Raw genomic sequence first — 115,343 nt, 5'->3', positions numbered from 1 at the left:
TCGGTTCGGGGGGCAGCGTAAGTCATGTCTCTCCTCCTTCGGTTCGGTGCGCTCACGCGGTGAGCGCGGTGACGATGTGCGAGACCTGCAGTCCCGCAAGCAGGACGAACAGCACGGTCATGATGGCCGCGTTGTGCTGGATCAACTCCTCCTTGACCACACCCAGCGCCGCGGTGACCCGCTTCGAGGGAACGGCGGCGAGGACGGCCAGGACGATCAGAGCGGTGCCGCCGAGGACGGCGAAGAGTGCCGTCAGTGCGGCGGCGTGACTCGGCGGCAGATGCCCTTCCGCGATGAGGGCTCCGGCCTTGAGTTCGAGTGGCAGGTTCTTGGCGTTCGGCACGGTCAGCAGCAGGCTGAGCACCGCGGCGCGGCCGGGTCCCATCGTGTCGATCTGCGCCATCCACGTCGGCATCACGGCGGGCGCGCCGTTCCGGGGGCGCCCCCGCCAGGTGAGGACGGCCAGCACCACGAAGGTAAGCCCGAACAACGTGGCGAAGATCAGCTGGGTGGGGTGGGCGGCACGGCCCGCGTGCGCGGCACTCGTCCTGGTCGTCGCGGCGGTGATACCGACGACGACGGCCGAGGCCGCCACGGCGGCGGCAGTGAAGGCGAACGCGTTCGTCCTGGCCCGCGCGGACAGCAGGATCGCGATCAGGGCGGCCACCGGGATAGGGCTGACGACCATGCCCAGTGCGAGTGGAATGATCTGTCCCGCTGTGTGTCCCATCTCGGCTCACGTCCCTTCGACGCTCGGGATGCGGGAGCTGTCCGTCAGCTCGTCGGTCGGTCCCGGCCGGCATCCGAGGGGAACACTAGGAGCGCCGATTCGGCGGTCGCGGCGGACGTTCGGGTATTGCGACATCACGCCGTGACGGCGGGCACACCACCCGAGAGGTGGTCAGTCCAAGCGCACGGAGAGAAGCACCGAGTCGTGCTCCTGCACCAGTTCGGCCGTGCCGACCTTCGCTGCCAGAGCGGTGAGGCCCACCCCGTCCGAGCCGTCGCGGGAGATCCGTCCCGGCGAGCGAATTCCGATGCAGATCAACGATGTCCGCGGATCGACGACCATCGTCAGAGACAGGGTCCCGCCGGTTCCGTGCCGTATCGCATTGGTGAAGCCCTCGGACAGGACGTCGATCGCATGCTCGAGGCGTACCGGGCTCGCCGACAGCAACGGCCAGACGTCGGGATCGATGTCGCTGCGGACCGGTACCGCGGCCGACCACATCCCCACCAGCTCGGTGATCTGCTGTCGGGCGTCGGAGGTGGGGATCCGCGGACGTGACTTCTCGTCGGCCACCTCTCGGAGTACCCGGCCGAGGATCTCCGAGACGGTTCCCTCCACCGAACGACCATCGGCCGGACGCATCGGTGCCGGCGTGGCCGCGCCGTGCATCGTGAGGGCCGCGGCCACCAATTCGCCCTGCACCGAGGAGTGCAGGACGTGAGCGAGCCGGCGACGGGCCGCCACCACCCGTCCGTGCACCTCCGCCGACAGGTGACTCTGTTCCGCGAGCGCCGTGGCGAGTTGCTGCTCCTCCAGCGCGCGTTGCTCGTTGGCGGCCCGGATCAGGCACATCGCGAGCGCGGCGAACGGATAGAACGCGATACCCGGCACGACGAACGCCGGGGGGAACCCGACGCCGCCGAGGATCAGCCAGAACGCCACCGCGGTGACGGCGCCGACGGCGCTGTACGCGGCCGCGAGAAACCCGGTCCGCGCGGCCGCGTTCCCGATCCGCACCGCCACCTTCGCCACGACCCAGCTACCCGACACGCACACGACCAGCCCGGCCGCGACCTGCAGGACGGTTTCACGCACGCCGTAACTCGTGACCAGATACGTCAGGACGACCGCGGTGTACAGGAGCACCGGCAGCACGAGTGGGGCCGGGCGCACCGCCTGCAGTACTCCGTGCAGACGTTCGCGCAGGGTCAACACCGGCAGCGCGACGCTGGGCCGCGGCGGCGGCGTGACGTCGTCGAACAGCGCGTGGCTCATGGGCCGGACGATCTCCTCCGAGATGCCGCGCAGTAGACGCGCGCCGCTCGCGGAGTCGATGCCGGCCCTGTCGGTCGCGGCGAGCGCCGAATCGATCTGCGCCGCCAGATCGTCGGCGTAGCGGCGCCCCAATCCGGCCAGGTACTCCTCGTCGACGCGCCGCTGCTCGTCGAGCGCCGTGCGAGCAGCCCGCAACCGCCGCATCGTGGCGTCGTGCTCCCGCACGGAGTCGACGAGGATCGCGATCAGCGAGAGCGCCACCACCGCGGTGGTCATGTTGATGAAGAGCCTGGCCCAGAGCGACCGGTCGTCGGTGGCGAAACCGTTGAACACCAACAGCGCGTCGAGCAGGAACGGCCGGCACGCCCCCAGCGCCGCGAACACGATCAGGGAGACGACCGGGCGGTGCCGGGGACGGTCCGGACGTAACACCGTGAGCCACGCGACCAGCAGAGCGAGACCCATGATCAGGTGCACCATGACCGCGACACCGAAGTAGGTCGGCCAGTCCCGGGGGCTGCGGGCGGTGATGTAGCTGCCCATCACCGTGACGGCGAACGGGGCGGTCAGAATCCACGACCAGCGGGTGACGGCGGAGCTGCCGCCGATGCGCGCCAGCCACGGAAACCGACGAATCAATCGGACTCCGCCGGCAATCCGAAGCGGCGGACGTACAACTGCGCTGCCGCGACCCGCGGGTTGATGTCGGGGTTGTGGTTGACCCCCAGCGCGTCGAAGGTGCGGGTCACCATCTTCTCGACGCTGCGCAGACTCGACGCCCGGCGCCGGGCGATCTCGGCGTTGGACCATCCGAGCGCGATACAGCGCAGCACATCGAGTTGGGTCCGGGTGAGGTGGCCGAGGGCGGCATCCGGGCCGTCGGGAAGGTGCCGAGGCGGCAGCGGCTTCTCCGCCAATGCGGATTCCACCGCCGCCACGAGTTGCTCGACGGACTCGAGCGCCACCTTGTCGAGGAACACCGAGCCCGCCGGAACGCCCTCGCCCGGTGCGATGCTCGCCCGCGGATAGTTCGTGAGGAACACCGTCGCGCAGTGCGGCGCCCGCGCATGCACGATGGTCGCCATCTCCATGCCGTTGGGGCGCGACCCGAGGTCGATGTCGGTGACCAGGACGTCCGGGTCGATCTCGTCGAGATCGGCGAGCGCGGTCGCCGCGGACGGGCGGTCGTGAACCTCGAATCCCGCGTGCCGCAGCGCGTCGGCCACGAGCGAGCGCATGAGCGGCTGGTCCTCGACCACCAGCGCCCGACGCACCCACGCAGCTTCTTTCACAGGAAAGAGACTAATGGGTCGAATCTCCGCGCAGAAGGTAGTGCGCGTGGCTAACGAACGATCGGCCGAGTCCACGCGGGGCGGGCTCGGCCGATCGGCGGACGGGTCAGCGTCCCGGCACGTACTTCATGGCCTTGATGAAGGGCGGCAACAGCTTGGCCCAGACCTTGGCCGGCAGCCACCGCGGACCGCCGAGATTGACCACCCTGGTGGTCGCGACGGTCTGCGCCTCCGTGTACTTGAGCAGACCTTCGGCGCCGTGGCGGCGGCCGACGCCCGACACCCCCATGCCGCCCATCGGGGCGGCGGTGCTGCCCCAGGTGGGGCCGTAGCCCTCGTCGACGTTGACGGTGCCCGCCATGACGCGGGCCGCGATGGCCTCGCCCTCGGCGTGGCTGCCCGCCCATACGCTCGCGTTGAGCCCGTAGTCGGTGTCGTTGGCGCGCGCGATGGCCTCCTCGACGTCGGCGACCGGGTAGATCGACACCAGTGGCCCAAACGTCTCGTTCGCGTAGCACTCCATCTCGGGCGTGACCCCGGTGAGCACCGTGGGCTCGTAGAACAGCGGCCCGAGGTCCGGCCGCGCCTTGCCGCCGGCGACGACGGTGGCACCCTTGGCCACTGCGTCGTCGACGTGTCCCGACACGGTCTTGACCTGGTCCTCGGACACCAGGCTGCCCATCTCGATGCCGAACTCGTAGCCGGGGGCCAGGGTCATGTTCCGGACGCGTTCGCCGAACTGGCGGATGAACTCGGGGGCGATCGCCTCCTCGACGTAGATCCGCTCGACGGAGATGCACAGCTGGCCGGAGTTCGAGAAGCACGCGCGGACGGCGGCATCGGTGACCTCGCGCAGATTCGCGCCCTTCGCGACGATCATCGGGTTCTTGCCGCCCAGCTCGGCCGAGAAGCCGATCAGCCGCCGGCCGGCCTGCTCGGCGAGCAGGCGTCCGGTCGCGGTGGAGCCGGTGAACATCAGGTAGTCGGTGTTCTCGACGAGCGCGGTGCCGACGACGGAACCGGGGCCGGGCACCACCGCGAACAGCTCCCGGGGCAGACCTGCCTGGTACAGCAGCTCGGCGCACGCGAGCGCACAGTACGGCGTCTGGCTGTCCGGCTTGATCACCACGGCGTTACCCGCGAGCAGCGCGGCGATCGCGTCGGACACCGCGAGCGTCATCGGGTAGTTCCACGGCGAGATGACCCCGACGACGCCCTTCGCGTGGTGCCGGACGACGGTCTTGGTCAGCCCCGGCAGCATGCCCTGAACCCGCTTGGGGCGCAGCAGCTTCGGCGTGAGGCGCGCGTAGTACCGGGAGGTCATCGCGATGTCGAGGACCTCCTCCTGTGCCGACGCGCGGGACTTGCCGGTCTCGGCCTGCGCCATGTCCATCAGCGCGTCCTTGTGCTCGAGAACCAGGTCGCGGTAGCGGAGGAACACCTCGGCCCGCTCGACCGGGGACCGCTTCTCCCACGCCTTCTGGGCAACTCGGGCCCGCTCGATCGCGGCGAGCGCGTCGGCCGCGGTACCGACCGGGACGGTCGCGAGCTCACGCCCGGTGAACGCTTCGACCACCGGGCGCGTCGGGCGGTCCGCGGCATCCGGGATGGCGATGAGAGCGGCGAGGCGGGCGAACGTCGCCGCAGACGGAGCGGGCATCTTCGTACTCCTACTGGTGAGTAGATTTCGAGTTACACACAACCTACCCCGTCCGTGGCCATCGTCACAGGAATCGGTGCGCGATCCACGTTCTCGCCGAGCGGGCCCGGCACACCGAAGCTCAGCGAACCCCCGGCGGGTTCTGCTGCTGCAGCACGGTCCACCCGATCGCTCCGATGGCCGCCGCGGCAGCGCCCGCGATACCGACCCACATCAGCGGGGAGCTCGACGATCCCGCGTCGGACGATCCGAGGCTGCCGAGCGAGCCGTTGCCGCCGGAATCCGGCGCCGGGAAGGTGATCTCCCCGTCGTGTTCGCGCTCGACCGCACCGCTCTCGAGCGCGACGTGCGCGCGCCACGGCCCGGCGGGTAGTTCGGCGCTGTCCGGGAGGCGGAATCGCACCTTCGCGCCGGCTCCGGCGGCGACGACCACCTCGTCGGCGTACAGCGGCCCGAGGGTCCTGCCGGCGGGCCCGTCGGTCAGCGTGAGTTCGCCGCCGACCTCGGTGGCCCAGCCACCGGTGTTGCGGACGTCGGCGACGACCACCGCCTGGCCGGCGGCGTCGCGTTCGGCGGTCAGACCGTCGATCGTGAAGTCCGCGGTCGTTCCGGCGCCGGGCCCCACCCGGACGTCCATGCGGACGCCGACGCGCGACGTCGACACCACCCCGCCGCCGCCGGGGGCGGCAGGTTGCGCCCACACCGTCGCGTAGCGGTCCCCGGTGGGTGCGTCCGCCGGGATGTTGACGGTCACCTTCACGTCGGCTCCCGCGCCGGGTGCCAGTGTGACTCGCTGCTTGTCCAGACCGGTCCACGACGTGAGCCGGTTGGTACTGCCGGGTTCCCCGATCGTGTAGACGCCGCTTCGCATCCAGGCCGCACCGACGTTGACGTCCACTGTTCGAGTCGTCGAGTCGCCGTTCACGACCCGCACCGTTCGCTGCAGTCCACTGCCCGGGGCGAGAGTGCCGACGATCTCGGTTTCCCAGTTCGGAAAGGCCGGGTCGGACGGCGGGTTCACCAGCCCGATACCGATCCCGCCCGACCCGGTTTCGGCGTGGACGACCGTCGTCGACGCCGCCGTGAACGACGCGATCAGGGCCAGCAGGGCAAGGAGGTTCCGCAACAGAGGACGCATGGACACGCTTTCGTGAGATGCCGATGGTGGCGGGGCGCGGACTACACCGCGGAGTGGGTCAGGGTCGCGCTGTAGTTGCCGAGCGTCACGCCGTCGGAGACGTCGATCCGGAGCGAGGGCGTCCACAGGAACGTGACGTCGGGCCAGTTGTGGCGGGCGATCCCCACCACGGGTTTGATCGAGTCCAGCGACTGTGGGCCGGTGCTCACGAATCCCATGGTTCCGCCGGTCGCCGTGTAGGTCACGGCGGACCTCGGGATGGTCGTGGTCCCGTTGGTGACGTTCGAGATCGAGGCGGACACGGTGACCGATCGGCCCGTGCCGCTGCGCCGGTCCCGGACGCCGGACACGGCCACCGTGCCGGTGACGTCGTCCTGTCCGTTCGCCCAGAGCATGGGAGCGCTTCTCGGAACGAACAGTTCGAGAGGCCCTTCCTGACCCCCGACCGTGAACGTGACGTCGGTGGCACCGTCGGTCGCGGCCATGGCCGTACCGGCGACCGATCCCGGCACGACTACCGCCGACACCACGGCTGCGGCGCCGAACACCGCTGTCGCCTTGCGCATGCTCGCCCTTCGATGAGGATTACGGACCCCGGGCAAACGAGACGGTGGTCACGTTGCACGCGAAGCGCCCCATTTCAACAAACATTCGGACGCTTGTCCAGATTCGTGTGCAACTCCGCGCCGGACGCGGGGCAGTGCTCGTTCAGCCCGCCGACACGATCTCCTCGGCCCAGCGGTGGTCGGCCTTGCCGGTCGGCGACCGTCGGATCGAAGACACGAGAACCACCGACCGCGGAATGCGGGAAGCTCGCGCCGCCCTCCTCCACCTGCCCATGTCACCCGGGACGGCCAGCGCACGAGCGTTCGACAGGGTCGAAACCGTTGCCTCGGTGGGCCGTCAAGATCCTGTCAAGACCGGGTCGGGCACCTTGCCGGGCCCTGAACGGGCGAGCAATGCTTTGAACATGTGTTCAGCGATGGCTGTGCCGGCGGATCGGGACCTCAACACCCGTGCGCGCATCCGCGACGCGGCGATCCGGGTATTCGGAGCGCAGGGGTTCGATGCGGGTGTCCGCGCCGTCGCCACCGCGGCCGGTGTGTCCCCCGGCCTGGTCAACCACCACTTCGGTTCCAAGCAGGGGCTGCGGGCGGTGTGCGACGCGCACGTCCTCGACGTCATCGTCACCGAGAAGCGTGAGGTGCTCACTGCGAGCGGCCCGGCGCGGATGCTGGCGGCGCTCGGCGAAATCGAGCGGTACGCACCCTTGGTCGCCTATCTCGTCCGGTCGTTCCAGGCCGGCGGCCACCTCGCCGCGTCCCTGTTCGAGCACATGGTGGCCGGTGTCGAGGGCTACCTCGAGGCGGCTGTCGACGAAGGTCGGGTCCGGCCGAGTCGCACCCCCACCGCGCGCGCCCGGTACCTCGCGATGAACAGCCTCGGCTCGACACTGCTGTATCTCCAGATGCACACGGCTCCAGACGGTTCGGTGGACGTCGCCGGTGCGATCCGGGAGATGACCGACGAGATCATGCTCCCCGCCCTCGAGCTCTACACCGACGGGCTGTTCACCGATTCCTCGATGCTCGACGCCTACACCCACCACGCAACCTCGGAGGAGCCGGCATGACCACGATCATCGAAGTCGCCCAGTTGCAGAAGACGTTCGGCACCACCCGAGCCCTCGACGGCCTGGACCTGACGGTTGGCCAGGGTGAGGTCCACGGCTTTCTCGGTCCCAACGGCGCCGGCAAGTCCACGACGATCCGGGTGCTGCTCGGCATGCTGCGGGCGAACAGCGGCACCGCGACACTGTTCGGGCGCGATGCGTGGCGCGACGCCGTGTCCCTGCACCGCGAGGTCGCCTACGTGCCCGGCGATGTCACGCTGTGGCCGTCGCTGACGGGTGGCGAGATCATCGACCTGCTGGCGCGGATGCGCGGCGGACTCGACGCCGCACGTCGGGCCGACCTGATCGAGCGGTTCGACCTCGACCCCCGCAAGAAAGCGCGGTCGTACTCGAAGGGCAACCGGCAGAAGGTGGCGGTGATCTCGGCGTTCTCGTCGCACGCGCGGCTGCTCCTGCTCGACGAACCCACGTCCGGCCTGGACCCGTTGATGGAGAAGGTGTTCCGCGACTGTATCGCCGAGGCCCGTGCCCGCGGTGTGACCGTACTGCTGTCGAGCCACATCCTGTCCGAAGTGGATGCGCTGTGCGAGAAGGTCACCATCATCCGGGGCGGGCGAGCGGTGGAGTGCGGGTCCATCGCGTCCATGCGGCATCTGAGCCGAACCTCCATCACGGCCGAACTCCTCGGCAACGCAGGCGATCTGAGCCGGATCCCGGGTGTCGAGGACATCCGCTTCGACGGCCGGACACTGCACTGCCAGGTGGATGCCGAAAGCCTCGGCATGCTCATTCGCACGCTGGGCGACATCGGGGTCCGGAGCCTGGTCAGCACCCCGCCGACGCTCGAGGAGCTGTTCCTGCGGCACTACGAACTCTCGGAGGAGGTGCGGGTATGACCACCACCGCGACGCCTGCGGTCGCCGACGCGGCCGTACCGGTCCGATCCCCGTTCACCGGCACCGCCGCCCTGGTGCGCCTGGCGCTGCGGCGCGACCGAATCGTCCTGCCGCTGTGGGCCATCGTCATCGGACTGCTCCCGACCGTCTACGGCAAGGCGATCATGGGTCTGTACACCACCCAGAGTCAGCTCGACGCCTTCGCGGCCTCGACGGCCACACTGAAATCCGAGATCGCCCTGGTGGGGCCGATCTTCGGGTCCAGTGTGGGCGCGTTGACGACGTGGCGTGCCGGTTACCTGTTCACCTTCCTGGCCGTCGCCGTGATCCTCACGGTCGTGCGGCACACGAGGACCGAGGAGGAGACCGGACGCACCGAGCTGCTCGACTCGACGGCGGTGGGGCGATACGCGGGACTGACGGCGGCGCTTCTGGTGGCCGGGTCCGGAGCCGTCGTCAGCGCGGTCGTCGCTGCCGTCGGGCTGGCGGCGATCGGGCTCGGCGGAACCGGGGCGGTCGCGTTCGGTGCCGCCGTGCTCGGTGTCGGGACCGTCTTCGCCGGCGTCGCGGCCGTTGCGGCGCAGGTGAGTACGTCGGCCCGTCTCGCTCGGGGCATCTCGTTCGGGGTACTCGCGGTCGCCTTCCTGCTGCGCGCCGTCGGTGACGCCGGATCGGGAACACTGTCGTGGCTGTCGCCGATCGGGTGGTCGCAGCAGGTGCGCCCCTACGCGGACGAACGCTGGTGGGTGCTGCTGCTGCCGGGCGTCACCGCTGTCGTGCTCGCCGCCGTCGCGTACCGAACGCTCGCCCGCCGCGACCTCGGCGCGGGCCTCATCGCGGAACGGCCCGGTCCGGCGACGTCACCACCGTCGCTGTCCGGGCCGGTCGGACTGGCGTGGCACACACAGCGCGGGCCGCTCGCCGCGTGGACGGTGGGGCTGGCGATGTTCGCACTCGTGATCGGTGGTGCCGCCCACGGCGTCAGCGACCAGCTCGGCAGCAGCGAGACGGTCCTCCAGGCGCTCGCCCGGCTCGGTGGCACACAGGCGATCGAGGACTCGTTCATCGCGCTGGGGTTCACCATCTTCGGGCTCGTCGCCGGCGCCTACTCCGTTTCCGCGACCCTGCAGCTGCACGACGAGGAGGAGACGGGCCGCGCCGAGTCGGTGCTGGCCGCGGCGATCTCCCGCGTGCGCTGGGCGACGAGCCACGTCGTGTTCGCGCTCGCCGGGCCGGCCGTCGCGCTCACAGTCGCCGGGCTCGCGGCCGGACTCGCGTACGGCGCGTCGATCGGCGACGTCGGCGGTCAGGTGCCCCGCATCCTCGCCGCCGCACTGGTGCAACTGCCGGGGGTGTGGGCGCTGACCGGCATCACCGTCGCGATGTTCGGCCTCGTGCCGCGCTTCGCCCCCGCCGCGTGGGGTGTGTTCGCGGCGATGATGACGCTCTACGTGTTCGGGATGGTCGCGGACCTGCCACAGTCGCTGCTCGATCTCGTCCCGTTCCTGCACCTGCCGCGGCTGCCGGGCGGCGAGTTCCAGGCGGCGCCGATCCTGTGGCTGCTGGGGATCGCGGCGGCACTGCTGGCCGTCGGGCTCGCGGCACTGCGCCGGCGGGACCTGCGTTGAAGTCAGGTGTCGGCGCCGCCCAGCAGTCCTTGCAGCCGGGCGAGTTCACCGTCGGTGAGTTCCACCCCGTGCACGGCGAGGGCCCAGTCGAAACTCCTCGTCGACCAACGGTGCACCGGTTCGGCGATGCGCAGCATCCACGGCTCGTCCGAACGTGGGCGCCGGGTGAGGAACCCGGAGACCGCGCGGTCGCTGCCCAGCGTCGCCTCGAAGGCGCCCGTGCGCTCGTCGAGTGTGTGCAGGTACTGCACACTCAGATCGGCCCGGACGTCGACGACCATGGGCTCACCGGAGACGTTGGCGCGGAACCAGTTCCGTCTCCTGTTCGCATCCGCCTCATGCTCGGCGCGCATCTGCCGCTGCCGCTCCTCCGCGGAACGGACCGGTCCCGCGTACGTGAACAGGCGGTCGTCGAACGTTCCGCCGACCTCGAACTCGACCCACTCGTCGACGACACCGGCACCGTCGTTGCGGCTCTGCAGCAACAGGCCTGTCTCCCGGTCGACCACGATCCGGATCGGGAACGGTTTGTGCGGCGGCGGCGCCAGGTCGAGCGTCCACGCTTCGCGCCCCAGGAACACCGTCGTGTCGATCGGTCCGGTCGGTCTCGTGAAATCGTCACCGATCCAGTCGGTCGCCGGCCGCCGCTCGAGCAGTTCGGTGCCGTCGCCGAGATACCGCACATCGGACGTCGACGTACTCGAGCGGCGGCTGACCGTCGGAGAACCGCCAGCTGGTGTGCCCGTCGGAGATCATCAGTGGCGTACCGTCCATGCGTTCCACCCGCAGCCGCGGGCCGTGTCGCCACACCCGGGCGCCGTCGTCCCCGGCCCCGCCGCCGGTGAGTACCACCGGCCGCATCCCGGACATCCAGCCGAAACCGTCGCGGCGCGCATCGTCGTCGGAGTATCTGCACCGGACCACCCCGTGCACCGGCAGGTCCGGCCCGTCGACCATGCGGACGAGCACCTCCACCCACGACACGTCCCCCGTCATGTGATCCCTCCCGACCAGCCCCGCGAACGGGAATCCACGGTACGCATTCGAGACCGAACCGTGCCGTGAATTCCCGTTCGGGGGTTGCCCCGGGGTTCCTAAACTCGGGACCATGACAGCTTCGCGCGCGTCAGACGAGGTCGTGGACTGGACCAGGATCGAGGAGCGGGCGCCGACGGTCGCCCGGATGTTCGTCGATCGGGTGGCGGCGTCACCGGGGTCCGAGGCGTTCCGTCACCCCGGGCCGGGTGGCGAGGGCTGGGTGAGCGTGACGTGGTCGGAGGTGGGCCAACGCGTCAGACGACTCGCGGCCGGTCTCATCGCGCTGGGTGTGCAGTCCGAACAGCGGGTGGCACTCGCCTCTGCGACCCGCTACGAGTGGGTGCTCGCGGACCTCGCGGTGATGTGCGCGGGCGCCGCCACCACCACCGTCTATCCGACGACCACTGCCTCCGACGTCGCGTTCATCGTCGCGAACTCGGGCAGCCGGATCGTCGTCGCCGAGGACGATGCGCAGCTGGCCAAGTTGCGCGAACACCGCGAGGAGATCCCCGACGTCGCTCGCGTCGTCCTGCTCGACGGCACCGTTCCGGACGACGACTGGGTGATCGGGTTCGACGAACTCGCCGCCCTCGGTGAGCGTCTGCTGGCAGAGCGGTCCGACGTCGTCGACGAGCGGATCGCCGGCATCTCCCCCGACAGCCTCGCCACACTGATCTACACGTCGGGCACCACCGGCCGCCCCAAGGGTGTGCGGCTGCCCCACTCCGCGTGGACGTACGAGGCCGCGGCGATCGACGCGACCGGCATCCTCGACGCCGACGACCTCCAGTACCTGTGGCTGCCGCTGTCCCACGTGTTCGGCAAGGTGTTGCTGACGTTGCCGCTGCAGATCGGGTTCGCGACGGCGGTCGACGGCCGGGTCGACAGGATCGTCGACAACCTCGCCGTCGTGCGGCCGACCTTCATGGGCGCGGCGCCGCGAATCTTCGAGAAGGCGCACGCCCGGATCGAGGGGACGGTGCGGGCGGAAGGCGGCATCAAGGAGAAGATCTTCGACTGGGCGATGGGTGTGGGCCTCGCCGCATCCAAGGCGCGGCAGTCCGGAAACTCGTTGTCCCGCATGCAGAAGGCCCAGTACGCGATCGCCGACCGTTTGGTGTTCCAGAAGATCCGAGACCGCTTCGGCGGTCGGCTGAAGTTCTTCATCTCGGGCTCGGCGGCGTTGGATCGTGATGTGGCGCAATGGTTCGACGCGGTGGGAATCGTGGTCCTCGAGGGTTACGGGTTGTCCGAGACCAGCGCGGCGTCGCTCGTGAACCGGCCGTCCGCCTACCGGTTCGGTACCGTCGGCTGGCCGATCCCCGGCACCGACGTGAAGATCGCCGAGGACGGCGAGATCCTGATCAAAGGTCCCGGTGTGATGAGCGGGTATCACGAGAATCCGCAGGCCACGGCGGAGGCGTTGGAGCCGGACGGCTGGTTCCACACCGGCGACATCGGGACGGTCGACGCGAACGGGTTCCTGCGGATCACCGACCGCAAGAAGGACATGTTCAAAACCTCCAACGGGAAGTACGTGGCACCGTCGGCCATCGCCGCCACGTTCAAGGGGATCTGCCCGTACGTCGGCGAGATCATCGTGCACGGCGAGGGGAAGTCGTACTGTGTCGCGCTCATCAGTCTCGACGGCGAGTCCATCGCCGAGTGGGCGGTGGAGAACGGGATGGGTGACAAGCCGCTGCGCGAGATCGCCTCGGCCGGTCCCACGGTCGCGATGATGAGCGCGTACGTCGACCAACTCAACGCCGGGCTCAACCGGTGGGAGCAGATCAAGCGCTTCACGATCCTCGAGCGCGAGCTCACCGTCGAGAACGGCGAGATCACTCCCAGCATGAAACTCAAGCGCAAGAAGGTGGTCGACAACTTCTCGGATCGGATCAGCGAGCTGTACGGCTGAGCGACTCCAGCGCGGTCGCCTTCGCGGCCCGGCGGTCGGTCTTGCCGCCCGGCCCCACGTCGAGCCTCGCGACGGTGACGACATACTCCGGCAGGTATTCGGCGGTGACACCGCGCGATCGCAGCCACCGTGCGAGCGTCTCGGTATCGAGTTCACCGCCGGCGACGGGAACGACGACGGCGCAGGCGCGTTCGCCGAAGATCTCGTCGGGCACACCGACCACTGCCACCTCCGACACCGACGGATGCTCGCCGACGAGTTCCTCGATCTCGACGATCGAGATGTTCTTGCCGCCGCGGATCACGAAATCGGCTGTGCGGCCCACCACCCGAACCCGGTCGTGCTCGTCGATCTCCACGATGTCGCCGAGCATCATCCAGCCGTCCTCGGTGTACAACTCGGCGTTCGCGGCCGGATCCGACCAGTACCCGGCGGACACCAGCGGACCGCGGACGGCGGGCCGACCGCGCCGCGGACGCCCCGAACACTCGGCGCCGGAGTCGTCGAGGACCCGCACGTTCGCCGACCCGAGCACGTGGCCGCACGTGCGCAACCTCGTCTCGACGTCGTCGTCGAGTGTCGTGCGGCTCACGACACCGGCCTCGTTGGATCCGTAGAACTGCAGCACCTTGGCGCCGGTGCGCTCCTCGAACGCGCGGGCATCCCGGTAGGGCACCGGCTCACCCCCGGTGTAGAGGACACGCAGACTCGACAGATCCCGGTGCCGGGCCGCCTCGGAACGCAGCAGCATCCGGAACTGGGTACTGACGCAGCACAGTACGGTCACCCGTTCGCGTTCGATCATCGTCGCCATCTCGTCGACGTCGAACCGGCCGGTCACCACCACCGGGACACCGAGCAGCGCCGGGAGGAAGTGCGCCGACCACAACCCGAAGCCGAAGGGTGCCGGAACGACGGAGCAGACGACGTCGCCCGGCCCGATCCGGCCGCCCAGCATCGCCTCCCGCGCAAACTCGACCCACTTGCGTTCGTCGTGGGCAACCACCTTCGGCAACCCCGTCGTTCCGGACGTCGAATTGAGGATCGTCACCTCGGACGTGGTGAACGCGGCACCCGCGGGCGCCGCGGCACCGGGTACGCCCGGGCCGAGACGATGACGGTCGACGACACCGCTCTCTTCCTCTACCACGACAACATCCCTCGGCAATACCCCGTACTCGCGCAACTCCTCGACGAGTCCCCGCCACGACCGGCCACGGATATCCGGTGCCGTCACGAGAACCGTTGCGCCGGTGCGCCGCATGATGTGCGCGACCTCCCGGACGCCGGACCGCGCCCCGATCGCCGCCGCCACGCGGCCGGCTCGGTAGCACCCGCACAGAGCCGCGTGGACGCCGGCCGTGTCGGGCAACAGCAGGGCCGCTCGGGAGCGGAACCCTCCGGCGGTCACGCGAAGTCCGCGGGCCACCGCATCGGCCAGGCGGTCGTACTCGGCCCACGTCGTCGTCCGACCCGGTGTCACGAACGCGGGGTGGTCGGGGATCTGCCGGGCCCACTCCCGGACCACGTCGCTGATCGGCACGTCGGCGTAGTGTTCTGGTACTTCGGCGAACCCACCTGGGCGAAGCTGCTGTCCGGTCACTGGTCGCTACCTCGTGATGCCCGTCATCGACATCCTCCTGAGAAGTCTCGATCGACCCGTACGGTCGGTCACGATCGGTTGCACTCACACCCTTCGTCGGCGCTGCCACCGGACCGTGAATGCCTACCTGTACTTCCGCAGCTCCTGCCGAGCGACGCTCCGGATGTGTACCTCGTCCGGCCCGTCTGCGATGCCGAGGATGCGTGCGCTCGCCCACATCCGTGCGATCGGGAAGTCGTCGGTGACTCCGCCGCCGCCGTGGCACTGGATCGCCCGGTTGAGCACCGACCTGGCGACGCGGGGACCGATCACCTTCACGGCGGCGATCTCGATCTGCGCGCCCTTGGCGCCCACCCGGTCGATCATCCACGCGGTCTTGAGTACCAGCAGTCGAGCCTGCTCGATCTCCATGCGGGACTCGGCGATCCAGGTGCGGACCACGCCCTGGTCAGAGATCGGACCGCCGAAGGCGTTGCGTGCCATCGTGCGTCGCACCATGAGTTCCAGTCCGCGCTCGGCCATACCGATGCAGCGCATCGCATGGTGGATGCGGCCCGGGCCGAGCCGGGCCTGGGCGATCGCGAAGCCCTCGCCTTCACCGGCGAGCATGTTGGTCAGCGGAACCCGGACGTCGGTGAACTGGATCTCCGCGTGTCCCTGCTGGTCGTGGTAGCCGAAGATCGGCAGCGAACGGATGATCTCGACACCGGGCGTCGCAACGGGGACGAGAATCATCGACTGCTGCCGGTGCGGTGCGGCATCCGGATCGGTCTTCCCCATCACCACGAGAATCTCGCACCGCGGATCGGCGGCGCCGGTGGTCCACCACTTGCGTCCGTTGATCACGTACTCGTCACCGTCGCGCACGATCGACGTCGAGATGTTGCGGGCGTCCGACGACGCGACGTCCGGTTCGGTCATCGCGAAGCCGGACCGGATGCGGCCGTCGAGCAGCGGTTCGAGCCACCGCTGCTTCTGTTCGGGCGTGCCGAACATGTGCAGGATCTCCATGTTGCCGGTCGACGGCGCGGAGCAGTTGAGGGCTTCCGGTGCGATGTACGGCGACCGGCCGGTCACCTCGGCGATGTGGGCGTAGTCGAGGTGCGTCAGCCCGGAGAGTGCGGGCAGGAAGAGGTTCCACATGCCCTGCCGGCGGGCCTCGGCCTTGAGTTCCTCCACGATGGGCGGCAGCACGTGGCTGCGCGGCCCGGACGCCTCCAGCTGCTCCGCGTACACCGGCTCGGCCGGGTACACGTACTCGTCCATGAACGCCTCGAGGCGCTTGACGATGTCCCGGGCTTCCGGGCTCGGCGACAGGTCCATCCGTCAGCTCCTCCCACTCGTGAGAACGACCTTGCCGCGCGCGCGGCGGCCCATCACCACGTCCAGCGCCGCGGCTGCGTCCGCCAGCGGATAGGTCTCGCTGACGTGTGGACGGAGCGCGCCGCGGTCGTACCAATCGAACAGCCGACGCATGTTCGCGGCGTTGCGCTCGGGGTAGCGCTTGGCCCACGCCCCCCACAGCACGCCGTGGAGGGCACCGCCACTGACGAGTAGTCGGTTCATACCCACCTTCGGGATGTCACCGGACGCGTATCCGACCGTGAGATACCTTCCACCCCAGCACAACGCGCGCACCGCCGTCTGCGCATGCTCGCCACCGACCGGGTCGTACACGACGTCGACGCCGCCGGGCGCCTCGTCGGCCAGTCGCGTCTTCAGGTCATCGGCGGAATAGTCGATCAGCTCGTCGGCACCGTGATCGCGACACAGCGCCAGCTTGTCGTGGCTGGACGCCGCCGCGATCACGCGAGCGCCCAACGCCTTTCCGATTTCGACAGCGGTCAGACCGACACCACCGGACGCGCCCAGCACCAGCAGCGTCTCCCCGGCCGCGAGGTCGGCCCGGTCGACCAGCCCGTGGTACGACGTCCCGTAGGTCACCACGAAGCCCGCGGCATCGACGTACGACATCGAGTCCGGGATCGGGAACACCATCGTCGCTGGCACCGTCACCAGTTCCGCGTAGCCGCCCATCCCGCAGAATGCCAGCACCCGGTCGCCGACAGCGACACCGTCGACGTCGGCGCCGAGGGCCCGGACGACGCCGGCGACCTCGGATCCCGGCACGAACGGCAGAGCCGGTTTGGTCTGGTAGTTCCCGGACACGACGAGTCCGTCGGGGAAGTTGACGCCTGCCGCGTGCACCTCGACGAGCACCTCGCCCGGACCGGGCTCCGGGTCGGCGATGTCCCTGTACTGCAGTACCTCCGGAGCACCGAGTACTTCACACAGTTGGACCTTCACGCCGCTGCTCCAGCCACGAACGTCGCCCACGCCTTGACCGCGAGCCCGCCGGTCTGACGGGCACAGTCGAGTTCGAGGTCGACCTTGGTCTCACCGCCCTCCTCGTATCGACGCAGGATCTGCGCGGTGCAGGTGAGCACGTCGTCGGGCCACACCTGCTCGAGGAAGCGCACGCGGAACGACCGAACGTTCTCGGCGCCGAGCCAGTCGGTGGCGTAGGTGGCCAGCAGCCCGGCTTGGAACATGCCCACCGAGAACGGGCTCTTGTAGCCGGCAGCCTCCGCGTAGGTCTGGTCGTGATGGATGGGGTTCATGTCCCCGGACGCCCCCTGGTAGCGGACGAAGTCGGTGCGGCTCACCGGTCCGACGGTCCAGGGCTCGGGAACGGTCAGGGTCGCGGTCATCATGCCTCCGTCGCGGGTCGGGCGGTCTCGACACCGGTCATGGTCGCGCGGGCCACGAGTGTGCCTGTGGAGTCGACGAAGTCGGTGACCATCACCGCGAACGTCATCTCACCGCCGCGCCGGCCCTGCTTGGTGTAGACGTCGGTGATCCGGGAGGTGCACCGCAGGCGCGTGCCGGCCTTCGGCGGGGGGCCGAAGAACTCGTACTGCTGCTCGGCGTGCAAACCACGCTTGCCGTCGAGTTCCACAGCCTTCCAGGGGTTTCCCTCCGGCGGCTGCCAGTGCAGTGTGGTGGTGAGGAACGTCGGCGGGGAGACCGCGTCCTCACGTTCGAGGTAGTCGGGGTTGGTCGAGTGCGTCGCTCGTGCGAACTCGCGGACCTTGCCCCGCTCGACGTCGAGGTCGAACGGTACGCCCTCGACTCCGACGGCATCTGCGTTTGCCATGTTCTCTCCAGATGGGTTGTGTCGGTATGGTTCGGACTCAGACGAGTCCGCTCATCTCCTGCACCAGTTCGTCGACGGTCCAGCGGGCGCCCTTGTCGAGGACCTTCCCGTACTGCCAGCCCAGGAATTGCCGGATCTCGCCGCCCTTGGCGTAGAACACCGATCCGTTCGCCGGGCACTGTTCGGTGAGGAGGTAGGCGACGACGGGCGAGACGTTCCCGGGGTGGTAGACGTCGAACTCGTTGGGGTCGGCGGGTTTCGCGACCATGTCCTTGATGCCGGGCACGTTCTCGGTCATCCGGGTGCGGGCCACGGGGGTGATGGCGTTGGCACGAATCCCGTAGCGCTCCAACTCCTGCGCGAGGATCACCGTGAGCGACGCGATGCCGGCCTTGGCGGCGCCGTAGTTGCTCTGCCCGACTGCGCCGAGCAGCCCGGACGTGCTCGATACGTTCACGATCGACGCCTTGACGTCGTCTCCGGCCTTCGACCGGTCGCGCCAGTGCGCGCCGAACACGCGACACGGCGCGAACGTGGCCCGCAGCTGCCCGGTGATGACGTCGTCCCACTCGTCTTCACTCATGTTGACGAACATGCGATCTCGCAGCACACCGGCGTTGTTCACCAGGCCGTGCACTTCACCGAAGCTGCCGAGCGCGGTGTCGAGCAGGCTCTGCGCGCCCTCGATGGTCGTGACGTCCGCGGTGTTCGCGACCGCGGCACCGCCTGCCGTGGTGATCTCGTCCGTGACCTGATGCGCGAGCGACGGGTCCGCGCCTTTGCCGTCCGGCCCGGCGCCGGTGTCGTTGACGACCACCCGGGCGCCCTCGGCGGCGGCCAACAGCGCGTGCTCGCGACCGATACCGCGACCGGCACCGGTCACCACGATCACTCGATCCTTCAACTGGTTCATCAGATGTCTCCTCGTGGAAGTGTGAGTTCGGTTGTGCGCTCGGCGCGCTCGTCCACAGCGGTGAGCCGGCGAAGTACGGACTCCGCCTCCCGCACGATCCGGTCGATCAGTTCGGCACAGCTCGGGACGTCGTCGATGAGGCCCACCACCTGCCCGGTTGCCATCACGCCGATGTCTGCGTTGCCGTCGACCAGCGCCGACCGGTAGAGCATCGGCGCGTTCGCGGCCATGACCACCTGCCGCCAGCCGAGTTCGTGGCTCTTCTTCATCTCGAGCCCCTCGCGGATCATGTCCTTCCACGGCGTTCCCGACAGACGCTGGAACGCAACGGCATTGCGCAGCGCTCTCAGCATGCGCTGGGGTCCGCGGGTGGACTCGAGCTGGTCGATCGTGCCGGCGCGCAGCACCCGCTGCGGCACACCGTCGATCTCCAGTGTCACGACGGTGTCGTTCACCGACTTCGACAGGTAGACGTCCTTGACTGCCTGCGCTACCGGGGAATCGCTGGTCAGCATGAAGCGGGTGCCCATCGCGATGCCGTCGGCGCCGTACGCGAGGGCCGAGACCAGGCCGCGGCCGTCGAAGTAACCGCCCGCGGCGATCACCGGGATGTCGACCGCGTCGACCACCTGCGGCAGCAGCAGGCTGGTCGGGACGGCGCCGGTGTGGCCGCCGCCCTCGCCGCCCTGCACGACGACGGCGTCCACGCCCCACTCGGCGACCTTCTCCGCGTGCCGGCGGGCACCGATCGACGGCACCACCACCAGTCCGGCGTCCTTGAGCTTCGCGATCAGGTCCCGCTTGGGGGCCAGCGCGAACGACGCCACCTTGACCCCGGACCGGATCAGCAGATCGAGTCGCTTGTCGATGTCTTCCTGATTGGCGCGCAGGTTGACACCGAAGGACGCGTCGGTCCGGTCCTTGACGTAGTGGATCGCCTGCTCGAGTTCGTCGTAGCTCAGCATGCCGCCGGCGATGATCCCGAGACCGCCCGCCGCGGCGGTGGCCGCGGTGAGCTTGGCGTCGGAGACGTAGCCCATGCCGGTCTGCACGATCGGGTACTTCACGCCGAACAGGTCGCAGACCCGGGTGTGCAGCGCGTTGCGGCTCGATTCGACGGTGGTCACGCGGGAACCTCCTTGTCGCGCAGGTTGCGGGGATCGATCACGGTGCGGATCAGTTCCAGCTCCTCCGCACTCGGGGCGCGTGTCTGCGGCACCGAGTCCGGGATCACCAGATCGAACCCGGTGGCCGCGACGACGTCGTCGACGGTGACGCCCGGGTGCACGGAGAGCAGGCGTAGCCGCCCCGAGTCCGGGGTGAAGTCCAGGACTGCCAGATCCGTGACCACTCGGCGCAATTGGTGATACCGAGTGGCCGCCGGTCCGGCCTTGCGGGCGTTGTCGTTGCCCACACCGGACACCATGTCGACCTTGGGCACGAACACCCGGGTGCTGTGCTTGGGCACCCAGTAGCTGGTCGGGTGGTAGACGGTGTTTCCCGGGGCACCACGGACACCGAGAAGCTGCACGGACGGCCGGTCGTGGTCCCCGATCGCGGAGATGTTGCAGTTGCCGTACGTGTCGAGCTGGGTCGGGATCATCATGATGTGGCGCTTGCCGTTCCACACCAGATCGAAGATCTGGTTGAAGGGCAGCCACGCCTCGACCTCGCCGTCGGCGGGGCCGCCGACCGCCCACGTCCCGCGCACCGCCGCGGCCTCGCCGTCCGACACCACCAGGTCGGGTTCGAACGTGTGCCGCGCGAGGCGGACGCCGATCGCCGGGATGGTGCCGAAGGCACTGGCGATCACCTCGCCGTTGCCGCGATACGCCTCGGCGCACGCCACCGCACACACTTCCGCCCGCGTCGCTGCACTCATGCCGAAGCCTCCTCACGCGCGCCGCGCACCGCGCGCTGGTACTCCGCCTCCGGGACCGCCAGGTAGCGGTCCACGAACGCCTGCCACTTCTCCGGGTCCTTGGCCGCCGTGACGTACTCCCGCTGGAACGCCTCGTCGCGGGCGTAGTCCGGCACACACGACGTGAAGTGCGCGCCGCCGGGCGCGGCCACCACGCCGGACACCAGCAGGCGGGGGATCCGGATCGTCGACGGATGCGCGTCGGCGGTGAGTTCGGCGGTCGGCACGATGCGTTCGCACGAGACGTACACCTGCTCGGCCGCCATGCAGAACAGGTCGTCGAAGTACAGGTCCGGGCCCAGGTATTGCGCGTTGCCGTGCACGTCGGCTCGGTTCATGTGCACCAGCGCCGCGTCGAGCGGGATCGCCGGCATCGCGACGAGGGTCTCGTCGCCGTAGGGGTCTGTGACCGTGCGCAATTCGGGGTTGACACGCATGACGTCCGATCCGAGCCCCGCCCGCGTCGGCAGGTACGGCAGTCTGATGCCGGCCGCGTACAGCCCCCACTGCAACATGCCCTCGTCGTACTCGGCGACCTCGACACGCCCGCCCTGACGTGCGGCGCGGAAGTGAGGATCGAGTGGGATCGAGTCCAGGGACACGAACCCGAACACGACCTTGCGCACCTTGCCCGCCGCGCACAGCAGGCCGACGTCCGGGCCGCCGTAGGACACGACGGTGAGATCGTCGAGGTCCGAGCGCAGGATCTCCCGCACCAGCGACATGGGTTTGCGGCGGGATCCCCAGCCGCCGATTCCGATGGTCATACCGGACCGCAACCGGCCGACCGCCTCTTTCTCCGACATTCTCTTGTCCGACAAATCGATCCATCCTTCGTATGCGTCCCGACTGCGGGCCCGCGTCCCTTCGGGTCCTCGCGTATCAAACATTTGCTACCTGTCGCCGCGGGATCACGGCACGTAGATCCGCATCCATTCCAGTCCCCGAGCCATCGCGTTCTCGGGCCCCTCCTCGTCGATCACCGGGCCGAGCAGTTCCAGATCGACCAACCCGGTGTATCCGAGCGCGCCCACCTCGGACACCATCCGGTCGAGGGGGATGCTCCCCTCCCCCGGAACCCGGCGGTTCGGCACCGACGTCGCGTCGACGTGGCGATCGCCGATCTGCACGATCCGAATGGCGTCCAGGTTGTCGCCGATGGTTTGCATCAAACCCCGCTCCTGCCAGGCCGAACACAGGTCCACCATGAGCCCCACTTCCAACCGTCGGCCCAGCGCAGCGATGTCCGCGACACTGTGGGTGAAGCTCATCGCCGACCGGATCGACATCGTGTTCTCGAGCGCGAGACCGACGCCCCGTTCCTGCGCGTACTCCACGAGCGGACCGAACCGGTCCACCGCCGCGTCCGCGGCCTCCTCCCAGGAGAGACGGCCCGATCCACCGGAGGTGAAACACACCGTGGGGGCGCCGATCTCCGCCGCGGCGTCGACCGCTCGTTCGAGCGTGGACAACACGCGTTCCCATCCGCCACCGTCGTGCATCGCGCGGCAACCACCCGCGATGAACTCCGGCCGCAGGCCGGACGCCCGGATCGTCTCGACCGACTCGTTCCAGCCCTGACCGGCCATGGTCGCCGCCAGTACCCCGAAGCGGTCCGCTCCGATGCGGCGCAGCATCGCCAACGACTCCCCGAGCGGAAGGTCGGCCGTCGCCGCGAGACAGACACTGAGCGCGGACCGGCGGTCCACATCCGTGATCGAGGGAGAGTGCTGCACGAATCCTCCTGTCGCAGAGCAGGTGACAATGCCGAGATCGTGGTGCAAACGGAATGTAGCAAATGTTTGATGCGCCGTATAGTCTCGCTCTCGTACCGGCGGTTCGCACACGCCGAGCGCCGGCTCTGCCCCTACCGGAAAGGCAGCCGATGACCAGCACCACCGACCCCGGGATCCGCGACGACGCGGTGTCCCGGTGGTTCACCGAGCACGTCGACGACGCAACGGGACCACTCCGTTTCGAGCGCATCGCCGGCGGCCGGTCGAATCTGACCTACCTGGTACAGGGCGCCGACGGCGCCCGGTGGGTCCTGCGCCGCCCACCCCTGGGGATGGCGCGCTCACGCGCCCACGACGTCCTCCGCGAGGCGGAGGTGCTCGAGCGCCTGCGCAGCACCCCGGTGCCGGTCCCGGTCGTCGTCGGCACCTGTGACGACGATGCCGTGACCGGCGCGCCGTTCTTCGTCATGAACCACCTCGACGGCGTCGTGCTCCGCGATCCCGACACCGTGACGTCGGTGGTGCCCGCCGACCGGCGGCCGTCCGTCGCGGCCGAACTGGTCCGCGCCCTGGCCGCCCTGCACGCCGTCGATCCCCGCGACGTCGGCTGGGGCGGCCTCGCCGACCGGGACGACTATCTGGCCCGGCAGCTGCGGCGCTGGTCGACGAACTGGGCACAGGACCGCGTCCGCGTCCTCGACGACATCGGACGCGCCCACGACCGCCTGCTCGAACGTATTCCCCGGCAGGGCTCGGCGCGGATCGTCCACGGCGACTTCCGCCTCGACAACTGCCTGTTCACACCCGACGGCACGATCGGCGGGATTCTCGACTGGGAGCTGACCACGGTCGGCGATCCACTCGCCGACCTCGGCCAGCTACTGGCGTACTGGGCGCAGCCCGACGACGAGGTGTGCGCGCTCGAGAATCCGCCCACCCGGGTGCCGGGATTTCCGACGCGCGACGACCTGGTGGAGCAGTATCTCGCTGCCGTCCGACCGGACACGGTGCCCGACATCGACTTCTACGTCGCCTACAACTGGTGGAAGATCGCGTGCATCGTCGAAGGCGTTTACACCCGCACACTGCGCGGCGCGATGGGCGCGAGCGACCGCTCGCCGGAGAGCTTCGGCGCCCAGGCCGAGCGGCTCGCGGCCCAGGCCTGGTGTTACGCGAGCAAGCTCTGATCAGATCGGCGCGCCGGAGGTAGGCCTACGCTGCGTCGAAGCTCCTCCGGCACGCGGACCGTCCCGGCGAGCGCGCGTGGAACCACCCTCCGGAAGCAAATGTTTGCTGCCGATAGAGTCGACTTGGACAACACGACTGCCCGAACACCGGGCCGTTTCGATTTCGGAGGTAGGCATGGAGTGGTCGGAGCGCCACACCTTGATCATGGAGCAGGCCGCCGCCCTGTTCGCCACGAAGGGCATCGCCGGGACCAAGGTCCGCGACATCGCCGACGGCGTGGGCATCCTCTCCGGCAGCCTGTACCACTACTTCCCGTCCAAGGACGCGATAGCCGAACTGATCGTCACGCAGTATCTCGACGCCCTCGTCGACGAGTACAAGGCGATCCTCGCGTCGTCGAACGGACCACGAGAACGCCTCGACGACCTCGTCAAGGCGTCGTTCCGGGTCAGCCAGGCGCATCCGCACGCGTCCGAGATCTACCAGAACAACGGCACCTATCTGCGCAAGCTGAAGTCGCACCGCAAGATCCGCGATGCCGCGCGCACCACCAAGGACGCGTGGATGACGGTGATCGAATCCGGCATCACGTCGGGCGAGTTCCGCGCGGACCTGCCGGCCGAGGTGCTGTACGGCCTCATCCGCGATGCCGTCTGGTTGTCGTTGCGCTGGTTCTCGCCCACCGCCGAGTTCGGCATGGACCACCTGGCCGACTCCGTGGTGTCCGTCTTCCTGGAAGGCATCGAAGCCCGGCACTGATCCGCGTCGCAGTTCGGGAACCGGCCCGCTCTACCCTGGACTCATGTCGGCACCTTCGCGCCCCACCTTCGGGCAGTACGTGGGCTACCAGTTCGGGCGCACGCTCCCGGACTCGCTGCAGGACTGGGTCCGCCGGGACCTGGTGGGCCCCGGGGCGTCGGCACGGTACCTGATCCGGTTCACCCTGCCGGTGCTGCCGATCCTCGCCCTCTTCCTGTTGATCCCCGGCCCGATCTGGGTTCCGCTGGCGATGATGGCGCTGCTGTTCATCCCGCTCGTCTACTTCGCGGTGGCCCTGATGCAGGTGTACCGGCGGCATCGGCTGCACAGCCACGGACTCGATCCGGACCTGGTGGCCGAGAAGGCGCAGCGCCGCGCCGACCGGGTGCGCGACGACTACGAACGTCGCCACGGACGCGCCTGACCACCGCAAGTTACCGGCGGGTCAATTATGGTTGACGGGCGAACCGACGAAGGGAAGAAACCATGAGTGAGCAGGTAGCGACCGCCGATCTGGCCGACGAGATCGGTCCGGACATTCGCAGCTGCGACACCCAGTTCATCCAGTTCGGTGCCCGGGCGGTCTTCTCCGGCCCGATCACCACCATCAAGTGCTTCCAGGACAACCTGCTGGTCAAGCAGACGCTCAGTGAGCCGGGCAACGGCGGCGTCCTCGTCGTGGACGGCGACGCGAGCGTCCACACCGCCCTCGTCGGCGACATCATCGCCGGACGCGGCGTCTCCAACGGCTGGGCGGGCGTGATCGTCAACGGCGCGGTCCGCGACTCGGCGATCCTCCGCACCCTCGACATCGGCATCAAGGCGCTGGGCACCAACCCGCGCAAGAGCACCCAGACCGGCTCCGGCGAGAAGAACGTGCCCGTCTCCTTCGGCGGCGTCACCTTCAACCCGGGTGAGACGGTCTACAGCGACGACGACGGCGTCGTCGTCCGGTAGGCGGCTTCGCCACCCGTGCGCCTTTTCGGTAGCCAGAACTACCAGAAAGGCGCACGGGTGCGTCAGCGCCTGGGCAGGTGGCCGGCCGTCCAGTCGGCCACCAGCGACAGGACCTTCGGGTCCACGGGTTCGCGGACGAGGCGCCGGTAGGCGCGCAACGACGGCGGTCCGGCGTCACGCCGCACCAGGTGCGTCAGGTCGGGTACCCGAACGGTGTCGACCTCCGCGGGCACGAGATCGGCGATAGCCGACAGATCGTCCGGGTCCACCTGCAGGTCCTTCGCCCCGGTGATCGCGAGAACCGGCGAACGTATCTCCCGCAGCAGCGGTTTCGGATCGAAGTCGAGGAACTCCCGGAGCCAGCGGGCGTTGACGCGGCGCAATCCCATCCGCGCGGTGTCGCCGGTCGACCGGGCAATCTTGTCGAGTGCCTTGCGCTGCTGCGCCTTCACGTCGATCCGCAGGAGCCGGAGAAGGCTGCGGACGGGCGCCGACAGACTGTCGGCAGCCTTCGCGGACTGCCACAGCAGTACCTCGCGTCCGGTCACCGCGGGACACGCGATCAGCACGACGGCGGCGGGATCGACCTCGCGGTCGGCGCCCAGCGCCACGGCCAGGCAGGCGCCCTCGCTGTGCCCGATCACCGCCACCGCATCGCGAACGAAACCCCCTGCCGTCCGGAGCCATTCGACGGCCGCCGCGGCGTCGGCCAGGTTGTCGGACAGCCCGGTCGACAGGTAGTCGCCCCCCGACTTCGGAACCCCACGTTTGTCGTAGCGCAGCGACGCGGTTCCGTTGCGCGCCAACGCCTCCGCGAGCGCGCGGCTCACGCCGATCGGAAGTTTCGCGTGATCGCCGTCGCGGTTCATCTCCCCGGACCCGGTGAGGATCACCGCGACCGGACCGGTCTCGGCCCCCGCCGGAACGGTGAGCGTGCCCGCCAGGACCGTCCCGTCGCCCGACCGGAAGGTCACCTCCCGCTCGGACACCCCCGGCCGCCCGGCGGCGACGACCCCGCGGATCCGGTCGGCGACCTGCACGGCGTCCCGCGCGCTCACGAGCAGTTGGTCGAACTCCGCGCCGGCGGTCCGGCCGAGGGTGCGCACCCGAACCGCGGGAACCCCGGCGCTCGCCACGACGAACGTGCGTACGCCCCCGCCGCGCCACGTCCCGATACGCAGACGTCGGGGAATGCCCAGGCTTGGAGCCCGCATGCCGCGGGTGTTCGCGAACGGATCGGCGACGACGTCGACGTCACGGACGAGGTCGACGGGAATCGCCACGTCCCCGTGCAACGCGGCGATCTTCTCGAAACCGGACAATCGCAAGACCAACCGGTTGCTCTGCACGTTCAATTCGCTCACGGCAGCACCTCCCTGGGACCGAGTATCCCTTTGCGATGCGGCCCACACTGCGAGTCGACGCCTGCCGACGAGGTGCCTGCCGCCTCGGAACTCGCGCCAGATCGGGCGATTGCCCTGTTCTGCCGACGAAAGCACGACTACCGGTGTCGCACAGCTATCCGGCACGCCGGCGGCTTTCACCGATGCCGCCACCGGTCCGGAGTGTCCTGGCCGAGTAGCTTCCGCCGGCGAGCCCTCGGACACAACCCGGGCCAGCGCGTTCAGGACAGCAGGCGCTCGATCGCAGCCCCGGCGGCCAGCGCCTTCTCGCCATACTCCTGGTAGAGGTCCGGCGTCAGGCGAGAGGCCGGGCCGGACACGCTGAAGCAGCCCCGAACGACGCCCCCCCTGCCCCGCAGGGCAACCGCGACCGCTGCGATCCCGTCGTGCAGACCCTGGTCGGTCACCGCATAGCCACGCCGTCGGATTTCCTCGATCTCCTGCCGCAACACCTGCGGGTCGGTGACGGTGCGACCGGTCGAAGGGGCCAGGTCGGACGCGAGGATCCGCTCCACCTCGGAATCCGGGAGCGACGCAAGGTAGGCCTTGCCGTTCGACGCGGCATGCAGCGGCAGGCGCGTCCCCAACGGCAGGAACGCCCGTAGCTGGTGTGCGCTGTCGAGACGCTCGATCAGCACCAGTTCTTCGCCGTCGGGCACCGCCAGATGAACGGTCTCACCCGTATCCACCTGCAGCCGGCTCAACTCCGGAAGTGCCACGTCCCGCAGGTCGTCGCCCGCCGCCATCATGCTGCCCAGGCTGAAAGCCTTACCGGTGATCACCCATCGTCCCGCATCGTTCGTCGCGGGACGCAGCCATCCCGCATCCGCCAGCGTCCTGAGGCAGCGCTGAACCGTGCTCTTCGGGACGTCGAGCCGCTTACCGAGCTCCGACAAGCCGATCGGCTGCGCCGACGCCACCTCCTCGAACACCCGGAGCGCGGTGAGAACGCTGTTCATTCAAGACCTTTCACACACGTCTGTTGACGTCGAGCATGGAGGGCTATACGTTAGCCGGACCACATCGTAGCACGGCGGTCCACATTGTGGACCGACTCCGTTCAGTAGGGACTTCGAGAAAGGACCCTTCACCGATGACCACCCTCATGCCCCGGCCACTCCTGACTTCGCTCGTCGATCCGGGAAACGGCTCCGGCGACCAGCCCGCGGTCCGCGTCGGCGACGGCGCACTCACCCGATCCGACCTGATCGCGGCGGGGGCCGCCGTTGCCGACGAGATCAGCGGCGCCACAAGCGTTGCCATCGATGCGACGGCAACACTCGAAACGGTCATCGCGGTCACAGGATGCCTGATGGCCGGTGTGCCGGCAGTGCCTGTACCACCCGACTCGGGGCCCGCCGAACGCGATCACATCCTGAAGGACTCGGGCGCGCAGCTCTGGCTCGGCGGTCGGCGGGAAGACGTCACACTCCCGCATGTCCCGATCCACGCCCGCGCACGATCGGGCTCGACATATGCCGAGCCCGATCCCGGAACGACCGCGATGATCATGTACACCTCGGGCACGACCGGAGCCCCGAAGGGCGTCGTGCTCGCCCGTTCCGCCATCGCGGCGGGACTGGACGGGCTCGCCGAGGCCTGGGACTGGAGTCCGGACGACACCCTGGTCCACGGACTACCGTTGTTCCACGTGCACGGGCTCATCCTCGGAGTCGTGGGCGCCCTGCGGCACGGGTCGCCGTTGGTGCACACCGTGCGCCCCACCCCGGAATCGTATGCAGCGGCGAGTGGTTCGCTCTACTTCGGTGTCCCCACCGTGTGGTCCCGTGTGTGCGCAGACGAATCAGCGGCACGAACGCTCGGATCCGCCCGGCTCCTGGTGTCGGGCAGCGCTCCGCTGCCGGTCCCGGTCTTCGAACGCATGCAGGCGCTCACCGGCTCGGCGCCGATCGAACGCTACGGAATGAGCGAGACCCTCATCACGCTCAGCACCCGATTCGACGGCGAACGTCGACCCGGGTGGGTGGGATCACCGATCCGTGGCGTCCACACCCGCATTCGTGACCAGGCGGGCAATCCGGTGCCGTGCGACGGTGAGACGCTGGGGCAGTTGCAGATCGCGGGCGCAACCCTGTTCGACGGCTATCTGGGCAACTTCGAAAAGACCGCCGAATCGATGACCGAGGACGGATGGTTCAAGACCGGTGACATCGCCGTCGTCGACGAACAGGGCTTCCACCGCATCGTCGGGAGGGAGTCGATCGACATGATCAAGTCGGGTGGCTACCGGATCGGGGCCGGTGAGGTGGAACAGGCGTTGCTCGCCCACCCCGGCGTCGAGGAGGCCGCAGTGATCGGCGTCCCGGACACCGATCTCGGGCAGCGCATCGTCGCCTACGTGGTCGGCGACTGCACCGACGAGGTAGAGCTGTCCAACTTCGTCGCCCGAACCCTGTCGATCCACAAGCGACCGCGAGAAATTCGTGTCGTCAGCTCGTTGCCGCGAAACGCGATGGGCAAGGTGCAGAAGAAGTTACTGGTCGACGACGTCCAAGCCGGCAGATGAGCACGCCCGCCGACTCCGGCGCGATTCAGGTCACCGTCGAGCAGAACAACTAGATGGAGATCCTCTGCCTTCCCCGCGACGGTCAGCCCCGCGCCGATTGTCACTCGAGACGTGTCCTCCCCGCCCCCACCTCTCTCAGAAACCGCGCCCGGGATTCAGGATGCCGGTGGGATCGAAGACGGATTTGATACCCGCCATGAGCTCGCGTTCGGTCGCGCCGACCATCGACTCCATGTACGGCGTCTTGAGCACGCCGACGCCGTGCTCGCCGGTGATGGAACCGCCGAGCGTGAGACATGCCGAGACGAGCTCGTCGAAGGCGGCCCGGGCGCGGGCCGTCATCGGCGCGTCGGACGCGTCGAACACGATGGTGGGGTGGAGGTTTCCGTCGGCGGCATGACCGAACGTTCCGATCAGGACGTCGTGCCGGGCCGCGGACTCCTCGATCGCGGCCAGCATGCGCGGCAGCGCCGGGACCGGTACCGCGAGGTCGTCGAGCAGCGTGCTGCCCCTGCGCTCGAGCGCGGTGAGCGCCACCCGCCGGGCCTGCATGAACTCTTCACCCTCGACCGGATCGGCGGTGTCGTACACCTCGGTGGCGCCGGCCGCGGCGCACGCCGCCGCACAGCGGGCGGCCTCGGCGGCCGCGTCACCGCCGTCGCACTGGATCAGCAGCAGCGCGCCCGCCGTGTCGTCGAGACCCATCCTCGTCAGGTCGTTGACCGCCGCGATGGTGGTGCGGTCCATCAGCTCGAGCAGGCACGGGTCGGCCACCTGGCGAATCGCCAGGACCGCGTCGATCGCCAGCGCGGTGGTGGGGAAACTCGCGACCACGGTCGACGCCGCCGACGGCTGTGCCCGCAGCCGCACGGTGGCCTCCACGATCACCGCTAGTGTGCCCTCGGAGCCGACCAGCACCTGCGTGAGGTTGAGCCCGGCGACGTTCTTCCGGGTCTCGGCACCGGTGTGGATGATCCGACCGTCCGGGAGGACCGCCTTGATGCGCGCGACGTGGTCGGCGGTGACGCCGTACTTGGCGCAGCAGGTGCCGCCCGCATTGGTGGCGAGGTTGCCGCCGATGGAGGAGATCGCCCGGCTGCCCGGATCCGGGACGTACCAGAGCCCTTTCTCGGCGACCGCCGCGGCGAGGTCCCCGTTGATGACACCCGGCTGCACGGTCGCGAGGCGCGCGGATTCGTCGATCCGCAGAATCTCGTTCATCCGCTCGAGGCTCAGCACGATGCACCCGTCGATGGCGTTCGCCCCGCCCGCCAATCCGGTGGCGGCTCCTCGGGTGACCACCGGGACGCCGCGGCGGTGCGCAATCTGCATGGTCGCGACGACGTCCTCGGTGCTGCGCGCCCGCACCACCGCGAGCGGTTCCCCGTCGGGCGTGAGCAAAGACTGGTCCCGGCGGTACGCGAGCATTTGATCCAGGTCGGTGACGACCGCGGCGCCGAGCCGTTCGGTCAGGTCGGCAGCAGCGGGGGAAACGACATCGAGGGTCATGCAGAACCATCCGTCCGAGAGCAGGATCAAACTCGATTGTCAGACAAGTATTCATGCGAGTCAAGAACGGACGGCGGACGGGTGTGCACGGCAGACGGCCCGTGGGAGGATCGACCGGAATCGAGCAAGGAGGACCCGTGGCCAGAGTCGAGGCGGTGTCGATCGTCGACGCATTGGCCGCCGAACTGCGACAGCGGGTGTTCTCCGGGGACCTGACGCACTCCGATGCCCTCACCGAGGCCGAGGTCGCCCGCACGTACGAGGTCGCCCGGCCCACCGCCAAGGCCGCGATCGAGAAACTCGTCGGCGAGGGACTGCTGCAGCGCAGCGCGCACAAGACCGCGCGGGTGCTGCAACTGGGCCCCGACGACGTGCGCGACATCTACCGCACCCGCGCCGGCCTCGAGTCCCAGGTGCTCCGGGAACTCGCCCGCAACAACGTGGTTCCCGCGGACGCGGTGGCCGCGAACAGCGAGATCGCGACGCTCACCGACGGTGCCCCGTTGTCCGTCGTCGAACCCGACATGCGGTTCCACACCTCACTCGTCGACGCCGTCGGTAGCCCCCGAACGAGCCGGATCTTCCGGACGCTGGTGTCCGAGGTGCGCCTGTGCATGGTGCAGGTGCAGGGCAAGCACCTCCTGACCACGTCGAGCATCGTCGCCGAGCATCGGCAGATCCTGGAGGCACTCGCGGACGGAGACGGCGAGCGCGCCGTCGCAGTGCTGACCGGGCACCTGTCCCGGGCCCGCGAGCGGCTGGCCGCGGCACTCGGCAGCGAACCGGAACCCGCAGCGGCGCCACCCGATCCGGCCTAGGTCCCGCGGGGCCGCCTCACGACACCGTCACCGTGCGCGAGTGCCACCCGCTCGCGCCGTCCGGAATCGGCGCCGCCCGCTCCTCGGTCTGAGTGTTGCCGGCCCGATCGGTGGCACGCACCTGCAGGCTGTGCACACCGGGAGGCGCGTCCCACTGCCACGTCCACTGCCGCCACGTGTCGATCGAGTACTGCGGCGCCAGCGTCGCGGTCCGCCACACGCCGTTGTCGACCCGCACCTCGACCTTCTCGATGCCGCGGTGCTGCGCCCATGCGGTCCCCGCGACGATCGTGGGGCCGGACGGAATCTTCCCGAACGCGGCGGGCACGTCGATGCGCGACGCAGTCTTGATCGGTGCCTGCGCCGCCCAGCCGCGCCGGGTCCAATACGCCTCGGCGCGGTCGAAGCGGGTCAGCTCCCAGTCGACCACCCACTTGGTCGCCGACACGAACCCGTACAGCCCGGGCACCACCTGACGCACCGGATAACCGTGCGCGAACGGGAGCGGTTCGCCGTTCATCGCGACCGCGAGGATCGCGTCGCGGCCGTCGCGCAGGACCTCGACCGGGGTGCCGACCGTGAAGCCGTCGGCACTGGTGGACAGCAACATGTCGGCGTCGGACGCGACGCCCACCTCGTCGAGCAGATCCTTGATCCGGTACCCGACCCAGGTGGCGTTGCCCGCGAGTTCGCCGCCGACCTCGTTGGATACGCACGTCAGCGTGATCGCGCGTTCGATCGGCGTGCGGGCGATCAGGTCGTCCCAGCTCAGGGTGATCTCGCGATCGACCATGCCGTGGATCCGCAGCTGCCATTCGTCGGTGGTGAGCATGGGCACCTGCAGCGCGGTGTCGATCCGGTAGAAGTCTCCGTTGCGGGTCACGAAGGGGGTGGCGCCCGGCACCGCGACGTCGGTTCCGGGCGCGAGGGCCGGCGCGCGGTCGGCGGCGGGCACCGTGGGCAGGGCGAGGCCGTCGCGGTTACGGACCGCGCCCGCCACCCGGTCGGCGAGATAGCGTCCCGTTGCCCCCGCCGCGGCGGCGACGGCGGCGGCTGTCGCGGCCAGCACCAGGAACCGGCGGCGCGCCATCCCCGGCGCGCCGTTCCCGGATCCGGTCCGCACCGGCGCACGCGTGGTGAGCACCCGCAGTGTGACGATCCCGGCGGCGACACCGACGATCGTCGGCAGTGCGTACGACGCGGTGGCCCCGGGCCGGTTGACGGCCGCGTACACCCCGACCAGCCCCAGGACCAGCAGGATCGCGCTGCCGTACGGGCGGCGCGGTCGCTCCACCATGCCGGCCACCGCCGCCAGCACCACGATCAGCACCGTCATCCCGACGAACAGAGCGGGCTTGTCGTTGGTGCCGAACGTCGTGATCGCGAACTCCCGCGCCCACGCCGGGCTGCGGTCGACGGTGGTGGACCCGACCGCGAAGAAGGGCGACGACGCGGGCCCGATCGGCACCGACACCAATTGGCCGATCCCGAGCACGACCGCGGCCGCGAGTATCCCCGACAGTGCACGCGTCGTCATGTGTCCCCCGCTTTCCTTTCGGCTACGTCCGAGTATTCGGCGCCGGCCGGGTAGGCGGATGGGTCCCGACGGGGATCTGCCGGCCGCTAGGACACGGGCGCGCTCACCCGCGCCGACATGCCACCGATCTCGACGACGTCGCCGTCCCGCAGCTGCCGACCGCGTCGGATCTCCACCTCGCCGTTCACGCTGACCAGACCCTCGGCGACGACGACCTTCGCCTCCGCACCCGACTCGATGAGATTGGCCAGCTTGAGGAATTGACCCAGGCGGATCGATTCGTCGCGGATCGGGACCTCGTCCACAGCGTCAGACATGCCTCCATCTTCCTCCTTGGCCCCAAACGGCCCATCGACGCCTCACACTGGACTCGGAGAGACGACAGTCACTGGAAGGACCTCGATGGCCACGAGTACCGGTAGCCCTGTGGACACCACGGACAGGCGGGACCACCACCAGACCCGGGTGACGCCGAAACGCGGGCGGCTGTCGGAGGTTCCGCACATCGCGGGCCTCGTCCTCGGCGTCTTCTCGGTGCTGGTGTTCCTGTGGAGCCTGTCGCCCGCGCTGCGCTACCTGGTGCACACGCCGCGCCTGTACATCGACGACTACTACTTCGACGCCCCCGACACGAGCCTGTCGTGGGCCGTCGTGGTCGGTCTGGTGGCGGCCGCACTCGCGAGCCGCAAACGGATCGCGTGGTGGTTGCTGACGATCTACCTGACCCTCTTCGCAGTTCTCAACGCGGTCACCGCGGTGGCGGACGAGAACGTCAACGCCGCCGTCGCGTGCGTCGTGCAGCTCGCGGTCGTCGGGATCCTGATCGCGGCCCGCAAGGAGTTCTACACGCGGGTCCGCCGCGGCGCCGCGTGGAAGGCATTGGGCGTCCTCGTGTCCGGCCTGGCGGTGGGCACTCTGCTGGGCTGGGGGCTGGTGGAGCTGTTCCCGGGCACGCTGCCGTCGGGTCAGCGGTTCCTGTGGGCCCTCAACCGCGTCACCGCCCTCGTCGTGGTCGAGAACGAACAGTTCGACGGCCACCCCCACGTCTTCGTCAACACCCTGCTGGGACTGTTCGGGGCGCTCGCCCTGCTCGCGGCGGTGATCACGCTGTTCCGCTCGCAGCGGGCGTCGAACGCGCTGACCGGCGACGACGAATCGGCGTTGCGCGGCCTGCTCGACAGCTTCGGTGCCGACGACTCCCTGGGCTACTTCGCGACCCGCCGCGACAAGGCCGTCGTCTTCGCTCCGAGCGGCAAGGCCGCCGTCACCTACCGCGTGGAGATCGGCGTGTGCCTGGCCAGCGGCGACCCGATCGGCAACCCGGAGGCGTGGCCGCACGCGATCGACGCGTGGCTCGCCCTGTGCTCCAAGTACGGCTGGGCGCCCGCCGTGATGGGAGCGAGCGAGGCCGGCGCCACCGCGTACAAGCGGGCCGGTCTGTCGGTGCTCCAGCTCGGCGACGAGGCGATCCTCGAAACCCGGGAGTTCAATCTGAACGGCCGCGAGATGCGGCAGGTCCGTCAGGCCGTGCACCGGGTCCGGAAGCAGGGCGTCACAGTCCGCATCCGACGCCACCGCGACATCCCGCCCGCCGAGATGGCCGACGTCGTCGCGCGTGCAGATGCGTGGCGCGACACCGAGACCGAGCGCGGCTTCTCGATGGCCCTGGGCCGGCTCGGCGATCCCCTCGACGGCGACTGCCTCCTGGTCGAGGCGCTCGGCGAGGACGGCACGGTGCTGGGCATGCTGTCGCTGGTGCCGTGGGGTCCGAACGGCGCATCGCTCGACCTGATGCGCCGGAACCCGGACGCCCCCAACGGTGTAGTCGAACTGATGGTCACCGAACTCGCGACCCGTTCCGACGAGTTCGGCGTCGTGCGGGTGTCGCTCAACTTCGCGGTGTTCCGCTCCACGTTCGAGGAGGGCGCGCGCATCGGCGCCGGTCCGATCCTGCGGGTCTGGCGGTCGATGCTGCTGTTCTTCTCCCGGTGGTGGCAGCTCGAGGCCCTGTACCGCTCGAACGTCAAGTACCAGCCCGAATGGGCGCCGCGGTACCTGTGCTTCGACGACAACCGGCAGCTGCCGCGCGTCGGAATCGCGTCGGCGATCGCCGAGGGTTTCCTGACGTTGCCCACGTTCGGGCACCGGGCGAAGGCGCCCACGCACACCGGGACCCGCGCCGCGGTGCCGGCGGCACTCGCCGTCTCCGGTGTCCTGCACGCGGACGGCAGTGCGCCCGACGCCGCCGCTCCGGCGGCCGACGCGTCCACGGGCAGGACGGACGGGACGGCCCCGGAATCGGTGGGACCGCGCCGGCCCGAACAGGTTCGCGTGCGCATGGACAAACTCGCCCGCCTGGCCGACGAGGGCATCGACCCCTACCCCGTCGCGTACCCGCCCACCCACACCGTCGCCGCCGCGACGTCGTCCCCGGAGGGCACCCGGGTGCGAATCGCGGGGCGCCTGTTGCGGATCCGCACGTACGGCGGCGTCGCGTTCGCAGTGCTGCGGGACTGGTCCGGCGACATCCAGGTGCTCATCGAACGCACCACGGTCGGCGACCGGCTCGACGAGTTCTCCACCGACTTCGACCTCGGCGACCTCATGGAGGTGAGCGGCACCATCGGCCGCAGCCGCAAGGGTGAACTGTCGCTGCTGGCGACGGAGTGGCGCATGAACGGCAAGTGCCTGCACCCCCTGCCCGACAAGTGGAAGGGCCTGACGGACGCGGAAACTCGCGTGCGGCAGCGTTACGTCGACCTCGCGATCAACCCCGAGTCGCGGCGGCTGCTGGCGGCGCGTACCGCGATCGTGAAGTCGCTGCGCGACACCCTCGCCGGCCGCGACTACCTCGAGGTGGAGACGCCGATCCTGCAGCGTATCCACGGCGGCGCCAACGCGGCCCCCTTCGTCACCCATATCAATGCGTACGACCTGGACCTGTACCTGCGGATCGCACCGGAGTTGTTCCTCAAACGTCTGTGCGTGGCCGGCATGGAGAAGGTGTTCGAGATCGGGCGGGTGTTCCGCAACGAGGGGGTCGACTTCAAGCACAACCCGGAGTTCACGATCCTCGAGGCGTACGAGGCCCACAGCGACTACGAACGCATGATGGTGCTGTGCCGCGAGCTGATCCAGGCCGCGGCCGTCGCCGCACACGGCAGCCAGACGATCATGCGTCCCGGTCCGGACGGCGAACTCGTCGCCGTCGACATCTCCGGCGAATGGCCCGTGAAGACGATGCACGGCGCGGTCGCCGAGAAACTGGGCGTGGACGTCAGCCCGGAGACACCCCTCGAGGTGCTGCAGAAGTTGTGCGACGAGAACGACATCGAGTACCAGAAGAGCTGGGACGCAGGCGCGGTCGCGCAGGAGCTGTACGAGCATCTGGTGGAGGGTCAGACCGAGTTCCCCACCTTCTACACCAACTTCCCGACGTCGATGTCGCCGCTGACCCGCCCGCACCCCACCATCCCCGGTGTGGCCGCGAAGTGGGATCTGGTGGCGTGGGGCGTCGAACTCGGCACCGCGTACAGCGAACTCACCGATCCCATCGACCAGCGACGACGGCTCACCGAGCAGTCGCTGCTCGCGGCCGGCGGCGACGCGGAAGCGATGGAACTCGACGAGGACTTCCTGCAGGCGCTCGAGCACGCGATGCCGCCCACCGGCGGGCTCGGTATGGGCGTCGACCGGATCGTCATGCTCATCACCGGCGGCAGCATCCGCGAATCGCTGGCGTTCCCGTTCGCCAAGCCGCGCAACTGAGGTCGCCGTGTCACTCACATTGCGCAGGTACACCATTGCGGCCCTACTCATCTCCGGAGCGGTGCTGTACTCGTCGTGGGTGCTGGCGTTCTTCCTCAACTCCGGTGAGGGCCCGTTCGAGGGGTTCGCGAGCCAGCTGGCGGCCACCGACCAGCGCTACGGGATCCTCTACCGCAGCGGCGATCTGCTCACCGGGATCGTGCTCACCGTCGCGGCGGTGTTGGGGCTGACGATCACGCCGCGACGCTTCCTCACCACGGTCGGCTGGCTCGCGCTGGGTGTCTTCGCGGTGGGCACGATCGCCGATTCCCGTCTGCCGCTGCGGTGTTCCACGGCGGCCTGCGAGGCGACGCAGGTTCCGCTCACCCACCAGTGGCACGCCGTCACGAGCACGGTGTCGGTGACGGCCGCCGTGGTCTCGGCGGTCGCGTTCATCATCGCGATCTTCGTCTACCGTGCGCCGCGGGCGATGTGGTGGTCCGGGCTCGCCGTCGTCGTGCTGTTCCTCGTCGGCACCCTGTGGATGCTCGTCGGGGTCGACGACCCGTCCGGCAGTCACAGCTGGCTCGGCTTCGCGCAGCGCGTCGAACTGCTGTCGATGAGCGGGTGGATGGTCCTCGTCGCGGCCACGCTGCTCAGCGACCGTGCCTGGCGGGCCGTGCACGGGGCGTCCTCGGCGCCCGTCCCCGTCTCCCCCTGACCTCGCGTTTTGCGCACTTATCGCGGAATTTCGGGGGTCGTGGGCGCGACAAGTGCGCAAAACGCGGGAGGGGGGCGGACCGTGGGATCAGGGGATCGGGACGTCGAGCGGAACGTTGACGAAACTCGGAGATGCCGGGTCCAGCACCAGATGCTGGGGCGCCAACCGGCTCTCGTTAAGCAGCGGACGCAACAGCATGCCCTTCGGGAAGTTGCTCGCCGCCACCGACACCCGCAGACGGTGACCCGGCTGCAGCAGCGCGTCCGTCGCGGTGAGCCCGACGTCCAGCGTGGTGGGCCGGCCCGGCACGATCGGCTGACGCGCCGCGAGGGTGAGCGTGTAGAACGGGTCGGTCAGGTCACCGTTCGCGGAGCGCTCGCTGCGGGCCTCGTCGATGCCCCGCAGCGACGACGTGAGCTGGCCCGACGTCAGGACCGTCGACGTACCGTCCGGGGCAACATCGTCGAGCGTGGCCGTCCAGTAGCCGTCGGTGGTGTCGAGCACGGTGTTCAGGTGCACGTTCACCGGCCCCGAGATCTGGGTGGGTGCCGCGACCGGGGCGCTGGTGAACGTGAGCGCATCCCGCTCCGCGATCCGGTTGTCCTTGGCGCAGCCGTCGATCACGGCGAGGAGGCCCGCGAGTTCCTGCGCAGCGTCCCGCGAGCACAGGCTCGAAAGCCCCGGCGCCACCGTCAGAGTCGTCGTACCAGACGGTGGCGATGCGAGCAGGGAACCGTCGTGCACGGACGTCGCGGTGGTGCCGGACGGCTGCGCCGCCAGATACATCCGGCGATGTTCGACGCCCGCGCGCGGGAACCGATCCGTGGTGGTCCAGCCGTTGCCCTGCTGATACGACGTGACCGGGCCGTACGTCTCGATGCCGTTGTCGATGTCCTTGAGCCACCGGTCGAACCACGCCCGCTGCAGGACGTCGAGCCGCGGCGGGTAGCCCGGATCACCGAAGCCGCTGCCCGGGTTGAGGTGGTAGGTGTCGCCCATGACGAGCTGCTTCTTCCCGGGCGCCAGCGGGATCGCGTTGTACAACCGGGGCTGTGAGTTCGTGAAGATGTCGTGCCAGCCGCCGTAGAGCAGGGTCGGTGCCGTGATCTGCTCGGCGTGCGGCAGCCAGGCCAGGCGCAGCGAGCTGTCCGGCTCGAGCAGCGTCTGCAGCTCCGGCGGGATGGAGTCGACGTCGGGGATGGTGATCGCCTGGATGAGGTACTGGAAGAACGTCGCCGGATCGGCGATCCGGTCGCGCAACCTCGTCTGGTCGAGGTTGCCCTGCATCAACGCCTGGACGTCGGGAATCAGCTTGAGCCCGTTGACCGCCGCCAACCAGAACGGCAGGAATCCGACGCCCGCACCCCCGCCCGGCGCCACGACGTCCCGGACCAGGTCGCCGCCCGGCTCGATCGGCACGATCGCCTGCAGCGCCGCGGGCCGCTTCGACGCCGCCTGGATCTGGTTGATAGCGGAGTACGAGACCCCGCTCATGCCGATTCGGCCGTTCGACCACGCCTGCTGCGCGGCCCACTCGATGGTCTCGATGGTGTCCTGCTGCTCGCGCTCCTGGAACACCTGCCAGATCCCCTGCGAGAAACCGGTACCGCGCACGTCGACGACGACCTGGGTGTACCCGCTGCGGATGAGCTCTCGGTCGACGGTGAACGTGCGCAGCCCGCCGCCGGACAGGGCCCGCGTCAGATCGGTGATACCGCTCAACGGTGTTCCGGAGAAGTTGATGTCGCGGGCGAAGTCCATGACCGCGTCGCTGATTCCCGGAGCCGACACCGCTGCCTCGGCGAGCGCCGACACGAGCTTGGTGTACGGCGTCATGCTCACGATCGTCGGGAACGGGGTGTCGACGGGCCGCCCGTCCGCGTCCGCGGGCCGGTACACGTTGGCTTTCAGGATCACCCCGTCGCTCATCCGGATCGGGATGTCCCACGCGATGTCCATGCCGGGGTACGCCGCGGGGCCGTCCGCGGTGGCCGTCCACTGCGCGCCGAGTTCTCCCGCGTCCGGGGTGGCACTCGCCGGCGCCACCGTTCCGACGGTGGCGATCGCCGCGACCGCGATCGCCGCCAGCGTCCTCGAGATCCACCGCATCCGAGCCCTCCCCATGCTCCGGGCGACGCCTCACCCCGCGTCGAGAACCTCAATACTCCCCGGTCGGCCTCGCGTTTTGCGCACTTATCGTCGATTCGCGGGGCGAAAACTCGCGACAAGTGCGCAAAACGCGGGAAGGAGGGGAAACGTCAGGAGACGGGGCGCAGCGGGTGGATGCCGGGGGCTGCGGCCAGGTGGGCGCCGAACGCGCCGGCGGCCTCACGCATGTGGTTCGACTTCATGTGGGTGTCGAGCGCGTGCTGGTCCTTCCACACCTCGACGACGACGAACGTGCCCGGTGCCGACGTGGACTCGAACAGGTCGTACGACACGCAACCGTCCTCCTTGCGGCTCTCCTCGGCCAGCGCGGTGAGCGCGGCACGAACCGTGTTCTCGGAGCCGGCCTTGGCCGGAATTGTCGCAACGACATGCAGATTCGACATCGGATCCCTATTCTGTGAGCGCCGCCACAGTATGCGGCACCTCGACGGTACCCTGGTCAGAGCCGTAAACGCCGCAGATACGCCTGCGCCCGTTCGGAATTCCAGCCGAACACTTCGCGAAGTCCGGTCGCCATGGTGTCGAGGTACGGGGCCGACGGCGCGGTCCGCACGACGTCGGCGCGACCCCCCGCCGCCGTGAACGTCCGCATCGGGAACCCCTCGCGTGTCCCGAGGTCGAGGACTCGGTCGTAGCACGACGGCTCCTGACCGTGGATGTCGTCGAACTGCTCGGCCGTCACGAGATACGCGCACGCGGCGGTGTCGCCGGGCAGGTCCGGGTCGTAGAACGCCCGCCCACCGCCCCACACCACCGATTCGCCCGCGAAGTAGACCGTGCCCGGCAGCCGGACGGCGGCGCGGCCCACCGGCGGGTGCGGGTCCCGCGCGCCGGCACAGGTACGCCCGCCGCCGGCGGGACAACCGCCCCGCAGGTAGCAGTCGAGGCGGGCGCGCGACATGTTCGACCCGTAGCTCACGTACCAGATCTGCACGATTTCGACGCTACGCCGGAGTTCGTCGGATACAGTTTTGTATCGAACGGGGTCCGACGCGGAAAGTTGAGGGTGACCAGTGCAGACGGCCGAGACACCGCGACCCAAGCGCGTCACGAAACGGCGCGCCGAGACGCGGCAACGGCTGCTCGACGCGGCCGGTGACGTGTTCGCCGAGGAGGGCTTCGGGCGCTCCACGGTGGAGCAGGTGTGCGAACGCGCCGGGTTCACCCGCGGCGCCTTCTACTCGAACTTCACCTCGCTGGACGAGCTGTTCCTCGCGATGTGGGAGCAGCGCTCGGCAACCATGCTCGACGGCATCCGCACTGCCCTCGCCGACCGCCCGGCCACCCTCACCCTCGACTCGGCCGTCGAGCGTGTCCTGGCCGCGATTCCGGTCGACGACGCGTGGTACCGGATCACCGCCGAGTTCACCGCGCACGCCCTCCGCAACCCCGCCCTCAAACGCGTCATGGCGGCCCGGGAGGACGCGATTCTCGGCACGATCCTGCCGATCGTCGAGGACGCTCTCGCCGCGGCGGGGCGACGCGTCACCGACCGCGCGGCCCTGGGACGGGCACTGGTCGCGATCCACGACGGCACCGCCGTGCAGGTGCTGATGGAACCCGAGAACGAGGCGGTCCGGCAGGCGCGTCAGCGGCTGTTCGTCACCGTCGTGAGCAGTTACAGCAGCGGTACCTAACGGACAGGAGACAGGCAGTGGCAACGGAAGCCGACGTCATCGTTGTCGGAGCGGGACTGGCGGGCCTGGTGGCGACCCACGAACTGGTCAAGGCCGGGCGCAAGGTTCTCGTCGTCGACCAGGAGAACGTGGAAAACCTGGGCGGACAGGCGTTCTGGTCACTCGGCGGCCTGTTCCTGGTGGACAGCCCCGAGCAGCGCCGCATGGGCATCAAGGACTCCCGTGAACTGGCGCTGCAGGACTGGCTGGGCAGCGCCGGATTCGACCGCGACCGCGAAGACCGTTGGCCCCGGCAGTGGGCCGAGGCCTACGTCGACTTCGCGGCCGGCGAGAAGCGGGCCTACCTGCACGATCTCGGCCTGCGCGTGATGCCGAACGTCGGCTGGGCCGAACGCGGCGGTGGGCTGGCCACCGGTCACGGAAATTCGGTACCGCGCTTCCACATCACGTGGGGCACGGGACCGGAGGTGGTCCGGGTGTTCCGCGAACCGGTGCTCGACGCCGCCGCCCGCGGACAGGTCACCTTCCGCTACCGGCACCAGGTGGACGATCTGATCGTCGAGAACGGCGCCGCCGTGGGGGTGCGCGGCACGGTGCTCGAGCCGTCGACCGAACCGCGCGGCGTGAAGTCGTCCCGCATACCCGTCGGCGAGTTCGAACTCCGCGCGCAGGCCGTGGTGGTGACCTCCGGCGGCATCGGCGGCAACCCCGACCTCGTGAAGAAGAACTGGCCCGTCGACCGCCTGGGCCGTGTGCCCGAGCACATGATCACCGGCGTGCCCGCGCACGTGGACGGCCGCATGCTCGAGATCACCGAGAACGCGGGCGGCAACATCGTCAACCGGGATCGCATGTGGCACTACACCGAGGGCATCGTCAACTGGGACCCGATCTGGCCCGATCACGCCATCCGGATCATCCCCGGCCCGTCGTCGCTGTGGCTCGACGCCACCGGAAAGCGCCTGCCGGTGCCGTTGTTCCCGGGCTTCGACACCCTCGCGACGCTCAAGCACATCCTCGGCACCGGGCACGATCACACCTGGTTCGTCCTCACGCAGTCGATCATCGAGAAGGAGTTCGCGCTCTCCGGTTCCGAGCAGAACCCCGACCTCACCGGCAAGGACATGAAACTCCTGCTCGGACGCGTGAAGAAGGGTGCGCCCGGCCCGGTCGAGGCTTTCAAGCAACACGGCGTGGACTTCGTGGTCCGCGACAATCTGCGCGACCTGGTCGACGGCATGAACGCGCTGACCCCCGATGCGAAGCTCGACCACGCCCAGGTGGAACGGGAGGTCGTCGCGCGTGACCGCGAGATGGAGAACACCTTCTCGAAGGACATGCAGGTCATGGCCATCCGCAACGCGCGAACCTATCTGCCCGACAAGGCGATCCGGGTCGCCAAGCCGCACCGGCTCCTCGATCCGGCGCACGGACCACTGATCGCCGTGCGTCTGAACCTGCTCACCCGTAAGACCCTCGGCGGTCTCGAGACCAATCTGGACTCGCAGGTGATCCGGCCCGACGGCAGCGTGTTCGACGGCCTGTACGCCGCGGGTGAGGTCGCCGGGTTCGGCGGCGGCGGCGTGCACGGCTACAGCGCGCTCGAGGGCACGTTCCTCGGTGGCTGCATCTTCTCCGGGCGCGCGGCCGGGCGCGCGCTGGGCCGGAGCCTCGGGTGAGCCGCACCGCGCTCGTGACGGGCGCATCGTCGGGCATCGGCCTGGAAGTAACCCGGGCGCTGGTCTCGCGCGGGTATCGGGTACTCGGCACCACTCGAAATCCGGATGCGCTGCAGCCGAGTTCGCGAGTTCCCGGCGTGGAATACCTGGCACTGGACCTCACCGACCGGGCGAGTATCGAGGCGTGCGCCCGCGCAGCGGGAACCGTGGACGTCCTGGTCAACAACGCCGGTGAGAGCCAGATGGGGCCGCTCGAGGAACTGCCACTGGACGCGATCGACCGCCTGTTCCAGGTGAACGTCCTGGGCGCGATCCAGCTGACACAACTACTGCTCCCCGGCATGCGTGAGCGCGGCAACGGCCGCGTCGTGATGGTGGGCTCGATGCTCGCGAGCTTCCCGCTCGCGTTCCGGTCGTCGTACGTGGCCACGAAGTGCGCACTGAAGGGCTTCGCGACGGCGGCCAGACGGGAACTGAGCCCGTTCGGCGTGTGGCTCACCACCGTCGAACCGGGCACCATCGCCACCGGCATCGGCGACCGTCGCACCCGGTACATCGCCGACGGTTCGCCGTACACGGCGGACTACACGACGGTGTCGAAGGCCATGCAGCGCAACGAGGATCGAGGAATCCGCGCGGAGACGGTCGCGGAACTGGTGGTGAAGGCGATCGAGGCGGACAAACCCAAGCCGCTGTACGCGGTCGGGAACAAGGCCCCGCTCGTGTTCACGGTCCGTCGACTCGCGCCGCGGGCCTTCACCGAGAAGATGATGGCCCGGTTCCACGGGCTGAAGTAGACGAACGGACGTCCTGCCGACCCCCCGACGGGCCGGCAGGACGCCCGGATTATGGGCGAATCAGCTACCGCTGGAAGCGCTGGAGCTGTCCGAGCCGCTCGAACCGCTGGAGCCACTGGATCCGCTCGAACCGCTCGAACCGGTGCCGTCGTCCGCACCGTCCAGCGGATCCGTACCACCGGCGGCGGACTCCGAAATGAAGCCGGTCGCCTTGGTCGTCAGCTCCGTTCCGGTGGAGTTGGGCACCTTGGCCCGCCAGTTGACGATCGGGTTGAGAATCCCGAACGGACCGCAGCCCGTCGCCCCCGGAAGAGTGAAGTCCGACGCCGTGTTCTGGATGTTGGACGCAACCAAGACGCCGGCGGGCCACTCCGTGCCGTCACTGACACCGATGGACGACGGGTCGTCGACCGGATTGGACTTGTGCAGGTTCAGTTCGACCGGGGCCGAATCGGTCCCGATGTAGCAGTTGTCGCCCAGGAACGGATTGTCGATCTTCATCCGCGTTTTCAGGGTCATATCGAAGTTGAAGAGGTCGCCGTTGAACACCGGAACCTCCACCGCCTCGACCGTCGCGGTCACCGCTGCCAAGCCGAACAGGTTGTTGAACGGGAGATCGACCCCGAGCACACCGCCGGGCACCGTCAACGGCTTGCCGTAGACACCGTTGTGGCCGTCGTCGCGGGGGATGAAGTCGTCGTCAGGGGCGTTGCCCGCGATGATCATGTCGCCGAGCCCGATCGGCAAGTTGAAGCCGTTGTTCGCGAACGTACCGCTCTCGACGAGCACCGTGAGGCAGCCTTGCGCGATTGCGGGATCGCACACGCCACCACCCGGGACAGGGGCGGGCGTCGGAGCTGCCGATGCCAAGGGAGCCAGCAGCGCCATCGAGGCGCCCACCGCACCTGCCACGGCCACGGTGCGCATTGCCACGCGACGCCGCGTGACTCTCGAATCGTTCTTCACACGTCCTCCTCAGTTATCGAGCATTCGATGTGCATATCCACGGGTTATGGGCACACAGAGGGGTGAGCAACGGCGAACGCCTCTCGCCGCGAGTTTCGGTCAGTCGAACTGTGCTGCGGATACACCCCGTCGTCCACAGCACCGAGAGCCCGGCGAATGAATGGCTTCTACCTGCACATTCGCCGCAGACTCGGAGCGCCTTCGACTGTTACGCAAGGTAACAGCTGGAGTGGTTTATATCACAGCACGGCGCCGCCGAATACGAATCTCGCGACTTTTCGCCCTTCGAATTTTTTGGGTCTACCGGTCAGTAGTTCAACATGCCACACTGTTTGCTCATGACGAGCACACGTGCAGTTACCGCCGCCGTCGCGGCAGCAGGAGCACTGCTTCTCACCGCGTGTAGCGGGCAGGATTCGACGCCGGAACACACCGGACACGACGCTTCCGCCACCTCGGCGAGCCCCACGACGTCGACAGCGGCACAGGCGTCTTCCCCCGGTCAGGCCGCGCCTGCCCCGGCGACGGAACCGTCCACTCCCCTACCGGCACCGACCACGACGGTCGCGCCCCCACCACCGGTGACCACCGTGCCGCCGCCCGCTCCGCGCCCGGCCGCACCTGCGGCCGGCGGAATCGACGCCCGGTCACCGGAGCAGGTCGTCGCCGAGTCGGGCGAACGTGGGCAGCGCTACCTCGCCGCACTGCGGGGCGCGGGCATACCACCGACCGGGATGGACGGGGTCGAGGTGCTGTACGCGCAGGGCACGTGCGAGGCCCTGGCACGGGGCGACTCACGGTCGAGCGTTCTGGCCGAATTCGATTCGGTCGGAAAGGCATACGCACAGTTCCTGCCGATGCCGGCGGACCGGATCGCGGAGATCTACGTGTCGACGGCCGAGAAGACGTACTGCTGACGCCCGTCAGGCCACGGAGCGCAACCAGTTCGCGAGCCACGACGTCGCGGTGGCGCCGTTGCGATCGACGACATAGGTCGAGTAGTCCTGATGCACCTGCGACTCGTAGAACTGACGGAGCTTGTCGGCCCGATCGTGGTTGGCGCCGTCGGAGGACTGCGATTCGAGGGTGGGCACACCGCCCGCGGCAATCACGTCCTGCGCGATGACGAGTGCCTCCTGCGCGTACCGACCACTGAGCGGCGCCAGCGGTGAAGAGTTCTGGGCCATGAACCCGGCCAGGCGGGTCACGAAGTCGTCCTTCGGGGTGGAGCAGTACAGGTCACCGGCCGCACAGAAGGTGCGCGTCTGCGGGTTCACCAGACCGAAGCCGCCGATCCGCGGTCCGCCGGCCCCGTTTCCGATCACCTGCGGGCCGACGATGTTGTCGCCCTCGGACCGGCGCGGATCGGACAACAACCCCACCGCCGCAATCCGATTCGGTGGGACGACGCCCAGCCCGGTACCGATCTCGGCTGCCAGGTCACCCGCCGCGTCCGCGCCCTGGCTGTACCCGATCAGGGCGAAGTTCGTGTTGCCGCAGCGCCAGGCGACGTCCGCGATGATCCCGCGCGCGTTGTCGACGGCCTGCCGCTTGGACGCGCCGTACACCTCGGTCTCCCACGGGAACGCCGTAGCCACATAGGTCACGTAGTCGACACCGACCGACGACGGCAGCCGGTTGGTCACCGCCGACAGCAGACCCGGACCGCGGCTCGCGCCCGGATCCGTCGTGGTCTCCCAGGTTCCCGGAATCGCCACCACCTGCAGGTTCGGGCAACTCGGGGCCGCCTGCGCAGTGCCGACCCCCACCGACACCACCGAACCGACAACCGTTGCGACGCAGGCTCCGAACACCGCCAGCGACCTCTTCACACGCATCAACCCGGCACCCCACTCACTCGCTCCGAGTGGCCACTTCCCCATGGCCACATGTCGTGACGTCCCCTCCCGTGACAACGCCTGCGGGTGACGCGACAGGTAGATCTTGGCAGCCCCACATGTCGATACGGTGCACGATCGGTAAACGCACGTTACCGGAGCGGAGCGCGGTGGTGGGCTTCTTCGAAACGTCCTCTTCGTACCCGGAACACGATGGGCCCCCTCGCCTTCCGCGAGGGGGCCCACCAGACGGATCGGATCAGCCGCCCAAGCTACCGAACAGTCCCGTCAGCCCACCGAGGCTGCCGGTGCCACCACCCGGATTCGGAACGGTGTCCGGATCGCCGGTCACCGTGACGTTCACCGGGGTCGCCGCCGAGTCGATGAATCCGGCGTCGGCGGTGAACTGGGCCGTGACCACGAACTCTCCCGGGTTCTGGAAGAACGTCGTCAGCGTCGCGACGCCGTTCGCGTCCACCCGCACCGGTCCGCCGAGCAGCACGTCGCCGAGCTTGAACTGCACCGTGCCCCGGGCGTCGGCCGGATCCAGTCGCGCGGTGAGCGTCACCGGCGAGCCCTTGGCGGTGGAGGCGACCGGATCGACCGTGATCGTGGTGGCCACGTCGGCGGCCGGCGCCTCGGTGACACTCACCGGGTACTGCAGCGAGACCGACGGGGAGATGCCGTCCGCGCCCGAGTACCGCGCGATCACCCGGTGCGTGCCGTTGGTGGTGAAGGTGTGCGGGAGCACCGCGACACCGTCATCCATCACGTCGGCGGTTCCGACCGGCGTTCCGTCGACCTCGAACGCCACCGTGCCACCCGAGACACCCGGCTCGACCTTCGCGGTGAGGTTCACCGGCTGGTCACGGTAGGCGTCCTGCTCCGGCCCGGTCACCGACGTCGTGGTCTGGATGTCCTGCGACGTCACCGTGACCGACTTCGACGCGGTCGACGGGTTGAAGAACTCCGCGCCCAGGTACTTCGCCTCGTAGACGTAGTCGCCGTCGGTGTCGATCGACTGCGGCAGCGACGCCTTGCCGTTCACCAGATCGACCGGTGCACCGACATCCTCACCGTCGCGGGTGAACTGCACCTGTCCGCTGTCCGGGGTCGGCACGACCGTGGCGTTGAGCGTGAACTCGCCGCCGTTGGTGACCGCGCTCGGGCCGTCCAGGTAGGTGACGGTCGCGACCGCCTGGCGCAGGATCTGGATCGTGGCCAGCGGACCGGCTCCGGCGTTCAGGGGACCGCTCGCGGTGTCCCGCGGCGAGCACTGGGTGGGCGCCCAGACGGTGCCGACGATCGGCGCACTGGCCCGGGGCAGGAACGTCAGGAAGTTGGCGTCGTTGCCGAACTGACCGGCGTTTCCTGCGGTGCGCAGCTTCATCGAGATCTCACCGGCCGCGCCTGCCTTCAGCGTGGCCTTGACCTGCGGCAACTGGAACGTAGTGGTGCTGCCCGACGCGTTCGCCTTGATGCCGCCCTCGGAACTCTTCGAGGATTTCGGTCCGTTTCCGATCGTCTCGTTGTTGCCGGACAGCCGGATGATCGTGCCGTTCGGGTCGGGATTTCCACTCTCGTTGACCACGAGGACGTTCGGCGCGACACCCGTGATGCCCGACGACGTCCCGGCCACCACCTCGGCGCCGACGAACTGCGCGTTCTCCGGCATCGCGACGTCGATCTTGAGCCGCGAGATGTTCGACAGGCTCGCGCCCGAGCCGAGATCGTTGGGCACCGAGATCGGCGGCGGCGAGATCGTCACCACGAACTCCTCACCGGGCGCCACGGTTTCGGGCGCATCGACCGTCACCGACGCCGCCTGCACCTGAGTCTGCGGCCCACCGGCCAGACTCGAGGACGGCGTCGCCTGACACGCGTTGTTGAACGGCGTGGTCGTCGTCGCCGCGGACGCGGCTCCCACGCCCAGGACACCAGCACCGGCGACCACCGTCGCCCCCACGGCGACCGGCGCGAGGTAGCGGTACAGCTTGGAACTCATCGATCCTCCTGCACTCATCTCGTCAGCCTCCGATCGATCCGGCGAGCAGCCCGGCGAGCGGGCCTTCCAACAGCGAGCCGAGGCTGCCGGCGCCCGGTTCCGGAGCCACCGGCGCGGCCGACACGTTCAGCACGACAGGGTTCGACACCGTGTCACGGAAGCCCTCACCGGCAACGAATTTCGCGGTGATCAGCTGCGTGCCCTCGAAGTCGAGGGTGGTGGTGACGGACGCCTTGCCGTCGACGACGGCGACCGGGGCGCCGACGGCCTCGGTGCCCTTGTAGAACTGGACGGTGCCCTGCGCGTCGGCCGGGTCGACATCGACGGTGAGCGTGACGGTCTGGCCGACGACCGACAGACCCTGAACCGTCAGGTCCGCGTTCACGGCCGTGAGCACGGGCGCGGTCGGGGCGACCGTGGCAGTGAACGGTGCGGACGTGGAGGCCGAGAAGCCGTCGGTACCGGCGAAGTCGGCGACCACCTGGTAGGTGCCCGCGGTGTCGAAGGTGTGCGCGAGAGCCGCGACGCCGTCGGCGGTGCCCAGATCGACGGCGCCAACAGCGGTGCCGTCGACGGAGAAGGTGACGGTGCCACCGGTCGGGATGGGGCGAACGGTCGCCATCAGGTTGGTGGGGCTACCGGCCTCGGCGGTCACCGGCTCGACGACCACCGTCGTGGTCTGCCAGTCACCGTAGGAGACGGCGATCTGCTGCGCGGTGGCGGCCGAACCGGCGACCCCGAAGCCGCCGACGAAGTTCGCCGTCACGGAGAAGTTGCCCGGGTCGTCGAAGCGATGGTTCAGCGTGGCCGTGCCGCCGCTGACCTGGACGGGGCTGCCCACGTCGGTACCGTTGATCGCGAACTGGACGGTGCCCTGTGCGTCGGCCGGAGTGACGGTGGCCTGCAGCGGCACCGTCGCGCCTGCCTCGGCCGTGGCCGGCACGGTCACGGTCGTCGCGGTCTGGACCGGGCCGACCTCGACCTCGACCGGAGCCGACTCCGAATCGTGGAACAGACCCGTAGCCGTGTACTTGGCCGAGATGGAGTACGTCCCCATTGCGGTGAAAGTGTGCGCCAGGGTGGCGGTTCCACCGCTCACCGCGACGGGAGCCCCGATCGGATCGGACCCGTCGAAGAACTGCACGGTGCCCGTGGCACCGGCCGGCGAGACCGTGGCCGTCAGATCCGTCGAGCTACCCATGGCCACCGTGCCGACGGGAGCCACGGAAGTGGTGGTCTCCGACTTGTTGTCCAGGACCCGAACCTTGGCACCGGAGGCGTTGGAGCCCTGCTGGCTGCTGAACGTGTAGACGTCGAAGAGGAAGCCGCTGTCGTAGTCACCGGGCGCGAAGTTGTCCGGGATCTTGTAGTTGACGGTGAAAGTCAGCACGGTGCTGCCGATGACCTTGAACCCGTCCGTGCCGAGCACGGGAACGGACGTACAACCGTTCCCGGCGCAGACGGCCTTGACACCGGCTGCGCCCTCGCTCGTCACGGTGCCGTTCGGCGTGGTGTTCCCGTTGAGGAACTGGAATCCGGCGGGCGCGATGTGCCGGATGGAGGTCATGTACCGGCCCAGATTCAGGAAGCCGCCGGCTTTCGAGTTCTCCCAGATGCTCGACCGGTAGGTGACCGTGTCGCCGGGATTGGCGACGTTGCCGGCCACACCGTTGACGCTGACGACCTCGGTCTTCCAACCCAGGTTGTCGGCCGGCTGGTTACCGCTCGACGACGTGGGCGGTGGGCCGGTCGGGCTCGCTGCCGCCGCCGTGCCGCTCATGGTCAAGGTCAGCGCGGCGGCGCTGGCCAAGGCCACGAGCGGGCCGGCCGCTCTACGAAGTTTCGACGAAAACACTGATCCTCCTCGGGTAGGTCCGCCTTTCCCCCGACTCGGCGGTCATGTGTCACTCATCACATGCGGCAGACCATAGCCGTTGCAAGATCGTTGTAGAAGCGTTTTCTGGTCGAACGTCCAGAAAACAATTCGTGCCTCCGCACGTTTCGGACCGAAAAAAGGGCGAAGGCCCCGTCCCACGCGAGGCGATGCGTGGAACGGGGCCTTCGGGCTTCGAAGGACGATCGGCAGGGAGCGACGTTGATCCCCGCCGATCGCTCAGCGCTGCGGAGCGCTGGTGGTGCTGATCGGCGTCGGCAGAGCCGTCGATCCTTCGAGGAACTTGTCGACCGCGGCCGCGCAGGAGCGACCCTCGGCGATGGCCCACACGATGAGCGACTGGCCGCGGCCCATGTCGCCCGCGACGAACACGCCGTCGACATTGGTGGCCCACTCCGACGAGCGGGCGACGTTGCCGCGCTCGTTGAGGTCGACACCCAGATCGGTGAGCAGGCCCGGCTTCTCGGGACCGACGAAGCCCATCGCGAGGAACACGATGTCGGCCTCGAGCTCGAAGTCCGAGCCCTCCACCTTCTGGAAGCGGCCGTTCACCATCTCGACCTCGTGCGCCTTGAGCGCGGTCACCTTGCCGTCGCGACCGACGAACTCCTCGGTGTTGACCGAGAACACGCGCTCGCCGCCCTCTTCGTGAGCGGACGACACGCGGTACATCAGCGGGTACGTCGGCCACGGAGTGGAGCCGGCGCGCTCGGCCGGGGGCCGCGGCATGATCTCGAACTGGTGCACGCTCTCGGCGCCCTGACGATGGCTGGTGCCGAGGCAGTCGGCACCGGTGTCGCCGCCGCCGATGATGACGACCTTCTTGCCCTTCGCGGTGATGGTCGGCTCCGCCAGATCGCCCAACTGCACACGGTTCGCGATCGGCAGGAACTCCATCGCCTGATGGATGCCGTCCAGCTCGCGACCGGGGATCGGGAGGTCACGCGCTTCGGTGGCACCGCCGGCGAGGACCACCGCGTCGAACTGCTCACGCAGCTGCTCGGCGGTGATGTCGACACCGACGTTGACACCGGTGCGGAACACCGTGCCCTCGGCCTCCATCTGCGCCAGCCGGCGGTCGATGTGGCGCTTCTCCATCTTGAACTCGGGGATGCCGTAGCGCAGCAGACCGCCGATGCGGTCCTCACGCTCGAACACCGTCACCGAATGCCCGGCCCGCGTGAGCTGCTGCGCCGCAGCCAGACCCGCGGGGCCGGAGCCCACGACAGCAACCTTCTTGCCGGTGATGTGCGACGCGCGCACCGGCTGGACCCAACCCTCGTCGAAGGCGCGGTCGATGATCTCGACCTCGACCTGCTTGATGGTCACCGCGTCCTGGTTGATGCCGAGCACGCACGACGCCTCACACGGCGCCGGGCACAGTCGCCCGGTGAACTCCGGGAAGTTGTTGGTCGCGTGCAGCCGGTCGATTCCCTCGCGCCACCGGTCCTTGTAGACCAGGTCGTTCCACTCGGGAATCAGGTTTCCGAGCGGGCAGCCGTTGTGGCAGAACGGGATACCGCAGTCCATGCACCGGCTGGCCTGGGTCTTGAGGGTGTCCGAGGAGAAGTCCTCGTACACCTCCTTCCAGTCCATCAGGCGCAGCGGCACCGGGCGGCGGATGGGCAGCTCGCGCGACGTGTGCTTCAGGAAGCCGTTCGGATCACCCACGAGCTGCCTCCATGATTGCGTCGTCCACGTTCGTTCCGTTCTTCTTCGCGGTCTCGATAGCGACGAGGACCTTCTTGTAGTCGCGCGGCATGACCTTCGCGAAATGTGCCTTCTGGTGCGACCAGTCGGCGAGGATCCGAGCCGCAACCTCGGATCCGGTCTCGTCGCGGTGGCGCTCGACGGCGCCGTGCAGCCATTCGAGATCCTCGACGCTGAGGTCCTCGAGATCGACCAACTCGGTGTTGAGGTTGGTCCCGAAATCACGATCCGGGTTGAAGATGAACGCCACACCACCGGACATACCGGCGCCGAAGTTGCGGCCGGTCTTTCCGAGGATGACCACCTTGCCACCGGTCATGTACTCGCAGGCATGATCGCCCACACCTTCGACGACAGCGGTGGCGCCGGAGTTGCGGACGGCGAAACGCTCGCCGACGATGCCGCGGACGAGAGCCTCACCCGCAGTGGCACCGAACAGGAGCACGTTGCCGCCGATGATGTTGTCCTCGGGCACGAAGCCCTCGGCCGTCTTCAGCGGCGGGCGGACGACGATGCGTCCACCGGACAGGCCCTTGCCGACGAAGTCGTTGGCGTCACCGTGCAGCCGCAGCGTCATGCCCTTGGGCACGAACGCGCCGAAGCTGTTGCCCGCCGAGCCCGTGAAGGTGATGTCGATCGTGTTGTCCGGCAGTCCTTCCGCGCCGTAAGCCTTCGTCACCTCGTGGCCGAGCATGGTGCCGACCGTGCGGTTGACGTTGGTGATCTCCGACTCGAAGGCGACGGCTTCGCCCTTGTCGAGCGCCGGACGAGCCAGCTGGATCAGCTGCTGGTCGAGCGCCTTCTCCAGGCCGTGTTCCTGTGTGCCCGAGCAGTACAGGTCCTGGTCCGCGAACGCGGACTCGACCCGGTGCAGGATCGGGGACAGGTCCAGCTTGGACGCCTTCCAGTGCTCGAGCGCCGCGGTGGTGTCGAGGACGTCGACCTGGCCGACCGCCTCCTGCAGGGTGCGGAAGCCCAGCTCGGCGAGCAGCTCGCGCACCTCCTCGGCGATGAACATGAAGAAGTTCTCGACGAACTCCGGCTTACCGGCGAAACGCTTGCGCAGCAACGGGTTCTGCGTCGCGACACCCACCGGGCAGGTGTCGAGGTGGCACACGCGCATCATGATGCAGCCCGAGACCACGAGCGGAGCGGTCGCGAAACCGAACTCCTCGCCGCCGAGCAGCGTCGCGATCATGACGTCGCGGCCGGTCTTCATCTGACCGTCGACCTGGACCACGATGCGGTCGCGAAGACCGTTGAGCAGCAGCGTCTGCTGGGTCTCGGCGAGGCCCAGCTCCCACGGCGCACCGGCGTGCTTGAGCGACGTCAGCGGCGACGCGCCCGTGCCACCGTCGTGACCCGAGATGAGCACGACGTCGGCGTGCGCCTTCGAGACACCCGCGGCGACGGTACCGACACCGATCTCCGAGACCAGCTTGACGTGGATCCGCGCCTGCGGGTTCGCGTTCTTCAGGTCGTGGATCAGCTGGGCCAGATCCTCGATCGAGTAGATGTCGTGGTGCGGCGGCGGCGAGATGAGGCCGACGCCCGGGGTGGAGCCACGCACCTCGGCGACCCACGGGTACACCTTGTGCGGCGGCAGCTGGCCACCCTCGCCGGGCTTGGCGCCCTGCGCCATCTTGATCTGGATGTCGGTGCAGTTGCTCAGGTAGTGCGACGTGACACCGAAGCGGCCCGACGCGACCTGCTTGATCGCAGACCGGCGCCAGTCACCGTTCTCGTCCGGCGTGAAGCGCGACGGATGCTCGCCGCCCTCACCGGAGTTCGAGCGGCCACCGAGTCGGTTCATCGCGATCGCGAGGGTCTCGTGTGCCTCCGCGGAGATCGAGCCGTAGCTCATCGCGCCGGTGGAGAACCGCTTGACGATCTCGCTGGCGGGCTCCACCTCGTCGATCGAGATCGGCTGACGCAGACCGCTCTTGAACTTGAACAGGCCGCGCAGCGACGCCAGGCGCTCGGACTGGTCGTCGACCAGCTTGGTGTACTCCTTGAAGACCTCGTACTGGCCGGTCTTGGTGGAGTGCTGGAGCTTGAACACCGTGTCCGGGTTGAACAGGTGGTACTCGCCCTCGCGGCGCCACTGGTACTCGCCGCCGACCTCGAGCTCGCGGTGCGCCCGCAGCTCCGGCCGGTCCAGGTACGCATTGGCATGGCGCGCAGCGACATCCGCCGCGATCTCGTCCAGACCGATGCCGTCCAGGTTGGACTGCAGGCCGGTGAAGTACTCGTCGACGAGTTCCTGCGACAGGCCGATCACCTGGAACAGCTGCGCACCGGTGTACGACGCGAGCGTCGAGATGCCCATCTTCGACATCACCTTCAGCACGCCCTTGCCGGCGGCCTTGATGTAGTTCGTGACGGCCTTGTCCAGCGACAGGCCGGCGAGCTGATCCGACTGCAGCAGTTCGTCGATGGTCTCGAACGCCATGTACGGGTTGACGGCCGAGGCGCCGAAGCCGAGCAGCGCCGCCATGTGGTGGACCTCGCGGGCGTCACCGGACTCGACGACGAGACCGACCTTGGTACGGGTCTTCTCGCGCACCAGGTGGTGATGCACCGCGGCGGTGAGCAGCAGCGACGGGATCGGCGCGTACTTCTCGTTGGACTCGCGGTCCGACAGCACGATGATGCGGGCGCCACCGGCGATCGCCTCGGACACCTTGTCGCGCACCGTGTCCAGTGCCTTGCGCAGGCCCTCGCCGCCCTGTGCGACGGGGTAGACACCACGCACGACGACGCTGCGGAAGTGCGGGAACTTCGCGTTGTCGTTGAGGTGGATCAGCTTCGACAGGTCGTCGTTGTGCAGGATCGGCTGCGGCAGCACGATCTGACGGCACGACGCGGCCGACGGCGTCAGCAGGTCGGCCTCGGGGCCGATGGTGCCGCCCAGGCTCGTGACGATCTCCTCGCGGATGGCGTCGAGCGGCGGGTTGGTGACCTGCGCGAACAGCTGCTGGAAGTAGTCGAACAGCATCCGCGGACGGGCCGACAGCACCGCGATGGGGGTGTCGGTGCCCATCGAGCCCAGCGCCTCGCCGCCGGTGACGGCCATCGGCTTGACGAGGAGGTTGACCTCTTCGTTGGTGAAGCCGAAGATCTGCTGGCGCAGCACGACCCGGTCGTGGGTCATGTATGTGTACTTGCTCTCCGGCAGGTCGTCGATCTGGACGAGGCCCTCGTCGATCCACTGCTGGTACGGGTGCTCCGCGGCGAGCTCCGACTTGATCACGTCGTCCGAGATGATGCGGCCCTGTGCGGTGTCGACCAGGAACATGCGGCCCGGCTGCATGCGCATGCGGCGCACGATCTTCTCCGGGGCGATGTCGAGGACGCCGACCTCGGACGCCATGACGACCAGGCCGTCGTCGGTGACCCACACGCGCGACGGGCGCAGGCCGTTACGGTCCAGCACGGCGCCGACGACGGTGCCGTCGGTGAAGCACACCGATGCCGGGCCGTCCCACGGCTCCATGAGCGCCGAGTGGTACTCGTAGAACGCCTTGCGTGCCGGGTCCATGCTCTCGTGACGCTCCCAGGCCTCCGGGATCATCATCAGCACTGCGTGCGGCAGGCTGCGCCCGCCGAGGTGCAGCAGCTCGAGCACCTCGTCGAAGCGCGCGGTGTCGGAGGCCCCGGGGGTGCAGATCGGGAAGATCTTCTCGAGCGCGCCGTCGCCGAACACGTCGGACTTGATGAGCGCCTCGCGGGCCCGCATCCAGTTCTCGTTGCCGCTGACGGTGTTGATCTCACCGTTGTGGGCGACGCGGCGGAACGGATGCGCCAGCGGCCACGACGGGAAGGTGTTGGTGGAGAAGCGCGAGTGCACCAGGCCCAGCGCGCTCTCGACACGGTCGTCCTGCAGGTCGAGGTAGAAGCCCTTGAGCTGCGGCGTGGTGAGCATGCCCTTGTAGACGAACGTCTGGCCGGACAGGCTCGGGAAGTACACCGACTCGCGGCCCGGGCCGTCCTCGCCGGCGCCGGATTCGCCGAGCTCGTGCTCGACGCGCTTGCGGATGACGTACGCACGACGCTCCAGGTCCATGTCGGTGACCGAATCGCCGGCCGAACCGATGAACACCTGACGGAACGTCGGCATCGCGGCGCGGGCCAGCGTGCCGAGCGACGAGTCGTCGGTGGGGACCTCGCGCCAGCCGAGAACCGTCAGGCCCTCCTCGGCGACGATCTTCTCGACACCGGCGGCGGCCTCGTCGGCAGCAGCGTCGCCCTGCGGCAGGAACGCGATGCCGGTGGCGTACGCGCCCGCGGCGGGCAGCTCGAAGTCGACGACGGCGCGCAGGAAGCGGTCCGGGACCTGGAGCAGGATGCCCGCGCCGTCACCGGTGTTGGGCTCGGAGCCCGCGGCGCCGCGGTGCTCGAGGTTCACGAGCGCGGTGATCGCCTTCTCGACGATGTCGCGGCTGCGCCGACCGTGCATGTCGACGACGAACGCGACGCCACACGCGTCGTGCTCGTTCGCCGGGTGGTAGAGCCCCTGGGGCCCGGGAAGATGCTTCATACCTACTGCCTTCGTATGCGTAGATGCACCGACGACCAGCAGCGCTGATGGCCATACAACTGCAGAGCATGTACCTGCACGACACTGTGCGGCACCGACCGAGAATGGCTCCTCGTTGAGCCTCGGCACGGGACTGACGTCCGCCCCGGCGACGTTGCTCTGGGGCGTTTCAGACGGTTATGAGTCCACCGTGTTGAGAAAAGGTTAATTCACGCACCCGGGAGAAACGCAAGCAAGGTTCCCCTCTCCACTCCGTGACCTGTGGTTTTTCTCCCCATTGCTGGGGAAATGAAGTGCACATCACAGCCTAGAGCGATTGTTTCGCGCCCGGAGGGCCGACGAGTTGCAGCATCGGCACGATCGTCGGCCGCACCGTCACCGCCGAGTCACGGCTCGATCGCGACCACCGACACCGAGTCGCCGTCGTAGTTCGACACGTACGCCCGGGTGCCGTCCGGGGTGATAACCACGGCGGACGGGCTGTCGCCGACGACGACGGTCCCGACGACGGCGTCGACCGCGGTCCCGAGCACCGACACCGTGTCGCTCGCATAGTTCGTCACGTACGCACGGGTCCCGTCGGGCGAGACCGCGGTGCCGAACGGGCGGTCGCCGACCGGGACGGTGGCGACGACGGCGTTCACCGGCAGCGCCACCACCGACACCGCGTCGCTGTCCCACGCGGTGACATAGGCCCGGGTGCCGTCCGGCGTGATCGCCACCCCGAACGGCCCGTCGCCGACCGGGACGCTGCCGACGACGGTCGCGGTCGCGACGTCGATCACCGCCACCGCGTTGCTGCCCTGTTCGGCGACGTACACGCGCGTGCCGTCCGGGGTGATCGCGACCTCGGAGGGCAACCGGCCGACGGGAACCGTGGCGGTCACGGCGTCCGTGCGGGTGTCGATCACCGACACCGTGCCGCCGTCGTAGTTCGACACGAAGGCCCGCGCACCGTCGGGAGTCACCGCGACCCCCTCCGGGCCGGCGCCGACCGGGACGGTGGCCACCACGGTTCCGGCGGCGGTGTCGAGCACGGACACCGTGCCGTCGTCGGAATTGGTGACGTAGGCCCGGGAACCGTCGGGGCCGATCGCGACGTCGGTCGGATACCCGCCGACCGGCACCGTCGCGGTGACGGTGCCGGTCGCGGTGTCGACGACGGTGACCGCGGCATCGAAGTAGTCGGTGACGTAGACGCGGGAGCCGTCGGGGGCGACGGCCACCTCGGTAGGTCCGGCACCGACCGGGACGGTCGCGGTCACGTTGTCCGCGTGGACGATCGGCGCGGACAGGACCAGGCCTGCCACGGACACCGCCACCAGCGCCGCGGACCTGGACATCGAAGTCACGCGCTTTCCCTTCTCCAAGAGGGCAAATCGCCGGAGTCGGACAGCGCTCACACACCGTCGACGGCGGCGCATCTTCGTTTCACCTCCATTGGACGCCGCGTCGACGGGCCTGTAAACACCCGGGCGAGCGGCGCACCGGATCGATGCCCGGAAGCGCCGCCGGACGTCGGGTACGGTCCCCACATGGCTGGCAAGGCAGCGATCCTCGGTGGCGGCATCGGTGGGCTGACGGCCGCCAACGTCCTGATCCGCCGCGGATGGGACGTCTCGGTGTTCGAACGCTCCCCCGCACCGCCGACCACGGGGACCGCTCTCGGGATGTGGCCCCAGGCAATCTCCGCGTTGGACGTCGCGGGTGTCGGCCCCCACGTGCGGGACGTCGGTGCGCGGCAGCAGCGTGCCGCCTTCCTGCGACCGGACGGCTCGGTGATCGGCCGGGTCGACAGCGCCCGCCGCACGGCGTATCTGATCTCCCGTCCGGCGCTGCTGGGCATCCTCGTCGACGGTCTTCCGGCCGGCACCGTCCGATTCGGCGAGCCCGCACCCGATCTCGGCACCCTCGCCGACTTCGACGTCGTCGTCGCGGCGGACGGCACCCGTAGTGCCACCCGCGACGTGTTGTTCGGGTCCCGCTACCGCCCCGTCCCCACCGGCCTGACGGCGTGGCGCGGGTGGATTCCCGGCGAGACGGCATCGGTCACCGAGACGTGGGGTCCGGGCGCCCTGTTCGGCATCACCCCGCGGGAGGGCGGCCTGGTGAACTGGTTCGCCGCGGTCCGGTCCCCCGTCGGCGTCTCCGACGGAGTCGACCTGCTGCGCAGCCGTTTCGGCGACTGGCACCAGGACGTCCGGAAGATCCTCGAGCAGATCGACCCGGACACCGTGCTGCACCACGACCTCTACGAGTCGCCGAAACTGCCGTCGTACGTGCACGGGAACGTCGCGCTGATCGGCGACGCCGCGCACTCGATGGCCCCGAACCTGGGCCGGGGTGCATGCGAGGCGATGGTCGACGCCGCGACGCTGGGCCGGCTGCTCACCGAACACGCTGTGCCCGACGCCTTGCGGCGCTACGACCGGGCCCGACGCCGTCCCACCCGCCGGCTGGTGCGGGCCTCGCACGTCGCGGGCCGGATCGCGACCGCGCGGCGGTGGACCGGCATCCGGGACGTCGTCGTGGGACTCGGCTCACGTTTCGCGTGAAACATCGGACCCCGAGCGGATCCGGCTGCAAAAATAGCTACTGGCCGCAGCGAGTAGTCAGCTGCGGCCAGTGCAGGACGAACATTAGCACTTGTTGAACGTTTGTCTCACAGGGATCGAACTTCTTGCCCGAGTGCGAGATCCCGCGATCCCGACTCCACCCGAATGCCCTGGTCAGACCTTCGCGACAGCGGGTGCGCCGGGCTCGACCGACGCCGGCGCGGGCCTTCGACCCGGGATCGCCGCGGCGATGGCGGCGGCGACGAGCGCCACACCGCACCCGATGAGCAGACCGGTACGGAAACCTGCCTCCGTCGGGATCGTGTGCCCACCGCCGATGTCGACGCTCATCTGCGCGAGCACGACACCGACCACGGCGGCCGCGACGGACGTACCCACCGAGCGCATCAGCGTGTTGAAGCTGTTCGCGGAGCCCGTGGCCGACGGCGGCACCGCGCTCATGATCAGTGCGGGCATGGAGCCGTAGGCCAGGCCGACACCGGCGTTCGAGATGCAGACCACGACGAGCAGGCCCCACGTCGAGCCCAGCAGGAGCATCGACGAGCCGTAGCCGAGGGCGATGACCAGCGCACCTAGCACCAGCGTGACCTTCGGGCCGCGCGCCGCCGACAACTTGGCGCCCACGGGCGAGACGGCCATCATCACGAAACCACCGGGCAGCATCCACAGGCCCATGGCGAGCATCGACTGGCCCAGCCCGTAACCGGTGGACTCGGGCAGCTGGAGGAGCTGCGGGATGATCAGCGACTGCGCGTACATCGAGAAGCCGACGACGACGGACGCCGCATTGGTCAACAGCACCTGACGGCCCGCGGCCAGGCGCAGGTTCACGAGCGGGTCCGCGGTGCGCAGCTCCCACCAGCCCCAGGCCAGCAGCACGACCACCGCCACCGCGAACAGCCCCAGGATCTCGGGGCTCCCCCATCCCCAGACGGCGCCCTTCGACACCGCGAGCAGCAGGCTCACGAGCCCGATGCCGAGACCGACCGCGCCGACGAAGTCGAAGCCGCCCGTGGCCATCGCCGGGGTGGCCGGGACCAGGCGCCAGATCAGCACACCGATGAGCACGCTGAGCACCGCGCAGCCCCAGAACAGCACCCGCCAGCTGGTGTTCTGGGTGACGGCCGCGGAGATCGGCAGACCGAGCGCACCGCCGATGCCGAGGGTGGCGCTGATGAGCGCGATCGACGAACCGAGCTTCTGTGGCGGTACCAGTTCACGCAGCGCACTGATACCGAGCGGCACCATGCCCATGCCGAGTCCCTGCAGACCACGACCGATCACCATGGGCGCGAGCGACGTGGCCAGCGCGCAGGTGATCGAGCCGATCACCAGCGGCACCGAGCAGAAGAGCAGCATCCGCCGCTTGCCGAGCAGGTCCCCCAGTCGCCCGGTGACCGGCGTGGCGACCGCACCCACCAACAGCGTGATGGTGACGACCCACGACGCGTTCGACGCCGTGGTGTCGAGGATGCGCGGCAGGTCGCCGATGAGCGGGACCACAAGGGTCTGCATGAGTGCTGCCACGATGCCGGCGACCGCCAGCACTGTGACGATGCCCCCCGAACGGGTGGCGGGCGCGGAGTTGTCCACGCGGGTCTCCCAACTTCTCGATCAATGGATTTCGTTACGCAAAGTAGTTGCAGCATACAACCAAGTTGTATCGTGCAATCAAGTTGCATCGCGCAAAATCCCAGTTCGGAGTGATATGTCCGATTCCGGCGGGCACAATGGGAGGGCATCGCGACACCGATGCGGCTTTGCGAGAGGACCGGTATGGACAAGCCCACGAACCTGATCGATTTCGAGACGATGCTGCTCGGCCGGCACCTCACGCTGCACAATCCGCGCCCCCGCCGCAGCGGCGGCCGACTCGACCGCAGCGCGTACACGCTCCTGAGCCGGATCAGCGTGGAAGGACCGATGTCGATCGGACAGCTCAGCGACGCCCTCGCGCTCGACACCTCCACCCTCCACCGCCAGACCACCGCGATGCTCAACGCCGGGCTCGTCGACCGCATCCCCGACCCCGACGGCGGCATGGCCCGCAAGTTCCGGCTCACCGACGCCGGACGGGAGGAACTCGACGCCGAGCGCACGGCGAACATCTCGGCCCTCGACCGGGTGATGCGCGACTGGTCCGCGGAGGACGTCGCCGCCTTCGCCGCCTACCTGCGCCGGTTCAACACCGACATCGAGGAACTCGACGGCCGGGCCTGGCCGCGGCCGTGACCGGGCGGGAACGAAGAAAGCCGCGCAACGCTCTGGTTGCGCGGCCCTTCGCTCGTCGACGTCTACGAGGACAGCTGCCGGGACGGCTCGACCTTCCCGATCTCGCCGGGCTGATCGTCGGCCTGCAGTTCGCCGACCTCGCTCTTGAGGATCCGCAGCGAGCGACCCAGCCCGCGTGCGGCGTCGGGCAACTTCTTGGACCCGAACAGCACCAGCAGCACCACCGCCACGATCGCCCAGTGCCCGGGACTCAGCGCGCCCATCAGGACGGCTCCTCGCCGTCGGGGTAGACCGCGTCCACCTCGACCTCGACCAACCATCCCGCGACCGGCAAGCTGCCGACCTCGAGCGCGAAACGGGTGGGACGCGCGCTGTTCCGCTCGATCGGGGCGGCTGGTGCCGCCGTCCCCATCGGCACCAGTTCGGTGTCGCCGGTCTCGAGGTTCGTGTTGGCGAAGAACTGCCGGTAGGCGCGATTCCAGCCCGCGTAGTCGGCGCGATCGGTGCCCGGCGCGTTGTCGAGGAACACGCGCATCGTCACGACGTCCTCGAGCGTGAGTCCCTGTGCCTCCAGGTTCTCCCGGATCTTCTTGAGTACGTTGATGCCCTGCGCCTCGGTGACCGTGACCCCCGCCGGCAGCATCCCACCGCCGAACTGGCTGTCGATGTACGACTCCGGGGTGCCCTCGGGCGCGGCCTTGTTGGACGCCGCCGGCCCCAGACCGCTGGTCTTGTAGACGGCCGCGCCGCCGCCGATCGCGACACCCTGCGCGATCATCGGATTCGCCTGGCCCGCTTCCAGAACCGACTTGGAGACGAACGTCGACTCGGGTGCGGGTTCCGCCTCGGCGGTGTCGGACGAACAACCTGCTGCGGTCAGGATCAAAGCCGAGCCTGCGAGGACCGCGGCGATGGCCTTGCGAGAGACGGAAGTCATGATGGCTCCTTCGTGAATGGTGAACGGGCTCAAGCGGCCTGGGCGACGCGCTGATGGATCTTGGTGATGACGTCACGCGCGGACGTGAAGGCCCCGTGCTGCCACGCGATGGCGTTGGACAGGTGATCGCCCGCGAAGTAGATGCGGTCGACCGGCTCGAGCAGCTTGGTGTACTCGGGGGTCGCGGCGCCGCCGTGCGAATCGCCGGCCCCGGCCCACGACGCCCACGCCGACTCGGAGTACTTGGTGCGCCGCCACGAACCCGAGAACGACGACGAGATGTCGCGGGTGTACTTGTCGCCGTGGATCTCCGAGCCCTCGGCGATCGCCTTCGCGAGCCGCTGCCGGTGCGTGAGCGACTCGAAACCGAGCTGACGCCGACCCGAGCTGTAGTAGGCCACCACCACACCGCGATCGGAGTTGTAGTGGTCGTACGGGAACATGATCTGCGAGATGTCCCGGTCGGTGTTGGATGCACCGCCGTAGATCCGGTCCTCGATCTCCCACCAGCGGCGCGAGTACTCGATGCCGAGCTTGCCGGACGACGACGGCGTCGCGGCCCGCAGTGCGGTGACGACGTCCGCCGGCAGGTTGTTGTCGAGTCGCTCGATCAGGTGCGGCGGTATGGTGCAGATCGCGTACTCGGCGGTGACGGACTCGAGCCGGCCGTTCACCCGGTACTCGACGGTCACCCCGTCGGGCGTGTTCTTCATCGATGTGACCTCGGCGCCGTAGACGAGACTGTCGCCGATCTCCTCCGCGAAGCGGTAGTAGATCCGGTCCATGCCGCCCACCGGGGTGAGCATCGTCATCGCCTGGTCGTACTCGAAGTCGAAGGCGAAGTTGCGGCCGATGCCGCTCTGGATGACGTCGGACATCGGTAGTGCCGGCTTCTGGGTACCGAAGTTCAGGCCCGCCCCCGGCTCGGAGTCGTAGCCGCGGCGCGGCGACCCCAGGTAACGACCGTCGTCGGACAGGTCGCCGAAGCTGCTGAGGAACTCCGACAACGCGTCCTTGTCGTCCTTGGTGAGGACGTCGTCGAGCGCGCCCTGGTTCGTCGCCTTCTGCAACAGCTCCGAGACGTAACCGAAGGTGTCGGCCTTCGCGGCGCGGTAGGTGATGGACTGCCCGGCCAGCGGTTTGGTGCCGGTGTAGTTGACCATCGTGTTGGCGTTCTGGTTGCCGAACATCTGTAGTTCGACACCCAGCTCGCGGCAGTAGTCGAGCGTGACGTGCCCCTGCGGGATGCGGGTGGCCCCGAGGTTGAAGAAATGCCCCTCGGAGAACGTGCACTTCTGGGTCTCGCCGTTGAGATCCGTCTCCTCGGTGCCGGCCCGAACCGACCACACCCGACCACCGGGGCGGGTCCGCGCCTCGAGCACCGTCACCTTGTAGCCGGCCTTGCGCATCTCGTAGGCCGCGCACAGACCCGCAGGCCCGCCGCCGAGGATCACCACCGAGTGATCGCCGCGCACCGAGCCGACGAAGTCACCGGTCGACAGCGACTGGAAGCGCTTGGGGGCGCCGGCGGTGGCGGGGGCCATGCCGATCGAGGACATCGCCCCGTACGCCAGGCCCGCGCCACCCGTGACGCCGAGGGCCTGCATGAAAGTCCTACGTGTGAATGCCATTTCACGCTCCCAGTTGTCCGCCCGGCGATCCGGGTGATCAGTTCGGAACTCATCCTGGGGACGTCTCGGGTCGCGGAGTTGTCACGGGGGAAACGGTTTCGCGGAGTCGACTGAGAACATGCGTCGTGCCGTTGCATTGCATTCTCGAGCAGGTGCGACCAGAGGAAGCATGCACGCAATATCGTTGTTACACAGACTTACTAGCGTCACGCGCGTGTCCGCACTCACCGACGCGATAGCGCGCTCGTTCACCACCGGGGAACCCGAGCGTCCCGCCCTGTCGTCGATGCGAGCCCTCGGTCGGCGGCAACTGTCCGGTGTCGAGGTGCTGGCGCAGTCCGTCGCCACCACCGCACCGGCCGTGTCCATGGTGATCCTGCCGCTCACGATGCTCACCCACGACCGCCTCGTGAGCGGCATCGTGACGATCCTGGTCGCGACGATCGCCGTCACCCTCATCGCGTTCTGCGTCTCCCAGTTCACCCGGCGCATGGCGGCGGCCGGCGGTCTGCACAGCTTCGCGTTCCGGGGATCCGGGAGCCGGGCGGCGCTCACCGCCGCCGTCGCGATGCTGGTGAAGTACGTCGGCAGCGCCGTCATGACGCTGTATCACGGCGGTCAGGCGGTGATCGCGCTGTGCGGGCTCGCCGGATTCTCCCCGCCCGCACCACCGGTGTACCTCGCGCTCGCGGTGGGCATCCTGTGCTGCCTCGTGCGCGGTGTGCGGTTCGCGGCGGTGACGATCCTGGCCGTCGAGATGTGCTCGCTCGCCTTCATCGTCGCCCTGATGCTGTTCGGCGACAACGCGTCCGCGCCGGTCCTGGTCCCGCCGGCGTCGGGGCACGGCACGCTGGCGCTCGTCCTCACGGCACTGTTCGCGCTCGCGGGATTCGAGAGCGCCGCCTTCTTCGGACCCGAGGCCCGGCGGCCGCTGGTGACCGTCACCCGAACGGTGTTGCTCACGCCGCTGATCTGCGGATCGCTGTTCCTGTTCGCCGGTTGGGCGGCCTGGACCGGGCGCAGCGACACCCTCGTCGACGCGTACCTGCACGGCACCGCGACCGGGGTCGATCCCGTCATCGTCGTGGCATTGAACGTCGGACTGAGCTGTTCGTGGCTGGCCTCGTCGATGGCGTCGTCGAATGCCGCGTCCCGGCTGGTGTATTCGCTCGGTGTCGAGGGCGCACTCCCCCGCTGGTGCGGACGGGTGCATGCGTCGTTCCGCACCCCGGACGCGGCCCTGGCGCTCGTGGTCGGCGTGGTGGTCCTCGGCGCCGGAACGTTCGCGGTGCTCGGCACCGGCGTCGTGTTCGGCGACCTGAGACTGGTCGTGCGCGGCGCCGTGATCGTCGCGTACGTGGTGGTGGCGCTCGCGTCGGTGCGCTTCCTCAGCCGCATCGGCGAACAGACTCCCCGCGTGCTCGCCGCGAGCACCCTCGGCAGCGTCGCCGGGACGTCGGTGCTCGGATACCTGTTGTACGTCAACGTGATCGACGCGTCGTACGTGGTGCCCGTCGCGGTGGTCGCCGTGCTGTCGTCCGGACTGGTGTGGCGCTGCTGGCTGCACGGTCGCCACCCGGACGCGCTGCTGCGCATGGGGGCATTCGACAACGCCGAATCCGCGGACGTCCTGCCCGGGGCGGGCGTGTTCGCCGCCGACGCGTCCGGCCGCACCGTCCTGGTCGGCCGGGACGCTCGCTGATGGCGCCCGCGAGAGACCTCGGCGGCAACGAACCGCGCGCCGTGCAGCGGGCGCTCGCGCTGCTCGAGGCGGCCGCACAACTGGGCTCGGGGGCCTCCGCGAAGGAGATCGCCGCGCTCGCCGGCATCCCGCAGGCGACGGCGTACCGACTGCTGAACCTGCTGGTCGCCGACGGCTATCTCGTCCGTGTCGCCGATCTCTCCGGCTTCACCCTCGGACGCCGCACCCGCGAATTGGCTGGGGCCGCAGACCGACCCGTCGACGTCGGTGCCGTGCTCGAGGAACTGCGCTCCCGGGTCCGCTACGGCGTGTACCTCGCGTCGTACGAGAACGGACGGGTGCGCCTGATCGACCGCGACCCCGATCACGAACTCGCCGGCGAGCGCACTCTGGTGACGGCGCCACACGCGTCGGCGATCGGCAAGCTGCTGCTCGCATCGCGTCCCGACCTCGCGGCCGGTCCGCTGCGGAAGGTCACCGCCCGCACCATCACCGACCACGACGCATTGGAGGTGGAACTGTCGGTGATCCGCCGCGGCGAACCCGCGCGCGAGGTCGACGAGATCCGGGTGGGCCGCTCCGCCGTCGCCGTTCCCGTCCACGACAGCCGGCGCGCCGTCGTCGGCGGCCTCGCCGCGATCGGCCCCACCGGGCGACTGGCCGTCGACGACACCGACCTGGTGAACCTGCTGCGCGAGTATGCCGGACGAGTGGCGCCGGGCGGGGTCCGCACGCCCTCGTGAACCGTCAGACGCCGTCCTGTTCCGCGTCGAACCGGGCGCGAGCATCCTCGATCGCCGCGCGGTTCGTCTCCGCCCAGCCGACGAGGACATCCACCGGATGGCGCAGCGTCTTGCCGAGTGGAGTGATGCGGTATTCCACGGCGACCGGACGGGTGCTCAGCAGTTCGCGCTCGACGATGCCGTTGCGCTCGAGCCGGCGCAGCGTCGCCGTGAGGGATTTCTGCGTCACCGCGGGAATCGCCCGGCGTAGGTGGTTGAAGCGGCTGGGACGCTCGCACAACTGGTCGAGCACCGCCAGCGACCACTTGTCGAGGACCTGATCGAGCAGTTCTCGATGAGCCGGGGTGACGGCGAGTCCTCCGGAAACGGCCGGGTAGGTATCGGTCATGCCACCTAGTTTCGTTGAAGTGCCCTGCGTACACCAAGTATCAATTGGATACCTTCCGCAACCGATCCTGGAGGACATCCACCATGACCGTGCAGTTCCGCAACCCCGATGGCATGACCCGGCCGACCCCCTATCACCACGTCGCGATCGGATCCGGGACCCGCCACGTCCACGTGGCCGGGCAGATCGCGCGTCTCGCCGACGGAACTCCCGTGGCACCGGGCGATCTCACGGGCCAGGTGGCCCAGGCCCTGCGCAACACCGCGGCCGGATTGACCGGCGCCGGTGCAACTTTCGACGACGTCGTGCGGCTCACCTTCTACGTCACGGGCTGGACGCCCGACAAGATCGACGGGTTCATGGCGGGCATCGAGCAGGTCGCGGCCGAGATCGGACTGGCCGTGCCGCTGCCCCCGGCATCGCTCATCGGCGTGGAGTACCTGTTCGAGCCGGACGTGCTCGTCGAGGTCGAGGCCACCGCGGTCTGCGACTGATCCCGCTAACGTGGTGCCGATGGAGGAGTTCGTCGGCGCGATCGCCCGCTTACGCTCGGCGGGTTGGTCTTTCGAACCGGGCCCGGGGCACCTGCGGGTTCCTGCGCCGCTGGAGTCCGCCCCGGCCGGCCAGACGGCGTGGGCGTCGTCGTTCTCACGCCTGTCCGGTCCCGACGACACGACCTGGTTCCTCTCCCTCGGCGACTACGCGGAGCCGTCCGACGATGCGTTCGCCTGGAACGAGTTCGAGACCATGAGCCGGGAGGCAGCGTCGGGCCCCGAAGACGAGGCCGCGATCACCGAGTTCTGGAGGCGGCACCGCCCGATCCTGCTCTCGGTCCGCGGCCCGTACTCGTATCTCGCGATCCGCGACGACGGCGTGATCGTGCACGGCGCCGAACCCGAGTTCGAGGACGCCACCGAGGTCGCACCCGATCTCGCGACACTGCTGAAAACCATCGCCGACCCACCCACGCCGGGCATCGGTCTCGTCGAGACGTTGTTGTTCGGCCGAGAGTAGAAGGACCGACGTCTTCGAGAACGACGAAGGCCGCGAGTTTCCACTTCGCAGACCGGGGTCACGACTCAGTCCCGTTCTCGTCTACCGACTGGATCTGCCGAGTACGCCGGTGACAAGCAGTTGCACCAGACGGTCGGCGTCGTAGGCGGGATCCGCAGCCGCCCCGATGCACAGGTTTCCGATGCCTTTCATCAGGTTGTACGCGCCCACCGTGGGCATGGCGCCGCAGTACTCGAGCGCCGCGTCGAGCAGGGCGGCACACACCGGCACGAGACGGTCGACGAAGTAGGCGTGCAGCGCATCCGATCCGGCGCTGTCGCCCTGCAACGCGCCGGCGAGGCCGTGCTTGGTGACCAGGAACTCCACGAACAGGGCCACCCATTCGCGCAGGGCCGCTTCCGGCGTCGGACTCTCCTCGAGCAGTCTGGGGCCGGCGTCCGCGCACGCCTCGACCTGGTGGCGGTACACCGCGACCACGAGTTCGGGGCGGGTCGGAAAGTGTCGGTAGATCGTCCCCATCCCGACACCGGCCCTCGCCGCGATCTCCCGCACCGGCGCGTCGACGCCGGACGTCACGAACACTGCCGCCGCTGCGTCGAGAAGAGCCTGCTCGTTCCGCCGCGCGTCGGCGCGCTTCGTCCGGCGCTCGCTCTCATCGGTCACAGAACACACTCCTCCACGTCGGCACCAGGTTGCTATCCGGAACACTGCTCCGTATTGTTCGGAACAGTGCTCCGCTTTCCATTATGGCAGGGCACAGCCCCTCGAAAGGACCCCTGTCTTGACCTCTTCGGTCCAGTCTTCCGCACTCGCCGCCACCCTCGACGAACTCGTCGGCGCCGGCACCCCCGTTCTCTCCGTTGCCCCCGTCGAACTGTCCGCCCCGGGCCGCGCACTGCCGCTGGAGGTGCGGGTCTCCGCGCCGACCACCGGCTCCGACCTGCCGGTCGTGCTGTTCTCGCACGGCAACGGGTGGAACCACGACGGCTACGCGCCTCTGGCCGCGTTCTGGGCCTCCCGGGGCTTCGTCGTGATCCAGCCCACCCACCTGGACTCCCGGCGCTACGGGATCGGATTCGACGACCCTCGCTTCCCGAGTATCTGGACTGAACGAATCGCCGACCTCGAACGCATCCTCGACCAACTCGCTGACATCGAGGCCGCCGTCCCCGGTCTGACCGGACGGGTCGACCACACCCGCATCGCCGTCGCCGGTCACTCCTGGGGCGCACAGACCGCGCAGGCACTCCTCGGCGCCCGAATCCTGGACGCGAACGGGCAAGTGGGGAAGGACATGTCCGACAGCCGCGTCTCGGCCGGCATCCTCCTGGCCGCGACCGGCGTCGGGGGTGAGGACCTGAATCCGTTCGCGCGGGCCAACTTCCCGTTCATGTACCCGTCGTTCCGTGAGCTCACCACGCCGACACTCGTCGTCGCAGGCGACCACGACCAGTCCCGGATGTCCAGCCGCGGCCCCGACTGGTTCACGGACGCATACAGTTTCAGCCCCGGTGCCACCGACCTGCTCACTCTGCACGACGCCGAGCACGCCCTGGGCGGGATCCCCGGATACGAGGTCGCCGAGACTACCGACGAAAACCCGGAGCGGGTGGCCCTACTGCAGCGGATGAGCACTGCGTACCTTCGCACCGCGCTCGAGCTCGATACCGACGACTGGGCCGCGGCCCGGGCGGCCTTGGCGAACACAACCAACCCGATCGGTCACGTCGACAGCAAGTAGCCCGGACTCACCGGACCCGCTCGCCGCCGGGCTCTTCGGGTGACCCGGCTACTGCCTGCGGGCCGCAGCCATGCCGCTGCATCCGGTGGACAGTCCAACCGAACCCGCCAACGAAAACGAGGTCACGAACTCTTTCGAGTTCGTGACCTCGTTCGTCGCAGTTCGTGGAACTGCTCGTTGTGGGCGAAGGGGGACTTGAACCCCCACGTCCCGAAGGACACTGGCACCTGAAGCCAGCGCGTCTGCCATTCCGCCACTCGCCCGAGCGACGTGGAAAACACTAGCACGCACTTCGCCGAAATCACGATTCGTGCAGGTAGAGGTGCAAAAAACGCATCGCGAAGCGGCTAGCAGGACCCCCGGGACGGGGTGTCCGGATATCATGCAGGGGCAGCGGCCGGGTTGATTGCAGCCGCGACACGCAGACTGACCGCGAACAGACAACAGCAAGGTTCATGCCGTGGGGATCGTTCAACGTTTCGAGCGCAAGCTTCAGGGGGCCGTCGGTGACGCCTTCGCGCGCGTCTTCGGCGGAGGCGTCGTACCTCAGGAAGTGGAAGCGGCGCTGCAGCGCGAGGCCACCGACCGCGTCCAGCAACTGGACGGCGGGCACTACCTCGCTCCCAACAGCTACGTGATCACGATCAACGAGTCCGATCACGCGAAGTTGGCGTCGGATCACGAGCTGACGGTGAAATCTTTCGCGCGACACCTCGAGGGATACATCAGAGAACAGGGCTGGCAGACCTACGGTGACATCGACGTCCGATTCGAGGCGTCACCGACACTGCACACCGGGCAGTTCCGAACCACCGGATCGGTCGATCCGGATGCTCACCGCGGCGACGCCGGCGCATCCGGCCCCGCTCCTCGGGCCCGGCGCGCCCCGACACCCGTTTCACCGACCCCAGGAGCAGGCCCCATGACCCAGAACTCCGGAAACGAGCCCGGTCGCGAGCAGCGCGACGACCGTGGCGCGCGTAACGGCAGCGCCCACCCGGATCAGGCACAGGGCCCCGGCGACCAGGGTGGATACCAGGATCAGGGCGGCTACCAGGATCAGGGCGGCTACCAGCAGGACTACCCGCAGGGCTACGCCCAGCCGCGCTACGACCAGCAGCAGGCGTACGGCGCGGCGCAGGGCGGCTACCCGCAGGACGCCGGTTACCCCCAGCAGGGTGGTTACCCGCAGCAGGGCGGTTACGACCAGAGTTATCCCCAGCAGGGCGGCTATCAACAGGGGTACGACCAGCAGGGGTACGACCAGCAACAGCCGTACCCGGGCCAGTACCCCGGCTACCAGCAGGGCTACCAGCCGCAGGGCGAGTACCAGCAGGGCTACGACCAGCAGTACGACCAGCAGCAGGGCTACGCCGACTACGACTATCAGCAGGGCGAGTATCAGCAGGGCGACTACGACCAGGCCGGATACAACCAGGCCTACAGCCAGCCGGGGTACGAGCAGGGTTACGGCCAGGGCTACCAGGCCGGCTACACGCCCGAGGCGGGACGCACCTTCACCGCGACGCTGCAGCTCGAGGACGGAAGCGGACGCTTCTACCAGCTGCGGGACGGCAACAACATCGTCGGACGCGGCCAGGACGCGCAGTTCCGCCTGCCCGACACCGGGGTCTCGCGTCGGCACTTCGACATCCGCTGGGACGGCCAGGTCGCGATGCTCTCGGACCTGGGTTCCACGAACGGCACCACCGTCAACGGTTCGCCGGTGCAGGACTGGCAGCTCGCGGACGGTGACGTGATTCGCGCCGGGCACTCCGAAATCCTGGTGCGCATCCTCTGACCACGGCAGACGCCGCCCGTCACCCCGCGAAAGCCGCATCCCGGACACGGGGTGCGGCCCAAGATCATGATCACCGCCGCCGGCTTCAACATATGATGCAGCCAGCTGAAAATGCCCCGGTTGCGCATCCGCGCCGCCGTCCCCCCGAAGGAGGTGTCGAGCAGTGCAGGGATTGATACTCCAGCTGACGCGAGCAGGCTTCCTGCTGCTGCTCTGGCTCTTCGTCTGGGCAGTGATCAAGACGCTGCGCAGCGACATCTATGCGGGTGCGGGCGTTGCCCGCCCCGCTCCGCGTTACTCGCGTACGTCGTCGGTTCTGCCGTCGCTCGGACGGACCAAGGTCGCGAAGAACCTCGTCGTGACGCAGGGGGCACTCGCCGGTACCCGCATCACTCTCGGGACACAACCGGTTCTGATCGGGCGGGCCGACGACTCCACGCTGGTGCTGACGGACGACTACGCGTCGACGCGGCACGCCCGGCTGTCTCCGCGCGGCACGGATTGGTACGTCGAGGATCTCGGTTCCACCAACGGCACCTACCTGGACCGGGCGAAGGTGACGACGGCCGTCCGGGTTCCGCTCGGCACGCCGGTGCGCGTCGGCAAGACCGTGATCGAGCTCCGCCCGTGACCCTTGTCCTCCGCTACGCGGCCCGAAGCGACCGCGGTCTCGTCCGCGCGAACAACGAGGATTCCGTGTACGCCGGTGCGCGACTGTTGGCGCTCGCCGACGGCATGGGCGGGCACGCGGCCGGCGAGGTCGCGTCGCAGCTGATGATCGCCGCGCTCGCGCACCTCGACGACGACGAGCCCGGCGGCGATCTGCTGGGCAAGCTCGAGGCCGCGACCCACGAGGGCAATGCCACCATCGCCGACCACGTCGAGGAAGATCCCGAGCTCGAGGGCATGGGCACCACGCTCACCGCGATCCTGTTCGCGGGCAGCAAGCTGGGCCTGGTCCACATCGGCGATTCGCGGGCGTACCTGCTGCGCGACGACCAGCTCACCCAGATCACCCGCGACGACACGTTCGTGCAGTCCCTCGTCGACGAGGGCCGCATCACCGCCGAGCAGGCACACACCCATCCGCAGCGTTCGCTCATCATGCGGGCCCTCACCGGCAACGAGATCGAGCCGACGCTCACGGTGCGCGAGGCCCGCGCCGGGGACCGCTACCTGCTGTGCTCGGACGGCCTGTCCGACGTCGTGAGCGACGAGACCATCGCCAACACGATGCGCGAGGGCACCAACGACGAGTGCGCCGACCGGCTCATCGAACTGGCCCTGCGCAGTGGCGGACCGGACAACGTCACCGTCATCGTCGCCGACGTCATCGACCTCGACTACGGGCAGAGTCACCCGATCGTCGGTGGTGCGGCGTCCGACGAGGAGGAGGACACGCCTCCCCCGAACACGGCGGCCGGGCGGGCCGCGGCGATGCGCCCGCCGCGCGCGGCGCCCAAGCGGGTCGCTCCCACGCCCGAAGCTCCGCCGAAGAAGTCGCACAAGCTGCGCTGGACGCTGATCGGGCTCGGCCTGGTGGTCCTGCTCGTCGCCGGGCTCTTCGTGGGCCGGAACATGATCCGCAACTACTACTACGTCGGGACCTCCGACGACCGGGTCACCGTGCTGCAGGGCATTCCGGGCTCGTTCCTCGGCTACTCGCTGCAGGAGAGCGCACTGATCGGGTGTATCGCCGACGACGGCACCCTGCGGATCGTCGACCCCGGCAGCGCACCGAGCGACTGTCACGTGCTGACGGTCGACGACCTGCGACCGTCCGCGCGCGAGCAGGTGCGGGCGGGTCTGCCGTCGGGCACCAAGGACGACGCGACGGAACAGATGCGACGGCTCGTCGCGAGCGACCTGCTGCCGCTGTGCACGCCCGAACCGACGCCGACACCGACCCCGCTGCCGCCGGCCGAGTCGCCCGCACCCACCACCGAGGTCGCACCGCCGGCTCCCGAAGGGGCCGCGCCGACCACGGCGGCACCCGCGCCGACGCCCGCGCCCGTCGAACAGATCCCCGGGCAGAACTGCAGGACCGGTAGCTGATGTCCACGTCCGATGCACCGTTCCCCAGTCCGCCCGGCGGTTTCGCTCCCCCGCCGACGCAGTCGACGCGGCGGAACACCGAACTGATCTTGATCCTCTGCGCGATCGCCATCACCACGATCTCGCTGGTGCTGGTCGAGGCCAGCCAGGAGCAGACCATCACCTGGGATCTCGCGAAGTACGGGCTCACCTACGCCGCGGTCTTCGTCGTCGCGCATCTCGCGGTGCGCCGGTACGCGCCGTACGCGGATCCGCTGCTGCTGCCGATCGTCGCGTTGCTCAACGGCCTCGGGCTGGTGCTGATCCACCGACTCGACCTGGCCGACGCCGAGAACGCCGTGTACCAGGGGCTGCCGATTCCGTCCCCGGACGCGAACCAGCAGGTGCTGTGGACGGCTCTGGCCGTCGGCGGCTTCGTCGCGGTGCTGATCTTCCTGCGGGACTACCGTCTGCTCGCGCGCTACAGCTACACCGTGGGTCTCGCCGGCCTGGTGCTGTTGGCGATCCCGGCGTTGCTGCCGTCCCGGTTCTCCGAGGTCAACGGCGCCAAGATCTGGATCCGGTTGCCCGGATTCAGCATCCAGCCGGGCGAGTTCGCGAAGATCCTGCTGATCATCTTCTTCGCGGCGGTGCTGGTCGCCAAGCGCGACCTCTTCACCACCGCCGGCCGGCACTTCCTCGGCATGGATCTGCCCCGCGCCCGCGACCTCGGCCCGATCCTCGTGGCATGGATCGTCTCGGTGGGCATCATGGTGTTCGAGAAGGATCTCGGCACATCGCTGCTGGTCTTCGGCACCGTGCTGGTGATGCTCTACATCGCGACCGAACGAGCCGGCTGGCTGCTGATCGGCGGCGCCCTGCTCGTGGTCGGGTTCTTCCTGGCGTACCAGATGTTCGGGCACGTCCGGGTGCGCGTGAACACGTGGCTGGACCCGCTCGGCGACTACCAGAACACCGGCTACCAGATCTCGCAGTCACTGTTCGGCCTGGCCACCGGCGGTATCGCCGGTACCGGACTGGGCAGCGGCCGCCCGTCGCAGGTGCCGTTCGCGAAGACCGACTTCATCGTCGCCGCGATCGGTGAGGAACTGGGCCTGATCGGGTTGGCCGCGGTGCTCATGCTGTTCCTGATCCTGGTGGTCCGCGGCCTGCGCACCGCGCTCGCGGTGCGCGACAGCTTCGGCAAGCTGCTGGCGGCGGGGCTGTCGTTCACGATCGCGATCCAGGTGTTCGTCGTCGTCGGTGGCGTCACCAAGCTGATCCCGCTGACCGGTCTCACCACGCCGTTCGTGTCGTACGGCGGGTCGTCGCTGCTCGCGAACTACCTGCTGCTGGCGCTGCTGATGAAGATCTCCGACGCCGCCCGCACTCCCGCCGCACCCAAGAAGAAGGGGCCCGCGCCCATCGCGGACGCCCCGACGGAAATGCTGGGTCGCCAATGAACACTCCCCTCCGCCGCGTCGCACTGGCCGTCATGGTGATGGTCGCTGCGCTGCTCGCCAACGCCACCTACGTGCAGGTCATCAAGGCCGACGATCTGCGCGGCGACCCGCGGAACTCGCGGGTGCTGCTCGACGAGTACTCGCGCCAGCGCGGCCAGATCTCGGCCGGTGGGCAGGTGCTCGCGTCCTCGGTCCCGACCGACGACCGCTACAAGTACCTGCGGGTGTACCCGCCGAATCCGGCGGCGCCGTCGAGCCCGTTCGCGAACGCGCCGGTCACCGGCTTCTACTCGATGCAGTACGGCAGCGCCGGCCTCGAGAAGGCCGAGGACCCGGTCCTCAACGGCTCCGACAACCGGTTGTTCAGCAAGCGCTTCTTCGATCTGGTGTCGGGTCGCGATCCACGTGGCGGCAACGTGGTCAGCACGATCGATCCGGTGATGCAGCAGGTCGCCTACGACGAGCTGACCGCGAAGGGCTACACCGGCTCGGTCGTGGCGATCGAACCGAGCACCGGCAACATCCTCGCGATGGCCAGCACGCCCAGCTACGACCCCAACACACTGTCGAGCCACGACGGCGCCGAGACGTCGGCGGCATGGGACGAACTGAACTCCGACCCGGACAGGCCGATGCTCAACCGCGCGGTGTCCGCGACGTACCCGCCGGGCTCGACGTTCAAGGTCGTCGTCACGGCGGCGGCGCTGGAGAACGGCGCCAACCCGGACGAACAGCTGACCGCGGCCCCGAACATCACGCTGCCCGGCACGTCGACGACGCTCGAGAACTACAACGGCACCACGTGCGGCGGCGGCGCCACGGCATCGCTGCGGGAGGCGTTCGCCCGCTCGTGCAACACCGCGTTCGTCGAGCTGGGCATCAAGACCGGCTCCGACGCGCTGGCCGAGCAGGCCAAGGCCTTCGGTATCGGGCCGGGCACCCCGGGCATCCCGATCCCGGTCGCGGACAGCACGATCGGCTCCATTCCCGACGACGCGGCACTCGGTCAGTCCAGCATCGGCCAGCGCGATGTCGCGCTGACGCCGCTGCAGAACGCGGAGATCGCGGCGACCATCGCGAACGGCGGCATGCGGATGGAGTCGCACCTGGTATCGCAGCTGCAGGGGCCGGACCTGTCGAACCTGGCGACCACGAGCCCCAAGTCGCTGGGCCGGGCCGTCTCGCCCGAGGTGGCGTCGACGCTGACGCAGCTGATGATCGGCTCGGAGAACAACACCGCCGGTCAGGGCAAGATCCCGGGCGTACAGATCGCGTCCAAGACGGGCACCGCCGAACACGGCAACGACCCGCGCAACACCCCGCCGCACGCCTGGTACATCGGCTTCGCGCCCGCGCAGAATCCGACGGTCGCGATCGCGGTCATCGTGGAGGACGGCGGTGACCGGGCACTCGCCGCAACGGGCGGCTCCGTCGCGGCACCGATCGGACGAGCCGTCATCGCGGCCGGATTGCAGAGGGGTTGAGGCATGTCGTTGACGAACGGGTCGGTGATCGGCGGCCGCTACCGCCTGCAGCGGCTGATCGCGACCGGCGGCATGGGCCAGGTGTGGGAGGCGACCGACAGCCGTCTGGACCGCCGGGTCGCGGTTAAGGTGCTCAAGGCCGAGTTCTCGTCCGATCCCGAGTTCGTCGAGCGGTTCCGGATCGAGGCCCGCACCACCGCGCAACTGAACCATCCGGGCATCGCCGGGGTGTACGACTACGGCGAGACCCGCGACGAGGCCGGCGCCAACCTCGCCTATCTGGTGATGGAGTTGGTGGCCGGGGAGCCGCTCAACGCGGTGCTCGCCCGCGTCGGTCGCCTGTCGATTCCGCATGCGCTGGACATGCTCGAGCAGACCGGACGCGCCCTGCAGGCCGCGCACTCGGCGGGCGTGGTGCACCGCGACGTCAAGCCCGGCAACATCCTCATCACCCCGACGGGGCAAGTGAAGATCACCGACTTCGGTATCGCGAAGGCAGTCGACGCGTCGCCGGTGACCCGGACCGGCATGGTGATGGGCACCGCGCAGTACATCGCCCCGGAGCAGGCCCTGGGCCAGGAGGCCACCGCCGCCAGCGACGTGTACTCGCTCGGCGTCGTCGGCTACGAGGCCCTGTCGGGCCGGCGGCCGTTCGGCGGCGGCGGCACGCTGACGGTGGCGATGAAGCACGTGCAGGAACCGCCCGAGCCGATGCCGGCCGACCTGCCCGCGCCGATCCGCGAATTGATCGACATCACGCTCACCAAGGATCCGGCCGGCCGCTACGCCAACGGCGGCGAGTTCGCGGACGCGGTCGCCGCGGTGCGTGCGGGACATCGACCGCCGCCGCCGGGACGGGTGCCGACCGCGGCGTCGCGGATGGTCCCGCCGGTGGCCGTGCCCGCCGCGACGGCGATGATGTCGACGCAGCAGCAGCGCAGCTTCGACGGCGACAACGGTGGTGACGCTACCGACGACGACGGTCGGGGCGGCGGTTGGAGCAGCGGACAGAAAGCGGTCGCGTGGGCCGGCGGTGGCCTGCTCGCCCTGGCGGCGATCGTCGCCCTGGGACTGTTGCTGTTCGGCGGCGGATCGGACGGTCCGTCGACGCCGCCAGCGGTGACGACGACGTCCAAGACCCCGGTGACGACCACTCGGACGACGCCGCCGCGGACGACGACCACGACGGTGCCGCCGACGACCACCACCACCACGACGACGGTGCCGCCGACCACGACGACCACCACGACCGAGCCGCCGACGACCACGACGACCACCCCGCCGCGGACGACGACGACCACGACCACCCCGCCGACCACGACCACAACCACGGCCGAGACCACGACCACCACGGCCACGCAAGGACAGCCATGACGACACCGCGCAATCTCTCCTCCCGGTACGAGCTGGGTGAGATTCTCGGCTTCGGCGGTATGTCCGAGGTGCACCTGGGTCGGGACCTACGGTTGAGCCGCGACGTGGCGATCAAGGTGCTGCGCGCGGATCTGGCCCGCGATCCCACGTTCTATCTGCGGTTCCGCCGGGAGGCGCAGAACGCGGCCGCGCTGAACCATCCGGCGATCGTCGCGGTGTACGACACCGGGGAGGCCGAGACCGACGCCGGCCCGCTGCCGTACATCGTGATGGAGTACGTCGACGGGGACACGCTGCGCGACATCATCCGCACCGAGGGCCCGCTGCAGCCGCGACGGGCCATGGAGGTCATCGCCGACGTCTGCGCGGCGCTGGACTTCAGCCATCGCAACGGCATCGTGCACCGCGACATGAAGCCCGCCAACATCATGATCAACCGCGCGGGTGCGGTGAAGGTGATGGACTTCGGTATCGCGCGGGCGATCTCGGACAGCTCGAGCCCGATGACGCAGACCGCGGCGGTGATCGGCACGGCGCAGTACCTGTCGCCGGAGCAGGCGCGCGGCGAGCAGGTGGATGCCCGCTCGGACGTCTACTCGCTGGGCTGTGTGCTGTACGAGGTGCTCACCGGCGAGCCGCCGTTCAAGGGCGATTCCCCGGTGGCCGTGGCCTACCAGCACGTCCGGGAGGACCCGAAGCAGCCTTCGCAGGTGAATCCGGCGGTGCCGCCGGCGCTGGACTCGGTGATCCTCAAGGCGATGAGCAAGAACCCCGCCAACCGGTACCAGAGCGCCGCCGAGATGCGCAGCGACCTGGTGCGGGTGCTGGGCGGGCAACGTCCGAGTGCGCCGATGGTGATGTCCGACGAGGACCGCACCACGATGTTCGGCCCCGTGGACAGCGGCGCGGGCACCGGTTCGGGGTACCGCCCCGAACCCGCGCGCACGTCGACGGCGACCGCCGCCCCGGTGGCCGTCCCCGCCGCGGCGCCGGCCAAGAAGAGCAACACCGCCCGCAACACGATGCTCTCGGTGGCGGCGTTGGTCGTGGTCGGCATCATCGGCGCATTCATCTGGTCGCTGGTGTCGAACCCGGCGAAGGTCGAGGTGCCGAACGTCGCCGGGCTGACCGCGCAGGCCGCGGAGGCGCAGCTGCGGGGGATGAACCTCGACACGAGCATCCAGACCCGCCCGGACGCGGTGGTCGCGGAGGGCAACGTCATCGCGACCACGCCGTCGGCGGGGTCGTCGGTGAGCGAGAAGAGCACGGTCACCCTGCAGGTGTCGTCGGGCCCGGAGCAGGTGCAGGTGCCGAAGCTGGCGGGGCTCTCGCAGGACGAGGCCGCGCAGGCGCTCAACGCCGTCGGGCTGCGTCTCGCCCCTGAAGTCGATCGGGCCCCGTCGGATCCGGCGCAGCTCGACAAGGTGACCGCGCAGGACCCGTCGTCGGGAGCGAAGATCAACCTGGACTCCACGGTGTCGATCACGCTGGGCTCCGGACCCGAACAGGTGCGGATCCCGAACGTGATCGGGCAGACGATCGACGTCGCGCAGCCCAACATCGAGGGTGTCGGCTTCAAGGTCCAGGTCGCGACCGTCGACTCGAGCAAGCCCGAGGGACAGGTCATCTCGACCTCCCCGTCGGGTGGATCCACCGCCGCGAAGGGCGACGTCATCACCGTGCAGGTGTCCAACGGCAAGCAGTTCACGATGCCCGACCTCACCGAGATGTCGGTGTCGCAGGCCGTCGAGGCGCTGCGCAAGGCCGGGTGGACCGGATCGTCCAACCAGCTGACGCAGACGCGTCAGTCGACGCTCGACGCCAGCCTGGTCGGCAAGATCCTCGGACAGCAGCAGCCCGCGGGCAGCGACGTCGCGAAGAACGCGCCGCTGACGGTGATCGTCGGCGAACTGGGCATCCCGCGCTGATCCGGGTCGCCCGGTCGTCGGGGTCAGCGCGTGAGCGCGTCTCCCAGCGACCGGGCCACCTCGTCTTCGAGGGTCGCGACGATCGTCTCGCTCGGCGCCTGACCGCACACGCCGAGCCAGTTCGCGAGCATCCGGTGCCCACCCTGGGTCAGCACCGACTCGGGGTGGAACTGCACGCCGTGGATGGGCAGCTCACGGTGCCGCATCGCCATCACGATGCCGCTGTCGGTGCGGGCCGTCACCTCCAGCTCGTCCGGAATGGTGTCGGCGAGGACGGTCAACGAGTGGTAGCGGGTGGCCGTGAAGGGGTCGGGCAGCCCGGCGAGGACACCGACGTCGTTGTGGTGCACCAGGCTGGTCTTGCCGTGCAGCAGTTCCGGGGCACGGTCGACGGTGGCGCCGAACGCGGCACCGATCGCCTGATGTCCCAGGCACACCCCCAGCAATGGGGTCTTCGCCTCGGCACACGCGCCGACCAGTGGCATCGTCGCGCCGGCCCGCTGCGGGGTGCCCGGGCCGGGGCTGAGCAGGATGCCGTCGAAATCGGCTGCGGCGGCCGCGATCGCGGCGTCACCGGTCAGTCGCGCGTCGTCGTTGCGCCACACTTCGGCGTTCGTCCCGAGCTGGCCCAGGTACTGCACCAGGTTGAACACGAAGCTGTCGTAGTTGTCGACGACCAGAATGCGCATGAGATGAAGGGTAATGCGCAGTACGTTGCGGCTACGCGACCGGTCGCGCGTACTCGGTGTGCAACTGCCCGGTGTAGGCCGGGACGGTGAGGGCGTCGGACTGCTGCTGGGTGTAGCCGAGTCCGTAGCGGACCGCGTACTGCTTGAACATCTTGATGCCGGGTTCGTTCGCGAGAGTGGCCGCGAGCCGCGCCGGGTCACCGATCGCCGTCACCACGTACGGGGGGCTGTAGGTGCGCCCGTGCAGCAGCAGGGTGTTCCCGATGCAGCGCGGCGCCGACGTGTTCACGATGCGCTGGTCCTGCATCGCGACGGCCTCCGCGCCGCCGGCCCACAGCGCATTGAGCACGCTCTGCACGTCCTGCTGGTGGACGACCAGGTCGTCCGGCGAGGCCCCGGCCGGATACTTGCCGTCGGCGTCGCGGGGGGCGTCGGTCAAGGTCACGACCACTCCGCGGCCGCTCAGCTCGGTCAGGCCGGCGGCGTCCGCGAGCGCCCGGCTCTCGGTGAGCACCTCAGCGACCCGGGTGTCGGTGCCGGCGGCCGTCTCCTGCAGTTCCTCGACCTGGGCGGCCAACTCGTCGCGGGTGCGGGCGGCGCGATCCACCTCGGTCTGCGCCTGCCGGACGAGATCGGACAGGCGGGTGGAGTCGGCGGCGCGGATCTCGTTGCCGTGGGACACCTCGCGGGTGGTGGCGATCAGCAGACCCGCGACCAGGCAGACGACGAGCACGGCGATCGACCAGAAGCCGAACGGGGGCCGGGTGCGCTGCGGCTCGTCTCCGACGTCGGACACCCTCGATCATCACTCCTCACCGCGGACAATCGGTCCTGGCCGCGTCGGTTTGAGTTAGCGTGTACTCACAGCAGGTTAGGTGCGAATCTACCCTGGCGGCCCGGACGGATCCGGGCATCGTGCTCGCGTTATCCATTCACACGAAACAAGGACGTCATGCCGAAGTCGAAGGTCCGGAAGAAGACCGATTACACGATCAATCCCGCGAACCGCACCCCCGTGAAGGTGAAGGCCGGTCCGTCGAGCGCGGTTTACGTCTCGGTGATGCTCGGTTTCATGCTCGTCGGACTGGCGTGGCTGATTGTGTACTACTTGGCCGGCGAGAACCTCTCGTGGATGAACGATCTGGGGGCATACAACTTCCTCATCGGCTTCGGATTCATGGTCGTCGGCCTGATCATGACGATGCGGTGGCGGTGACCTGCGCATTCACCGGAAGAGCCGAGTTATCCCCAGCCGCCAATTACACACGTGTCATTCATCCCCAGTGTGGATAACACCTGTGGATAACAGGGGTAGTTGTACACATGCCTGAGGATGAAATCGATCATGGTCCGTCGCTCGAGTGGTCCACACCACTGGGTGCGGTGGTCGCGCTGGCTGCGGGCGGCGTCGTCATGGTCGCCGCCGCGCTCCTGCTCGGACTCGACGCCCCGGGACGATTCCTCGCCGTCCTGGCGGCGCTCGGAATGTTCGTGCTCGCTTTTCTCGGGGGCCGACAGCGTCCCAAGCTGGCGATCGTCCAGGACGGTCCCGCGCCCGCGCTCGCGGCCACCCGGCTCACCGGGCGACGGGTCTACAGGCGCGACAGCATCGAACGGGTCCGGATCGTCGCGTACCCCCGGCTGGGCCGGCGGGTGCCGATGCTCGAGATCGACGCCGTCGACGCCGACGGCACCGAGCGCCTGCTGATCTTCGGACGCTGGGACCTCGGGGTCGATCCGGTGGTCGTCTTCGACGCACTCGCCGTGCACGGCCTGGTGCCGGCGGAGAACTGAATCTTTACGCGATGCCCAGTTGGTCGCGCAGCATCACGGTGCGGAGCGCGATGAGTCCGACCACCACGACGGCGACGGTTGCCAGACCTGCCCAGCCGAGCTGGCGGGCGCGCGCGACGTCGGCCGGCGTCCGCTGACCCGTCGGGGCGTACACCAGAACCGCGGTCGCCGCGGCACCGGCGACGAGACCGCCGAGGTGGCCCCACAGCGAGATGCCGGGCACGGTCAGGCTGATGACGACATTGATGCCGATCACGGTGAGGACGGGGGTGGCGCTACGGCGCATTCGCAACAGCAGCACTGCCTGCGCGCCCATGATGCCGAAGATCGCCCCGGACGCACCGGCGGTGAACGCGAACGGCGATTCGAACATCAGCGCCGACGCCGACCCGCCTAGCAGCGAGATCAGGTAGACCGCCAGGTAGCGACTGCGGCCGAGCACGATCTCGGTATCGCGACCCAGCACCCACAGCGCGAACATGTTCACAGCCAAGTGGATGAGACCGAAGTGCAGGAAGCCGCTGCCGATCACCCGGAACAGTTCGCCCTGCGCGACGGCGGACGAATCGAGGACCATCCAGCCGAACAGCGGCGAGTCGAACGTCGCGACACCGGTGAACCGGTTCACGACGCCGCCGCCGTTGTCCATCAGCGACTTCGCCTGCAGCGCGGTGATCGCGAAGATCAGCACGTTGAGTGCGATCAGCACGTAGGTGACGACGGGCGTCGGGAGTTGGGACCGCACCGGGGCGCCGGCGACGGTGCGCGCCTGGGGCGTGTTCCGCTGGTCGGCGGCGATGCAGTCGACGCACTGGTGCCCGACGGACGCGGAGCGCAGGCAGTCGGGGCAGGCCGGGCGGCCGCAGCGGGTGCAGGAGAGGGCAGTGGGGCGATCGGGGTGACGCACGCACCTCGGCTGAGGTGGCGGGGTGCCCTCGCTCGCCGCACCACCCCAGCCGGGGTTCGTCATTCGAGAGTCCTTACGCGATGGTGATGCTGTTGATCACGACGTCGTCGACCGGGCGGTCGGCGCGATCCGTCGCGGTGGTGGCGATGGCGTCGACGACCTTCTTCGACTCCTCGTCGAGCACCTCGCCGAAGATCGTGTGGCGACGGTTCAGATGCGGGGTGGGGCCGACGGTGATGAAGAACTGCGAGCCGTTGGTGCCCGGGCCGGCGTTCGCCATGGCCAGCAGGTAGCCGCGGTCGAACTGCAGCTCGGGGTGGAACTCGTCACCGAACTTGTAGCCCGGGCCGCCGCGACCGGTGCCGGTCGGGTCGCCGCCCTGGATCATGAAGCCGTCGATGACGCGGTGGAAGACCGCGCCGTCGTAGAACGGGCCGGAGGCGCCGCCCTTCGCGTTCTGGGTGGAGTACTCCTTGGAACCGTCCGCCAGGCCGACGAAGTTCTCGACGGTCTTCGGCGCATGGTTACCGAACAGGGCGATCTTGATGTCGCCGCGGTTGGTGTGCAGCGTTGCGGTAGCAGTCTGTGAAGTCACCCCCCTATCGTGCCATTGCGTTCGGGGCGGCGTGTGCACGCTGTGCAAGAGTGGACCCATGACGCGTGCGACCAAGAGTGCTTCCGTCCCGACGTCCGCAGGTGGACGCCGACGTGTGCTGATCGGTGTCGGGGCGGCCGTCACCGCCGTGGGTGCCGCGGTGTTCGCGCTCACCCGCCGTCCGGAGATGCCGCCGGTGGCCCCGAAGCCGCCGTCGCTGTCGGATCCGCGCCCGTAACTCTCACAGCGTCCCGCAGGAGTTCGGCGCGGGCACCCCGGCGAACCGATCCGACACCCAGGTGAGCGATTCCCCGATGCCGAGCGGATACGGCAGCGCGTGGTTGAGTCCGGTGCCGGGACTGATGGGCGGCACGGTGTTGTCGCTCAACTGCACCACCGCGCCCTTGCCGCACCAGTCCTTCGCGAGCTGACGGACCTGGCCGTACGGAACCGTGTCGTCGTTGACGCTCGCCTGGATCAGCACGGGCGCCGTCGGGGTGCGGTTCCCGATCCGCTGCTCGGCGAACAACTCCGCCGCGATCGGGTACCGGGCGAGCACCGTCGACAACGGTTCCCCGGTCCGCGTGAAGGACTCGCTGCGTTGGAAGCCGTACTGCAGGCGGGTCTCCCCCACGCACTGGTCCTGCACGTCGGCGAGCAACTGCCGACCACGATCGTTCAGCTCCGCGTCGATCATCGGCCGCACCTCGGGATAGCTCTGCGCCATACCGTTGAGGGTGTATCCGACGGCCCCTGACAGCGAGGCTCCGTCGATCCGGTCGAGTGTCGCCGCGAGATCGGCGGGCGGGGCGCCGGCGAAGGCACCGCGCACGTCGAGCTCGGGCGCGTATTCGGGTGCGAGTTCCACCGCCGCCGCGGATGCCCCGCCACCTTGCGAGTAGCCCCAGAACGCGACCGGTCCGTCCGGGGTGATCCCGGTGCCGGGCAGGCGTTTCGCGGCGCGGGCGGCGTCGAGCACGGCGTGCGCCGACGCCGCCCGGTTGACGTACGTGTGTGTGCCCGGGGTGCCGAGGCCGTCGAGGTCGGTGAGGACCACCGCGATGCCGCGGGAGAGCAGGGCTCCGACGAACACCGCCTCGTAGGAGACGATCACGTCCGACGGCGGCGTGAACTGCAGCACCGTCCCGATCGTGCGGGAGGGTGCACACTTGTCGCCCTGCCCCTGGGTGCCCGCCGCCATACTCACCAGCGGCCGCGGTCCCGGGCCCGTCCACGGCAGGGCCGGATCGAAGAAGACGCCGGTGACCGCGTTCGCCGAATCGTGGGTATCGTTGCTGCGGTACATGATTCGTGTCGCCGCGGCCGGCACGTTGCCCAGCTGCCACACCAACGGCAGCGGCTCCGTCCGGATCAGTTCACCGGCCTGGCCCGGGAGGGCCGGCGGCGGTTGGTAGAACTCCGGATCGGCGGACGCGGCGGGACTCGCGGCCACCACCACACCGATCACTGCCGCCGCTGCGGCACACCACCTTCCGATCACACCGACCTCCCCAGTTCGTGACCCGATCTGCCCGTTACTTCGGCGAGGCGCCCCACAGGACGGTCTCGAGGTTGTACCGCGTCAACCGTTCGACCGACACCCGCGGCAGGGTGTGCGTCGACCACAGGATCTCCCCCAGGCACTGGAACACGAGCCGACTCGAGCCCGGCATGGTGATGCTGCCGTCGCGCACGCCGGCGGCGAACGCGCGGTCCCACACGCGCAGCACCTTCCGGCCGTCGATCTTCAGGAAGTCGTAGTTCTCCTTGCTGGTGAGCATCGCCCACGACTTGAGGATGGTGACCTCGTCGGCGAACCGCTTGCCCGCCGCGCTCCGCATCCGGATCAGCGCGTCCACGGTCTCGAGGGGTGTCCCACCCGCCTCACCGATCGCCTCGTGCGCGTCGCGCATCCGAGCCGAGAAGATCTGCAGGACGGCGACGAGGATGGCCTCGCGGGACTCGAAATGGTGGTAGAGGCTGCCCTGGGTGAGACCGACCGCGTTCGCGATGTCGCGGGTCGTCGTCGCGTCGAAACCCTTCTCCGCGAACACCACCCGCGCAGCGTCGAGGATGCGGTCCTGCCGGTCCGACAGGCTCACCTGGTCGGCGCGATCCCACGACGCGATCACCTTGCGGGCCACCTTCGCGGGTGCCGAGTCGGAGAGATCGCCGTCGGCGGGCTTGCTCGACAGCCCGGCGAACATGAGGTCGACCGTGCAGTTCACCACCTTGCGCGCCGAGAAACCCGTCGGCGCGAGGGTGGCGCTGTGCGTGGTCGCGACACGGAGTACCTCCCGAAGGATGCGCGTGTCCACCTCGGGGCGCAGGAAGCCCGCGTCCTCCGCGGACTTCACCAGTGCCTGCCACTTGCGGTCCGACCACCGTGGTTCGGCCTCCAGCAGCGCCGCCAACTCCGGATCCTGGGTCTCCGGGATACCGAGGCACACCTGCAGCGCACCGGGATGACGGGCCGACGCGTCGGCGACCGCGTTCGCGAACCGGCGGAGAGCCTCGATCGGCGTGTCCGACGGATCCGCCTCCTGCTGGGTCGCCGCCAGGATGCCATCGCGGAGGTCGGCCACCATCGTCGCCGCGAGCGCTTCCTTCGACTCGAAGTGGTAGTAGAGGCTGCCGGCCAGCATGCCCGTGGCACTTGCGATGTCGCGCATCGAAGTGCCGGTGTACCCCTTGGCCGCGAACAGTTCCGACGCCGCCCCGAGAATCTCCGTGCGTTTACCGGACCTCTCGGCCTGCTTGGTTCTGCCGTCCGAAATTGCTTGTCTACCAGTTCGACTCACTGCCATTCCCCCTGTTCGAAAACTTGTCTCTCGCCGGAACGGCCGGAATTCCGCGCCACGCTCCCGGCTCGATCTCGACGCCCCCGAACGTCCCCGAGATCGACACCAGCGTACGGCGGTTGCAACGGCATCCCTAGCCGAACACCGGCCGCGGCTCGTCGGCATCGGACGGCGAAGTTCCGCCGCGCGACCGTCGCGGTCACCGGTGCAGGCACTGCTGCCCCCGCCCGCACCCGCGGCAGCACTACGACACCGGAGGGCTTCCACAGCGCTCCGCGCATCAGATCGTCGACACCCACGAAGCTATTTCAGCGCCAAACGGACGTTCGTGTAACCGTTTTACTCGGAATGTACCTGCGTGCAATTTGACGGCCACGACCAGCGCGTTCCGGGCAGCGTTCAGAAGCCGTTGAGCATCACCGGTTTCCAACGGGGCCGCCGAATCGACACGCGGCACGTTCACCCTCGCTCTCATCCCGCCGTGAGGTTGCTCGACGCGGTGACCGCACACGTCGTCGCTCCTCGATACGAGTGCCGGATTCCTTCCGCGCGGCGCCGTCGCTGGGATACCCTCGCGCCTGAAACAGGTTCTACTTTGGAGGAGCAGCATGGCCGCGTCACCCGAGAGCATCCGCAACACCGTCGAGAGCTACATCAAGGCCGTCGCCACCGGTACCGCCGACGACGTCCTCGCCCTGTACGCGGAGGGCGCCACCGTCGAGGATCCCGTGGGCACCCCCGTCCGGACGACGCGCGAGTCGATCCACGAGTTCTACGCGATCATCGAGCCCTTCGATCAGGAGGCCGAGCTGGTGACGCTGCGCATCGCCGCGAACACCGCCGCTTTCCACTTCCGTCTGGTCACCAAGATGGGCGACCAGACCATCGAGATCGCCCCGATCGACATCATGGAGTTCGACGACGACGGCAAGATCCTGAGCATGCGCGCCGTGTGGGGTCAGGAGGACATGATCACCGGCTGAGCCGGCCCCGGAGCGGCCCTGACCGGCCCCTGACCGGCCCCTGGGCGCGGCTGCGCGCAGCTTCGCGTCCCGCGCGGGCGATCGCTCGCGCGGGGCGTGGTTTCGCGCGCGGCGTCGTTCCTGCCCCGACACCTACCCACACAAGCAGAAAGACGCCGTCCCGACCGGGATGGCGTCTTTCGAATGTGGAGCCTAGGAGATTCGAACTCCTGACATCTGCCTTGCAAAGGCAGCGCTCTACCAACTGAGCTAAGGCCCCGTTTGCACCGCTTCCGTGACCGGAATCAGTGGTTTGTGACCTCGTGCCAGACATCCGCGCCGCGCCGCTTCTTCAGCAGCTTGGCGAGGCCGAGAGCCACCAGCAATCCGGCTCCTGCGAACAGGACGACCTTCATGTCGGTGACCCTTCGTCGGCACGTGGGAGTGGGCCTAGGAGGACTTGAACCTCCGACCTCTTCGTTATCAGCGAAGCGCTCTAACCGCCTGAGCTATAGGCCCTTGAACCAGGCAGAACAGTACCCCACCGTGGCGCCGTACACCAAAACGGGTCCGGCGGGGCACTGTTTCGCCTGGTCAGTCGGGGTCGGCGAGGGTGACCTGGACGCCGCCGACCAGGTCGGAGCACAGGTTGTAGATGAACGAACCGATCGTTGCGAGCGCTGTGAAGAGCACCACATTCATCACACCGACCAGCGCCGAGTAGCCGAACACCTGCCCGGAGGTCACGAGGCCACCGCCGCTCGAGTCGGTGGTGAACTCGGTGAACGCGTTGTTCAACCGGTCCCACACCCCCATGCCGTCGAGCACGAGGTACAGCAGACCGACCGCCACCATCCACACGAAGAACAGCGCCACCGAGATCACCAGCGACACCTTGAGCGTCGACCACGGGTCGATCCGGCGGAGCTGGACCGTGGCCCGCAGCGGCTCGCCGTCCTCCGTCACGGCGGCAGTCAGGGCCGCCTTGCGCGCAGAACCGGACGCGGGCCGCTGCCGCGGGACCGCGGACAGGTCGGGCATGTCCTTGGCCAGATCGGTGCGCGCGATGCTGCGCGTGGGGCCGTCGATGGCCGCGGCCTTGGCCTTGGCGACGTCCCGACGGTCCGCGGCGGGCGGCTTGGGGGCCGCCGTGCCCGTGACCACAGGGCGCGCGGGTCGACCGTCTCCCTGCGGCGGTTTGGGGGCCGCCGTGCCCGTGACGACGGGCCGCGCCGGTTGAGCCTTGGCCGGCGGCTTGCCGGGGGCTTCCGGCCGCGCGGATCCGTTGGGACCCTGCGCCGGCGGCTTCTGCTGCTGTCCCCGCTGCCACGGCGGCGTCTGTACCGGCTTGGGATCCGGCTTCGCACCGTCCGCGCCCCGCTCGGGGGCGGACGCGGCAGCATCCTTCGGCTTCGCACCCGCGGCGGGTTTCGTACCGGCACCAGGCTGCTGGGCCGGCGCACCCTTGCCGGGCTTACCGGCCGTGGGCGCCGCGGGGGCGCCCTGGCCGTTTCCCTGCGGGCCCGGAGACGACTTCTGCGCCGGTCGCTCGGGCTTCCCCGGCTTCGCGGGCGTCCCCGCCGCCCCCGGCCGCTTGTCGGCGGCCGAGGGCGGCGAAGACTGCTGCTTGCCGTCGCCGGGCTCGTGGGGAGTGCTCAACTAGGACTCCTTCGCTCCATCGGAACCCGCAGCACCTGCAGCGCCCTCCTCGGGTTCGTCCGCGTTGCGTGCGATCGCCAGCAGGGTGTCGCCCTCGCCGAGGTTCATCAACCGCACGCCCTTCGTCTGGCGGCCGGCCTTGCGAACCTGCTTGGCCGCGGTCCGAATGACACCGCCGCCCGACGTGATCGCGTACAGCTCGTCGTCGTCGTCGACGATGACCGCACCGACCAGGGTGCCACGTTTCGGGTCGTACTGGATGGTGAGAACACCCTTTCCACCACGACCCTGTGCGACGTAGTCCTCGATGGGGGTGCGCTTGGCGTAACCGCCCGACGTCGCCACCAGCAGGTACGTGCCCTCACGAACCACGTTGAGCGACAGCAGTTCGTCGTCCTGGTTGAACCGCATGCCCTGCACGCCGGACGTGGCGCGGCCCATCGGTCGCAACGCCTCGTCGGTGGCGGCGAAGCGGATCGACTGGCCCTTGGCGGAGACGAGCAGCAGGTCGTCGTCCGACGAGCACAGCACGGCGCCCACCAGCTCGTCCTCGTCGCGCAGGTTGATCGCGACGATGCCGCCGCTGCGGTTGGAGTCGAAGTCGGCGAGCCGGGACTTCTTCACCAGGCCGTTGCGGGTGGCCAGCACCAGGTAGGGCGCGTCCTCGTACGACTTGATGTGGATGATGCTCTGGATCTTCTCGTCCGGCTGGAATGCCAGCAGGTTCGCCACGTGCTGACCGCGCGCGGTGCGGTTGGCCTCGGGCAGCTCGTACGCCTTGGCCCGGTACACCCGGCCCTTGGTGGTGAAGAACAGCAGCCAATCGTGGGTGGAGCAGACGAAGAAGTTCTTGACGATGTCTTCCTGCTTGAGCTCCGCGCCCTTGACGCCCTTGCCGCCGCGCTTCTGCGACCGGTACAGATCGGTCCGGGTCCGCTTGGCGTAGCCGGTCTCGGTGATCGTGACGACCACGTCCTCGCGGGCGATGAGGTCCTCGTCGGTGACGTCGCCGTCGGCGGCGATGATCCGGGTGCGGCGGTCGTCGCCGTACTTCTCGACGATCTCGGACAGCTCGTCCTTGACGATCTGACGCTGCCGCTCGGGCTTCTCGAGGATGTCCTTGAGATCGGCGATCTCGCGCTCGATCTCGGCCAGCTCGTCGATGATCTTCTGGCGCTCGAGCGCGGCCAGGCGACGCAGCTGCATCGCGAGGATCGCGTCGGCCTGGATCTCGTCGACGGTGAGCAGGTCCATCAGGCCGGTGCGTGCGACGTCGACGGTCTGCGACGAACGGATGAGCGCGATGACCTCGTCGAGGGCGTCGAGCGCCTTGACCAGGCCGCGCAGGATGTGGGCCCGCTCCTCGGCCTTGCGCAGCAGGTACCGGGTGCGCCGGATGATGACCTCGAGCTGATGCGCCACGTAGTAGCGGATCATCTGGTCCAGACGCAGGGTGCGCGGGACGCCGTCGACGATCGACAGCATGTTCGCGCCGAAGCTGGTCTGCAGCTGCGAGTGCTTGTAGAGGTTGTTGAGCACGACCTTCGCGACGGCGTCACGCTTGATGACGACGACGATGCGCATGCCCACGCGGTCGGACGACTGGTCCTCGATCTTGGAGATGCCGGCGATCTTGCCGTCGCGCACCTGCTCGGCGATCGAGGTGATCAGGTTGTCCGGGTTGACCTGGTACGGCAGCTCGGTGATGACGATCTGGGTGGAGCCGCGATCGGACTCCTCGATCTCGACGACTCCGCGCATGCGGATCGACCCGCGTCCGGTGCGGTAGGCGTCCTGGATGCCCTGGCCGCCGACGATGAGGCCGGAGGTCGGGAAGTCCGGTCCCTTGACCCGTTCCATGACGGCCTCGAGGGTGGCTTCCTCGTCGGCCTCGTGGTTGTCGAGCGCCCAGTAGATGGCCTCGGCGACCTCGCGCAGGTTGTGCGGCGGGATGTTGGTGGCCATACCGACGGCGATGCCGCCGGAACCGTTGACGAGCAGGTTCGGGATCCGGCTCGGCAGGACCGTCGGCTCCTGCGTCTTGCCGTCGTAGTTCGGGACGAAATCGACTGTGTCGTGGTCGATCTCGCGGACCATCTCCATGGCCAGCGGCGTCATCCGGCACTCGGTGTAACGCATCGCGGCCGCGCCGTCGTTGCCGCGGGAACCGAAGTTGCCCTGGCCGTCGACGAGCGGGTAGCGCAGCGACCACGGCTGCGCCATGCGCACGAGGGTGTCGTAGATGGAGCTGTCGCCGTGCGGGTGGTAGTTACCCATGGTGTCGGCGACCGGGCGCGCGGACTTCACGTAGCCGCGGTCCGGACGGTAACCGTTGTCGTACATCGCGTACAGCACGCGGCGGTGCACAGGCTTGAGGCCGTCGCGCACGTCGGGCAGCGCGCGGCCCACGATCACGCTCATCGCGTAATCGATGTAGCTGGACTGCATCTCCTGCTGGATGTCGACCGGTTCGATCCGGTCGTGCGACGGTTCCTCGGGGGGCAACGTCGTGTCGGTCATGAGCTCACTTTCTGGTGAAAAGTATTAGGCCGCTCCGCGGCCCGTGCGCCTTTTCGGTAGTCCCCACCACCGGAAAGGCGCACAGGCGCCGCAGGTGCCTACACGTCGAGGAAGCGGACGTCCTTGGCGTTGCGGGTGATGAAGCTGCGGCGCGCCTCGACGTCCTCGCCCATGAGCACGCTGAACAGCTCGTCCGCCGCGGCCGCGTCGTCGAGGGTGACCTGACGCAGGACACGCACGCTCGGATCCATGGTGGTCTCCCACAGCTCCTTGGCGTTCATCTCGCCCAGACCCTTGTAACGCTGGATGCCGTCGTCCTTGTTGATCTTCTTGCCCGCTGCCAGGCCGGCCTCGAGCAGACCGTCACGCTCACGGTCGGAGTACGCGAAGTCGGGGGCCGCGCCCTTCTGCCACTTGAGCTTGTAGAGCGGCGGCTGCGCCAGGTACACGTGACCCTGCTCGACGAGCGGACGCATGAACCGGAACAGCAGCGTGAGCAGCAGCGTCGCGATGTGCTGGCCGTCGACGTCGGCGTCGGCCATCAGCACGATCTTGTGGTAGCGCAGCTTGCTGATGTCGAACTCGTCGTGGATGCCGGTGCCGAACGCGGTGATGATCGACTGGACCTCGGCGTTCTTGAGGACGCGGTCGATGCGGGCCTTCTCGACGTTGATGATCTTGCCGCGCAGCGGCAGGATCGCCTGGTACATCGAGTCGCGGCCGGACTTGGCCGAGCCACCTGCGGAGTCGCCCTCCACGATGTAGATCTCGCACTTGCTCGGGTCGTTGGAGCGGCAGTCGGCGAGCTTGCCGGGCAGGCCGCCGATGTCGGTGGCGCTCTTGCGGCGGACCAGTTCGCGGGCCTTGCGGGCCGCGGTGCGGGCCTGCGCCGACGACACCGCCTTGGTGACGATGGTCTTGGCGTCCGCGGGGTTCGCCTCGAACCAGTGCGCGATGTTCTCGTTGCAGGCCTTCTGCACGAACGACTTGACCTCGGTGTTGCCGAGCTTGGTCTTGGTCTGGCCCTCGAACTGCGGCTCGGCGACCTTCACGGAGATGATCGCGGCCAGGCCCTCGCGGATGTCGTCGCCGGTGAGCTCCGGATCCTTGTCCTTGACGAGCTTCTTGTCCTTCGCGTACTTCTTCACCACCGAGGTGAGCGCCGCGCGGAAGCCCTCCTCGTGGGTGCCGCCCTCGTGGGTGTTGATGGTGTTGGCGAAGGTGTGCACCGACTCCGAATAGCCGGAGTTCCACTGCATCGCGATCTCGAGCTCGTGGCCGGTGCCCTTGGCGGTGAAACCGACGACCGAGTTGTGGATCGCCTGCTTGGTGCGGTTGATGAACCGCACGTAGTCCTCGAGGCCGCCCGGATAGTGGTAGACGCGGGACTTGACCTTCGGGGCCTTCGGCGCCGCGGCCTCCTCCTCGGTCTCGGTGGCCGTCTTGGGCGCCTCGGCCGTGACGGGGACGACGTCGTCGGTGACCTCGTCCTCGGCGACTCGCTCGTCCGTGAGGGTGATGGTGAGGCCCTTGTTGAGGAACGCCATCTCCTGCAGGCGGCGCGCGACCGTCTCGAAGTTGTAGGTGGTGGTCTCGAAGATCTCCGGATCCGCCCAGAACCGGACGGTGGTGCCGGTCTCGGTCGTGGGCTCGCCCTGCACGAGCGGACCGGGCTTGGCGTGCTCGTAGGTCTGCGACCAGCGGTAACCGTCGACGTTGATGTCGACCTCGACCTTGGTCGACAGCGCGTTGACGACGGAGATGCCGACGCCGTGCAGACCGCCGGACACCGCGTAGGCGTCGGAGTCGAACTTGCCGCCCGCGTGCAGCTGGGTCATGACGACCTCGACGGTGGGGGCGCCCGAGGCGTGCATCGCGACCGGGATGCCACGACCGTCGTCGACGACCTGGATGCCACCGTCCTCGAGCATGGTCACCTCGACCTTGCTCGCGTAGCCGGCCATCGCCTCGTCGACCGAGTTGTCGACGACCTCCCAGATCAGGTGGTGCAGGCCGCGTTCACCGGTGGAACCGATGTACATACCGGGACGCTTGCGGACAGCTTCCAGTCCCTCGAGGACGGTGATGGAGGAAGCGCCGTATGTGTTGCTCTTGTCTGACTTCTGGGCAGCCACGGGTGGGTAGCTCTCCTTCTCCGTACTGTGCCGACACGGCTCTACACAGCGCTTCGAAAGAGGGTGGCCCTGGTTCTGGCAACCACGCACAACGAGGCACCGCGAGCGGTGTGTCGAGATTCGCCGCTAGTTACCCGACCATCTTACGTGTCCGCACCGACATACAAGGCACCTAACACAGCCCTGATTGCCTCACAGACGAATTTTCTCGGCCCCGGAAGGGTGAAACCCTACGCGGAACCGGCCGCCTCACCCTCCGGTGCAGTCCCGGCGCGAAGATCGTCCACGAACGCCGCCGTCAGCCGCGCGACGTCGCGGCCGTGGGAGATCGGCGACCAGTGCCCCGCGGGCAGCTCGCTGCGGCGCAGGTCGGAAACCCACCGTTCGGTGTCCTCGTACCCGACCGGGCGGACCGCGGGATCACGCCGGTTGAGGATCAGCTGGACGGGGACGTCGGTGCGGCGCTCGCGCGGGCTGCGCAGCCGCGGCCGGATGTTGGCCCGGTAGCGCTTGAGGCCGGTGATCATGTCCGCACGCAACGTCGGCGCGGGTTGCACGAGCGCCGGGTCCAGGCGGTCGAAGAACTTCAGGAAGGTCGGCCAGATCCGCCACAGCCCCAGACGGAACGGCAGCGTGCCGACGACGGGGATCTGGAACAGCACCGTGTAGCTCGACGCCACCGCCTGGGCGAGCGGGCCGGCGGGACGTCGCTGCGCGAGCCGGCGCCGCATCCACGCCCCGAGGTGGTCGAGGTTCGGTCCCGAGATCGACGTGTACGACGCGATCCGCTCCCCCGCGCCGGGCTCGCACACCGCCTCCCACGTCTCCACCGCGCCCCAGTCGTGCGCGAGCACGTGCACCGGGACGTCGGGGCTGACCGCGTCGATCACCGCGAACAGGTCGCGCGCCAGTTCGGGCAGCGCGTAGGCCGACACCGGGGCCGGGGAGGTGCTCGCGCCCGCCCCGCGGGTGTCGTAGCTGACGATCCGGAACCGGTCCGCCAGGTGCGGGATCACGTGCCGCCACAGGTCGTGGGTGTCGGGCCAGCCGTGCACCAGCACCAGGGTCTCGCCGGCCGGGTTGCCCTGCTCGTACACCGCGAGCCGGACGTCGTCGCGCGCGACGATCCGAGGTTCTGGATGCGCACTCATGGAAGTTCCTTCCGGTCAACCGTTTTCAGAGCTCTAGGATCAGTCGGCCACCGTCGGCCCGGGAGACGCAGATCAGCATGTGGTCCTCCCGTTCCTGGGGTGTGAGCCGGTTCTCGCGGTGGTCCGGTGTGCCGGACAGCACCCGCACCTTGCAGGTACCGCAGAAGCCCTGCCGGCACGAGTACCCGACGCCGGGTTGCCGCTCCCGGATCACCTCGAGCGCGGACTCGTCGGCGGGCACCGAGAGCACCTCGCCGGTGCTCACCAACTGGACCTCGAACGGTGCCCCGCCGAGCACCGGCGGCGGCCCGAACCGCTCGAAGTGCAGTGCGACGGCGTCGGTGTCGACGAAGCCGGTACGGACGGCGTCGAGCATCGGAGTGGGACCGCAGCAGTACACCGCGCCGCCGGCCGGCGCGCGGCCGAGCAGGTCGGCGGCACCGGGCAGGCCGAACTCGTCGTCGGGCCGGACGAACACCCGTTCGGCTTCCCACGTCGCGATCTCGTCCAGGAACGGCATCGATTCCCGGGATCGTCCGGAATAGACGAAATGCCAATCCATTCCGGCGGCACGGGCCGCACGCACCATCGCGACGATCGGGGTGATGCCGATGCCCCCGGCGACGAACAGCGCGCTGCCCGCGGGCACGAAGGGGAAACCGTTGCGGGGACCGCGGACGGTGACGGTGGTGCCCGGTGCCAGCCCGTGCATCTCGATCGAGCCACCGCCGCCGTCCGGTATGGAGCGCACTGCGATCCGGTAGTGCCGCCGATCGGCGGGGTCACCACACAGCGAGTACTGGCGACGGCGCCCGGACGGCAGATGGAAGTCGAGGTGACACCCAGGCTGCCACGCGGGCAGTTCCCCGCCGTCGACCGCGGCGAACGTCAACGCCGCGACGTTCTCGTCCTCCGCGACGATCGTGCGTTCGGTGACGATCAGGGTCATCGCGGTGTCGGGGTTGTGACCGGCGACGACCGGGTCGTAGTCGTACGCCGTGAGCACCCGCAGGTACTTGTCGGCGACGGCCTCGACGATCGTCATCGCGCGATCGGGCCGGTCGCGCCCCTGCAGATCGGCCGGGGGCGCCGGCCGCGTCAGTTCCTCCCGGCGCGTGACCAGGTCGCGGACGCGGGGCAGCCTCACCGGGCCGCCGCCCGGGCCGCGGGCGACGAGGCCAGGTACGCCACCGCCTGCGCCGTCGACCCCTCCTTGCCGGGGTGGTAGTCGCGCCGGAAGTACGTCGACATGCGCTTGCCCAATTCCATTGCAGTGGGCAGGGTTCCGCGTTGGCCGGCGGCACGGAAGTCGGAGTAGCGCGGACGCCGCCGGCTGGGCGCCCAGTTCCGCAGTTCGGGATCGTTGCGCATCAGGAAGCGGGTGCCACGCACCCACAGCCACACGATCATCGGCGTCACGATCAGCTGGGTGCGGATCCGCCGCGACTCGCGCTTGTCGAAGTACCGCATGACGTCGTACGCGACACTGCGGTGCTCCACCTCCTCGGCGCCGTGCCAGCGCAGCAGGTCCAGCATGGTCGGATGGATGCCGGCGCGGTCGAGGCCGTCGGCGTTGAGGACCCAGTCGCCGAGGAAAGCGGTGATGTGCTCGACGGCGGCGATGATCGCGAGCCGCTCGATCAGGTGATTCTGCGCGCGTCGACCGGAGAGAGGCTTGGGGCCCAGCAACTTTCGGAACGCCCAGTGCATCTGGTCGGTGTACGGCGTGGGGTCGAGTCCATTGGACTTCAAGTGCTCGAGGACGCCGGTGTGGGCGCCCGCGTGCATCGCCTCCTGGCCGATGAACCCGACGACGTCCTCGCGCAACTTCTCGTCCTCGATCAGCGGCAGCGCCTCCTTGTAGGTGGCGACGAACCACTCCTCCCCGGCGGGCAGCAACAGGTGCAGGACGTTGAGGACGTGCGTGGTGAACGGATCGCCCGGCATCCAGTGCATCGGCAGGTCCGACCAGTCGAATTCGACGTCCCGGGCCTGCAACAGGATGTGATCCGGTTCGATCCCGGTGGGGCGCACTGTGGAGGTGACCGACATGACTGCTCCAGCTACTCGTGTAGGCCGGACCCGCCTCGAGCCGGCGGCGTCGTGACCCAGTTCACTCGACGAAGTAGCCGTAAATGTAACACCCGGTAATAGGTAAATCCAGGGGTCAGCCGTACGTGTCCCGCGGGCCCCGGCCCGAGATGTGCCGTTCGCCCTTACGCCAGCTCGGCGCGGTGGGGCCGGTGATGCGCAGCGACTTCACGACGCCGTGCCCCACCGCCGCCGCGATCTTCGCGAGGATCTGCGCCTGCATCATCCGCAGCTGCGTCGCCCACGCGGTGGACTCCGCCGACACGCTGAGCACACCGTCCCGCAGCCCCGTCGGCTCGGCATGCGACGCGATGTCCGGGCCGACGACATCGGCCCAGCGGCCCAGCACCGTGCCCTCCGACACCTGCGTCGACCAGCCGCGCTGCTTCGACACCGCGCTCACCAGGGAACCGAACGGCTGTGGGTCCCGGTCGTCCGGCCCGGCACCCGACCAGGAACGCCGACGCGACCGCAGCGCGCGGACCCCGCCGCGCGGAGACTTCCGCCCCTGTCCCACCGCCTTGCCGTTCGCCTTCGCCGCCGCGCGGGCCTCCTCGAGCGCCCGCCGGGCGAGGTCGACGCCCTTGAGTTCGGGCTCCGGCTGCGACTCGGACTGTTCGCCGGTCATCGGTCTCCTCCCGTCGTGCTGATCCGGCCGAGAGCGGTGAGCTGCGAGAGCCGCCCCCGCTCGGTGTCGTGCGCCTCGACGCCGAAGCGCGTCGCCGACAGCTCGGCCGGCACGTCCTCGGCGACCGCCGCGGTGATGAGGACCTGTTCGGCCTGGGCCGCCACGCCCGCGAGAGCGGCCCGGCGCTTGCGGTCCAGTTCGGCGAACACGTCGTCGAGCATCAGGACCGGGTCGCTGCCGTCGTCCCGCAGCAGGAAGAACGCCCCCAACCGCATCGACAGCGCAAACGACCACGATTCACCGTGACTGGCAAAGCCTTTCGCGGGCTGATCGCCCAGGATCAGTTCCAGGTCGTCGCGGTGCGGGCCCACCAGGCACACTCCGCGTTCGATCTCGCGCTGCCGCATCTCCGACAGCTCGTTCAGGAAGCTCACTTCCAGCAGCTCGACGTCGTCGGGCTCGGGTTCCCTTGTCGGGTCGAGCAATTCGGGCGGTAGCGAGGTTCCGAGGCTGCTCTTGTAGCGCACCGACGCCGGACGTGACTCCGGCGCCAGCGACCGGTAGGAGGCCACCAGGTGCGGCGCCAGGTCGTGCACCAACCGCAACCGCGACGCGAGCAGTTGCGCCCCGTGTGCCGCCAGGTGACCGTCCCAGATGTCCAGGGTGGCAAGAGCACTCGCGCCATCCGACGATCGGGCGCCGCGCCGGAGCGCTCCGCCTGCCGTCTTGAGCAGCGCCGAGCGTTGCCGCAGCACCTTGTCGTAGTCGGCCCGGACCCCGGCCATCCGCGGACGCCGTGCGGTGAGCAGTTCGTCCAGGAAGCGCCGCCGGTCTCCGGGATCGCCCCGCACCAGCGACAGGTCCTCGGGTGCGAACAACACGGTCTGCAGGATCCCGACGATCTCCCGCGGCCGCCGCGCCGGGGACTGGTTGATCCTGGCGCGGTTGGCCTTTCCGTCGTTGATCTCGATGTCGATGCCCAGTTCGCGCCCGTGGTTGGCGATCAGCGCGCCCGCGTAGGCCTGCGGGGCGCCCGCCCGGATCAGCGGCGCATCGCTGGAGACTCGGTGCGACGACAGCGTCGACAGATAGCCGAGGGCTTCGAGCAGATTGGTCTTGCCGTGGCCGTTGCGTCCGACGAAGACGGTGCACCCGGGCTCGAGATCGACGGTGACGGCGTCCCACGAGCGGAAGTCGCGGAGGGAGAACTTGCGGACGAACACTAGGTTCCCGACTGTCCGGACGGCGGGACGACGCCGGATTGCCCGGCCGGCCGGACGGCGTGCCCGCCGAACTGGTTGCGCAGTGCCGAAACGGCCTTCATCGCGGGTGAATCGGCCTGACGCGAGGCGAACCGCGCGAACAGGGCAGCGGAGATCACCGGGGCGGGCACCGCGTGGTCCAGTGCTTCCTGCACCGTCCACCGGCCCTCGCCGGAATCCTCGGTGTAACCGGAGATCTCGGCGAATTCCGGATCCTCGGCGAGCGCCTTCGCCAACAGCTCGAGCAGCCACGAGCGCACCACGGTGCCGTGCGTCCACGCCTGCAGGACGCCCTGCACGTCGGTGACGAGGTCCTCGGCCTCGAGCAGTTCGTAGCCCTCGGCGTACGCCTGCATCAGCCCGTATTCGACACCGTTGTGCACCATCTTGGCGTAATGTCCGGCGCCGACCGGTCCGGCGTGCACGAATCCGCCGGCACGCTCGCCCTCGGGACGCAGGGCGTCGAAGATCGGCATCGCCCGCGCGACGTCGGCCTCCGCGCCGCCCACCATCAGTCCGTAACCCTCCGTGAGACCCCAGATGCCTCCGGAGACACCGCAATCGAGGTAGGCGATGCCCCGGCCGCCGAGGAGGTCGGCGTGGCCGCGGTCGTCCGTGTAGCGGGAATTGCCACCGTCGATCACCAGGTCACCGGGCTCGAGCACGGACGCCAGCTCGCTGATCGTGCTGCGGGTGATCTCACCCGCCGGCACCATGACCCACACCACCCGGGGCGCCGTGAGCGCAGTCGCCAGGTCCGCGAGGGAGGGCACGTCGGTGACCTCGGGCCGCGGATCGAAGCCCACCACCTCGTGGCCGCGTTCGCGCAGCCGGGTGCGCATGTTGAAACCCATCTTGCCGAGTCCGACCAGTCCGAGCTGCATCCTGGGATGTCCCTCCGCTAGTTGGTGATTCGAGCTGGGCTCCGTTTCCCGAAGGCGCCGGCCGCGGGCGTGGATCAGCCCGGGAGCCGCACCGGCATCAGCAGGTAGATGTAGTCGCTCTCGGGGGCCGCGAAGGTCCCGGACTCGCCGCGCTCGAGCTCTTCCTCGCCGGCCGGACGCAGCACCGCGGGACGGCTCGGGGTGGTGAAGCCGAAGGTGACGCGCTCGGAGTGCAGCGAGTTGAGACCGTCGATGAGGTAGCCGGGGTTGAACGCGATGACCAGCGGCTCGCCCTGGAAATCGGCCTCGAGCGCCTCCTCGGCCCGACCGGCGTCGTCGCCGCCCGCGGACAGGACCAGGCCCTCGCTGTTGAACTCGAGCCGCACCTGGGCACCGCGCTCGGCGACGAGAGCCACACGCTTGATCGCGTCGACCAGCGGGGCGACCGTCACCGTGGCCATCGCGGTGTGCTCGGCCGGCAGCAGCTGACGGAACTTGGGGAACTCGGCGTCGAGCAGGCGGGTGGTGGTGCGACGGCCGTCGGCGACGATGCCGAGCATGCCCTCGGTGCCGACCGACGCACCGGCGCCGAGCGCCAGCTCGACCGGGGACAGGGTGTTGCCGCCGAGGGTCTTCGCGGACTCCGACAGCGTGCGGGCCGGCACCAGCACCGCGGCCGTGACGTCGCCGGCGGTGGGCATCCATTCGAGCTTGCGGACCGCGAGGCGGAATCGGTCGGTGGCCGCGAGGACGACGTCGGTGCCCTCGATCTCGACGCGGATGCCGGTGAGCATCGGCAGGGTGTCGTCCTTGCCGGCAGCGACGGCGACCTGGCTGACGGCCTCGGAGAACAGGTCCACCGGCAGTGAACCGGTCTGCTGCGGCAGCGTCGGCAGCTGCGGGTAGTCCTCGACCGGCATCGTGGGCAGGGAGAACTTGGCGCTACCGCAGGCGATGAGCACCCGGGTGCCGTCCACGGTGACGTCGACCGGCTTGTTGGGCAGCGCGCGGGTGATGTCGGCGAGCAGCTTGCCGGACACCAGGACCTGGCCGGTGGTCGTGACCTCCGCGGAGACCCGAACCTGGGCAGAGACCTCGTAGTCGAAGCCGGAGACCGTCAGTCCCTGCTCGTCCGCACCCAGCAGCACACCGCCGAGGACGGGGACGGGCGGCCGGGACGGCAGGCTGCGCGCGACCCAGGCGACGGAGTCGGCGAAGTCCTCCCGAGCAACGCGAAACTTCATACTTCCAAGCTCCATCGCTCGGGTGTTCCTCTCGGTAGGCGCGGACGGTCGGCGGCCGCAGTGCACACGGCTGCGCTAGCAGTCTGACACAGCGGACAGGGGACACCGTAAGCGTTCGGACGCCATGTTGGAAAGCGGACGAACGCGTCTCGAGACACCTCGAGGCGGGGTGTGAACAGGAGGCCTGGGCCGAGATGTTCACAGGTCCTGTTTTAGAAGAACTTCTCTCGAGAAGACTTCAATCACAGTAATAGGCACTGTGGAATCTGTGGATGAACGCTCGAAGCCCCAGGTCCGGCTTCCTCGAGGCGTGGGGACTTCTCGAGGACGTACTCGAGGATGAATCGAGGGACGTTGTGGACACCTCGAGGATGTCCGGAACTGTCCCACGGTTCTCCACAGCGATTACACCTTATACACATACCTATCCACAGGTGTTAATCCTTTGGGTTTCGTGTCTCGAGTCACCCCTGGAAACACGACGTCCGCACGGCGTGAACCGTGCGGACGCGGGGTGTGCGGGGCGACCGGCCGTCAACTCTTGGAGCGCTGCTTGATCCGGGCGGTGAGCTCCTGGACCTGGTCGTACACCTTGCGGCGCTCGGTCATCTCCTTGCGGATCTTCTTGTCCGCGTACATGACCGTGGTGTGGTCGCGGCCGAACGTCTGCCCGATCTTGGGCAGCGACAGGTCCGTCAGCTCGCGGCACAGGTACATCGCGATCTGACGGGCCTGCGCCAGCGGCCGGGCCTTGCCGGGGCCGCACAGGTCGTCGATCGAGGTGTTGAAGTACTCCGCGGTGACGGCCATGATGGTCGCCGCGTTGATCTCGAGCGCTGCCGAATCGGGCATCAGGTCCCGCAGCACCACCTCGGCGAGCTTGAGGTCGAGCGCCTGGCGGTTCAGCGACGCGAACGCCGTCACCCGGATCAGTGCACCCTCGAGTTCGCGGATGTTGCGTTCGATGCGGCTGGCTATCAACTCGAGGACGTCGTGCGGGACGTCCAGCCGATCCATCCGCGCCTTCTTCGACAGGATGGCGATCCGCGTCTCCAGTTCGGGCGGCTGGACGTCGGTGATCAGCCCCCACTCGAACCGCGTCCGCAGCCGCTCCTCGAGCGTCGCCAACTGCTTGGGCGGACGGTCCGACGACACCACGATCTGCTTGTTCGCGTTGTGCAGGGTGTTGAAGGTGTGGAAGAACTCTTCCTGGATACCTTCCTTGCCCTCGATGAACTGGATGTCGTCGACCAGCAGGATGTCGGTCTCGCGGTACCGCCGCTTGAAGGCGACCTTGCGGTCGTCACGAAGACTGTTGATGAAGTCGTTCGTGAACTCCTCGGTGGAGACGTACTTCACCCGCAGTCCCGGGAACAGGCGCTGGGCGTAGTGGCCGGCGGCGTGCAGGAGATGTGTCTTGCCGAGGCCGGAGGCACCCCAGATGAACAGCGGGTTGTAGGCGCGAGCCGGGGCCTCCGCGATCGCGACCGCGGCTGCGTGGGCGAACCGGTTGGACGCGCCGATGACGAACGTGTCGAACGTGTACTTCGCGTTCAGGCTGTTGCCGCCGGTCGCGCTCGTCGAGGGACCGGTCGGCGGCTTCGTGAAGTACGACGGCCACGACTCGTGGACGCTCGCGAGCGCCTCCCGGTCGTCGTCGACTTCCTCGTGTTCGGCCAGGTCGACGGCCACGGACTCGCTCATCGTGAGGTGCCTGCGGCGTGCGGACGCCCCGTCGGGGTAACTCGAGTCCGCGAAGTCGAGTGCGGCTCCGCGGTCGGTCTCGTCCGCAGGCGCGGCGTCGCCGGAGTCCTCGCCACGATCCTCGGACGGTGCGGCGATCCGAACCCCGAGCCCCTCGACCTTCTGGCCGAGATGACGGTTGAGAGCCCGCAGTATCGGCTCCCGCAGGTCGCGTTCGATCGCTTCCTGAGCGAGAGGCGACGGGACCGACAGCAGCGCGAAGCCCTGCGCATAGGTCAGCGGTCGAACGAGGGCGAGCCAGGCCTTCTGCGCTTTCGTCAGCTTGGGGCTGTCGGATGCGTCGGAGGTCAGTTCGGCAACGACGTCGCGCCAGACATTCGCCAAGGCGTTCGGATCGTCGTTCACTCTGTGTCCTCCCCGTCTGCGGGTCTGCTCGGCAGGTTGCCGTGGTTGTCTGTTGAGCTCCCCCGGGTGAGGCTGAACCCCTGAACTGCTGGGCAACGAATATGCCACCTGATCACTGTTTCCACACAATTATCCACAGATGTGGACAACGCTCGAGTGTGGGCTCGGCGGCTCGGGATGTTCACTCACGTCGAGCCCTCGAGGCTCTCACCAGGTGGAATGGTTTCCGGAGGGGCGACGCGCCTACCTGCGCGGGTCCGGACCCGGGCCGCGGGCGGGGGTGTTAGTTGTCTTACAGTCCTGCTTCTCGAGTGCGGTGCGATCACGCAGCCGGCGCGGTCCACTTCTCGAGACGTGCGCGCAGGTCGACAAGGCCATTCACGGACGGTAACAACCGATAGGTCGGTTCACTGCGATTCGAAGGATTCGGGCGCCCGAATCTCACACCGACCTCCCGTCGCGCAATCCGGCGCCGACCCCGGTTTGACCTCGACTCCGGTGGTCAGTACCCTCGAACAGTCACCCGATGGTGAAGGATGCGCGCTGACCGCAGGTCGGTGCCCCGGATGCCGCGAGTGGCCCCCCGATTTCCAGTGAAATGTTAGACCGACGCCGTCCGGCGTCACCGATCTTCGAGGAGTGTTGACCGTGGCCAAGGGCAAGCGGACGTTCCAGCCGAACAATCGCCGCCGCGCGCGCGTTCACGGCTTCCGTCTTCGTATGCGGACCCGTGCGGGTCGTGCAATCGTTTCGGCGCGTCGCCGTAAGGGCCGCGCCGAGCTCACCGCCTGATTCGATCCTGACTTCAGGAGCTCGGGGTGTTACCTGAGCCGTACCGCCTGCGTCGCCGCGCGGATTTCTCCGCGACGGTGCGTGGCGGACGTCGTATGGGTAGACGGGATCTGGTCGTCCACGCTCGCGAGCGTGGTGCGACCGACACCCTGGTGAGCATCGATGGGCCCCGTTTCGGGCTCGTCGTGAGCAAGGCTGTCGGACCGGCGGTGATTCGTCATCGAGTCGCCCGCCGGTTTCGTCATATCTGCGCCGGCTTGGTCGACACTCTCCCCGTCGACACCGACGTGGTGATTCGCGCGTTGCCGGGATCGGCGACCGCAACTTCCCGGGAACTCGACAAACAGCTGCGATCGGTCCTGCGACGGATGGATCTGCTGGCTGACGAAGGCAAGCCGGCATGAGCAGCGAACACGATGAGGCGCGGACCGAGCCCGGTCCGCGCTCGTCGTCGTTTCTCGGCACTGTGTGGACCACGCTGCGAAGTTTCCCCGCGCGGGTCCTGATCTTCCTCATCGAGCTGTACCGGACGTACGTGTCCCCACTCCGCCTGCCGACCTGTCGGTTCACGCCGACCTGCAGCGAGTACGCGGTCGACGCGATGCGGACCCACGGTGCGATCAAAGGCTCGGCACTGACTGTCGTGCGGCTCGCGAAGTGCGCGCCCTGGCACCCTGGTGGGTGGGATCCCGTCCCGGAACGACGCGGACGGCACCTCCACCATGTGAGCCAGGAATGACGCGTCCCGCTCGCCCGGAACTTGCCCAACTCCACGGCGTGGTGAACGTGGACGAACAGAGGAGTGCTTAGAGTCGTGCTCGACTTCATCTACTATCCGGTGTCTTGGATCCTTTGGGTCTGGCACAAGGTGTTCGGCGCCGTACTCGGCCCGGACAACGGCTTCGCCTGGGCGCTGGCCGTCATGTTCCTCGTCTTCACGCTGCGTGCCATTCTGTACAAGCCGTTCGTGAAGCAGGTGCGCACCACCCGGCAGATGCAGGAGTTGCAGCCGCAGATCAAGGCGCTGCAGAAGAAGTACTCCAAGGACCGCCAGCGTATGGCGCTGGAGATGCAGAAGCTCCAGAAGGAGCACGGCTTCAACCCCGTGATGGGCTGTCTGCCCGTGCTGCTCCAGGCGCCCGTGTTCATCGGCCTGTTCCACGTGCTGCGTTCGTTCAACCGGACCGGCACCGGTATGGGACAGCTGGGCATGACGCCGGAGCAGAACGCCGCCATCGGCAACTACGCGTTCAGCCCGGACGACGTCCAGTCCTTCCTGAGTGCCCGTCTGTTCGGTGCCCCGATCTCGGCTGCGATCACCACCCCGCAGGCACAGCTCGAGGCTTTCGGTCTGTACGGCACGGTCCCGACGGTTCTGAACATCGCGGCCGTGGCGATCCCGCTCATGGTCATCGCGTCCGTCGCGACCCACTTCAACTCGCGTGCCTCGGTCGCCCGCCAGAGCGCGGCCGCCGCCGCCAACCCGCAGTCGGCGATCATGAACAAGCTCGCGCTGTGGGTGTTCCCGCTCGGCGTGCTCGTCGGTGGCCCGTTCCTGATGATCGCGATCCTCCTGTACTGGGTCTCGAACAACATCTGGACGTACGCGCAGCAGCACATCGTCTTCCGCCGCATCGACGCGGAGGAAGCAGCGAAGAAGCAGGCCGTGATCGAGCGTCGGGCCGACAACGCCCCCAAGCCGGGAGCGCGCCCCAAGGTCGACAAGAAGAAGGCGTCCGCGCAGCAGTCCTCCCCCGTCGTAGACGCGGAGTCCGAGGATGCCGGCTCGACGGACGACACGGAGAGCAGTTCGGGCTCGGGCGGAGGTGCGGCCGGTAACCGGCCCAAGCCGAAACCCCGGCCCGCCGCGAACCGTCCCAAGAGCAACAAGCGCAAGCGGCGCTGACCTCGAGAAAGAGATCGACGATGACCAGTGAGCAGGACATTGCCCGGGAGGGTGAGGACAGGGAGAACACGGACGTGGTAGTCGAGACTCCTGATGTGGCCACCGACGGCGAGGACGACCTGATCGAGGAAGGCGAGATCGCCGGTGACTACCTCGAGCAGCTGCTCGACGTGCTCGACTACGACGGCGACATCGACCTGGACGTCGAGGGCGACCGGGCGGTCGTGAGCATCGACGGCGGTGACGATCTGGCCAAGCTCGTCGGCCGCAAGGGCGAGGTTCTCGACGCGTTGCAGGAGCTGACGCGCCTCGCGGTACAGCAGTCCACGGGCGTCCGGAGCCGGCTGATGCTCGACGTCGCCGGCTGGCGTGCCGGTCGTCGTGCGGAGCTCTCCGCTCTGGGCAAGGAGGCCGCCGAGCGCGTGCTGGAGTCGGGTGAGCGTGAGTCGCTGGCGCCGATGACGCCGTTCGAGCGCAAGATCGTCCACGATGCGGTGGCGAAGGTTGCCGGCGTGTCGAGCGAGAGCGAGGGCGCCGAGCCCAACCGCCGCGTCGTCGTGATCAAGGACTGACGTAGCGGGCTCGCCCGAAAATCGTGGAAGGGCCGCGACTCCCCCGGGGAGTCGCGGCCCTTTCTCTTGTTGTGTGGTGGTGGGTTGGGGAGGATGTTTCACGTGGAACTGGTTGATGAGCAGTGGGATGTGGTTGGTGCGGTGGCTCGGGTGTTCGGTGAGCGGGCGCCGTTGGCGGAGGCGTATCACGCGTCGTTGGCGTCGGATGGTGTGGTGCGGGGGTTGATCGGTCCGCGGGAGGTGCCGCGGTTGTGGTCGCGGCATGTGCTCAATTGTGGTGTGTTGGGTGAGTTGGTGGGGGCGAACGAGTCTGTGGTGGATGTGGGTTCGGGTGCGGGGTTGCCGGGTGTGCCGTTGGCGATTGCGCGTCCGGATGTGCGGGTGACGTTGGTGGAGCCGTTGCTGCGGCGGTCGGTGTACCTACAGGAATTCGTGGACTCGGTGGGGCTGTCGAACGTCACCGTGGTCCGCGGCCGCGCGGAACAGGAAGGTGTCGTCAAGGAGGTCGGCGGCGCGGATGTGGTGACGTCGCGGGCGGTGGCGCCGTTGGAGAAGTTGGCGCGGTGGTCGTTGCCGTTGGTGCGGGTCGGTGGTCGGATGTTGGCGTTGAAGGGTTCGAGTGCAGCGGAGGAGATCTCCCGCGACCGCGCGGCGCTGACCCGACTCGGCGCCGGGAAACTCGAAGTGCTCGAGTGCGGTGGCAATGTGCTGCCGGTGCCGACGATCGTGGTGAGTGCCGAACGCGTTGCGCACCATCGTCATCGCGGCCAGCGCCGCTGAGTCCGCATCGCCCCGACCCCTCCCCTCCCCCACCGCCGATTCGGTCGTGACGCGGTCAACCACCCACGAACGGCGCGACGAACACGCACGGCACGGGCCGGGGATGGTCCGGATCCAGTGCGTTGAGCACATGGCCGGCTGTGACGCGGGAGGCCAAGAGCGCGATATGGTCCGAGTAGTCCTGCGAACATCCGTCCTGGACTACGATGTTCGTCGCGTTGGGGCCCTCCACGTAGCCACTGGTGTACGGCCAGATGCCCTCGTCGTAACGGGTCATGATGTTGGTGTAGGTGACTTCCGGTGCGTACAGGCCGCCCTCGTGCAGTTTCGCGATGAACTGCGATGCGGGCAGGAACTGGACACACGCCTGGCAGAACGGCAGCACGCCACGGGCATCGTCGGTGCCGAGCGCGAGGAGCGTTGCGCCGCCGTCGGGTCCGGTGAGGGCACTGCCGTTCCACGCCGGACCGAGCGAGGTGTACTTGTCGACCTTGGCTGCGCCACCGAGGTACTTGACGAAGTAGTTGGGCACGACCGATCCCTGTGAGACACCCAGGATGTCCACGCGTTCCGCGCCGGTCGCCGCGAGCACCTCGTCCACGAAGGCGCCGATCTGGGCTGCGCTGTCCTTCGCGCGGAGCATTCCCCCGATTGCGCTGATCGGGTACGGCTGGTCTGCGTAGTTGCCGAAGGTCGGCGCGAAGACGCAGTAGCCCTCGTTGGCGAGCAGCGGTGCAAACGTGGTCCAGTTGTTGAGTCGATTGCCGACAGTGCCGTGGACGAGCACCACGGGGTTCGGGTGTTCCGCCGTCGGCTTGCACGACCAGTCGTTGGATCCTGCCGCGGATCCGCCGGGGTTGGTGAACTCGTCCTGCACGAAGAGGAAGTAGGGCACCGGGTACGGCTCTCGCGCGCTCGCCGCCGCGGGAGACATCCCGACGGCGACGACGGATGCGACGAGCGTAAGTGCTGCGGCGATCACCGTCCGCCATCTGCGTGGTTGCTGTGTGACTGTCATGGTGTCTGCCCCCTTGAGTTGCCCGGTTCGAAGGGAACGGTACGGGTCAGACGGTTTCTGGGAGCTGATTCGGAGAATCCACTCGCCGTGAACCCGAAACATGTTGTGCGACAGGGATAAGTCCACACGGACGTACCGGGTGGACCGGCGGCGTCGCCTGCCTGTCCATGAACCTCCTGGTATTTCGTCACTGTGACAGCAAAATCCGGTATTGGGGCCCACGGGTGTCGCGTCGGCGTGGCGACAGATGCGACGTCCGACGTGTTTCACGTGAATCAACGTGATGATCCTCCCCTCCCCTGCACCGGTCACGACTGTCCCGGATCGAAGGCGTCGGGACGGTGCCGCCCGCGACCCTGGAGGCGAGTAGAGCCAAGTGGTGGGGGCGCCGCGAAGACAGGGCGTGCACGACGATGCCGAGGGGCGTGATGCCGAGGGCCGTCGACACCCGGGGCGTGCAACCCGTCCCTGGTGTACCTTCGCGGGACGCGTCGAGTCGTGCAGGTGGTCCGCCGCCCCCGAGTCTCCCCGTCGCGCTGCTCGGGCCGCACCTGTGCCGCGTCGATTCGATCGGCACTCGTGTCGTTGTGCGAGCATGACGCGGCCGGGTGTTCCTGAGTCGGCGGGCACGACGCGTCGTCGGATCGGGGCGCCGACTCCGTGGACTAGTGCGGCACGCGAGCGTAGTCCGGCGGGGTACGGTTCGCGGACTCTCGCAGTGGCGGCATCCGGACCGCCGGCAAATGAGTCCCACGTGGAGCTGCCGCCGCGGTCCTCCTCCGCTTTCATCTCCGCTCCGGAGGGGTTCTTGTCGCCGGCTCGTCGAAAGTGCGCTTTCCGGCCGACCGAAGCGCGACGACCCGGGCCCGCGCGGGCCGCTTCGGGCGGTCCGCCTTGTTCCACGTGAATCATGTTGTACGGCAACGAAATAGCGAGACCAAGCAGGCTTGGCCGCGTGCCCGCGTCGTACACCCACCCCGGGGTACCGGGCGATTTCGTCACTGTGACAAACGGTTCCGAGTTTTGCTCGGCGTGGCCGTCGAAAGGGTCGTGATCGACCGCCGGCAGACGTCAGAGGGGCGCCGAGGGGCGACCGTTTCACGTGAAACGGTCGCCGTATCCCGGGCGGTGTTCCACGTGAAACACCCCGTCGGACACTCCCCCACCGAATTCGGCGACGCGCGCGACGAGCTCGTCCCGCGCGGCAACGCCTGCCCGGGTTTGTTGTGTGGTGGTGTGTTGGGGAGGATGTTTCACGTGGAACTGGTTGATGAGCAGTGGGATGTGGTTGGTGCGGTGGCTCGGGTGTTCGGTGAGCGGGCGCCGTTGGCGGAGGCGTATCACGCGTCGTTGGCGTCGGATGGTGTGGTGCGGGGGTTGATCGGTCCGCGGGAGGTGCCGCGGTTGTGGTCGCGGCATGTGCTCAATTGTGGTGTGTTGGGTGAGTTGGTGGGGGCGAACGAGTCTGTGGTGGATGTGGGTTCGGGTGCGGGGTTGCCGGGTGTGCCGTTGGCGATTGCGCGTCCGGATGTGCGGGTGACGTTGGTGGAGCCGTTGCTGCGGCGGTCGGTGTACCTACAGGAATTCGTGGACTCGGTGGGGCTGTCGAACGTCACCGTGGTCCGCGGCCGCGCGGAACAGGAAGGTGTCGTCAAGGAGGTCGGCGGCGCGGATGTGGTGACGTCGCGGGCGGTGGCGCCGTTGGAGAAGTTGGCGCGGTGGTCGTTGCCGTTGGTGCGGGTCGGTGGTCGGATGTTGGCGTTGAAGGGTTCGAGTGCAGCGGAGGAGATCTCCCGCGACCGCGCTTCCCTCACGCGGCTGGGGGCTGGCAAGCTGGACGTCGTCGAGTGTGGTGTCGAGGCACTGCCGGTGCCGACGATCGTGGTGAGCGCGGAGCGTGTTGCCCAACACGGTCGTCGGCACCGCTGAGTTGCGGGCTTTCGAGGGCTCGAGGGTTGAGAATTACCGCATGAGTGGTCATCAAGTGAAGGAGCAGTAGATGTCGGCTGGATCGGAGTCCGCCGTTTCACGGGAAACAGTTTCACGTGAAACCTCAACGTCGTCCGACGCGCCGAACGGCGGCAGCGGAGACGGTTATGCCCACTCCCCCTATTCCGGGATCTCGCTCGCGGACACGCCGATCGGGGCAGCCGCGCAGCGAGCCAGCCAGGTGCTCCACCCGGGGTCGGTGAGCCTGCCTCGACCACCCGAACGTCGCGTCTTCACGATCGCCAATCAGAAGGGCGGTGTCGGCAAGACGACGTCCACCGTCAATCTTGCGTCCGCGCTGGCGATCCAGGGACTCACCGTCCTCGTCGTCGACCTCGACCCCCAGGGCAACGCGAGTACCGCGCTCGGCGTCCCGCACACGTCGGGGACGCCGTCGAGCTACGAACTGCTCCTCGGTGAGGTGACGGCGAAGGAGGCGATCCAGCAGAGCCCGCACAACGAGCGCCTCTACTGCATCCCCGCGACCATCGACCTGGCCGGCGCCGAGATCGAACTCGTCTCGATGGTGGCGCGCGAGAACCGGCTCAAGAACGCGCTGTCGGAGAAGGCGCTGGCCGACCTCGACTTCGACTTCATCCTCATCGACTGCCCACCGTCCCTCGGACTGCTGACGGTCAACGCGATGGTCGCCGCGAAGGAGGTGCTGATCCCGATCCAGTGCGAGTACTACGCCCTCGAGGGTGTCGGGCAGTTGCTCCGCAACATCGAGCTCGTCCAGGCGCATCTCAACCCCGATCTGCACGTGTCGACCGTCCTGCTGACGATGTACGACGCCCGAACCAAGCTGGCCGACCAGGTTGCCGAGGAGGTGCGCAAGCACTTCGGTGACGTGGTGCTGCGGGCGGTCATCCCGCGCAGCGTCAAGGTCTCGGAGGCCCCCGGCTACGGCATGACGGTCCTCGACTACGACCCCGGATCCCGGGGCGCCATGAGCTACCTCGACGCCGGCCGCGAACTCGCGGCGCGCAGCATGTCCACCAACACTCAGGAGCAGTGAGATGGCGCAGACACGCAAGGGCGGCCTCGGACGCGGGCTGGCCGCACTGATCCCCACCGGGCCCGCGGGCGGCGGGCCGGGCCTCGGGACCGCCGCCGCGGACGTCATCATCGGCACCTCCGCCCCGACCAGCGACGCCGCAGCGGTCGAGACCGCAGCCGACACCGCGGTGGAGACGGAGGCGCCGGCGAAGGCGTCGAAGCCCGCCAAGAAGGCGTCGGCCAAGGCACCCGCGAAGGCGGCGTCGAAGACCGCGGCGAAGGCGGCGTCGTCCGACGACGTGGTGGCCACCGCGCCCACGCCGGCGCCCGCCGTCCGTACCGACGGCGAGCCCCTCTCCCCCACCGGGGCGGTGTACCACGAGATCCCGCCGCTGCAGATCCAGCCCAACCCCAAGCAGCCGCGCAGCGTCTTCGACGAGGAGGCGCTCGGCGAGCTGGTGCACTCGATCCGCGAGTTCGGTCTCATGCAGCCGATCGTGGTGCGCCGGATCGGACCGGAGCAGTACCAGCTCGTCATGGGCGAGCGTCGGTGGCGGGCCAGCCAGCTCGCCGGGCTCGAGACGATCCCCGCGATCGTCCGCGAGACCACCGACGACTCCATGCTTCGTGACGCGCTGCTGGAGAACATCCATCGGGTGCAGCTCAATCCGCTCGAAGAGGCAGCCGCGTACCAGCAACTCCTCGAGGAGTTCGAGGTCACCCACGAGGAGTTGGCGTCCCGGATCGGACGTTCGCGTCCGGTTGTGACCAACATGATCCGACTCCTCAAGTTGCCGATTCCGGTGCAGCGGCGGGTCGCGGCGGGCGTCCTGTCCGCGGGGCACGCACGGGCGCTGCTGTCGCTCGAGGCCGGCGCCGACGCTCAGGAGGTGCTCGCGGCACGCATCGTCGCCGAGGGCATGTCGGTCCGCGCCACCGAGGAAGCGGTCATGCTCGCCAACCGTGAGGGCCCCTCCCCTACCCCGCCGGTGAAGCGCAAGCCGATCCAGATGCCGGGCCTGCAGGATGTCGCCGAGCGGTTGTCGAATTCGTTCGATACCCGCGTCACCGTGAGCCTCGGCAAGCGCAAGGGCAAGATCACCGTGGAGTTCGGTTCGGTGGACGACCTCGAGCGCATCGTGAAGATGATGGAGCAGCAGGCGGGTAGCTGACATCGCCCAGGCATCCCGGGTCGATACGTCACAGTGACATAACCGGTCGTGGTGCCCGGTCGGGAACCGGACACGGCAGTGTCGCGCCCGGGACGCGGGACGGGCGCGCGGGGCAAGTCCGACTGTCGCGCCCCCGACGGAACTATCCCCTATTCTGGAGGGGATAGTTCCGTCGAGGCGGGTGAACCTCCCCGAGTGGTCTGGAGGCTGGGGGCATGGAGGCTGGCGTACACGGTGTCGACTAGCGTCACGTCTCTCACCCTGGACGGTCTCGACAAACTGTCCTCACATGCCCGGCGATGCGTCTTCTGGGAGACCGATCCCGCCGCGGTCCGCGCGGCGCGCGAGACCGGCAACTTCTACGATCCCGAGTTCGAGAAGGAAGCGTGGCTGTCGATGGTCATGCTCCAGTGGGGATCGTGCGGTCAGGTGGCAATGGTCGACGACAAGCCGGCCGGATGCGCGCTGTACGCGCCGCCGAGCATGGTTCCGCGTGCCGACCTGTTTCCCACCTCCCCCGTCAGCGCCGACGCGGTGCTGCTCACCACGATGCGGCTCGAACCGATCGGCGACGAGCACGGTCTCGGTGCGACGCTGATCCAGGCTGCTGTCGGTGATCTCGTCCGACGCGGTGTCCGGGCGCTCGAGGCGTTCGGTATCCGGGGCGAGGCACCCAGCGACGTCCCGACCGCGACCGCGGCGCTGGACTGCTCCCCGCAGGAGTGCATGATCAGCGCCGATTTCCTCGAGGACGTCGGCTTCGAGGTGATCGCGCCCCACCACCGCTTCCCGCGGCTACGCCTCGAGCTCGATCGCGACCACCTGTGGAAGGCGGACGTCGAGGCGGCCCTGGATCGGCTCCTGGAGGTCGCGGCCCTGTCGATGCTCGACATCGACGAGAAAAGCCCTGTAGCGGTCCGCTAGAGGGCTTTTCGGGCGTCCCGACAGTCGGGTGGGTCCAGCTGCGGGAGGGTCAGCGCGCCTGCGGTGCGCTCGACAGTTCCTCGGCGAGCAGCTCGGCGAACGTGAACGTGCCCGTCGGGGCGTCGTCCTGTCCCAGTAGGTACAGGCGCTTGACGGCGATCAGGATGGCTTCGGCGATCGTGTCCCGCGACCGCGAATCCGTGAGCACCCGCACGTCGGATTCGTTTGTGAGATAACCGATGTCGACCTGAACGGTAGGCATCTTGGTGAGCCGCAACAGTTCCCAGGTACGGCCGTGAGTCCTGCAGTCCCGCAAAGGAGTTCGGGCCACGATCTCGCGCTGGATGAACCCGGTGAGGATCTGCCCGATCATCGAGGTGGATCCGTGCGAGTTGCCGAAGTGGTAGCTGGCCACGCCGCTCGCGGCGGGGCTGGAATGGCTGTCGCAGCGCAGCGCGATCATGAGATCGGCGTCGAAGCCGTTGGACGTCTCGGCACGCTCGGCCTCGGACGGATTGGCGTGCTGGGGCCGGGACAGGAACGTCTCCATCCCGGTGGCGGCCATCCGGCCCTCGAGTCGGCTCGCCAGATCCCACAGGATGTCGGCCTCGCTGACGGGGCCGTTCGGGGTCTGCACGACCAGGCCCGTGTCGGCGCCGCCGAGCCCGGGATCGATGACGATCCGCTTGCCGCTCAGCTGCGGGCCGGAGCGGCGGACCAACTCCTCCTCGCTGATCGCGTGCGGGGAACCGCCGGAGACGCGGGTGCCGAGCAGTTCCAGCGACCGCAGCGTCGCGGGACCGCAGATGCCGTCGGCGGCGATGCCGATCTCACGCTGGAACGAACTGAGCGCCTCGTGCGTCTTCGGCCCGAAGTAGCCGTCGACGCGTCCGACGTAGAAGCCGAGATCCTGCAGGCGCGTCTGCAGCGCGGCGACGTCGTCGCCGTACAGCGGCGCCGACAGTTGGTAGATGAGGGTGCGGGCACCGAGCCGGTACGACGCCTCCTTGAGGGAGCGGTACGTTGCCGGACCCACGATGCCGTCGACGAGCAGCCCACGTTGCTGCTGGAATGCCCGGACCGCGGAATCGAGATGGTGGTCGAACATTGCGTCGGGTGACACCCAGTGCGAGCCGTTGACGGACTCGCGCTGCGTCTCGGCCACCCCGTTGTGGAGGAAGCCCAGGCCGGTCAAAGTACCCCGAATCTCGGCGACGGCGGGGCCGTGATCGCCGTGACGGAGTAGCTGCATGCTCGCGGGCCTTTCGTTGCGCGTACGTTTGTCGATTCTCTCAGACGGCGCTCGGCCCCGGAAATCTGCTCGGGCCACAGTGTGACAAGGCTGTGGTCACACTGTGGCCCGGCAAAGGGTCCAACGGGTCGAACGGGACGCGTCAGAGGACGTCCGCGAGGTCCTTGAGCAGCGCGGCCTTGCCCTTCGCGCCGACGATCGTCTTCACGGGCTTGCCGCCCTGGAACAGGATCATCGTGGGGATGGACATCACCTGGAAGTCGCGGGCCGCGCCCGGATTCTGGTCGATGTCGAGCTTGGCGATCGTGAGCTTGTCGCCGTGCTCACCGGCGATCTCCTCCAGGACCGGGGCGACCATCTTGCACGGGCCGCACCAGGTGGCCCAGAAATCGACGAGCACGGGCTTCTCGGCGTCGAGAACGTCCTGCTTGAACGAGTCGTCGTTGATGGTGATGGTGTTCGCCACAGAATCCTCCTGGGATCTGATCCGGGTGGGTTGACGGAAGGGGTCGAGCAGATCA

105 protein-coding genes and 3 tRNA genes (2 of these 108 cut by a window edge) are annotated in these 115,343 nt (G+C 68.7%); 44 read left to right on the top strand and 64 right to left on the bottom strand.

The genetic code is table 11. The annotated features are described in order from the left end of the window. The 7 genes from A6I89_RS11960 to A6I89_RS11930 all read right to left on the bottom strand — a co-directional run. Positions 1-26: the start of a carboxylesterase/lipase family protein gene (locus A6I89_RS11960; RefSeq protein ID WP_022593291.1), read on the bottom strand. Its footprint begins 1,531 nt before the window's first position; only the first 26 of its 1,557 coding nucleotides appear in the window; the start codon lies at positions 24-26; its stop codon lies off the left edge, out of view. A gap of 26 nt (positions 27-52) precedes the next feature. Continuing rightward, positions 53-730, bottom strand: coding sequence for a GAP family protein (locus A6I89_RS11955; RefSeq protein ID WP_022593290.1), 678 nt, complete (start codon positions 728-730; stop codon positions 53-55). A gap of 171 nt (positions 731-901) precedes the next feature. Next, positions 902-2,644: a sensor histidine kinase gene (locus tag A6I89_RS11950; RefSeq protein WP_022593289.1), complete on the bottom strand. Its 1,743-nt coding sequence runs from the start codon at positions 2,642-2,644 to the stop codon at positions 902-904. Further along, complete coding sequence (locus tag A6I89_RS11945) at positions 2,641-3,297, bottom strand: response regulator transcription factor (protein WP_013414437.1); 657 nt, start codon at positions 3,295-3,297, stop codon at positions 2,641-2,643. Before A6I89_RS11945 ends, A6I89_RS11950 begins: the two co-directional genes overlap by 4 nt. A 106-nt stretch (positions 3,298-3,403) precedes the next feature. Further along, positions 3,404-4,999, bottom strand: coding sequence for a succinic semialdehyde dehydrogenase (locus A6I89_RS11940; RefSeq protein ID WP_255221278.1), 1,596 nt, complete (start codon positions 4,997-4,999; stop codon positions 3,404-3,406). Positions 5,000-5,078: 79 nt separating this feature from the next. Then, positions 5,079-6,095, bottom strand: coding sequence for a hypothetical protein (locus A6I89_RS11935; RefSeq protein ID WP_022593287.1), 1,017 nt, complete (start codon positions 6,093-6,095; stop codon positions 5,079-5,081). A gap of 41 nt (positions 6,096-6,136) precedes the next feature. Beyond that, positions 6,137-6,661, bottom strand: a complete 525-nt coding sequence (locus A6I89_RS11930; RefSeq protein WP_022593286.1) for a hypothetical protein — start codon at positions 6,659-6,661, stop codon at positions 6,137-6,139. Between the two features lie 416 nt (positions 6,662-7,077). On the opposite strand from A6I89_RS11930, the gene A6I89_RS11925 reads away from it, so the two are divergent. Genes A6I89_RS11925 through A6I89_RS11915 form a run of 3 tightly spaced genes read left to right on the top strand, consistent with a single transcriptional unit; the run spans position 7,078 to position 10,252 of the window. Beyond that, a complete protein-coding gene (locus A6I89_RS11925) occupies positions 7,078-7,728 on the top strand; it encodes a TetR/AcrR family transcriptional regulator (protein WP_005516462.1) in 651 nt (216 codons plus the stop codon). Next, the gene (locus tag A6I89_RS11920; protein WP_022593284.1) at positions 7,725-8,624 is read left to right on the top strand and encodes an ABC transporter ATP-binding protein; all 900 of its coding nucleotides are present in this window, start codon (positions 7,725-7,727) and stop codon (positions 8,622-8,624) included. The genes A6I89_RS11925 and A6I89_RS11920 overlap by 4 nt, the downstream gene beginning before the upstream one ends. Continuing rightward, positions 8,621-10,252 carry an ABC transporter permease gene (locus A6I89_RS11915; RefSeq protein WP_022593283.1) on the top strand — a complete coding sequence of 544 codons (1,632 nt, stop codon included), beginning with the start codon at positions 8,621-8,623 and terminating at the stop codon, positions 10,250-10,252. The genes A6I89_RS11920 and A6I89_RS11915 overlap by 4 nt, the downstream gene beginning before the upstream one ends. A gap of 2 nt (positions 10,253-10,254) precedes the next feature. On the opposite strand, the gene A6I89_RS11910 is transcribed toward A6I89_RS11915, so the two are convergent. Together A6I89_RS11910 and A6I89_RS24850 are read right to left on the bottom strand one after the other, a co-directional pair. Further along, on the bottom strand, positions 10,255-10,935 hold the full coding sequence (locus A6I89_RS11910) for a hypothetical protein (protein WP_232244832.1): 681 nt from the start codon (positions 10,933-10,935) through the stop codon (positions 10,255-10,257). Then, complete coding sequence (locus tag A6I89_RS24850; protein ID WP_232244831.1) at positions 10,871-11,248, bottom strand: hypothetical protein; 378 nt, start codon at positions 11,246-11,248, stop codon at positions 10,871-10,873. The genes A6I89_RS11910 and A6I89_RS24850 overlap by 65 nt, the downstream gene beginning before the upstream one ends. Positions 11,249-11,360: 112 nt before the next feature. On the opposite strand from A6I89_RS24850, the gene A6I89_RS11905 reads away from it, so the two are divergent. Next, the gene (locus A6I89_RS11905) at positions 11,361-13,208 is read left to right on the top strand and encodes an AMP-dependent synthetase/ligase (protein ID WP_044990205.1); all 1,848 of its coding nucleotides are present in this window, start codon (positions 11,361-11,363) and stop codon (positions 13,206-13,208) included. Here A6I89_RS11905 and A6I89_RS11900 read toward each other — a convergent pair. From A6I89_RS11900 to A6I89_RS11855, 10 genes are all read right to left on the bottom strand, one after another. After that, positions 13,189-14,751, bottom strand: coding sequence for a class I adenylate-forming enzyme family protein (locus A6I89_RS11900; RefSeq protein WP_232244828.1), 1,563 nt, complete (start codon positions 14,749-14,751; stop codon positions 13,189-13,191). The two genes, A6I89_RS11905 and A6I89_RS11900, sit on opposite strands and share 20 nt — an antisense overlap. Before the next feature lie 183 nt (positions 14,752-14,934). Then, the gene (locus A6I89_RS11895; protein ID WP_022593277.1) at positions 14,935-16,134 is read right to left on the bottom strand and encodes an acyl-CoA dehydrogenase family protein; all 1,200 of its coding nucleotides are present in this window, start codon (positions 16,132-16,134) and stop codon (positions 14,935-14,937) included. Positions 16,135-16,137: 3 nt separating this feature from the next. Beyond that, the gene (locus A6I89_RS11890) at positions 16,138-17,118 is read right to left on the bottom strand and encodes an NADPH:quinone oxidoreductase family protein (RefSeq protein ID WP_022593275.1); all 981 of its coding nucleotides are present in this window, start codon (positions 17,116-17,118) and stop codon (positions 16,138-16,140) included. Continuing rightward, positions 17,115-17,525 (bottom strand): MaoC/PaaZ C-terminal domain-containing protein, encoded by a 411-nt coding sequence (locus A6I89_RS11885; RefSeq protein WP_044990203.1) that lies wholly within the window; start codon positions 17,523-17,525, stop codon positions 17,115-17,117. The genes A6I89_RS11890 and A6I89_RS11885 overlap by 4 nt, the downstream gene beginning before the upstream one ends. Next, positions 17,522-17,968 (bottom strand): FAS1-like dehydratase domain-containing protein, encoded by a 447-nt coding sequence (locus tag A6I89_RS11880; RefSeq protein ID WP_022593271.1) that lies wholly within the window; start codon positions 17,966-17,968, stop codon positions 17,522-17,524. The genes A6I89_RS11885 and A6I89_RS11880 overlap by 4 nt, the downstream gene beginning before the upstream one ends. Positions 17,969-18,005: 37 nt before the next feature. Further along, positions 18,006-18,881, bottom strand: a complete 876-nt coding sequence (locus A6I89_RS11875) for an SDR family oxidoreductase (RefSeq protein ID WP_022593269.1) — start codon at positions 18,879-18,881, stop codon at positions 18,006-18,008. Beyond that, complete coding sequence (locus A6I89_RS11870) at positions 18,881-20,008, bottom strand: NAD(P)H-dependent flavin oxidoreductase (RefSeq protein ID WP_022593267.1); 1,128 nt, start codon at positions 20,006-20,008, stop codon at positions 18,881-18,883. Before A6I89_RS11870 ends, A6I89_RS11875 begins: the two co-directional genes overlap by 1 nt. Continuing rightward, on the bottom strand, positions 20,005-20,763 hold the full coding sequence (locus A6I89_RS11865) for a CoA-transferase subunit beta (RefSeq protein ID WP_022593266.1): 759 nt from the start codon (positions 20,761-20,763) through the stop codon (positions 20,005-20,007). Before A6I89_RS11865 ends, A6I89_RS11870 begins: the two co-directional genes overlap by 4 nt. Next, on the bottom strand, positions 20,760-21,623 hold the full coding sequence (locus tag A6I89_RS11860) for a CoA transferase subunit A (protein WP_022593264.1): 864 nt from the start codon (positions 21,621-21,623) through the stop codon (positions 20,760-20,762). The genes A6I89_RS11865 and A6I89_RS11860 overlap by 4 nt, the downstream gene beginning before the upstream one ends. Positions 21,624-21,713: 90 nt before the next feature. Continuing rightward, positions 21,714-22,538 (bottom strand): sugar phosphate isomerase/epimerase family protein, encoded by an 825-nt coding sequence (locus tag A6I89_RS11855; RefSeq protein WP_022593262.1) that lies wholly within the window; start codon positions 22,536-22,538, stop codon positions 21,714-21,716. Positions 22,539-22,687: 149 nt separating this feature from the next. Here A6I89_RS11855 and A6I89_RS11850 point away from each other — a divergent pair, with 149 nt between their 5' ends. From A6I89_RS11850 to rraA, 4 genes are all read left to right on the top strand, one after another. Continuing rightward, the gene (locus A6I89_RS11850; protein ID WP_022593260.1) at positions 22,688-23,725 is read left to right on the top strand and encodes a phosphotransferase family protein; all 1,038 of its coding nucleotides are present in this window, start codon (positions 22,688-22,690) and stop codon (positions 23,723-23,725) included. Positions 23,726-23,900: 175 nt separating this feature from the next. Further along, positions 23,901-24,485: a TetR/AcrR family transcriptional regulator gene (locus A6I89_RS11845; RefSeq protein WP_022593258.1), complete on the top strand. Its 585-nt coding sequence runs from the start codon at positions 23,901-23,903 to the stop codon at positions 24,483-24,485. A 43-nt stretch (positions 24,486-24,528) separates the two neighbouring features. Further along, positions 24,529-24,909 carry a DUF5313 family protein gene (locus A6I89_RS11840; protein WP_005516481.1) on the top strand — a complete coding sequence of 127 codons (381 nt, stop codon included), beginning with the start codon at positions 24,529-24,531 and terminating at the stop codon, positions 24,907-24,909. Positions 24,910-24,971: 62 nt separating this feature from the next. Then, entirely contained in the window at positions 24,972-25,442 is a 471-nt protein-coding gene (gene rraA / locus A6I89_RS11835; RefSeq protein ID WP_005516483.1) for a ribonuclease E activity regulator RraA, read from the top strand. Between the two features lie 62 nt (positions 25,443-25,504). Here rraA and A6I89_RS11830 read toward each other — a convergent pair whose 3' ends face one another. Both A6I89_RS11830 and A6I89_RS11825 read right to left on the bottom strand, forming a co-directional pair. Further along, complete coding sequence (locus A6I89_RS11830; RefSeq protein WP_022593256.1) at positions 25,505-26,806, bottom strand: alpha/beta hydrolase; 1,302 nt, start codon at positions 26,804-26,806, stop codon at positions 25,505-25,507. Between the two features lie 260 nt (positions 26,807-27,066). Beyond that, entirely contained in the window at positions 27,067-27,804 is a 738-nt protein-coding gene (locus tag A6I89_RS11825; protein ID WP_022593254.1) for an IclR family transcriptional regulator, read from the bottom strand. Between the two features lie 134 nt (positions 27,805-27,938). Between A6I89_RS11825 and A6I89_RS11820 the strand changes: the two genes are divergently transcribed. Beyond that, entirely contained in the window at positions 27,939-29,372 is a 1,434-nt protein-coding gene (locus A6I89_RS11820; protein WP_022593252.1) for an acyl-CoA synthetase, read from the top strand. A 135-nt stretch (positions 29,373-29,507) separates the two neighbouring features. On the opposite strand, the gene A6I89_RS11815 is transcribed toward A6I89_RS11820, so the two are convergent. Beyond that, positions 29,508-30,881, bottom strand: a complete 1,374-nt coding sequence (locus A6I89_RS11815; protein ID WP_044990222.1) for an FAD-binding oxidoreductase — start codon at positions 30,879-30,881, stop codon at positions 29,508-29,510. 137 nt (positions 30,882-31,018) lie between these two features. Between A6I89_RS11815 and A6I89_RS11810 the strand changes: the two genes are divergently transcribed. Continuing rightward, complete coding sequence (locus tag A6I89_RS11810; RefSeq protein WP_022593248.1) at positions 31,019-31,699, top strand: GntR family transcriptional regulator; 681 nt, start codon at positions 31,019-31,021, stop codon at positions 31,697-31,699. Between the two features lie 16 nt (positions 31,700-31,715). Here the strand turns inward: A6I89_RS11810 and A6I89_RS11805 are convergent, their stop codons facing one another. Together A6I89_RS11805 and A6I89_RS11800 are read right to left on the bottom strand one after the other, a co-directional pair. Further along, positions 31,716-33,236, bottom strand: a complete 1,521-nt coding sequence (locus A6I89_RS11805) for a molybdopterin-dependent oxidoreductase (RefSeq protein ID WP_022593245.1) — start codon at positions 33,234-33,236, stop codon at positions 31,716-31,718. A gap of 86 nt (positions 33,237-33,322) precedes the next feature. After that, positions 33,323-33,553, bottom strand: coding sequence for an RNA-binding S4 domain-containing protein (locus A6I89_RS11800; RefSeq protein ID WP_005516516.1), 231 nt, complete (start codon positions 33,551-33,553; stop codon positions 33,323-33,325). Positions 33,554-33,638: 85 nt separating this feature from the next. Between A6I89_RS11800 and lysX the strand changes: the two genes are divergently transcribed. Further along, positions 33,639-37,004 (top strand): bifunctional lysylphosphatidylglycerol synthetase/lysine--tRNA ligase LysX, encoded by a 3,366-nt coding sequence (gene lysX / locus A6I89_RS11795; protein ID WP_232244827.1) that lies wholly within the window; start codon positions 33,639-33,641, stop codon positions 37,002-37,004. 7 nt (positions 37,005-37,011) lie between these two features. Continuing rightward, the gene (locus A6I89_RS11790) at positions 37,012-37,704 is read left to right on the top strand and encodes a DUF998 domain-containing protein (RefSeq protein WP_005516518.1); all 693 of its coding nucleotides are present in this window, start codon (positions 37,012-37,014) and stop codon (positions 37,702-37,704) included. A gap of 87 nt (positions 37,705-37,791) precedes the next feature. Here A6I89_RS11790 and A6I89_RS11785 read toward each other — a convergent pair whose 3' ends face one another. The 3 genes from A6I89_RS11785 to A6I89_RS11775 all read right to left on the bottom strand — a co-directional run bounded on the left by A6I89_RS11785 (position 37,792) and on the right by A6I89_RS11775 (position 40,807). Continuing rightward, a complete protein-coding gene (locus A6I89_RS11785; protein WP_022593237.1) occupies positions 37,792-39,813 on the bottom strand; it encodes a CocE/NonD family hydrolase in 2,022 nt (673 codons plus the stop codon). A gap of 149 nt (positions 39,814-39,962) precedes the next feature. After that, positions 39,963-40,256: a putative quinol monooxygenase gene (locus A6I89_RS11780; protein ID WP_005516520.1), complete on the bottom strand. Its 294-nt coding sequence runs from the start codon at positions 40,254-40,256 to the stop codon at positions 39,963-39,965. Between the two features lie 56 nt (positions 40,257-40,312). Next, positions 40,313-40,807, bottom strand: a complete 495-nt coding sequence (locus A6I89_RS11775) for a hypothetical protein (RefSeq protein ID WP_022593235.1) — start codon at positions 40,805-40,807, stop codon at positions 40,313-40,315. Positions 40,808-40,886: 79 nt separating this feature from the next. Here A6I89_RS11775 and A6I89_RS11770 point away from each other — a divergent pair, with 79 nt between their 5' ends. The 3 genes from A6I89_RS11770 to A6I89_RS11760 are packed head-to-tail and all read left to right on the top strand — an operon-like array spanning position 40,887 to position 43,986. Then, positions 40,887-41,510 (top strand): TetR/AcrR family transcriptional regulator, encoded by a 624-nt coding sequence (locus A6I89_RS11770; RefSeq protein ID WP_005516522.1) that lies wholly within the window; start codon positions 40,887-40,889, stop codon positions 41,508-41,510. A gap of 17 nt (positions 41,511-41,527) precedes the next feature. After that, complete coding sequence (locus tag A6I89_RS11765; protein WP_022593233.1) at positions 41,528-43,189, top strand: FAD-binding dehydrogenase; 1,662 nt, start codon at positions 41,528-41,530, stop codon at positions 43,187-43,189. Then, positions 43,186-43,986, top strand: coding sequence for an SDR family oxidoreductase (locus A6I89_RS11760; protein WP_013414406.1), 801 nt, complete (start codon positions 43,186-43,188; stop codon positions 43,984-43,986). The genes A6I89_RS11765 and A6I89_RS11760 overlap by 4 nt, the downstream gene beginning before the upstream one ends. Positions 43,987-44,046: 60 nt before the next feature. On the opposite strand, the gene A6I89_RS11755 is transcribed toward A6I89_RS11760, so the two are convergent. Then, a complete protein-coding gene (locus tag A6I89_RS11755; RefSeq protein WP_044990198.1) occupies positions 44,047-44,913 on the bottom strand; it encodes a hypothetical protein in 867 nt (288 codons plus the stop codon). A gap of 377 nt (positions 44,914-45,290) precedes the next feature. On the opposite strand from A6I89_RS11755, the gene A6I89_RS11750 reads away from it, so the two are divergent. Further along, complete coding sequence (locus A6I89_RS11750; protein WP_041673702.1) at positions 45,291-45,869, top strand: DUF732 domain-containing protein; 579 nt, start codon at positions 45,291-45,293, stop codon at positions 45,867-45,869. Between the two features lie 6 nt (positions 45,870-45,875). Here the strand turns inward: A6I89_RS11750 and A6I89_RS11745 are convergent, their stop codons facing one another. From A6I89_RS11745 to A6I89_RS11720, 6 genes are all read right to left on the bottom strand, one after another. Continuing rightward, on the bottom strand, positions 45,876-46,790 hold the full coding sequence (locus tag A6I89_RS11745; protein ID WP_044990196.1) for a cutinase family protein: 915 nt from the start codon (positions 46,788-46,790) through the stop codon (positions 45,876-45,878). A gap of 259 nt (positions 46,791-47,049) precedes the next feature. After that, positions 47,050-48,795, bottom strand: coding sequence for an Ig-like domain-containing protein (locus tag A6I89_RS11740; protein WP_005516531.1), 1,746 nt, complete (start codon positions 48,793-48,795; stop codon positions 47,050-47,052). Between the two features lie 22 nt (positions 48,796-48,817). Beyond that, positions 48,818-50,611 carry an Ig-like domain-containing protein gene (locus tag A6I89_RS11735; protein ID WP_022593223.1) on the bottom strand — a complete coding sequence of 598 codons (1,794 nt, stop codon included), beginning with the start codon at positions 50,609-50,611 and terminating at the stop codon, positions 48,818-48,820. A gap of 297 nt (positions 50,612-50,908) precedes the next feature. Further along, positions 50,909-52,360, bottom strand: coding sequence for a glutamate synthase subunit beta (locus A6I89_RS11730; protein WP_005516534.1), 1,452 nt, complete (start codon positions 52,358-52,360; stop codon positions 50,909-50,911). Continuing rightward, complete coding sequence (gene gltB / locus A6I89_RS11725) at positions 52,353-56,939, bottom strand: glutamate synthase large subunit (protein ID WP_022593221.1); 4,587 nt, start codon at positions 56,937-56,939, stop codon at positions 52,353-52,355. The genes A6I89_RS11730 and gltB overlap by 8 nt, the downstream gene beginning before the upstream one ends. Positions 56,940-57,325: 386 nt before the next feature. Then, the gene (locus A6I89_RS11720; protein ID WP_232244905.1) at positions 57,326-58,282 is read right to left on the bottom strand and encodes a beta-propeller fold lactonase family protein; all 957 of its coding nucleotides are present in this window, start codon (positions 58,280-58,282) and stop codon (positions 57,326-57,328) included. Positions 58,283-58,474: 192 nt separating this feature from the next. Here A6I89_RS11720 and A6I89_RS11715 point away from each other — a divergent pair, with 192 nt between their 5' ends. Beyond that, positions 58,475-59,494 carry an FAD-dependent monooxygenase gene (locus A6I89_RS11715; protein WP_022593217.1) on the top strand — a complete coding sequence of 340 codons (1,020 nt, stop codon included), beginning with the start codon at positions 58,475-58,477 and terminating at the stop codon, positions 59,492-59,494. A gap of 174 nt (positions 59,495-59,668) precedes the next feature. On the opposite strand, the gene A6I89_RS11710 is transcribed toward A6I89_RS11715, so the two are convergent. Beyond that, positions 59,669-61,108, bottom strand: a complete 1,440-nt coding sequence (locus A6I89_RS11710) for an MFS transporter (RefSeq protein WP_013414397.1) — start codon at positions 61,106-61,108, stop codon at positions 59,669-59,671. A gap of 183 nt (positions 61,109-61,291) precedes the next feature. Here A6I89_RS11710 and A6I89_RS11705 point away from each other — a divergent pair, with 183 nt between their 5' ends. Next, on the top strand, positions 61,292-61,747 hold the full coding sequence (locus tag A6I89_RS11705; protein WP_022593215.1) for a MarR family winged helix-turn-helix transcriptional regulator: 456 nt from the start codon (positions 61,292-61,294) through the stop codon (positions 61,745-61,747). 62 nt (positions 61,748-61,809) lie between these two features. Here A6I89_RS11705 and tatA read toward each other — a convergent pair whose 3' ends face one another. The 3 genes from tatA to A6I89_RS11690 are packed head-to-tail and all read right to left on the bottom strand — an operon-like array spanning position 61,810 to position 64,291. After that, positions 61,810-62,010, bottom strand: coding sequence for a Sec-independent protein translocase subunit TatA (gene tatA / locus A6I89_RS11700; protein WP_005516546.1), 201 nt, complete (start codon positions 62,008-62,010; stop codon positions 61,810-61,812). Then, entirely contained in the window at positions 62,010-62,684 is a 675-nt protein-coding gene (locus A6I89_RS11695) for a Rid family hydrolase (protein WP_005516548.1), read from the bottom strand. Before A6I89_RS11695 ends, tatA begins: the two co-directional genes overlap by 1 nt. Positions 62,685-62,713: 29 nt before the next feature. Then, entirely contained in the window at positions 62,714-64,291 is a 1,578-nt protein-coding gene (locus A6I89_RS11690) for a flavin monoamine oxidase family protein (RefSeq protein WP_022593213.1), read from the bottom strand. A gap of 238 nt (positions 64,292-64,529) precedes the next feature. Between A6I89_RS11690 and A6I89_RS11685 the strand changes: the two genes are divergently transcribed. Both A6I89_RS11685 and A6I89_RS11680 read left to right on the top strand, forming a co-directional pair. Then, a complete protein-coding gene (locus tag A6I89_RS11685) occupies positions 64,530-66,017 on the top strand; it encodes an APC family permease (protein WP_022593211.1) in 1,488 nt (495 codons plus the stop codon). Next, positions 66,017-66,760, top strand: a complete 744-nt coding sequence (locus A6I89_RS11680; protein ID WP_005516552.1) for an IclR family transcriptional regulator — start codon at positions 66,017-66,019, stop codon at positions 66,758-66,760. The genes A6I89_RS11685 and A6I89_RS11680 overlap by 1 nt, the downstream gene beginning before the upstream one ends. A gap of 4 nt (positions 66,761-66,764) precedes the next feature. Here the strand turns inward: A6I89_RS11680 and A6I89_RS11675 are convergent, their stop codons facing one another. After that, positions 66,765-67,148, bottom strand: a complete 384-nt coding sequence (locus A6I89_RS11675; RefSeq protein ID WP_005516553.1) for a winged helix-turn-helix transcriptional regulator — start codon at positions 67,146-67,148, stop codon at positions 66,765-66,767. Positions 67,149-67,231: 83 nt separating this feature from the next. Between A6I89_RS11675 and A6I89_RS11670 the strand changes: the two genes are divergently transcribed. Together A6I89_RS11670 and A6I89_RS11665 are read left to right on the top strand one after the other, a co-directional pair. After that, positions 67,232-67,642 carry a RidA family protein gene (locus A6I89_RS11670; RefSeq protein ID WP_013414393.1) on the top strand — a complete coding sequence of 137 codons (411 nt, stop codon included), beginning with the start codon at positions 67,232-67,234 and terminating at the stop codon, positions 67,640-67,642. Between the two features lie 19 nt (positions 67,643-67,661). Then, positions 67,662-68,162, top strand: a complete 501-nt coding sequence (locus A6I89_RS11665) for a hypothetical protein (protein WP_022593210.1) — start codon at positions 67,662-67,664, stop codon at positions 68,160-68,162. A gap of 81 nt (positions 68,163-68,243) precedes the next feature. Here the strand turns inward: A6I89_RS11665 and A6I89_RS11660 are convergent, their stop codons facing one another. Next, positions 68,244-68,825 (bottom strand): TetR/AcrR family transcriptional regulator, encoded by a 582-nt coding sequence (locus A6I89_RS11660; protein ID WP_005516556.1) that lies wholly within the window; start codon positions 68,823-68,825, stop codon positions 68,244-68,246. Between the two features lie 118 nt (positions 68,826-68,943). On the opposite strand from A6I89_RS11660, the gene A6I89_RS11655 reads away from it, so the two are divergent. Further along, positions 68,944-69,903, top strand: coding sequence for an alpha/beta hydrolase family protein (locus A6I89_RS11655; protein ID WP_022593209.1), 960 nt, complete (start codon positions 68,944-68,946; stop codon positions 69,901-69,903). Between the two features lie 180 nt (positions 69,904-70,083). Here the strand turns inward: A6I89_RS11655 and A6I89_RS11650 are convergent. Next, positions 70,084-70,166 (bottom strand) — tRNA-Leu (locus tag A6I89_RS11650). Between the two features lie 197 nt (positions 70,167-70,363). On the opposite strand from A6I89_RS11650, the gene A6I89_RS11645 reads away from it, so the two are divergent. The 7 genes from A6I89_RS11645 (at position 70,364) to pknB (ending at position 79,987) form a co-directional block, all read left to right on the top strand. Then, positions 70,364-71,704, top strand: a complete 1,341-nt coding sequence (locus A6I89_RS11645; protein WP_022593208.1) for a DUF3662 and FHA domain-containing protein — start codon at positions 70,364-70,366, stop codon at positions 71,702-71,704. Positions 71,705-71,867: 163 nt separating this feature from the next. Further along, positions 71,868-72,335, top strand: a complete 468-nt coding sequence (locus A6I89_RS11640) for an FHA domain-containing protein FhaB/FipA (protein WP_005516561.1) — start codon at positions 71,868-71,870, stop codon at positions 72,333-72,335. Continuing rightward, the gene (locus A6I89_RS11635; protein ID WP_022593207.1) at positions 72,332-73,759 is read left to right on the top strand and encodes a PP2C family protein-serine/threonine phosphatase; all 1,428 of its coding nucleotides are present in this window, start codon (positions 72,332-72,334) and stop codon (positions 73,757-73,759) included. Before A6I89_RS11640 ends, A6I89_RS11635 begins: the two co-directional genes overlap by 4 nt. Further along, positions 73,759-75,201 (top strand): FtsW/RodA/SpoVE family cell cycle protein, encoded by a 1,443-nt coding sequence (locus A6I89_RS11630; protein ID WP_022593206.1) that lies wholly within the window; start codon positions 73,759-73,761, stop codon positions 75,199-75,201. Before A6I89_RS11635 ends, A6I89_RS11630 begins: the two co-directional genes overlap by 1 nt. Continuing rightward, positions 75,198-76,685, top strand: coding sequence for a peptidoglycan D,D-transpeptidase FtsI family protein (locus A6I89_RS11625; protein ID WP_013414386.1), 1,488 nt, complete (start codon positions 75,198-75,200; stop codon positions 76,683-76,685). The genes A6I89_RS11630 and A6I89_RS11625 overlap by 4 nt, the downstream gene beginning before the upstream one ends. Before the next feature lie 3 nt (positions 76,686-76,688). Further along, positions 76,689-78,059 (top strand): serine/threonine-protein kinase, encoded by a 1,371-nt coding sequence (locus A6I89_RS11620; RefSeq protein WP_022593204.1) that lies wholly within the window; start codon positions 76,689-76,691, stop codon positions 78,057-78,059. Beyond that, positions 78,056-79,987, top strand: coding sequence for a Stk1 family PASTA domain-containing Ser/Thr kinase (gene pknB / locus A6I89_RS11615; protein WP_005516571.1), 1,932 nt, complete (start codon positions 78,056-78,058; stop codon positions 79,985-79,987). The genes A6I89_RS11620 and pknB overlap by 4 nt, the downstream gene beginning before the upstream one ends. A 23-nt stretch (positions 79,988-80,010) precedes the next feature. Here pknB and A6I89_RS11610 read toward each other — a convergent pair whose 3' ends face one another. Next, positions 80,011-80,676 carry an aminodeoxychorismate/anthranilate synthase component II gene (locus A6I89_RS11610; protein ID WP_022593202.1) on the bottom strand — a complete coding sequence of 222 codons (666 nt, stop codon included), beginning with the start codon at positions 80,674-80,676 and terminating at the stop codon, positions 80,011-80,013. Positions 80,677-80,707: 31 nt separating this feature from the next. Beyond that, positions 80,708-81,472 (bottom strand): DUF881 domain-containing protein, encoded by a 765-nt coding sequence (locus A6I89_RS11605; RefSeq protein ID WP_005516575.1) that lies wholly within the window; start codon positions 81,470-81,472, stop codon positions 80,708-80,710. 156 nt (positions 81,473-81,628) lie between these two features. Here A6I89_RS11605 and crgA point away from each other — a divergent pair, with 156 nt between their 5' ends. Both crgA and A6I89_RS11595 read left to right on the top strand, forming a co-directional pair. Next, positions 81,629-81,892 carry a cell division protein CrgA gene (gene crgA / locus A6I89_RS11600; protein ID WP_005516576.1) on the top strand — a complete coding sequence of 88 codons (264 nt, stop codon included), beginning with the start codon at positions 81,629-81,631 and terminating at the stop codon, positions 81,890-81,892. 107 nt (positions 81,893-81,999) lie between these two features. After that, positions 82,000-82,470 carry a PH domain-containing protein gene (locus A6I89_RS11595; RefSeq protein ID WP_022593199.1) on the top strand — a complete coding sequence of 157 codons (471 nt, stop codon included), beginning with the start codon at positions 82,000-82,002 and terminating at the stop codon, positions 82,468-82,470. A gap of 4 nt (positions 82,471-82,474) precedes the next feature. On the opposite strand, the gene A6I89_RS11590 is transcribed toward A6I89_RS11595, so the two are convergent. Beyond that, the gene (locus A6I89_RS11590) at positions 82,475-83,440 is read right to left on the bottom strand and encodes a rhomboid family intramembrane serine protease (RefSeq protein WP_013414381.1); all 966 of its coding nucleotides are present in this window, start codon (positions 83,438-83,440) and stop codon (positions 82,475-82,477) included. A 10-nt stretch (positions 83,441-83,450) separates the two neighbouring features. After that, positions 83,451-83,972 (bottom strand): peptidylprolyl isomerase, encoded by a 522-nt coding sequence (locus A6I89_RS11585; protein WP_013414380.1) that lies wholly within the window; start codon positions 83,970-83,972, stop codon positions 83,451-83,453. Positions 83,973-84,030: 58 nt separating this feature from the next. On the opposite strand from A6I89_RS11585, the gene A6I89_RS24390 reads away from it, so the two are divergent. Continuing rightward, positions 84,031-84,210, top strand: coding sequence for a hypothetical protein (locus tag A6I89_RS24390; protein WP_037084784.1), 180 nt, complete (start codon positions 84,031-84,033; stop codon positions 84,208-84,210). Between the two features lie 3 nt (positions 84,211-84,213). Here the strand turns inward: A6I89_RS24390 and A6I89_RS11580 are convergent, their stop codons facing one another. Beyond that, on the bottom strand, positions 84,214-85,473 hold the full coding sequence (locus A6I89_RS11580) for a lipase family protein (RefSeq protein ID WP_044990192.1): 1,260 nt from the start codon (positions 85,471-85,473) through the stop codon (positions 84,214-84,216). Positions 85,474-85,507: 34 nt separating this feature from the next. Further along, a complete protein-coding gene (locus A6I89_RS11575) occupies positions 85,508-86,779 on the bottom strand; it encodes a TetR/AcrR family transcriptional regulator (protein WP_080668342.1) in 1,272 nt (423 codons plus the stop codon). Positions 86,780-87,381: 602 nt separating this feature from the next. Here A6I89_RS11575 and A6I89_RS11570 point away from each other — a divergent pair. After that, complete coding sequence (locus tag A6I89_RS11570) at positions 87,382-87,756, top strand: nuclear transport factor 2 family protein (RefSeq protein WP_005516589.1); 375 nt, start codon at positions 87,382-87,384, stop codon at positions 87,754-87,756. A gap of 186 nt (positions 87,757-87,942) precedes the next feature. On the opposite strand, the gene A6I89_RS11565 is transcribed toward A6I89_RS11570, so the two are convergent. The 13 genes from A6I89_RS11565 to dnaA form a co-directional block, all read right to left on the bottom strand. Beyond that, positions 87,943-88,015, bottom strand: a tRNA-Ala gene (locus A6I89_RS11565). 165 nt (positions 88,016-88,180) lie between these two features. Further along, positions 88,181-88,254, bottom strand: a tRNA-Ile gene (locus A6I89_RS11560). 75 nt (positions 88,255-88,329) lie between these two features. Beyond that, positions 88,330-89,394 carry a DUF3566 domain-containing protein gene (locus tag A6I89_RS11555; protein ID WP_022593190.1) on the bottom strand — a complete coding sequence of 355 codons (1,065 nt, stop codon included), beginning with the start codon at positions 89,392-89,394 and terminating at the stop codon, positions 88,330-88,332. Then, the gene (gyrA, locus tag A6I89_RS11550; protein ID WP_005516595.1) at positions 89,395-91,914 is read right to left on the bottom strand and encodes a DNA gyrase subunit A; all 2,520 of its coding nucleotides are present in this window, start codon (positions 91,912-91,914) and stop codon (positions 89,395-89,397) included. A gap of 98 nt (positions 91,915-92,012) precedes the next feature. Continuing rightward, entirely contained in the window at positions 92,013-94,049 is a 2,037-nt protein-coding gene (gyrB, locus tag A6I89_RS11545) for a DNA topoisomerase (ATP-hydrolyzing) subunit B (RefSeq protein WP_005516602.1), read from the bottom strand. A 230-nt stretch (positions 94,050-94,279) separates the two neighbouring features. Continuing rightward, positions 94,280-95,200: an alpha/beta fold hydrolase gene (locus tag A6I89_RS11540; RefSeq protein ID WP_022593188.1), complete on the bottom strand. Its 921-nt coding sequence runs from the start codon at positions 95,198-95,200 to the stop codon at positions 94,280-94,282. A 25-nt stretch (positions 95,201-95,225) separates the two neighbouring features. Further along, positions 95,226-96,347: a PDR/VanB family oxidoreductase gene (locus tag A6I89_RS11535; protein WP_022593186.1), complete on the bottom strand. Its 1,122-nt coding sequence runs from the start codon at positions 96,345-96,347 to the stop codon at positions 95,226-95,228. Continuing rightward, positions 96,344-97,252 (bottom strand): metal-dependent hydrolase, encoded by a 909-nt coding sequence (locus tag A6I89_RS11530; RefSeq protein ID WP_022593184.1) that lies wholly within the window; start codon positions 97,250-97,252, stop codon positions 96,344-96,346. Before A6I89_RS11530 ends, A6I89_RS11535 begins: the two co-directional genes overlap by 4 nt. Positions 97,253-97,367: 115 nt before the next feature. Next, positions 97,368-97,919, bottom strand: a complete 552-nt coding sequence (locus tag A6I89_RS11525; RefSeq protein WP_022593183.1) for a DUF721 family protein — start codon at positions 97,917-97,919, stop codon at positions 97,368-97,370. Beyond that, positions 97,916-99,142: a DNA replication/repair protein RecF gene (gene recF / locus A6I89_RS11520; protein ID WP_022593181.1), complete on the bottom strand. Its 1,227-nt coding sequence runs from the start codon at positions 99,140-99,142 to the stop codon at positions 97,916-97,918. Before recF ends, A6I89_RS11525 begins: the two co-directional genes overlap by 4 nt. Beyond that, on the bottom strand, positions 99,142-100,065 hold the full coding sequence (gene gnd, locus A6I89_RS11515) for a phosphogluconate dehydrogenase (NAD(+)-dependent, decarboxylating) (protein ID WP_022593179.1): 924 nt from the start codon (positions 100,063-100,065) through the stop codon (positions 99,142-99,144). The genes recF and gnd overlap by 1 nt, the downstream gene beginning before the upstream one ends. Before the next feature lie 74 nt (positions 100,066-100,139). Further along, positions 100,140-101,324, bottom strand: coding sequence for a DNA polymerase III subunit beta (gene dnaN / locus A6I89_RS11510; RefSeq protein WP_005516611.1), 1,185 nt, complete (start codon positions 101,322-101,324; stop codon positions 100,140-100,142). Between the two features lie 519 nt (positions 101,325-101,843). Beyond that, positions 101,844-103,418: a chromosomal replication initiator protein DnaA gene (dnaA, locus tag A6I89_RS11505; protein ID WP_013414367.1), complete on the bottom strand. Its 1,575-nt coding sequence runs from the start codon at positions 103,416-103,418 to the stop codon at positions 101,844-101,846. 648 nt (positions 103,419-104,066) lie between these two features. Here dnaA and rpmH point away from each other — a divergent pair. From rpmH to rsmG (A6I89_RS11475), 6 genes are all read left to right on the top strand, one after another. Then, positions 104,067-104,210, top strand: a complete 144-nt coding sequence (rpmH, locus tag A6I89_RS11500; RefSeq protein ID WP_005516618.1) for a 50S ribosomal protein L34 — start codon at positions 104,067-104,069, stop codon at positions 104,208-104,210. Between the two features lie 26 nt (positions 104,211-104,236). Continuing rightward, positions 104,237-104,614: a ribonuclease P protein component gene (gene rnpA, locus A6I89_RS11495; protein ID WP_080559294.1), complete on the top strand. Its 378-nt coding sequence runs from the start codon at positions 104,237-104,239 to the stop codon at positions 104,612-104,614. Next, a complete protein-coding gene (gene yidD, locus A6I89_RS11490) occupies positions 104,611-104,949 on the top strand; it encodes a membrane protein insertion efficiency factor YidD (RefSeq protein WP_005516623.1) in 339 nt (112 codons plus the stop codon). The genes rnpA and yidD overlap by 4 nt, the downstream gene beginning before the upstream one ends. Positions 104,950-105,024: 75 nt before the next feature. Further along, positions 105,025-106,116, top strand: coding sequence for a membrane protein insertase YidC (yidC, locus tag A6I89_RS11485; RefSeq protein ID WP_005516624.1), 1,092 nt, complete (start codon positions 105,025-105,027; stop codon positions 106,114-106,116). A 20-nt stretch (positions 106,117-106,136) separates the two neighbouring features. Beyond that, entirely contained in the window at positions 106,137-106,688 is a 552-nt protein-coding gene (locus tag A6I89_RS11480; RefSeq protein WP_005516625.1) for a Jag family protein, read from the top strand. A gap of 93 nt (positions 106,689-106,781) precedes the next feature. Next, on the top strand, positions 106,782-107,468 hold the full coding sequence (gene rsmG / locus A6I89_RS11475) for a 16S rRNA (guanine(527)-N(7))-methyltransferase RsmG (protein ID WP_060934534.1): 687 nt from the start codon (positions 106,782-106,784) through the stop codon (positions 107,466-107,468). 55 nt (positions 107,469-107,523) lie between these two features. On the opposite strand, the gene A6I89_RS11470 is transcribed toward rsmG (A6I89_RS11475), so the two are convergent. Next, complete coding sequence (locus A6I89_RS11470; protein ID WP_044991535.1) at positions 107,524-108,486, bottom strand: esterase/lipase family protein; 963 nt, start codon at positions 108,484-108,486, stop codon at positions 107,524-107,526. A gap of 1,248 nt (positions 108,487-109,734) precedes the next feature. Here A6I89_RS11470 and rsmG (A6I89_RS11465) point away from each other — a divergent pair. The 4 genes from rsmG (A6I89_RS11465) to A6I89_RS11450 all read left to right on the top strand — a co-directional run bounded on the left by rsmG (A6I89_RS11465) (position 109,735) and on the right by A6I89_RS11450 (position 113,570). Then, positions 109,735-110,415: a 16S rRNA (guanine(527)-N(7))-methyltransferase RsmG gene (gene rsmG, locus A6I89_RS11465; RefSeq protein ID WP_013417698.1), complete on the top strand. Its 681-nt coding sequence runs from the start codon at positions 109,735-109,737 to the stop codon at positions 110,413-110,415. 70 nt (positions 110,416-110,485) lie between these two features. Further along, positions 110,486-111,493: a ParA family protein gene (locus A6I89_RS11460; protein ID WP_013417697.1), complete on the top strand. Its 1,008-nt coding sequence runs from the start codon at positions 110,486-110,488 to the stop codon at positions 111,491-111,493. Position 111,494: 1 nt separating this feature from the next. Further along, positions 111,495-112,646, top strand: a complete 1,152-nt coding sequence (locus A6I89_RS11455) for a ParB/RepB/Spo0J family partition protein (RefSeq protein WP_022598720.1) — start codon at positions 111,495-111,497, stop codon at positions 112,644-112,646. A 234-nt stretch (positions 112,647-112,880) separates the two neighbouring features. Continuing rightward, on the top strand, positions 112,881-113,570 hold the full coding sequence (locus A6I89_RS11450) for a hypothetical protein (RefSeq protein ID WP_022598717.1): 690 nt from the start codon (positions 112,881-112,883) through the stop codon (positions 113,568-113,570). Between the two features lie 49 nt (positions 113,571-113,619). Here A6I89_RS11450 and A6I89_RS11445 read toward each other — a convergent pair whose 3' ends face one another. The 3 genes from A6I89_RS11445 to trxB all read right to left on the bottom strand — a co-directional run. Next, the gene (locus A6I89_RS11445; RefSeq protein WP_022598715.1) at positions 113,620-114,822 is read right to left on the bottom strand and encodes an N-acetylmuramoyl-L-alanine amidase; all 1,203 of its coding nucleotides are present in this window, start codon (positions 114,820-114,822) and stop codon (positions 113,620-113,622) included. A gap of 142 nt (positions 114,823-114,964) precedes the next feature. After that, complete coding sequence (trxA, locus tag A6I89_RS11440; protein ID WP_013417694.1) at positions 114,965-115,288, bottom strand: thioredoxin; 324 nt, start codon at positions 115,286-115,288, stop codon at positions 114,965-114,967. Between the two features lie 52 nt (positions 115,289-115,340). Further along, a protein-coding gene (gene trxB, locus A6I89_RS11435) for a thioredoxin-disulfide reductase (protein ID WP_022598713.1) crosses the window boundary here: on the bottom strand, positions 115,341-115,343 show its end. Its footprint extends 987 nt past the window's final position; the window shows 3 of its 990 coding nt (coding positions 988-990); the start codon falls outside the window, past its right edge; the stop codon is at positions 115,341-115,343.

This window comes from Prescottella equi (genome assembly GCF_002094305.1).
Taxonomy (GTDB): domain Bacteria; phylum Actinomycetota; class Actinomycetes; order Mycobacteriales; family Mycobacteriaceae; genus Prescottella; species Prescottella equi.
Note: the sequence above shows the minus strand (reverse complement) of the source record. Positions and strands in the feature narration are given on the sequence as shown.

Coding starts and splice junctions, on each gene's coding strand:
- A6I89_RS11920 (WP_022593284.1), top strand. CDS start 7,725: ATGACCACGATCATCGAAGTCGCCCAGTTGCAGAAGACGTTCGGCACC.
- A6I89_RS11745 (WP_044990196.1), bottom strand. CDS start 46,790: ATGCGTGTGAAGAGGTCGCTGGCGGTGTTCGGAGCCTGCGTCGCAACG.
- A6I89_RS11460 (WP_013417697.1), top strand. CDS start 110,486: ATGTCGGCTGGATCGGAGTCCGCCGTTTCACGGGAAACAGTTTCACGT.
- A6I89_RS11630 (WP_022593206.1), top strand. CDS start 73,759: ATGTCCACGTCCGATGCACCGTTCCCCAGTCCGCCCGGCGGTTTCGCT.
- A6I89_RS11445 (WP_022598715.1), bottom strand. CDS start 114,822: ATGCAGCTACTCCGTCACGGCGATCACGGCCCCGCCGTCGCCGAGATT.
- A6I89_RS11780 (WP_005516520.1), bottom strand. CDS start 40,256: ATGTCGAATCTGCATGTCGTTGCGACAATTCCGGCCAAGGCCGGCTCC.
- A6I89_RS11570 (WP_005516589.1), top strand. CDS start 87,382: ATGGCCGCGTCACCCGAGAGCATCCGCAACACCGTCGAGAGCTACATC.
- A6I89_RS11915 (WP_022593283.1), top strand. CDS start 8,621: ATGACCACCACCGCGACGCCTGCGGTCGCCGACGCGGCCGTACCGGTC.
- A6I89_RS11575 (WP_080668342.1), bottom strand. CDS start 86,779: ATGGCAGTGAGTCGAACTGGTAGACAAGCAATTTCGGACGGCAGAACC.
- A6I89_RS11930 (WP_022593286.1), bottom strand. CDS start 6,661: ATGCGCAAGGCGACAGCGGTGTTCGGCGCCGCAGCCGTGGTGTCGGCG.
- A6I89_RS11840 (WP_005516481.1), top strand. CDS start 24,529: ATGTCGGCACCTTCGCGCCCCACCTTCGGGCAGTACGTGGGCTACCAG.
- A6I89_RS11750 (WP_041673702.1), top strand. CDS start 45,291: ATGACGAGCACACGTGCAGTTACCGCCGCCGTCGCGGCAGCAGGAGCA.
- A6I89_RS11815 (WP_044990222.1), bottom strand. CDS start 30,881: ATGACCCTCGATGTCGTTTCCCCCGCTGCTGCCGACCTGACCGAACGG.
- A6I89_RS11785 (WP_022593237.1), bottom strand. CDS start 39,813: ATGCGGTGGATCTCGAGGACGCTGGCGGCGATCGCGGTCGCGGCGATC.
- A6I89_RS11590 (WP_013414381.1), bottom strand. CDS start 83,440: ATGACGAACCCCGGCTGGGGTGGTGCGGCGAGCGAGGGCACCCCGCCA.
- A6I89_RS11740 (WP_005516531.1), bottom strand. CDS start 48,795: ATGAGTTCCAAGCTGTACCGCTACCTCGCGCCGGTCGCCGTGGGGGCG.
- gltB (WP_022593221.1), bottom strand. CDS start 56,939: ATGAAGCATCTTCCCGGGCCCCAGGGGCTCTACCACCCGGCGAACGAG.
- A6I89_RS11755 (WP_044990198.1), bottom strand. CDS start 44,913: ATGCGCACCGTGGCCGTGGCAGGTGCGGTGGGCGCCTCGATGGCGCTG.
- A6I89_RS24390 (WP_037084784.1), top strand. CDS start 84,031: ATGACGCGTGCGACCAAGAGTGCTTCCGTCCCGACGTCCGCAGGTGGA.
- A6I89_RS11530 (WP_022593184.1), bottom strand. CDS start 97,252: ATGTCGGTCACCTCCACAGTGCGCCCCACCGGGATCGAACCGGATCAC.
- A6I89_RS11905 (WP_044990205.1), top strand. CDS start 11,361: ATGACAGCTTCGCGCGCGTCAGACGAGGTCGTGGACTGGACCAGGATC.
- A6I89_RS11820 (WP_022593252.1), top strand. CDS start 27,939: ATGACCACCCTCATGCCCCGGCCACTCCTGACTTCGCTCGTCGATCCG.
- A6I89_RS11525 (WP_022593183.1), bottom strand. CDS start 97,919: ATGACCGGCGAACAGTCCGAGTCGCAGCCGGAGCCCGAACTCAAGGGC.
- A6I89_RS11610 (WP_022593202.1), bottom strand. CDS start 80,676: ATGCGCATTCTGGTCGTCGACAACTACGACAGCTTCGTGTTCAACCTG.
- A6I89_RS11625 (WP_013414386.1), top strand. CDS start 75,198: ATGAACACTCCCCTCCGCCGCGTCGCACTGGCCGTCATGGTGATGGTC.
- A6I89_RS11895 (WP_022593277.1), bottom strand. CDS start 16,134: ATGGACCTGTCGCCGAGCCCGGAAGCCCGGGACATCGTCAAGCGCCTC.
- gyrA (WP_005516595.1), bottom strand. CDS start 91,914: ATGACCGACACGACGTTGCCCCCCGAGGAACCGTCGCACGACCGGATC.
- A6I89_RS11935 (WP_022593287.1), bottom strand. CDS start 6,095: ATGCGTCCTCTGTTGCGGAACCTCCTTGCCCTGCTGGCCCTGATCGCG.
- A6I89_RS11595 (WP_022593199.1), top strand. CDS start 82,000: ATGCCTGAGGATGAAATCGATCATGGTCCGTCGCTCGAGTGGTCCACA.
- A6I89_RS11540 (WP_022593188.1), bottom strand. CDS start 95,200: ATGAGTGCGCATCCAGAACCTCGGATCGTCGCGCGCGACGACGTCCGG.
- rsmG (WP_013417698.1), top strand. CDS start 109,735: ATGTTTCACGTGGAACTGGTTGATGAGCAGTGGGATGTGGTTGGTGCG.
- tatA (WP_005516546.1), bottom strand. CDS start 62,010: ATGGGCGCGCTGAGTCCCGGGCACTGGGCGATCGTGGCGGTGGTGCTG.
- A6I89_RS11825 (WP_022593254.1), bottom strand. CDS start 27,804: ATGAACAGCGTTCTCACCGCGCTCCGGGTGTTCGAGGAGGTGGCGTCG.
- A6I89_RS11680 (WP_005516552.1), top strand. CDS start 66,017: ATGGCGCCCGCGAGAGACCTCGGCGGCAACGAACCGCGCGCCGTGCAG.
- gnd (WP_022593179.1), bottom strand. CDS start 100,065: ATGCAGCTCGGACTGGTCGGACTCGGCAAGATGGGTTTCAACATGCGC.
- A6I89_RS11845 (WP_022593258.1), top strand. CDS start 23,901: ATGGAGTGGTCGGAGCGCCACACCTTGATCATGGAGCAGGCCGCCGCC.
- A6I89_RS11720 (WP_232244905.1), bottom strand. CDS start 58,282: ATGTCCAGGTCCGCGGCGCTGGTGGCGGTGTCCGTGGCAGGCCTGGTC.
- A6I89_RS11875 (WP_022593269.1), bottom strand. CDS start 18,881: ATGAACCAGTTGAAGGATCGAGTGATCGTGGTGACCGGTGCCGGTCGC.
- dnaN (WP_005516611.1), bottom strand. CDS start 101,324: ATGGAGCTTGGAAGTATGAAGTTTCGCGTTGCTCGGGAGGACTTCGCC.
- A6I89_RS11690 (WP_022593213.1), bottom strand. CDS start 64,291: ATGCAGGCCCTCGGCGTCACGGGTGGCGCGGGCCTGGCGTACGGGGCG.
- A6I89_RS11955 (WP_022593290.1), bottom strand. CDS start 730: ATGGGACACACAGCGGGACAGATCATTCCACTCGCACTGGGCATGGTC.
- pknB (WP_005516571.1), top strand. CDS start 78,056: ATGACGACACCGCGCAATCTCTCCTCCCGGTACGAGCTGGGTGAGATT.
- A6I89_RS11455 (WP_022598720.1), top strand. CDS start 111,495: ATGGCGCAGACACGCAAGGGCGGCCTCGGACGCGGGCTGGCCGCACTG.
- A6I89_RS11705 (WP_022593215.1), top strand. CDS start 61,292: ATGGACAAGCCCACGAACCTGATCGATTTCGAGACGATGCTGCTCGGC.
- A6I89_RS11620 (WP_022593204.1), top strand. CDS start 76,689: ATGTCGTTGACGAACGGGTCGGTGATCGGCGGCCGCTACCGCCTGCAG.
- yidD (WP_005516623.1), top strand. CDS start 104,611: ATGAGCAGCGAACACGATGAGGCGCGGACCGAGCCCGGTCCGCGCTCG.
- A6I89_RS11865 (WP_022593266.1), bottom strand. CDS start 20,763: ATGAGTGCAGCGACGCGGGCGGAAGTGTGTGCGGTGGCGTGCGCCGAG.
- rraA (WP_005516483.1), top strand. CDS start 24,972: ATGAGTGAGCAGGTAGCGACCGCCGATCTGGCCGACGAGATCGGTCCG.
- A6I89_RS24850 (WP_232244831.1), bottom strand. CDS start 11,248: ATGACGGGGGACGTGTCGTGGGTGGAGGTGCTCGTCCGCATGGTCGAC.
- A6I89_RS11805 (WP_022593245.1), bottom strand. CDS start 33,236: ATGACGACGCGTGCACTGTCGGGGATACTCGCGGCCGCGGTCGTGCTC.
- A6I89_RS11850 (WP_022593260.1), top strand. CDS start 22,688: ATGACCAGCACCACCGACCCCGGGATCCGCGACGACGCGGTGTCCCGG.
- A6I89_RS11470 (WP_044991535.1), bottom strand. CDS start 108,486: ATGACAGTCACACAGCAACCACGCAGATGGCGGACGGTGATCGCCGCA.
- A6I89_RS11800 (WP_005516516.1), bottom strand. CDS start 33,553: ATGTCTGACGCTGTGGACGAGGTCCCGATCCGCGACGAATCGATCCGC.
- A6I89_RS11670 (WP_013414393.1), top strand. CDS start 67,232: ATGACCGTGCAGTTCCGCAACCCCGATGGCATGACCCGGCCGACCCCC.
- A6I89_RS11715 (WP_022593217.1), top strand. CDS start 58,475: ATGGCTGGCAAGGCAGCGATCCTCGGTGGCGGCATCGGTGGGCTGACG.
- A6I89_RS11695 (WP_005516548.1), bottom strand. CDS start 62,684: ATGACTTCCGTCTCTCGCAAGGCCATCGCCGCGGTCCTCGCAGGCTCG.
- crgA (WP_005516576.1), top strand. CDS start 81,629: ATGCCGAAGTCGAAGGTCCGGAAGAAGACCGATTACACGATCAATCCC.
- A6I89_RS11480 (WP_005516625.1), top strand. CDS start 106,137: ATGACCAGTGAGCAGGACATTGCCCGGGAGGGTGAGGACAGGGAGAAC.
- A6I89_RS11675 (WP_005516553.1), bottom strand. CDS start 67,148: ATGACCGATACCTACCCGGCCGTTTCCGGAGGACTCGCCGTCACCCCG.
- A6I89_RS11925 (WP_005516462.1), top strand. CDS start 7,078: ATGGCTGTGCCGGCGGATCGGGACCTCAACACCCGTGCGCGCATCCGC.
- A6I89_RS11880 (WP_022593271.1), bottom strand. CDS start 17,968: ATGGCAAACGCAGATGCCGTCGGAGTCGAGGGCGTACCGTTCGACCTC.
- A6I89_RS11885 (WP_044990203.1), bottom strand. CDS start 17,525: ATGATGACCGCGACCCTGACCGTTCCCGAGCCCTGGACCGTCGGACCG.
- A6I89_RS11665 (WP_022593210.1), top strand. CDS start 67,662: ATGGAGGAGTTCGTCGGCGCGATCGCCCGCTTACGCTCGGCGGGTTGG.
- rsmG (WP_060934534.1), top strand. CDS start 106,782: ATGTTTCACGTGGAACTGGTTGATGAGCAGTGGGATGTGGTTGGTGCG.
- lysX (WP_232244827.1), top strand. CDS start 33,639: ATGGCCACGAGTACCGGTAGCCCTGTGGACACCACGGACAGGCGGGAC.